General features: G+C 67.1%; 78 protein-coding genes and 10 pseudogenes. 57 read left to right on the top strand and 31 right to left on the bottom strand.

Annotation, left to right across the window (positions count from 1 at the left end; genetic code table 11):
• The first annotated feature begins 50 nt into the window (after positions 1 to 50).
• The 5 genes from VET27_RS02785 to VET27_RS02765 all read left to right on the top strand — a co-directional run bounded on the left by VET27_RS02785 (position 51) and on the right by VET27_RS02765 (position 3,266).
• Complete coding sequence (locus tag VET27_RS02785; RefSeq protein WP_526514916.1) at positions 51 to 278, top strand: DUF8730 family Cys-rich protein; 228 nt, start codon at positions 51 to 53, stop codon at positions 276 to 278.
• A gap of 127 nt (positions 279 to 405) precedes the next feature.
• Entirely contained in the window at positions 406 to 819 is a 414-nt protein-coding gene (locus VET27_RS02780; protein ID WP_526514898.1) for a DUF302 domain-containing protein, read from the top strand.
• A 34-nt stretch (positions 820 to 853) separates the two neighbouring features.
• A complete protein-coding gene (locus VET27_RS02775) occupies positions 854 to 1,627 on the top strand; it encodes a sulfite exporter TauE/SafE family protein (protein ID WP_526514896.1) in 774 nt (257 codons plus the stop codon).
• Positions 1,628 to 1,645: 18 nt separating this feature from the next.
• Positions 1,646 to 2,992: an MBL fold metallo-hydrolase gene (locus VET27_RS02770; RefSeq protein WP_526514894.1), complete on the top strand. Its 1,347-nt coding sequence runs from the start codon at positions 1,646 to 1,648 to the stop codon at positions 2,990 to 2,992.
• An 82-nt stretch (positions 2,993 to 3,074) separates the two neighbouring features.
• Positions 3,075 to 3,266 carry a hypothetical protein gene (locus tag VET27_RS02765; protein WP_526514892.1) on the top strand — a complete coding sequence of 64 codons (192 nt, stop codon included), beginning with the start codon at positions 3,075 to 3,077 and terminating at the stop codon, positions 3,264 to 3,266.
• 223 nt (positions 3,267 to 3,489) lie between these two features.
• On the opposite strand, the gene VET27_RS02760 is transcribed toward VET27_RS02765, so the two are convergent.
• From VET27_RS02760 to iolC, 5 genes are read right to left on the bottom strand one after another with little or no spacing between them, the layout of a single operon-like run.
• Entirely contained in the window at positions 3,490 to 4,545 is a 1,056-nt protein-coding gene (locus VET27_RS02760; RefSeq protein ID WP_526514890.1) for a Gfo/Idh/MocA family protein, read from the bottom strand.
• 25 nt (positions 4,546 to 4,570) lie between these two features.
• The gene (gene iolD, locus VET27_RS02755; protein ID WP_526514888.1) at positions 4,571 to 6,517 is read right to left on the bottom strand and encodes a 3D-(3,5/4)-trihydroxycyclohexane-1,2-dione acylhydrolase (decyclizing); all 1,947 of its coding nucleotides are present in this window, start codon (positions 6,515 to 6,517) and stop codon (positions 4,571 to 4,573) included.
• Positions 6,518 to 6,519: 2 nt separating this feature from the next.
• Positions 6,520 to 7,389: a 5-deoxy-glucuronate isomerase gene (gene iolB, locus VET27_RS02750; RefSeq protein WP_526514914.1), complete on the bottom strand. Its 870-nt coding sequence runs from the start codon at positions 7,387 to 7,389 to the stop codon at positions 6,520 to 6,522.
• Positions 7,390 to 7,391: 2 nt separating this feature from the next.
• Positions 7,392 to 8,273, bottom strand: coding sequence for a Cgl0159 family (beta/alpha)8-fold protein (locus VET27_RS02745; RefSeq protein WP_526514886.1), 882 nt, complete (start codon positions 8,271 to 8,273; stop codon positions 7,392 to 7,394).
• Positions 8,266 to 9,237 carry a 5-dehydro-2-deoxygluconokinase gene (gene iolC, locus VET27_RS02740; protein ID WP_526514884.1) on the bottom strand — a complete coding sequence of 324 codons (972 nt, stop codon included), beginning with the start codon at positions 9,235 to 9,237 and terminating at the stop codon, positions 8,266 to 8,268. The genes VET27_RS02745 and iolC overlap by 8 nt, the downstream gene beginning before the upstream one ends.
• Positions 9,238 to 9,392: 155 nt before the next feature.
• Between iolC and VET27_RS02735 the strand changes: the two genes are divergently transcribed.
• The 4 genes and pseudogenes from VET27_RS02735 (at position 9,393) to VET27_RS02720 (ending at position 13,196) form a co-directional block, all read left to right on the top strand.
• Positions 9,393 to 10,124 (top strand): GntR family transcriptional regulator, encoded by a 732-nt coding sequence (locus VET27_RS02735; RefSeq protein ID WP_526514882.1) that lies wholly within the window; start codon positions 9,393 to 9,395, stop codon positions 10,122 to 10,124.
• A 166-nt stretch (positions 10,125 to 10,290) separates the two neighbouring features.
• Positions 10,291 to 11,286, top strand: coding sequence for a substrate-binding domain-containing protein (locus VET27_RS02730; RefSeq protein WP_526514880.1), 996 nt, complete (start codon positions 10,291 to 10,293; stop codon positions 11,284 to 11,286).
• A 21-nt stretch (positions 11,287 to 11,307) separates the two neighbouring features.
• Positions 11,308 to 12,367: pseudogene (locus tag VET27_RS02725) on the top strand (ABC transporter permease).
• 10 nt (positions 12,368 to 12,377) lie between these two features.
• A complete protein-coding gene (locus tag VET27_RS02720; protein ID WP_526514878.1) occupies positions 12,378 to 13,196 on the top strand; it encodes an ATP-binding cassette domain-containing protein in 819 nt (272 codons plus the stop codon).
• A 23-nt stretch (positions 13,197 to 13,219) separates the two neighbouring features.
• Here VET27_RS02720 and VET27_RS02715 read toward each other — a convergent pair whose 3' ends face one another.
• A complete protein-coding gene (locus VET27_RS02715; protein ID WP_526514876.1) occupies positions 13,220 to 14,326 on the bottom strand; it encodes an acyl-CoA dehydrogenase family protein in 1,107 nt (368 codons plus the stop codon).
• A gap of 9 nt (positions 14,327 to 14,335) precedes the next feature.
• Complete coding sequence (locus VET27_RS02710; protein WP_526514874.1) at positions 14,336 to 15,511, bottom strand: acyl-CoA dehydrogenase family protein; 1,176 nt, start codon at positions 15,509 to 15,511, stop codon at positions 14,336 to 14,338.
• Between the two features lie 598 nt (positions 15,512 to 16,109).
• Here VET27_RS02710 and VET27_RS02705 point away from each other — a divergent pair.
• Together VET27_RS02705 and VET27_RS02700 are read left to right on the top strand one after the other, a co-directional pair.
• Positions 16,110 to 19,442, top strand: coding sequence for an ATP-binding protein (locus VET27_RS02705; protein WP_526514872.1), 3,333 nt, complete (start codon positions 16,110 to 16,112; stop codon positions 19,440 to 19,442).
• A 118-nt stretch (positions 19,443 to 19,560) separates the two neighbouring features.
• Entirely contained in the window at positions 19,561 to 19,776 is a 216-nt protein-coding gene (locus VET27_RS02700) for a hypothetical protein (RefSeq protein ID WP_526514870.1), read from the top strand.
• Positions 19,777 to 19,788: 12 nt separating this feature from the next.
• Here the strand turns inward: VET27_RS02700 and VET27_RS02695 are convergent, their stop codons facing one another.
• From VET27_RS02695 to VET27_RS02670, 6 genes are all read right to left on the bottom strand, one after another.
• Complete coding sequence (locus VET27_RS02695; protein ID WP_526514868.1) at positions 19,789 to 20,565, bottom strand: TIM barrel protein; 777 nt, start codon at positions 20,563 to 20,565, stop codon at positions 19,789 to 19,791.
• A gap of 344 nt (positions 20,566 to 20,909) precedes the next feature.
• On the bottom strand, positions 20,910 to 21,281 hold the full coding sequence (locus VET27_RS02690) for an MmpS family transport accessory protein (RefSeq protein ID WP_526514866.1): 372 nt from the start codon (positions 21,279 to 21,281) through the stop codon (positions 20,910 to 20,912).
• A gap of 444 nt (positions 21,282 to 21,725) precedes the next feature.
• Positions 21,726 to 22,715 (bottom strand): Gfo/Idh/MocA family protein, encoded by a 990-nt coding sequence (locus VET27_RS02685; RefSeq protein WP_526514864.1) that lies wholly within the window; start codon positions 22,713 to 22,715, stop codon positions 21,726 to 21,728.
• Positions 22,712 to 23,581: a sugar phosphate isomerase/epimerase family protein gene (locus VET27_RS02680; RefSeq protein ID WP_526514862.1), complete on the bottom strand. Its 870-nt coding sequence runs from the start codon at positions 23,579 to 23,581 to the stop codon at positions 22,712 to 22,714. Before VET27_RS02680 ends, VET27_RS02685 begins: the two co-directional genes overlap by 4 nt.
• Entirely contained in the window at positions 23,578 to 24,585 is a 1,008-nt protein-coding gene (locus tag VET27_RS02675; protein WP_526514860.1) for a Gfo/Idh/MocA family protein, read from the bottom strand. The genes VET27_RS02680 and VET27_RS02675 overlap by 4 nt, the downstream gene beginning before the upstream one ends.
• Positions 24,582 to 25,745, bottom strand: a complete 1,164-nt coding sequence (locus VET27_RS02670) for a phytanoyl-CoA dioxygenase family protein (protein ID WP_526514858.1) — start codon at positions 25,743 to 25,745, stop codon at positions 24,582 to 24,584. The genes VET27_RS02675 and VET27_RS02670 overlap by 4 nt, the downstream gene beginning before the upstream one ends.
• Positions 25,746 to 25,891: 146 nt before the next feature.
• Between VET27_RS02670 and VET27_RS02665 the strand changes: the two genes are divergently transcribed.
• The 7 genes and pseudogenes from VET27_RS02665 to VET27_RS02635 all read left to right on the top strand — a co-directional run bounded on the left by VET27_RS02665 (position 25,892) and on the right by VET27_RS02635 (position 33,886).
• Complete coding sequence (locus VET27_RS02665; protein WP_526514856.1) at positions 25,892 to 26,896, top strand: LacI family DNA-binding transcriptional regulator; 1,005 nt, start codon at positions 25,892 to 25,894, stop codon at positions 26,894 to 26,896.
• Between the two features lie 114 nt (positions 26,897 to 27,010).
• Entirely contained in the window at positions 27,011 to 27,835 is an 825-nt protein-coding gene (locus tag VET27_RS02660) for a PfkB family carbohydrate kinase (RefSeq protein WP_526514912.1), read from the top strand.
• 355 nt (positions 27,836 to 28,190) lie between these two features.
• The gene (locus tag VET27_RS02655; protein ID WP_526514854.1) at positions 28,191 to 30,131 is read left to right on the top strand and encodes a 2-oxoacid:acceptor oxidoreductase subunit alpha; all 1,941 of its coding nucleotides are present in this window, start codon (positions 28,191 to 28,193) and stop codon (positions 30,129 to 30,131) included.
• Positions 30,128 to 31,210, top strand: a complete 1,083-nt coding sequence (locus tag VET27_RS02650) for a thiamine pyrophosphate-dependent enzyme (RefSeq protein WP_526514852.1) — start codon at positions 30,128 to 30,130, stop codon at positions 31,208 to 31,210. The genes VET27_RS02655 and VET27_RS02650 overlap by 4 nt, the downstream gene beginning before the upstream one ends.
• The gene (mobA, locus tag VET27_RS02645) at positions 31,182 to 31,790 is read left to right on the top strand and encodes a molybdenum cofactor guanylyltransferase (RefSeq protein ID WP_526514850.1); all 609 of its coding nucleotides are present in this window, start codon (positions 31,182 to 31,184) and stop codon (positions 31,788 to 31,790) included. The genes VET27_RS02650 and mobA overlap by 29 nt, the downstream gene beginning before the upstream one ends.
• A 1,132-nt stretch (positions 31,791 to 32,922) precedes the next feature.
• Positions 32,923 to 33,147, top strand: a pseudogene (locus tag VET27_RS02640) (transglycosylase family protein); the annotation flags it as partial.
• 229 nt (positions 33,148 to 33,376) lie between these two features.
• Entirely contained in the window at positions 33,377 to 33,886 is a 510-nt protein-coding gene (locus tag VET27_RS02635) for a transglycosylase family protein (RefSeq protein WP_526514848.1), read from the top strand.
• Here the strand turns inward: VET27_RS02635 and VET27_RS02630 are convergent.
• The 5 genes and pseudogenes from VET27_RS02630 to VET27_RS02610 all read right to left on the bottom strand — a co-directional run bounded on the left by VET27_RS02630 (position 33,852) and on the right by VET27_RS02610 (position 35,816).
• Positions 33,852 to 34,130 carry a VOC family protein gene (locus VET27_RS02630; protein ID WP_526514846.1) on the bottom strand — a complete coding sequence of 93 codons (279 nt, stop codon included), beginning with the start codon at positions 34,128 to 34,130 and terminating at the stop codon, positions 33,852 to 33,854. The two genes, VET27_RS02635 and VET27_RS02630, sit on opposite strands and share 35 nt — an antisense overlap.
• 133 nt (positions 34,131 to 34,263) lie before the next feature.
• Positions 34,264 to 34,476 (bottom strand): annotated as a pseudogene (locus VET27_RS02625) (VOC family protein); the annotation flags it as partial.
• Positions 34,473 to 35,207 (bottom strand): annotated as a pseudogene (locus VET27_RS02620) (FAD-dependent monooxygenase); the annotation flags it as partial. The pseudogenes VET27_RS02620 and VET27_RS02625, both read right to left, overlap by 4 nt.
• A 1-nt stretch (position 35,208) precedes the next feature.
• Positions 35,209 to 35,556, bottom strand: a pseudogene (locus VET27_RS02615) (PaaI family thioesterase); the annotation flags it as partial.
• Positions 35,553 to 35,816, bottom strand: coding sequence for a winged helix-turn-helix transcriptional regulator (locus VET27_RS02610; RefSeq protein WP_526514844.1), 264 nt, complete (start codon positions 35,814 to 35,816; stop codon positions 35,553 to 35,555). The pseudogene VET27_RS02615 and the gene VET27_RS02610, both read right to left, overlap by 4 nt.
• A gap of 199 nt (positions 35,817 to 36,015) precedes the next feature.
• Here VET27_RS02610 and VET27_RS02605 point away from each other — a divergent pair, with 199 nt between their 5' ends.
• From VET27_RS02605 to proB, 15 genes are all read left to right on the top strand, one after another.
• Complete coding sequence (locus VET27_RS02605; RefSeq protein WP_526514842.1) at positions 36,016 to 36,546, top strand: dimethylamine monooxygenase subunit DmmA family protein; 531 nt, start codon at positions 36,016 to 36,018, stop codon at positions 36,544 to 36,546.
• Complete coding sequence (locus VET27_RS02600; RefSeq protein WP_526514840.1) at positions 36,543 to 37,478, top strand: PDR/VanB family oxidoreductase; 936 nt, start codon at positions 36,543 to 36,545, stop codon at positions 37,476 to 37,478. Before VET27_RS02605 ends, VET27_RS02600 begins: the two co-directional genes overlap by 4 nt.
• Positions 37,475 to 38,461 (top strand): heme-dependent oxidative N-demethylase subunit alpha family protein, encoded by a 987-nt coding sequence (locus tag VET27_RS02595; protein WP_526514838.1) that lies wholly within the window; start codon positions 37,475 to 37,477, stop codon positions 38,459 to 38,461. Before VET27_RS02600 ends, VET27_RS02595 begins: the two co-directional genes overlap by 4 nt.
• Positions 38,458 to 40,440, top strand: coding sequence for a prolyl oligopeptidase family serine peptidase (locus VET27_RS02590; protein WP_526514836.1), 1,983 nt, complete (start codon positions 38,458 to 38,460; stop codon positions 40,438 to 40,440). Before VET27_RS02595 ends, VET27_RS02590 begins: the two co-directional genes overlap by 4 nt.
• Before the next feature lie 20 nt (positions 40,441 to 40,460).
• Complete coding sequence (locus VET27_RS02585) at positions 40,461 to 41,714, top strand: saccharopine dehydrogenase family protein (protein ID WP_526514834.1); 1,254 nt, start codon at positions 40,461 to 40,463, stop codon at positions 41,712 to 41,714.
• 67 nt (positions 41,715 to 41,781) lie between these two features.
• Positions 41,782 to 42,399 carry a DUF937 domain-containing protein gene (locus VET27_RS02580; protein ID WP_526514832.1) on the top strand — a complete coding sequence of 206 codons (618 nt, stop codon included), beginning with the start codon at positions 41,782 to 41,784 and terminating at the stop codon, positions 42,397 to 42,399.
• Between the two features lie 87 nt (positions 42,400 to 42,486).
• Positions 42,487 to 45,153: a valine--tRNA ligase gene (locus tag VET27_RS02575; RefSeq protein ID WP_526514830.1), complete on the top strand. Its 2,667-nt coding sequence runs from the start codon at positions 42,487 to 42,489 to the stop codon at positions 45,151 to 45,153.
• A complete protein-coding gene (gene folC / locus VET27_RS02570; protein ID WP_526514828.1) occupies positions 45,150 to 46,580 on the top strand; it encodes a bifunctional tetrahydrofolate synthase/dihydrofolate synthase in 1,431 nt (476 codons plus the stop codon). The genes VET27_RS02575 and folC overlap by 4 nt, the downstream gene beginning before the upstream one ends.
• Positions 46,577 to 46,984 carry a DUF4233 domain-containing protein gene (locus tag VET27_RS02565; protein ID WP_526514826.1) on the top strand — a complete coding sequence of 136 codons (408 nt, stop codon included), beginning with the start codon at positions 46,577 to 46,579 and terminating at the stop codon, positions 46,982 to 46,984. Before folC ends, VET27_RS02565 begins: the two co-directional genes overlap by 4 nt.
• 11 nt (positions 46,985 to 46,995) lie before the next feature.
• Positions 46,996 to 47,406 carry a nucleoside-diphosphate kinase gene (gene ndk, locus VET27_RS02560; protein WP_526514824.1) on the top strand — a complete coding sequence of 137 codons (411 nt, stop codon included), beginning with the start codon at positions 46,996 to 46,998 and terminating at the stop codon, positions 47,404 to 47,406.
• Positions 47,407 to 47,709: 303 nt separating this feature from the next.
• Positions 47,710 to 50,385, top strand: coding sequence for a ribonuclease E (gene rne, locus VET27_RS02555; protein WP_526514822.1), 2,676 nt, complete (start codon positions 47,710 to 47,712; stop codon positions 50,383 to 50,385).
• A 192-nt stretch (positions 50,386 to 50,577) separates the two neighbouring features.
• On the top strand, positions 50,578 to 50,889 hold the full coding sequence (rplU, locus tag VET27_RS02550) for a 50S ribosomal protein L21 (RefSeq protein ID WP_526514820.1): 312 nt from the start codon (positions 50,578 to 50,580) through the stop codon (positions 50,887 to 50,889).
• A 15-nt stretch (positions 50,890 to 50,904) separates the two neighbouring features.
• Positions 50,905 to 51,171, top strand: a complete 267-nt coding sequence (rpmA, locus tag VET27_RS02545) for a 50S ribosomal protein L27 (RefSeq protein ID WP_526417445.1) — start codon at positions 50,905 to 50,907, stop codon at positions 51,169 to 51,171.
• Between the two features lie 89 nt (positions 51,172 to 51,260).
• Entirely contained in the window at positions 51,261 to 52,715 is a 1,455-nt protein-coding gene (obgE, locus tag VET27_RS02540) for a GTPase ObgE (RefSeq protein WP_526514818.1), read from the top strand.
• Positions 52,712 to 53,827, top strand: coding sequence for a glutamate 5-kinase (gene proB / locus VET27_RS02535; RefSeq protein WP_526514816.1), 1,116 nt, complete (start codon positions 52,712 to 52,714; stop codon positions 53,825 to 53,827). The genes obgE and proB overlap by 4 nt, the downstream gene beginning before the upstream one ends.
• Here proB and VET27_RS02530 read toward each other — a convergent pair.
• Positions 53,824 to 54,165, bottom strand: a pseudogene (locus VET27_RS02530) (TetR/AcrR family transcriptional regulator); the annotation flags it as partial. The gene proB and the pseudogene VET27_RS02530 sit on opposite strands and share 4 nt — an antisense overlap.
• Before the next feature lie 205 nt (positions 54,166 to 54,370).
• A pseudogene (locus VET27_RS02525) lies at positions 54,371 to 55,201 on the bottom strand (SIR2 family NAD-dependent protein deacylase); the annotation flags it as partial.
• A 36-nt stretch (positions 55,202 to 55,237) separates the two neighbouring features.
• Here VET27_RS02525 and VET27_RS02520 point away from each other — a divergent pair.
• Positions 55,238 to 57,280, top strand: a complete 2,043-nt coding sequence (locus VET27_RS02520; protein ID WP_526514814.1) for an NAD(+) synthase — start codon at positions 55,238 to 55,240, stop codon at positions 57,278 to 57,280.
• An 18-nt stretch (positions 57,281 to 57,298) separates the two neighbouring features.
• On the opposite strand, the pseudogene VET27_RS02515 reads toward VET27_RS02520, so the two are convergent.
• Positions 57,299 to 58,128 (bottom strand): annotated as a pseudogene (locus tag VET27_RS02515) (enoyl-CoA hydratase/isomerase family protein).
• An 8-nt stretch (positions 58,129 to 58,136) separates the two neighbouring features.
• Positions 58,137 to 58,997, bottom strand: a complete 861-nt coding sequence (locus VET27_RS02510; RefSeq protein ID WP_526514812.1) for a ribokinase — start codon at positions 58,995 to 58,997, stop codon at positions 58,137 to 58,139.
• Between the two features lie 50 nt (positions 58,998 to 59,047).
• Here VET27_RS02510 and VET27_RS02505 point away from each other — a divergent pair, with 50 nt between their 5' ends.
• From VET27_RS02505 to VET27_RS02465, 9 genes and pseudogenes are all read left to right on the top strand, one after another.
• Complete coding sequence (locus VET27_RS02505) at positions 59,048 to 60,295, top strand: glutamate-5-semialdehyde dehydrogenase (RefSeq protein ID WP_526514810.1); 1,248 nt, start codon at positions 59,048 to 59,050, stop codon at positions 60,293 to 60,295.
• 16 nt (positions 60,296 to 60,311) lie between these two features.
• Positions 60,312 to 61,187, top strand: coding sequence for an AAA family ATPase (locus VET27_RS02500; protein ID WP_526514808.1), 876 nt, complete (start codon positions 60,312 to 60,314; stop codon positions 61,185 to 61,187).
• On the top strand, positions 61,187 to 62,635 hold the full coding sequence (locus VET27_RS02495) for a vWA domain-containing protein (RefSeq protein WP_526514806.1): 1,449 nt from the start codon (positions 61,187 to 61,189) through the stop codon (positions 62,633 to 62,635). Before VET27_RS02500 ends, VET27_RS02495 begins: the two co-directional genes overlap by 1 nt.
• Positions 62,636 to 62,661: 26 nt before the next feature.
• Complete coding sequence (nadD, locus tag VET27_RS02490) at positions 62,662 to 63,285, top strand: nicotinate-nucleotide adenylyltransferase (RefSeq protein ID WP_526514910.1); 624 nt, start codon at positions 62,662 to 62,664, stop codon at positions 63,283 to 63,285.
• Positions 63,282 to 63,683: a ribosome silencing factor gene (rsfS, locus tag VET27_RS02485; protein ID WP_526514804.1), complete on the top strand. Its 402-nt coding sequence runs from the start codon at positions 63,282 to 63,284 to the stop codon at positions 63,681 to 63,683. The genes nadD and rsfS overlap by 4 nt, the downstream gene beginning before the upstream one ends.
• Positions 63,680 to 64,360, top strand: coding sequence for a glucosyl-3-phosphoglycerate phosphatase (gpgP, locus tag VET27_RS02480; protein ID WP_526514802.1), 681 nt, complete (start codon positions 63,680 to 63,682; stop codon positions 64,358 to 64,360). Before rsfS ends, gpgP begins: the two co-directional genes overlap by 4 nt.
• Positions 64,350 to 65,093: a diglucosylglycerate octanoyltransferase gene (octT, locus tag VET27_RS02475; RefSeq protein ID WP_526514800.1), complete on the top strand. Its 744-nt coding sequence runs from the start codon at positions 64,350 to 64,352 to the stop codon at positions 65,091 to 65,093. The genes gpgP and octT overlap by 11 nt, the downstream gene beginning before the upstream one ends.
• 2 nt (positions 65,094 to 65,095) lie before the next feature.
• Positions 65,096 to 65,932, top strand: coding sequence for a DegV family protein (locus VET27_RS02470; RefSeq protein ID WP_526514798.1), 837 nt, complete (start codon positions 65,096 to 65,098; stop codon positions 65,930 to 65,932).
• 9 nt (positions 65,933 to 65,941) lie between these two features.
• Positions 65,942 to 66,550 (top strand): annotated as a pseudogene (locus VET27_RS02465) (maleylpyruvate isomerase family mycothiol-dependent enzyme).
• Here the strand turns inward: VET27_RS02465 and VET27_RS02460 are convergent.
• From VET27_RS02460 to VET27_RS02450, 3 genes are all read right to left on the bottom strand, one after another.
• Positions 66,547 to 67,605 (bottom strand): NAD(P)H-dependent amine dehydrogenase family protein, encoded by a 1,059-nt coding sequence (locus VET27_RS02460; protein WP_526514796.1) that lies wholly within the window; start codon positions 67,603 to 67,605, stop codon positions 66,547 to 66,549. The pseudogene VET27_RS02465 and the gene VET27_RS02460 sit on opposite strands and share 4 nt — an antisense overlap.
• A gap of 197 nt (positions 67,606 to 67,802) precedes the next feature.
• Positions 67,803 to 69,062: a cytochrome P450 gene (locus tag VET27_RS02455; protein ID WP_526514794.1), complete on the bottom strand. Its 1,260-nt coding sequence runs from the start codon at positions 69,060 to 69,062 to the stop codon at positions 67,803 to 67,805.
• A gap of 1 nt (position 69,063) precedes the next feature.
• The gene (locus tag VET27_RS02450) at positions 69,064 to 69,642 is read right to left on the bottom strand and encodes a TetR/AcrR family transcriptional regulator (RefSeq protein ID WP_526514792.1); all 579 of its coding nucleotides are present in this window, start codon (positions 69,640 to 69,642) and stop codon (positions 69,064 to 69,066) included.
• 241 nt (positions 69,643 to 69,883) lie between these two features.
• Here VET27_RS02450 and VET27_RS02445 point away from each other — a divergent pair, with 241 nt between their 5' ends.
• Genes VET27_RS02445 through holA form a run of 3 tightly spaced genes read left to right on the top strand, consistent with a single transcriptional unit; the run spans position 69,884 to position 73,215 of the window.
• The gene (locus VET27_RS02445; protein WP_526514790.1) at positions 69,884 to 70,711 is read left to right on the top strand and encodes a ComEA family DNA-binding protein; all 828 of its coding nucleotides are present in this window, start codon (positions 69,884 to 69,886) and stop codon (positions 70,709 to 70,711) included.
• Positions 70,708 to 72,249 carry a ComEC/Rec2 family competence protein gene (locus tag VET27_RS02440; protein WP_526514788.1) on the top strand — a complete coding sequence of 514 codons (1,542 nt, stop codon included), beginning with the start codon at positions 70,708 to 70,710 and terminating at the stop codon, positions 72,247 to 72,249. The genes VET27_RS02445 and VET27_RS02440 overlap by 4 nt, the downstream gene beginning before the upstream one ends.
• A gap of 21 nt (positions 72,250 to 72,270) precedes the next feature.
• Positions 72,271 to 73,215, top strand: coding sequence for a DNA polymerase III subunit delta (holA, locus tag VET27_RS02435; RefSeq protein ID WP_526514908.1), 945 nt, complete (start codon positions 72,271 to 72,273; stop codon positions 73,213 to 73,215).
• A gap of 1 nt (position 73,216) precedes the next feature.
• On the opposite strand, the gene rpsT is transcribed toward holA, so the two are convergent.
• Complete coding sequence (gene rpsT / locus VET27_RS02430; RefSeq protein ID WP_526514786.1) at positions 73,217 to 73,477, bottom strand: 30S ribosomal protein S20; 261 nt, start codon at positions 73,475 to 73,477, stop codon at positions 73,217 to 73,219.
• Between the two features lie 287 nt (positions 73,478 to 73,764).
• Here rpsT and VET27_RS02425 point away from each other — a divergent pair, with 287 nt between their 5' ends.
• Genes VET27_RS02425 through VET27_RS02415 form a run of 3 tightly spaced genes read left to right on the top strand, consistent with a single transcriptional unit; the run spans position 73,765 to position 77,160 of the window.
• On the top strand, positions 73,765 to 75,339 hold the full coding sequence (locus tag VET27_RS02425; protein ID WP_526514906.1) for a circularly permuted type 2 ATP-grasp protein: 1,575 nt from the start codon (positions 73,765 to 73,767) through the stop codon (positions 75,337 to 75,339).
• Positions 75,339 to 76,319 (top strand): alpha-E domain-containing protein, encoded by a 981-nt coding sequence (locus VET27_RS02420; protein ID WP_526514785.1) that lies wholly within the window; start codon positions 75,339 to 75,341, stop codon positions 76,317 to 76,319. The genes VET27_RS02425 and VET27_RS02420 overlap by 1 nt, the downstream gene beginning before the upstream one ends.
• Before the next feature lies 1 nt (position 76,320).
• A complete protein-coding gene (locus VET27_RS02415) occupies positions 76,321 to 77,160 on the top strand; it encodes a transglutaminase-like domain-containing protein (protein ID WP_526514784.1) in 840 nt (279 codons plus the stop codon).
• Here the strand turns inward: VET27_RS02415 and VET27_RS02410 are convergent.
• Complete coding sequence (locus VET27_RS02410; protein WP_526514904.1) at positions 77,144 to 77,998, bottom strand: ribonuclease Z; 855 nt, start codon at positions 77,996 to 77,998, stop codon at positions 77,144 to 77,146. The genes VET27_RS02415 and VET27_RS02410 overlap by 17 nt on opposite strands.
• Here VET27_RS02410 and VET27_RS02405 point away from each other — a divergent pair.
• Together VET27_RS02405 and VET27_RS02400 are read left to right on the top strand one after the other, a co-directional pair.
• Positions 77,997 to 78,152, top strand: a pseudogene (locus tag VET27_RS02405) (TetR family transcriptional regulator); the annotation flags it as partial. The gene VET27_RS02410 and the pseudogene VET27_RS02405 overlap by 2 nt on opposite strands.
• A 145-nt stretch (positions 78,153 to 78,297) precedes the next feature.
• Positions 78,298 to 78,738, top strand: a complete 441-nt coding sequence (locus VET27_RS02400) for a hypothetical protein (protein ID WP_526514783.1) — start codon at positions 78,298 to 78,300, stop codon at positions 78,736 to 78,738.
• Between the two features lie 4 nt (positions 78,739 to 78,742).
• Here VET27_RS02400 and VET27_RS02395 read toward each other — a convergent pair whose 3' ends face one another.
• A complete protein-coding gene (locus tag VET27_RS02395) occupies positions 78,743 to 79,726 on the bottom strand; it encodes an aldo/keto reductase (RefSeq protein WP_526514902.1) in 984 nt (327 codons plus the stop codon).
• A 76-nt stretch (positions 79,727 to 79,802) separates the two neighbouring features.
• Between VET27_RS02395 and VET27_RS02390 the strand changes: the two genes are divergently transcribed.
• On the top strand, positions 79,803 to 80,231 hold the full coding sequence (locus tag VET27_RS02390; protein WP_526514782.1) for a CBS domain-containing protein: 429 nt from the start codon (positions 79,803 to 79,805) through the stop codon (positions 80,229 to 80,231).
• A gap of 4 nt (positions 80,232 to 80,235) precedes the next feature.
• A complete protein-coding gene (locus tag VET27_RS02385; RefSeq protein WP_526514781.1) occupies positions 80,236 to 80,844 on the top strand; it encodes a GNAT family N-acetyltransferase in 609 nt (202 codons plus the stop codon).
• Between the two features lie 5 nt (positions 80,845 to 80,849).
• Here the strand turns inward: VET27_RS02385 and VET27_RS02380 are convergent, their stop codons facing one another.
• Positions 80,850 to 81,461, bottom strand: a complete 612-nt coding sequence (locus tag VET27_RS02380) for a type II toxin-antitoxin system PemK/MazF family toxin (protein WP_526514780.1) — start codon at positions 81,459 to 81,461, stop codon at positions 80,850 to 80,852.
• A 103-nt stretch (positions 81,462 to 81,564) separates the two neighbouring features.
• Between VET27_RS02380 and lepA the strand changes: the two genes are divergently transcribed.
• The 3 genes from lepA to VET27_RS02365 are packed head-to-tail and all read left to right on the top strand — an operon-like array spanning position 81,565 to position 84,830.
• A complete protein-coding gene (lepA, locus tag VET27_RS02375; RefSeq protein ID WP_526514900.1) occupies positions 81,565 to 83,412 on the top strand; it encodes a translation elongation factor 4 in 1,848 nt (615 codons plus the stop codon).
• A 6-nt stretch (positions 83,413 to 83,418) separates the two neighbouring features.
• Positions 83,419 to 84,126 carry a sensor domain-containing protein gene (locus VET27_RS02370; RefSeq protein WP_526514779.1) on the top strand — a complete coding sequence of 236 codons (708 nt, stop codon included), beginning with the start codon at positions 83,419 to 83,421 and terminating at the stop codon, positions 84,124 to 84,126.
• Positions 84,127 to 84,131: 5 nt separating this feature from the next.
• Complete coding sequence (locus VET27_RS02365; RefSeq protein ID WP_526514778.1) at positions 84,132 to 84,830, top strand: sensor domain-containing protein; 699 nt, start codon at positions 84,132 to 84,134, stop codon at positions 84,828 to 84,830.
• 48 nt (positions 84,831 to 84,878) lie between these two features.
• Here VET27_RS02365 and VET27_RS02360 read toward each other — a convergent pair whose 3' ends face one another.
• A complete protein-coding gene (locus tag VET27_RS02360; RefSeq protein ID WP_526514777.1) occupies positions 84,879 to 85,148 on the bottom strand; it encodes a hypothetical protein in 270 nt (89 codons plus the stop codon).
• A 62-nt stretch (positions 85,149 to 85,210) separates the two neighbouring features.
• Between VET27_RS02360 and VET27_RS02355 the strand changes: the two genes are divergently transcribed.
• Positions 85,211 to 86,077: a hypothetical protein gene (locus VET27_RS02355; RefSeq protein ID WP_526514776.1), complete on the top strand. Its 867-nt coding sequence runs from the start codon at positions 85,211 to 85,213 to the stop codon at positions 86,075 to 86,077.
• A 273-nt stretch (positions 86,078 to 86,350) separates the two neighbouring features.
• Here VET27_RS02355 and VET27_RS02350 read toward each other — a convergent pair.
• The coding region (locus VET27_RS02350; protein ID WP_526514775.1) for a transposase at positions 86,351 to 86,602 on the bottom strand (252 nt) is incomplete at its 5' end.

The following is an 86,602-nucleotide window of genomic DNA, read 5'->3' as shown; positions in this document are numbered from 1 at the left end:
AACGCCGCCGCGACCTCCTGACCGAATACGAAACCAGCCCAGGAGAACACATGTGCTACCCCCAGAGATGCCCCACATGCGGCAAGACCGGCTGGGCCGGATGCGGCCAACACGTCGACGACGTGATGCACTCCGTGCCCGCGAGCCAACGGTGCACCTGCAACCGGGACGCCACGCCGCAGCCGCGCACCCGAGTTGGCGGTTCGCGGTGGCGCGCTGAATGCCCCGAAGCGAGCCGCACCTTTGCCGGTTCACGCAGAACTCTGATATACCAGTAGGGGTATAGCTTACCCAGTGGCGTTAGAGTCCGAGTGCCCATGGGTGACCCGAGCGAGTGGCGAACGCGCTGCTGGAACCTGCCGACTTCGGGCAGTCACCGTGAAGTCCTGTTAAAGGAGACCTGTTATGGCACTCGCACTATCTACCACACTGCGTGCCTCGTTCGACGACGCAGTGGAGATGACCCGAAAAGCGCTGTTTGAGCAGGGATTTGGAGTTCTCACCGAGATCGACGTCAGGGCCATCGTGAAGGCGAAGCTTGGCGAAGACATGGAGAACTATCTGATTCTCGGGGCGTGCAACCCAGCACTGGCGCACCGGGCAGTCAACGTGGATCGACGGATCGGGTTGTTGTTGCCGTGCAACGTCGTCGTGCGTTCAGACCCGAACGACGACGGCGCAGTGATCGTCGACGCGATGGACCCCGAGATCATGGTTCAAGTGGCCGACCAGCCTGGCCTGCGCGAGGTCGCCGACGACGCCTCAGCCAAGCTGCACGCTGCAATCGACGCACTGTCCCAGACCGCTCGGGCGGAGTAACCGGAACCCGCGATACGCGGGTGAGAGGCAATCGATGACCATCGGAATCACCCTCGCCCTCGGCGCCGTCATCGGCGTATTGCTGGGACTGCTCGGCGGTGGCGGGTCCATCCTCGCGGTTCCGGCGCTGGTTTACGTCCTCGGGCTGGGAATCGAGCAGGCCATTCCGATGTCGCTGATCGTGGTCGGCGTTGCCTCGGCCGTGGGCGCGCTACCCAAAATCCGTGCCCGGCAAGTGCAGTGGCGACTGGCCGCCATCTTCGCGGTAGCCGGCATCCCGGCTACCTTCGTCGGCACAGCCATCGGCAGACACCTGCCCCCAACGGCCCTTCTGATCGGCTTCGCCGTGGTGATGGTGGCCGCGGGAATCCGGATGCTGCAGGACAACGGCGACACCGGCACCGCGTGCAAGGTCGGCGATTCCGGAATCAACTGGCGCCGCTGCGCGCCGAGATCGATCCCCGCCGGGTTTGTCGTCGGTCTGCTCACCGGACTCTTTGGTGTCGGCGGTGGCTTCCTGATCATCCCGGCCCTGGTGCTGATGCTCGGGGTGGAGATGCCGATTGCCATTGGCACGTCGCTTCTCATCATCGTCGCCAACTCAGCGGCAGGCGTCGTGTCACACGTGAGTGGGACCAGCATCGACTGGTCGATCACCGGCGCATTCGTCGGCACCGCCATCGTCGGCTCGCTGATCGCAGGCCATTACGGCACCAAGCTCGACACCCGACGACTGCAGCACTGGTTCGCCTACCTGGTATTCGCCGTTGCGGCCTACGTCCTCGTCGACACCGTCTTCATCCACTAGAAAACCAGGGAGCCCCACGTGCACATTTCCATCATCGAAACCTCCAGCCTCGGAGATCGCAGTTACCTGGTCAGCGACGGCCGTAGCGCCGTGGTCATCGACCCCCAACGGGACATCGACCGCGTGCTGTCCCTCGCCGAAGACGGTGGGGTGACCATCACCCACGTCCTCGAGACCCACATCCACAACGACTACGTCACGGGCGGACTGGAATTGTCGCGCACCGTCGGGGCCGAGTACGTCGTGCCTGCCGGCGACGACGTCGCCTACGATCGCCGACCGGCGGTGGACGGTGCGATCATCGACGCCGGCGCCATCCAACTGCATGTTGTCCACACTCCCGGCCACACCCACCACCACGTCAGCTACGTGTTGCGCGACACCAGCGGCACCGTGTGCGGGGTGTTCACCGGCGGCTCGATGTTGCACGGCACCACCGGGCGCACGGACCTGCTCGGCGCCGAACACACCAACGACCTGACCCACGCGCAGTACCACTCGGTGCGACGCCTCGCCGATGAGTTACCCGACGAGACCGCGATATATCCGACCCACGGGTTCGGCAGCTTCTGCTCTGCCACACCCGCCAGCGGTGACTCGTCCACGATCGGCGATGAACGCCAAACCAATCCGGCGCTGACGGATGACGAGCAGACGTACGTCGACGATCTGCTCGCCGGACTCTCCGCCTATCCCGCGTACTACGCCCACATGGGCGCCATCAACAAGGCCGGGCCTGCACCGGTGGACCTGTCTCCGCCCGAACCGGTCGACCCCGTCGAACTGCACCGCCGAATCGCGGCGGGGGAATGGGTCGTGGATCTGCGGAAGCGCACGGCATTCGCCGCCGGGCACCTCGCAGGCACCCGCGGATTCGAGCTGTCGGACTCTTTCGTGACATACCTGGGATGGCTCTACGAATGGGGTCGACCCTTGACCCTCATCGGGGAAGGCACCGAACAGATCGCCGCGGCCAGAAGGGAACTCGTCCGAATCGGCATCGATGAGCTAGAGGGTGCCGCGGTCGGTGACGTCGACGGCCTTCGCGCGGGAACGGAGCTTCGTTCCTACCGAGTCGCGTCGTTCGCCGAACTCGCCGAGGTCCTCGGCACCAAGGACATAGTGGTCCTCGACGTCCGTCAGAGCCAGGAATTCGACGACGGCAGCATCCCCGGCGCGCTCAACGTCCCGCTGCACGAACTCCTCGACCGCATCGACGAAGTACCCGAGGGTGAGGTCTGGGTGCACTGCGCGTCGGGCTACCGGTCCTCCATCGCGGCTTCCATGATCGACCGGCCGGGCCGCACAGTCGTTCTGATCGACGACGAATACCAGAACGCTGAGGAACTCGGCCTCGCTGCCTGACGAGTGGCCGCGCACCCCGGCAGGGCACAATCACGAGCATGACCGAGGAGAGCTGCGCGAGTTCCTGCTCACTCCAGCGCAATTGAACGAGCTGATCACCCAGCTGGCACCCGCGGAGGCGGCGACCGACTTCAGCCATCCCAATCTGGTGGCATGGCGGGCGGTGGCCGACGCGGAAGCCGACGAGATCGCGGCCGTCTTCATCGGGTCACTCGACGACGAGCCAGCCGGACCGGTCGACGCGGCCCTGCGCGGCAAGCTGACCGGCGGCTGACCCACGTGTTCCGTGTGCACCGGGCCGCGCACGTCTAGGCCGTCGCGACGAGTCGCGGCTCTTTGTCGATGCCTCCTCAGCCCGGGCGCGAGCGTGCGTGATCTACGGAAATCCCACGCCGTGTCGCCCGCAGACACGCACTCTTGGCGAGGCGTTCTGGGGGAAGCCCAGTTCGATGCCACCGTGGCTGGGGCGGGGTTGGGTCAAGGGCGATCTTCACGAGTCATGCTCCCTTGATCGATTCGCGGGCCACCATCGACACCGCAGTGGGCTCGCCGGTCCGCAGTGAGGCCACACCGGCTTCGCACACAGCTGATGCGGCATAGCCATCCCATGCTCCAGGGCCGTCGACGTTCACTCCCGATCGCACGGCGTCCACCCACCGTTGGAACTCGGTGTCGTACGCCTGACCGAAGCGCTCGCGGAAGCCCGGCGTGATCTGGCCACCCCGGGTGTCCGGAGCGGTCTTTCGGACCATGCCGACGTCGAGGCCGATCATCGCGCTGCCCTTCTCGGCGACGACTTCGGTGCGCACCTCGTAGGCCACGCCGGTTGTCACGAACAGTTCGACGTCGACGTGGCGGCCCAAGGCCGTTCGCATGATCGCGATCTGCGGATCGGCCAGGCCGGCGGGTGCCCCAGGGTTCGCCGATGGTTTGACGATCTGAATCGAGGCGATCTCTTCGTCGAAGAGAAAGCGGGTGACGTCGACCTCGTGCACTAGTGAGTCGCGAACCACCATGGCGCTATCGAAGCTCGGCGGAACAGCGGGATTGCGATGCACGCAGTGCAGCACCAGCGCGCGGCCCAGATCCCCACTGTCCAGCAGCGCCTTGAGTTGGGCGTACTCGTGGTCGAACCGGCGCATGAAGCCGACCTGGATGAGGCGCCTGTCGTGCTCGGCTTCGCGCCTGACCACCTCCAGAGACGTATTGACATCAGTGGTGAGCGGCTTCTCGCACAGCACCGGCTTGTCGTGCTCGATGCAGGCCAGCAACTGCTTCTCATGGGTAGGCCCGGGCGTCGCGAGTACGACGGCGTCGACGTCCGAGTCGGCGATCGCGTCGAGAGGATCGGAGATGGCGCGGCAGCCGGGAATGTCGGCGGCGATCGTCTCCGCCTTTTCGGTGAGGTAGTCGTTGACGACCGTCACCCGGGCGCCGGAGATCGTGGTGGTCAAACGGGCGACGTGATCGGCGCCCATGATGCCGACGCCGAGCACGGCGACACGCAGTTCATTCCGGAAGTCGGGGGCCGAGCCGACCAGGGTGGTGCTCACGGGTCTCGCCTTCAGCTGTCTCGGGTTATTCGCTGGGCCGAACGAAGGGCCGCTGGATCTTCTTCCAGTCCGCATACGTCTGGTACGCGGACTGGGTGGACTCGAGAGTGGAGGTCTCGGATACCGCTACGTCCCACCAGGACTCGCTGTCCGGTGCGGCGATCAGGGGGTCGGTCTCGACGTGGATCACCGTGGTCCGGTCACTGGCCTTGGCCACCTTGACCGCATCGGTGAACTCGGCGGCGGTGACGACGCGAATGACGTCGGCGCCAAGGCTGGCGGCGTTCGCCGCCAGGTCGACGGGCAGCTTGGCACCGTCGAGTCGTCCGTCGTCGCTGCGGTACCGGTACGACGTGCCGAACCGTTGGGACCCCAGCGCTTCCGACAGTGAACCGATCGACGCGAACCCGTGGTTCTGCACCAGCACCACGATCACCTTGACGTTCTCCTGCACCGCGGTGACCAGTTCGGTGGCCATCATCAGGTAGGAGCCGTCGCCGACCATGATGAACACGTCGCGATCGGGCTCGGCCATCTTGGCGCCGATGCCGCCGGCCACCTCGTATCCCATGCAGGAGAAACCGTATTCGACGTGGTAGCCCTTGCGATCGCGCGTCCGCCACAGCTTGTGGAGATCACCGGGCATCGAGCCGGCGGCACAGACCACCACGTCGCGCGGATCGGACAACGTATTGACGAGCCCGATCACCTGGTTCTGGTTGAGCGCTGCGCCGTCATCGAACCGGTAGGCGGCGGAGACGGTGTCCTCCCACTCGGTGGCGAGTTCCGCGGTGCAGGTGCGGTATTCGTCACTGACCGAGTAGTCGCCCAACGCGACACCCAGTGCTTCGATCGCCTCGCGCGCATCCGAGACGACGCTGACTCCGCCCTGCTTGACCGAGTCGATCGACGCCACGTTGACGTTCACGAAGCGGACGTCTGGGTTGTTGAACGCGGTCCGCGATGCGCTGGTGAAATCGCTGTAGCGGGTGCCGATTCCGATGACGACGTCGGCTTCGGTGGCCAGCGCGTTGGCCGCCGTGGTTCCGGTCGAGCCGACGGCGCCGACGGACTGCGGGTGGTCGTAGGGGAGTGAACCCTTGCCCGCCTGGCTCTGCCCCACGGGAATCCCCGTCTTCTCGCAGAACGCGGCGAGGGCATCGGTGGCGTCGGAGTAGATGACGCCGCCGCCGGCCACGATCAGCGGCTTGCGGGCAGTGCGGATGACGTCGGCCGCACGGGCGATCACCGAGCGCTCCGGCATCGGACGTGCGACGTGCCAGGTGCGCTCCGCGAAGAGGGATTCCGGCCAGTCGTGGGCCTCGGCCTGGACGTCCTGCGGTATCGCGACGGTGGCCGCTCCGGTTTCGACGGGGTCGGTGAGCACCCGCATTGCGCCGAGCAGCGCGGCGGGCAGCTGCTCAGGGCGCCAGACGCGGTCGAAATAGCGCGACAGTGGCTTGAACGCGTCGTTGACGGTGACGTCGCCGGAGGACGGTAGCTCGAGTTCCTGCAGTACGGGCGAACTGACCCGCGTCGCGAAGGTGTCGGCGGGCAGCAGCAGGACGGGCAGGCGGTTGATGGTCGCGAGCGCGGCACCCGTCAACATGTTGGTCGACCCGGGTCCGACGCTGGCGGTGACGGCCCACGTCTGCAGTCGGTCCTTCTGACGGGCGAAGGCGACCGCACTGTGCACCATGGCCTGCTCGTTGCGGCCTAGCACGTAGCGAAGGGAGGGCTCGGTGCCCGCCTCGAACGCGGTGATCTCGTCCTGGAGCAAGGCTTGGCCGAGACCTGCCACGTTGCCGTGCCCGAAGATGCCGAACGCGCCCGCGAAGAACTTGGAGCGCTTGCCGTCGTGCTCGACGTACTGGTTGCCGAGGAACCGAATGGTGGCCTGCGCGACGGTGAGTCGCACGGTGACCTCGGCGTCGGGGATCTTCTCCGCCTTCTTCGGCGCAGTGGAAACCACGGTCATGCTCCTTGGGACGAGGGTGAGTGCAGTGGGAGTCTGGGGTCGACGTCCTGGTCGTCCCAGGTGCCGCGTAGCCAGGCGTGCTCGGGGTCGTCGACGATCTTCCAGGCGCGCTCGGCGCCCGGTCCGGCCATCACGTTCAGGTAGTACATGTGGTAGCCGGGCGCGGCGACCGACGGGCCGTGATAGCCGTGCGGTACGAGCACCACGTCGCCGGTGCGGACCTCCTCGAGCACCTCGATCGGACGGTCGGGGGTGCCGTACACGCGGTGATATCCGAACCCGCGAGAACCGTCGGGCCCGGCTGCGATCTCGAAGTAGTAGATCTCTTCCAGTTCCGATTGGGTCGGCGTGTTCTCGTCGTGCTTGTGGGCGGGGTAGCTCGACCAGTTGCCGCCGGGCGTGATGACCTCGCAGGCGATCAGTGAGTCGGCCTCGAAAACGCCTGCTGTGCCGAAGTTGTGGACCTGGCGGCTGCAGTTGCCCGCGCCGCGCAGTTCGACCGATACGTCACCGGCGGCTACCCGGCGGTTGGGAAAGGACCGCTTGGCCCTGGCGCCGCAGATCGCGAACCGACCCTCGCCACGCAGGGTGTACGTCTGCCCGATGCCGAGGTACACGAAGTCGGCGGGGCCGTCGAATACGGAGGCCCGCGGCGACAACTCGAGTCGCTCGCCGTCGCACTCGACGCTTCCGCCGCCGGACAGCGGCAGGATCATGACTTCGGTGTCGTTGGTGCGCAACGTGACTGGATCGACGACCTGCAGCACCTGGAGGCTCGACTCGGTCCAGCCTGCGGATTCCGGAGTGACGTCGACGGTGAACGGCAAGGTCGCGCTGCGCGCCGGGATGTAGAGCTTGCTGAACATGCTCACCTCACCATGGAAACAGCGGTCGCGACCGCGGAGCTGACGTCGTCGTCGGCGGGGTACAGAAGGGTGCGGCCGACGATGAGTCCGCGCACCGATGGCAGACCGAGTGCCTTCTCCCAGCTGGCGAATGCCTCGTCCGGGTCGGGCGGGTCGCCGCCGAGCAGCAGCGTCGGCAGGGTGGTGGACTCCATGACGCGATCCATCTCCACGACCACGGGCAGCTTCATCCAGGTGTAGGCCGACGTCGCGCCGAGCCCCTGGCCGATGTGGACGGACTTGATCACGGCGTCCGGGCTAAGGTCGTTGCGTACTTGGGAGTTGACGCGGCTGGACATGAACGGCTCGAGCATCGCGATGAGTCCACGCGCCGCGAGTTCGTCGACCGCCTGCGCGCAGGCCGCCATGGTGGCGACGGTGCCCGGATCGTCGAGAGCGATGCGGCACAACATCTTTCCGCCGTTCATCTTGGCGGTGGCCGTCGACTCGGCGGTGGCACCGGTCATCCGGTCGTCGAGTTCGAAGGCTGCGCCCGCCAGACCACCACGATTGAACGACGAGAACACCACCTTGTCCTCGAGCGCTCCGAGGAGCAGAAGGTCGTCGAGGATGTCCGACGTCGCGAGCACGCCGTCGACGCCGGGATCGGCGAGCGCGGCACGCAGCCGGTCAAGCAGGTCGGTGCGGCTGTTCATGGCGGTCGGACGGGTGCCGACCGCCAGTGCGCCGCGGGCAGGGTGGTCGGCGGCCACGATCATCAATCGGCCGTCGCCCCGGATGGTCGGGCGGGTGGTGCGGTCGTTCCACGCACGGGCGACCGCACCGGGGTCGGCGGCCCGCAGGTCGGTCACCGCGGCGTAGTCGGAGCAGAGCTGACTAGACATTCACGGCCTCCACTGCGGTCTGTTCGGCCAACGCCGCCACTTCAGCGGCGGTGGGCATGGCTGTCGAGCATTCGAGTCGTGACGCCACGATGGCGCCTGCGGCGTTCGCGTAGCGCAGTGTCTTCTCGAGTGGCCAGTTGCGCAGTAGACCGTGAATCAGGCTGCCGCCGAAGCTGTCTCCGGCGCCCAGGCCGTTGACGACGTCCACCTCGTTGGGACGGACGGTGACCGAGGAGTGGCGGGTCTTGCCCAGCACGCCGCGTGGTCCCTGCTTGACGATCGCTAGCTCGACGCCAAGGTCGAGCAGCGCGTCCGCGGCCTTGTGGGGGTTGCTCTCGCCGACTGCGATCTCACACTCTTCGCGGTTGCCGACCGCGACGGTGACGTGCTGCAGTGCGCGTTGCACCTGCTCGGTTGCGGCTGCGGGTGACTCCCAGAACATCGGGCGGTAGTCGAGGTCGAGGACGGTCAGGGGAGCGCGAGAGCGCGCCTCCCATGCGGCGAAATGTGCGCTGCGGCTGGGATCTTCGGACAAACCCGTCACCGTCGACCAGAATAGCCGCGCTGACCGGACGGCGTCGGCGTCGATCTCGTCGGGCGCGATCTGGAGGTCGGGGGCGCTCGGCTTGCGGTAGAAGTACAGCGGGAAGTCGTCCGGCGGAAAGATCTCGCAGAACGTCACGGGCGTCGGGAACGCATCATGCTTGGCGACGTAACGGTTGTCGACTCCGAGCCGGCCAAGTTCCGCGCGGACGAACCGGCCAAACGGGTCGTCGCCGACGCCGGAGATCAGCGCTGTGCGGTTGCCGAGGCGAGCAGCGGCGACCGCGACGTTGGCTGCGCTGCCGCCGAGGAACTTGCCGAAGGACTCGACCTCCTCTAGCCCGACACCAACTTGCAGTGGATAGATGTCGACGCCGCTACGCCCGATGGCGAGGACGTCGAACGGCTGTGAGTTGGACAAGTCAGCTCCCGGGTGCGGTGATCGATGGGCTTGCCTAAGACTGTGCCCCCCGTCACTCGGCCGTGTCAAGAGTTTGTCCTGACATTCGGACTTGCGATCATGCCGGTGCTACCCTTGGCGTCAATCTTGCCTGGTCACACGAGATCGGAGGCGACGTGCCGCTGGAGGTAGAGCTCGACCGGTCGAGCCCTGTTCCGCTGTATTACCAACTCGCCCAAGCGATCGAGGCGGCGATCAGGGACGGCCATCTCGTTCCTGGCGATCGTTTCGAGAACGAACTCGACCTGGCCAAGCGGCTGACGTTGTCGCGGCCGACGACGAGGCGTGCCATTCAGGAGATCGTCGACAAGGGCCTGCTGGTGCGCAAGCGCGGCGTCGGCACCCAAGTCGTACAGAACCCCGTTCACCGTCGTGTCGAATTGACCAGCCTCTTCGACGACCTTGCGCGTGCCGGCCAAGAACCAACCACGAAACTGCTCGACTACCAGGTCGGCAAGGCCGACGACGAGGTCGCCACCCAGCTGAGCCTGCCCAGTGGCCACGAGATCGTCACCATCCAGCGATTGCGCTGTGCCAACGGTGAGCCGCTTGCGGTGATGGTCAACTACCTCCCGATCGAGTTGGCGCCGGAAGCCGAAGAGCTCGAACGCAGCGGCCTATACCAGGCGTTGCGTGCGCGTGGCGTGCACATTCGCCTCGCCAGGCAGAGGATTGGCGCCCGACCCGCGACGCGGACCGAGGCCAAGCTGTTGACCGAGAAGGCCGGTGCCCCGCTTTTGTCGATGAGCCGCACTGCCTTCGACGACTCGGGCAAAGCCGTGGAGTACGGCGATCACTGCTACCGCGCCTCGCGCTACTACTTCGAGACGATGCTCGTCGACCGCTAGTTGGTCCGGGGGCGACGATTCAACGAGTTGGTTGGCTAACTTTGGCGTGTCTAGTTCCGTATGACCTGCAGTCCTAATGTCCGAACAAAGTGTTGACTTTCGGCTGTGACCCGTATTACATCGTTTTCAAGGCCGTGTCGCACGGCACTCACAGACAGGAGAGACGATGAAGTTTGTTCGGCTGGCAGCCGCCGCTGGAGCAGGGGTAATCGCCCTGGGACTCGTGTCGTGTTCGAGCACGGGCGGTAAGCCCGCCGATGCCGGTGGCGCGGGCGGAAGTGGCGGTGGAGTCAACACCCCGCGCGTGACGATCGCCATGGTCACCCACGCTGCTCCCGGAGACACGTTCTGGGATCTCATTCGCAAGGGCGCTCAAGTCGCTGCCGACAAGGACAACATCGAGCTCAAGTACTCGTCGGACAAGGAAGGGCCGAACCAGGCCAACCTGGTCCAGAACGCGACGGACAGCAAGGTAGCCGGAATCGCCGTGACACTGGCTCAGCCGGACGCGATGAAGGATGCGGTGAAGGGTGCAGTCGCCGCCGGCATCCCCGTCGTGGCCCTGAATGCCGGGATCGAGCAATGGCAGGACATGGGCATCATGGAGTACTTCGGCCAAGACGAGCGAGTGTCGGGCGAGGCCGCCGGAAAGCGACTCGCGAGCGACGGTTCCAAGAAGGCGATCTGCGTTGTCCAGGAGCAGGGTTCGGTCTCGCTTGAAGCCCGCTGTGCCGGCGTCAAGGCGGGTATGGGTGCAGGTTCGGTGGAGAACCTCAACGTCAACGGCACGGACATGCCGTCGGTGGAGTCGACGATCACCGCAAAGCTTCAGCAGGATCCGAGCATCGACTACATCGTGACGCTGGGAGCTCCGTTTGCCCTGAGTGCCGTGCAGTCGGCCAAGACGGCGGGGAGTAACGCCAAGATCGCGACCTTCGACACCAACGCCGCCCTGGTTTCGGCCATCAAGGACGGCAGCGTGCAGTGGGCCATCGACCAACAGCCCTATCTGCAGGGCTACCTGGCCGTCGATTCGTTGTGGCTGTACCTGAACAACAAGAACGTCATCGGCGGCGGCAAGCCGACGTTGACCGGCCCCTCGTTCATCGACAAGACCAACATCGATTCGATCGCCGCGCTGGCCGAGGCCGGAACCCGCTAGTCGGGCTCGGAAGGTAGAAACATGACAACCCAAGCAGACCTGGACCTTGGCACCCACAAGGTCGTCACCGATGAGCGGGTCAAGGAACAGAACCGACTGCAACGCTTGCTGATTCGCCCCGAGATGGGTGCGTTGGTCGGCGCGATCGGAATCTTCGTCTTCTTCGCGATCGTCGCACCGCCCTTCCGCAGCCCCGAGGCCTTGGCCACGGTGCTGTACGCCAGCTCCACGATCGGCATCATGGCAGTTGCCGTGGGGCTGTTGATGATCGGCGGCGAGTTCGACCTCTCCGCCGGTGTCGCGGTAACCACGAGTGCGCTAGCGGCGTCGATGATCTCCTACAACCTGCACCTCAACCTGTGGGTCGGGGCCGCGTTGGCGCTGTGTGTGTCCTTGGCGATCGGCTTCCTCAACGGCCTACCTCGTGATGAAGACGAAGATCCCATCGTTCCTGATCACCTTGAGCTCGTTCCTGATGTTGACCGGTATCAACCTGGCCGTGACCAAGCTGGTCACCGGTCAGGTGGCATCGTCGAACGTCGCAGACATGCAGGGCTTCGAGTCCGCGAGGACGGTCTTCGCTTCGTCGTTCAACATCTTCGGCGTCTCGGTCAGGATCACCGTGCTGTGGTGGATCTTGTTCACCGTCGTCGCCACCTACGTGCTGTTCAAGACCCGGGTCGGCAACTGGATCTTCGCCGTCGGCGGCAACCTGGAGAGTGCTCGCGCAGTCGGTGTGCCGGTGAACAAGGTCAAGATCGGCCTGTTCATGTGCGTTGGCTTCGCGGCCTGGTTCGTCGGGATGCACGTGCTGTTCTCGTTCAACACGATTCAGTCCGGCCAGGGTGTCGGCAACGAGTTCCTCTACATCATCGCCGCGGTGATCGGTGGGTGCCTGCTCACGGGTGGGTACGGCACCGCGATCGGCACCTTGATCGGTGCCTTCATCTTCGGCATGACCAACCAGGGCATCGTCTATGCCGGCTGGAACCCCGACTGGTTCAAGTTCTTCCTGGGCGCGATGCTCCTGTTCGCGGTCATCGCCAACAATGCCTTCCGTAACTACGCGGCGAAGAAGTAGGTAAGCGACCATGACCACTACTGCTGAAGCTCCGATCGCCGAGACTCCTTCGGGCGGCGACGTACCACTGATCGAGCTCAAGTCCGTCGGGAAGAGCTACGGAAACATCATCGCGCTCAAGGACATCAACCTCTCTGTGAAAGCGGGGCAGGTCACCGGCGTGCTGGGTGACAACGGTGCAGGCAAGTCGACGCTGATCAAGATCATCGCCGGCCTGCACCAGCCCACCGAGGGCGAACTGCTGGTCGATGGACAGGCGATGAGCTTCGCCTCTCCGAAGGACGCGTTGGCCAACGGCATTGCCACGGTGTATCAGGACCTCGCGGTCGTGGCGCTGATGCCGGTGTGGCGAAACTTCCTCCTAGGGCAGGAACTTCGGAAGAAGGGGATTCTGAAGTCGTTGGACATCAACGCGATGCGCGCCACTACCATCTCCGAACTCAAGAAGATGGGGATCGACCTACCGGACGTGGACGCCCCCATCGGCTCCCTGTCGGGTGGCCAGCGTCAATGCGTCGCGATCGCGCGTGCGGTGTTCTTCGGAGCCCGGGTGCTGATTCTCGACGAGCCCACGGCGGCACTCGGTGTCAAACAGTCCGGCGTGGTGCTGCGTTACATCACCGCTGCCAAGGAGCAGGGGTTCGGCGTCATCTTCATCACCCACAACCCGCACCACGCACACATGGTGGGCGACCACTTCGTGTTGCTCAACCGCGGACGGCAGAAGTTGGACTGCACCTACGACGAGATCACCCTCGAGCACCTCACCCAGGAAATGGCCGGCGGCAACGAGTTGGAGGCGCTATCGCACGAGCTCGGACGCAAGTAGCGGCTCGTCGTCAGCCCGGCCCCCTAGAGAGACACGGTCCCGTACGACCCGAGCGCACCGATCAGAGTGTGCAATTGGTCGTCCGCCGAACCCAGCGTCTGATCGATCGCGGTGAGCCTGGCGGCGTAGTGACCCACCGGGTATTCCGCGGTGACGCCGATGCCACCGTGGAGTTGGATCGCTTCCTGCGCGATGTGGCGACCCGACCGGCTGATCTGCAGCTTGGCGCGGGCGGCGATGAGCGGGTCGAAGTTCCCGTCGGCGATCGACATGGCGGCGTAGAAGCTCATGCTGCGCGCCAGTTCGAGCGAAACATACATGTCGGCGGCACGTTGGGTCAGCGTCTGGAAGCTACTGAGCGGCACACCGAACTGTTTGCGGCTCGTCAGATATTCGGTGGTGAGTCGCAGCGCCTCCTCCATTGCGCCGACCGCCTCGGCGCACAGCGCCGACTGATGGCGAATCAGTGCATTCTGCAGCTGTGTAGTCGCATCGCCGCCGGCGCCGAGTGGCTGCGCCGCTACCGAGTCCAAGTTCACCTGTGCGCCACGCTGCCCGTCGAACGTGCGGAAGGCGCGCCGAGTCACGGCATTGGCGTCGACGACGAACAACCCGACCCCGCCGTCGGGCAGTGCCGCGCTGACGAGGAAGACGTCGGCACAGTCGCCGGAGAGCACCGGGTTCTTGAGCCCGCTGAGGGCCCACGAATCACCTTGGCGCTCAGCGTTGGTGGTGACGCGCGTCGACAAGCCCCGTGCGGCGGGTTCCTGATGTGCCAAGGCCAGCAGCGTCCGACCCTCCGCCACGGCGTCTAGCAGCTCTCGTTGTTCGTCGTCGCCGAGTTCGGCGATCAACCCGCCCGGAATCAGTGCAGCCTGCGCAACCGGTTCGAGGGCCAGCCGTCGCCCGATCTCGGTGAGCACCACCATCAGCTCGATCTGGCCGGACTCCTCCGGAGCGAAGCCCAGGCCGAGAATGCCGGTCTCGGCCAGTTGCGTCCAGACGTCCCGGCTCCACCCGAGATCGGTGTCGGCGAACTTGAGTCGGGTCTCGACGTCGTAGGTGCGCTCGAGCAGCTCGCGGGTCACGTCGCGCAGCAGGCCCTGCTCGTCGGTCAGGTCAAAGTTCATGGCGCGTCCTCACAGTCCGAGAATCGTCGAGGCGATGATGGTGCGTTGCACTTCGTTGGTGCCGCCGTAGATCGAGGTCTTGCGGTAGTTCAGGTACTTCGGCGCGGCGAGCTGAGCCCAGGGTGGCGACGTGATCTCGTCACCTGCATTGACCGGCAGTGCGTCGGGGCCTGCTACGTCGACCAGTAACTCTGTGACCGACTGTTGAAGCTGACTGCCCTTCAATTTGAGGATCGATGATGCAGGGTTGGGCTTGCCGTCGGCCTCGGATCCACTGACCCGCAGCTGCGTCAACTCCAGAGCCAACAGCTCATTCTCGGCCTCGGCTACGCGGGCGGCGAACAGCGGGTCGTCGAGCAGCGTTCCGCGGTCGGTGAGCGTCTTCGCTGCCCGTTCCTTCACTTGCGACAACCACACCTTGGTCGTGCCGATCCTCGCGATTCCGGTGCGCTCGTTGCTCAGCAGGAACTTCGCGTACGTCCAACCGTCGTTCTCCTCGCCGACGAGTTGATCGGCTGGGACGCGGACGTCCTCGAAGAAGACCTCGTTGACCTCGTAGCCGCCATCGATGAGCTTGATCGGGCGCAGCGTGATCCCCGGCGTCGACATCTCCGCCAGCAGGAACGAGATACCCGTTTGCCGCTTGGGTGCGTTCGGGTCGGTGCGGGCGAGCAGGAAGATCCAGTCCGCGTACTGACCCAGCGTGGTCCACGTCTTCTGCCCGTTGATCACGTAGCTGTCGCCATCGCGGACCGCGGTGGTGCGCAGCGATGCCAGGTCCGAACCGGCTTCCGGCTCGGAGAAGCCCTGACACCACCAGATGTCGAGGTTGGCGGTCGCCGGCAGAAAACGTTCCTTGAGCTCTTGCGACCCGTACCGGGCGATCACCGGACCGACCATGCTGGCGTTGAAGGCCAGTGGTTCGGGCACGCACGCAAGCCGCATCTCGTCCGCCCAGATCTGCCGCTGCAGCGGCGTCCAGTCCTGACCGCCCCATTCCACCGGCCAGTTCGGAACGGCCACGCCGCGCTCGTTCAGGATTCGTTGTGTGGTGACGACGTCCTCGGGTAGACGGAGCTCGCCCTCGAACATGCGGGTGCGGACGTCGGCCGGTATCTGCGTGGTGAAGAACTCCCGCAACTCGTCGCGAAAAGCGGCTTCGGCGTCGCTGAGCGCCAACTTCACGGTGGAACCTCCAAGAATCTGCGAGCCCGGCACGATCGGCCGTACCGGGAGTACCCGATACTTTCGAAACTACCTCGCGGCCATGCGTGCCGACAGTCACAGGTGCGCCGAGGACGGCGCGGAAATGCGACCACCAGCGCACGTAGCCGGTTTTCAACCGGTCTGGGTGCCTAGCGCACTCGATCGCAGCGCCTGAGTGAGCCGCTGGGTCGGCTACGACAGCGGATCTTCTTGACCAAACCGCTTCATTGTCTGTGGATTGAACGCCAGGTTCTGCGGGCGCATCTCGATCATCACTTTGACGTCGTTCCCCTCGGCGAGCGCGTCGATCTCCTTTCAGAACGGCACGGCGACCTGCTCCTACGGGTATTCCGGGGAATCATCGCCAGACCGGAGGTGCTCTCGAGGCAGTCCGCGTCGATCAGTCCTGCGACGCGGGTCGCCTAACACAGATCCGCGCTCGTCCGCCTCGGCCGCACCACCCAGGGAGTTCACGGATAAGGTGAAGCACGTCACCAAGATCGGCATCGTGATGCACCATTGACGTGGCGCTTGGGCCGCCCCTCTGGCGGTTCGGGGACCCGTTCAGGGGGCCGTCATGGACTTCTACGCGACGCTCGACGAGGTGATCGAGCTTCTGCGAAGCCGTGGGCGAGTGTCATACCGCGCCTTGAGGGAACACTTCGACCTCGACGACGAACGCCTGGGCGCGCTCCGCGCCGAGTTGAGGTACGCCCACACCGACAGCGTGCGCGAGGATGGTCAAGGCTTGGTGTGGGCGCCAAGCGATCCGAACCCGGCGGGTGCCGAGCGGCGACAGCTCACGGTATTATTCTGCGACCTGGTTGGCTCGACCCCGCTCTCGGCGCAGCTCGACCCCGAGGAATTCCGCGAAGTGATGCGCGCGTACTACGACACGTGCGGCAAGGTGATCGCCCGCTTCGACGGCTTCATCGCCCAATACCTCGGCGACGGCCTGATCGTCTTCTTCGGACACCCCCTGGCACACGAAGACGATGCGCCACGGGCCGTGCGAGCCGGACTCGGGATCGTGGAGGCCGTCGGACAGCTCAACGTCATCCTCAGTGAGACGTATGGCGCCTCGCTGGCAGTGCGCCTGGGCTGCCATACCGGTCTGGTGGTGGTCGGCGAGGTCGTCGGCGAAGCACGCCACGAGATCACGGCGCTCGGAGAAACGCCAAACATCGCGGCTCGCCTACAGACTGCGGCGGCACCGAACACCTTGGTCATTGGCGCGCTGACTTATCAGCTTCTCGGCGGTCAGTTCAACTGTCGTTCGTTGGGCATGCCGGCACTCAAAGGTGTATCAGCGCCTTTGAGTGTTTACCAGGTGCTCAATGAAAGAACCGCTCGCACGAGACTGGAAGCCATGGGCAGCGTTGGCCTCACCCCGCTGGTCGGTCGCGCCACTGAACTGCGCTTGCTCGAAGGGTATTGGTCTCAAGCCGCAAGTGGTAGTGGGCAAGTCGTTCTCGTCACGGGTGAAGCAGGAATCGGCAAGAGCAGGTTGGTTCACGCATTGACCGAACACGTTGCCGAACAACATGGCTGGCTTACTCCGTGCCAGGGTTCGCCGTATCACCAGGACACGGCATTCCATCCGCTCATCGACCTGCTGGAACGAGTGGCCCTGCGCTTCGAACGCTCGGACTCCGCAAGTGACAAGCTGCGCAAGCTGGAAGGCTTTCTGGTGCAGATCGGTTTGCCCCTCGACGAGGCGATGCCCGTGCTCTGCTGTCTTCTATCCATTTCGCCGGCACCGGACTACGAATCGCCGGCCCTGCCTCCCGAACAGCAGAAGCAGAACACCATGCGGGCGCTTCTCGAGGTGCTGGTCCGCAGAGCGGCTACGCAGCCCCTGCTCTTCGTCGTCGAAGACCTTCATTGGGTCGATCCGACGACACTGGAGTTCCTCACTCGTGTAATAGAGCAGGCTCACGGCACACGCATACTGGCACTCTTCACGTGCCGACCGGACTTCTGCTCACCCTGGGCGGGAGATCCCAAAGTCACCGAGGTTGGTCTCACCCGGCTAGCGCCTGGTGATGCCGCCGAGCTGACTGGCCGCGTAGCCCAAGGCAAGTCGCTCCCCGACGAGATCGTGGAGCAGGTGGTGTCCAGGACCGATGGGGTGCCGCTCTTCGTTGAAGAACTCACCAAGATGCTGCTCGAGTCGGGGTTGCTCGACGAGCGCGACGATCGGTACGAGTTGAACGGTCCGCTACCGCCCCTGGCAATACCGAACACCCTTCACGACTCGTTGATGGCGCGGTTGGATCGCCTGTCAACGGTCAAGGGACTAGCCCAACTCGGTGCCGTGATCGGTCGCGAGTTCTCTTACGCGTTGTTGCGGGCAGTCTCTCCGTGGGACGAGGATTTACTACAAGAGGCGCTGGCCCAGCTGGTGGCCGCCGAATTCCTCTATCAGCAGGGTTCGCCGCCGCAGGCGACCTACCGCTTCAAGCATGCGCTCATCCAAGACGCGGCATATCAGTCGCTGTTGAAGAGCGCTCGCCGTCAGCACCACCAACGGATCGCCACCGCAATGGAATCCGGCTTCCCCGAGATCGTCGCAACCCAACCCGAGCTGCTCGCTCGTCACTACACGGAAGCCGGTTCGATCGTGCAGTCGATTCCCTACTGGGAAGCAGCCGGCCGCCGCGCGCTGCAGCGATATGCGAACCAGGAGGCAGTCAACCACGCGACCCGAGGTTTGGAACTGCTGGCCACGCTGCCCGAGAATCCGCAGCGCTCCAAACAGGAGCTCTCCCTGCAGCTTTTGCTGGGTCCTTCCGTGAGCTTCGTTCGCGGCCCCAATTCCGGCGAGCCGATCTACACCCGCGCGCGCGAGCTGGCGCGGCAGGTTGGCAGTACCCCCGAGCTGTTCCCGGCGCTAGCCGGACTGGCTTATGCCCACATCGTGGGCGGCCACATGCCCGAGGCGCGGGCCTTGGCCGAGGAGTTCCTGGAACTGGCTCAGCCGCATGACGATCCGCTCCTGCAGGCAGTCGGCCACTGGCTGCTCGCCTACGCGGCATGGTGGCAAGGCGATTTCGTCGATGTGCGCACGCACAGCCGGCAGGGCCTTGCGGTCTACGAAGCCGACCAACACCGCGCATTCGTTGCGGCCTATAGCCAGGATCCCGGCATCGTATGCGGATACCTCGCAGCGCTCTCCGACTGGGTGCTGGGTTACCCGACGCAGGCGGCCACGGCCATGGAGCAGACGGTGGCGCATGCACGTGGACTCGGGCACCCGGGGAGCATCGGCATGGCGCTGTTGATGTCCGCGCAACTGAGTCAGCTGCGTCGGGAGCCCGAGCCTGCCCGGATTCAGGCGGAAGAGGCGCTCGCGGTGGCAGCAGAACATGGGCTTCACGCCATTGGACTCTGGTGCCTGCTGCCTCGCGGTTGGGCCATCGCTCAGCTTGGGGACGCGCCCCGGGGTATCTCCGACATCCGCGACGCTATGGAACGCCGTCGGGCGTTGGGCGTCGGCGCAGTTTGGCCGTGGTTCTTGGCGATCTTCGCCGACGCGTGTGGCTCGATCGGTGAATTCGAACAGGCGTTGAGCGCATTGGCCGAGGCACAGGAATGGGCGCAACGCAATGACGAACGTCTGTATGCGGCAGAGGTGTGTCGGCTCGAAGGCGAGCTATTGTGTCGTCTAGAAATCCCTGATCTGGTCCAAGCGGAGGGCTGTTTCGAACGCGCGCTCGCCATCGCGCGGGACCAGCATGCTAAATCGTGGGAGCTACGCGGTGCGACGAGTATGGCTCGGTTGTGGTTGGAGAACGGTCGATCCGATGACGCACGTGCTCTGCTATCGCCCGTCTATGACTGGTTCACCGAAGGATTCGACACTGCTGACCTGATCGATGCCAAGGCGCTGCTTGAGCAGATGTCGTGATCGCTCGGCGACTGATTGCGTCGGCTGTTCCCTGATTGGGGGACACGGCTTTTCTCTGGCGAGGAGGCCGGAGCACTCCGACCGGGGATCGAAAAGCCACTCACGCCAGGAGAACTCGATGAACACCTTCGCCCGCCGGATCGCCGCCGCTGTCGCCCTTGCCGTCGCTCCCGCCGTGCTCGCCACTGGTTTCGCCACGACCAGCCAGGCCAGCTCGGTGGTCCCGAACCCGGGTCCGCAGACCTTCGCCGTTCAGCAGCACCATGACGGTGTCAACGGCACCCAGATCAAGCCGGGCACCGCCGAGCCCCACCGCCACCAGCAGAACCGCTAGCCAGGACAGCGGCTAAATAGTGAATGCCGCGCGGAACGCCTCGAGCGCGTCCACGTCGTCGCCCGCGGCGTAGCCCTCCAAGCCGACGTTGCCGCGATAACCCATGTCCCCCAATGCCTTCGCGACGGCCGGGTAGTAGATCTCGCCCGTGCCCGGTTGGCATCTGCCCGGCACGTCGGTCACCTGGATCTCGCCGATGGCATTGCCGCAGCGGCGAACGAGCTCGATGAGGTTTCCCTCACCGATCTGCGCGTGATAGAGGTCGAGCATCATCTTGACGTTGGGGTGTCCGACTCCCTCGACCAGCGCGAGGGTGTCCTTGGCGCGAGCCAGCGGCACTCCTGGATGGTCGACGATGGTGTTGAGGTTCTCGACGCAGAACGTCACGCCCGCCGACGCGCCCAGTTCGGCCAGCTTCTCGAGTGTCCGCAGGGCCGTGGTCCACATCGCCCCGGTCGCGCGCAGGCAAGGACGAGCCGGCAGGCCATCGAGGAACTCGGCCGTGTGTAGGTTGAGGCGCGTCACGCCGAGCCTCTCGGCGGCCTGGACGCTCAACTCGGCTGTCCGAACCACCTCGTCGGCGGTCTGAGGATCGATTAGGTCGCCACGCAGGTAGCCGGTCATCGAGGTGAACTTCGCACCGGTCGCGGCAAGGGCGCCAAGGTCCTTGTCGTCCCATCTCCAGATCTCCGCGGCGAAGCCAAGATCGCGGATTCGCCGCACCCGCTCGACGATCGGAAGCTCGGTGAACACCATCTCCGCGCTGACCGCCAGTTCGAACTCGCTCATATGCGTCAGTCTCGTGCTGATGCGCTCTGGTTTCAACGTCGGCGGCAGCCGTACGAGTTGGGTGATCGTTCATCGGCACGACGCCGTCCGGTGACGCGCGCCACCACGCGTGATGTCCAGTTGGCGGGCACAATCGACACGTGGACGTTGATCACGAACGCTTGGCGCGCTCGTCGGCCTGGCGTGACCCGCTGAGCCTGTCCTTCCGAGCGCACCGCCAGGTGCTGCTACTGCGCCTGCGCTGGCACGAACGCTCCGCAACCCGACCGCGGACCAGGCGCAGCGGACGGCGGCCCTGACGCTGGACTCGGTTCCGGTGCCTCGGGCCGCCGCTGCTCGTGTCGTCAGTTGAAGCTGTAGATGCAGTGCGCGTCGCCGCCGATGCGTTGTTCGACCACTACCTTGCCGTCGACGGTGATCCGGCAACCCGGGCCTGGATCGTTCCTGCCGGTTGCGACCACCTGAAGTAAGTCCTCGTCGGCCGCGACCGTCATGGTGCGCTTCCACGGGATTTTCGTGTGGTCGGGGACGATCGGCCCGCCCGGATCGGTCACGATGCCGTACACCTCACCGGATCCGGTGACTTCGAACACCACCGTGTGCGAACTCGCCGAGGTCTGCGGGGCCTGCTGTGTGGCACCGGGCTGGTTGGCCTGCTTGTTGTATTCGGCGGCAGCATTGGCCGCCAGCGTCTCTGAACGCTCTCCTGGCGTCACGCAGATGGTGTCGCCGCTGAACGCCTCCCGCCAGACGAAGCCCTGCGCACAGGTGTCCGGCCCCGAGGCGCCGCCCCCCGGGTTGGCGGTTGAGCGTGGGGTTCGCGTTCTCCTGCGCGGTGCGGTCTCGGGCGGCCGGGGTCACGCACACGGTGTCGCCGGTCCGGGCCTCCCGCCAGACGAGCCCCTGAATGCGGGTGTCCGGCCCATAGGGCAGCGGATCACCGATGGCAGGCGCTGGGGCGGCGACGGCAACGATGGCGAGCGCGGCCGTCAATGGAGGAAGAAGCTGGGATGCCCTAAGTGCTGTCACGGCTGGCATGACTCTCATGTTGTGTTCCTTGAGCTGAAGGGCTGGGTGACACCGCAACTCCGGATTGCCGCAGAGGTTGCGGGCGTGAGTAGTCCACTACCCGAAAATCGAGTGGCCCCTTCGCGAGAGTCCTACCGCGGCTGCATCCCTGCCGCCCGGTAGGCGTCGTCGACGAAGGTCATGTTCGACACAGCGTCCGCGGTGCCGAACGGAAGCGGAGCGCCGTGCTGCACGTGGGCGGCGAACGCCGCCAGCTGATACGTGTAGGACGCCCTGGTGCCGAGCCGTTCGATGGTGGTACCCGCCGGGGTGTTGATGGTGAGTCGATCGTCGTCGCCCGGCTTGATGAAGTCGTGCACCAGGAGATCGCCTGCCGTCCCGACGATTCGGATGGTGAACGAGTGGGCGCGTCCCACCATGGAGTGGGCAGCCAGACCGGTGGCGCCGCCGGGGAATCCGATCTCGACGTCGCACCAGGCGTCCACTCCCGGCGCGCGCTGCTCGGCGTGCGCACGCACGATCGACGGCCTCCCCTCGATCCCGGGGACCGCCAGACGGCCCAGCGAGCGCATCACGTGCAGGCCGTAGCAGCCCAGGTCCATCAGGGCGCCGCCGGCCATCTCCAGAGACCAGCGCGGGTCGTCGTCGCCAGGTGTCGGCATGGACATCCGGACCTCGACGTGCGTGATCTCACCTAGGGCGCCTGCGGCGGCGAGCGAGAAGGCGCGCCGAGTGACGGGATGGAAGGAGTAGTGGAAGCCCTCCAGTACCTGCACGCCCGCCGCGTCGGCCGCCGAAGCGACGCGTCGTGCCTCGGATTCGTTGCTGGCGAAGGGCTTTTCGCTCAGTATGGGCTTGCCTGCCGCGATCGCCACGAGGTTCCACGGCGCGTGCAGTGAGTTGGCCAACGGGTTGTAGACGACGTCGACCTCGGGGTCGTCGATCACCGCCTGGTAGCCGTCGAGCACTCGCTCGACACCATGCTTTTCGGCGAACACCTCGGCCCGCGATCGGTCGCGCGCCGCCACGGCCACCAACCGGTGGCCGAGTTCGGCGGCGGGGCCGACGATCGCCGACTGGGCGATCCGCGATGCACCGAGAACCCCGATGCGCAGGCTCACGACGTGACGGTGTGGAGGTAGGCCACACTCGCCAGTACGTCACGGACCGGACCTTCGCCAGCGGGCTCGCCGTCCAGAATCGTGTCCTGCTCCAGTACGAACCAACCGTCGAAACCGTTGTCCCGCAATACCGAGACGATTCCGGCGATGTCCACGTCGCCGGTGCCCAACGGGGTGTACATGCCAGCCTTCACGGCGTCGGTGTAGGTCAGCTCACCGGACTGAACCTTCGTCGCCAACGCGGCGTCCACGTCCTTGAGGTGAGTGTGGGCGATGCGGTTCGGCACGGCCTTGGCCAATTCCAGCGGATCGGTGCCGCCGATCAGCAGGTGCCCGGTGTCCAGGCACAACGGGATGGACGAGCCCGCGAGCACCCGGTCGACGTCGGAGCGGGTCTCGACGATGGTGCCGACGTGTGGATGCAGCACGGCCAGCAGACCCCGGTTGGCGACGATGGCCGCCAGCCGGTCCAGGTTGTCCAGCAGCGTCGCCCACTGGGCGTCGTCGAGGACCGGACGCGAGTCGTAGCCGTCGGATCCGGTGGCTGCGGCGAGCACCACGACACCGGCCCCTGCGGCGACCAGCGACTCGAGTGGACCGGCGAGGTCATCGGCGGGGTCGTGGTCGTCCTTGAACAGCACGACTGGGACGAAGCCGCCGACGCACGTCAAATCCTTTTCGCGCAGAACCGATTTCAGCTCGTCGGTGTCGGTCGGCAGGAAGCCCTCGGGACCGAACTCGGTGGCGGTGAGCCCGGCGCCGCGCATCTCGGTCAGCACCCGGTCGGGCTGCAGCTGGTAACCCCAGCCGGGCACCTCGCAAACACCCCACGAGATGGGTGCTCCGGCGATCTTGATGGCGCTCATGCGTTGCGAACCTCATTCAGGCGCACCGGCGCACCCCGTCGCAGGGATACGGTGGCGGCCTCGGCTAGCCACGCGACCTCGACCGCGTCGGCGACCGTCGCACCGGGAATCGCCTCGCCCCGAGTCACGCGCACGAACGCGGCCAGCTCGGTGCGGAACGCCTCGGTGAAGCGGTCCATGAAGAAGTGGTGCGGGGGTCCGGTAGGAAAGTCGTTCCGCGGATCCATGTTTCGCACCGGCACGCCCTGATCCCAGCCCGCGGCGACGCTGTCGTCAAAGCCGTGGACCTCGAGACGGCAGTCATAGCCGCGGGCGTTGTACCGAGCGGCCGAGACGAGACCCATGGCGCCACCGTCGAACTTGACGATCACCGCGGCGGTGTCGACGTCGGCGTACTCGGCGAACAGCGGGTCGCCCTGGACGGTGCCGGTCGCGTACACCTCGACGGCGCGCTGCCCGGTGATCCAGTTCAACACGTCGAAGTCGTGCACGGCACAGTCGCGGAAGATGCCGCCCGATCCCTTGATGTAGTCCATCGGTGGGGGAGCGGGGTCCATCGTGGTGCTGCGCACCGTGTGCAGGGTGCCGAGCGACCCGTCGTCGACGGCGCGCTTGGCCGCGGCGAACGCCGCGTCGAACCGGCGCTGGTAGCCGACCTGGACCGGCACGCCGGACTTGAGGATCACCTCGGCGACCCGGGCGCTCTCCGCTGCCGTCGAGGCAATCGGCTTCTCGCAGAACGTCGGGATGCCGCGCTCGACGGCAGCCAGGGTCAGCTCCGCGTGGGCGGGCGTCGCCGCGGCGACGACCACCCCGTCGACGCCGGAGGACAGGAGCTCCTCCACGGTCGCAACGTACTTGGCACCGTGCTTGGCGGCGACGGCCTCGGCGACGTCGGTGCGCTCGTCGGTGATCACCAAACCGTCGAGACCGTCTAGGGCGCTGAGGGTTTCGGTGTGGAAGGCGCCGATGCGCCCGAGTCCGATTACGCCGAGGGTGGTCATGGGATTCTCCTTGTCGTGTGCTGCACGAGTGCGATGTCCAGTGCGTCGGGGGTGAGTCCGTCGGCCAGGGCGGCGAGGACGGTGTCGACCTGGCTCGGCGGCGCCAGGCTGCCGATCGGTTGGTCGTGGTCGAGGTTCGTGGGGAACGCGTAGCCCTCGGCGGTCGCGTTCACCACGTTGCGGATGTCGCGATCCGAGCGGCGGGCGGCCTTCATCGCCAGGAGGGCCGGGTAGATGGCCCGCACCATCGCGGTGCGGTCCAGTGCCTCCATCGCACGCCCGAACGGTGAGGAAATCTGCAAGAGGTTGGCCATTCGGCGAAGGTCCGTCGACGTGTTCGCGCCCGCTCCGTGGAAGAGCGCGGGGTTGAAGAAGACCGCGTCGCCCGCGCGGAGCGCAACCTGCACCTGGTGGGCGGCGAAGTAGTCGATGAACTCGCGGCGATGGAACGCGACGTATCCGCCCGCGAACTTCTGCGAGTGCGGCAGCAGCATCGTCGGCCCGCTCTCCAATGGCATGTCGTCATGCGCGATGGCGCCCTGCAGGGTAAGGACCGCCGACATGCGGTGCAGGTGCGCCGGATATGCCTCCAGTTGGTCGGTGTCGACGAAGCCAAGGTGATAGTCGCGGTGCGGAACTTGCGGGGCACCATCGGGATTGACGACGTTGACCTGTGAGGTGACCTGATAGCGGGGGCCCAGCCAGGCCTGCGACACCATCGCGAGGGTGTCATTGGCGTAGTAGTCGGCGAACACCTCGGGGGCATGCAGTGCCAGTTTCTGCGTGGCATTCCAGACGCGGTCATTCGCGCCCGCCTTGCCGAAGTGGTCACCCGCCGCCGCGCCGTTCGCGCGTTGAGCCTCGATGATCGCGGTGAACGCGGCACTGGCACGATCCACCGCGTCGTGATCGAACGCGCCCTCGAACACCACGACACCGGGTCCGTCGGAGAGCGCCCGGATCCACTCGGTCTGCAGTTCGTGTCGATCGGCGCTCGCCACAGCCTCGGAGCAGTAGACCAGCACGCCGTGGCGGACGTCGGTCGAGAGCGGGTAGTCGCCCGCGTCGGTGTCGGTGGACACGAGCGCGCGGAAGTCTTCGAGATCGCAGTCTGACGCCCCGATCCACGCGCGGTGCGCAGTGGTTGTCGGTGAAGCCATGCCCGTTAGTCTTGTGGTGACTTGCGCCGCAATCAACACCAAAAAACAGTCAAAAAGACCTCACGATTTGGCGCGAGCAGACGCAAAGGTCCCCACCTTGCGGCGCGTCGGGGCACATTTGCGTCTGCTCGCGAAGGGGAAGCGTCGTGCCGCATCGCTACAAGGTCCGTGAGATCGCCCAGCAGTCGGGGCTGAGCGAGGCGACCGTCGATCGCGTCCTCAACGGCCGGCCCGGCGTTCGGGAGAACACCCGTGCCGAGGTCGCCCAGGCGATCGCGGACCTCGACAAGCAGCGCGCTCAGCTGCGCCTCAACGGCCGCCGCTTCCTGATCGACGTCGTGATGCAGACCCCGCAACGGTTCTCCGATGCCTTCCGCGCGGCCGTCGAGGCCGAACTGTCCGCCTTCGCCCCTGCAATGTTGAGGGCCCGCTTCCACCTCTGGGAATCCGGTTCCACCGGGCAGATGGCCGACGCGCTGTCCCGGATCCGCGGCAGCCACGGCGTCGTGCTCAAGGCGCAGGATGCCCCCGAGGTGGCCGAAGCGGTCGACCGGCTCGTCGGCGCGGGCGTTCCCGTCGTGACCTACACGACAGACGTGCCGACCAGCGCGCGGTGCGCCTACGTCGGCATCGACAATCACGGCGCGGGTGTCACGGCCGCGTATCTGATGGACCAATGGCTGGGCTCGGCCTCGTCGACCGTTGTGATCACGCTGAGCGGCACGGTGTTCCGTGGTGAGGGGGAACGCGAGGTCGGATTCCGGTCCGCTCTGCGAGGCTCCGGCCGCGACGTCGTCGAGGTGAGCGACAGCGACGGCATCGACGCCACCACCGAGCGGCTGGTGCTCGACGCCCTCGAACGGCACCCGACGGTGGAGGCGGTCTACTCACCCGGCGGCGGCAACACCGCGACGGTCGCCGCGTTCGAGAAGATCGGCCGCGTCTGCCGGGTCTTCATCGCGCACGACCTCGACGCCGACAACCGCCAGCTGCTGCGCGAAGGACGGATTTCGGTGGTGCTGCACAACGACCTGCGCGCCGACGCCCGCCTGGCGATGCGCCAGATTCTGCAGTGCCACGGCGCCCTGCCCGCCGAGCCGGTGCGACCGACGCCGATCCAGGTGATCACCCCCTACAATCTGCCGAGCTGAGCTCCAGGTCGTCGATTCGCAGCGTTCCCAGATACCATTTCGCCTCACGGCGACTCCGGCGCGCCGACGGACAGCAGGAGACTTCGAACGGTGCGGCCACAGCTGGTAAACGGTGTGACCGTCCTCGGCAACCTCGCGATCGACGTCATCGACGGGGCGCCGCCGAGCCCGGGTGGCTGTGCGTCCTTCGCCGGTGTGGCGCTGGAGTACGCGGGCGGAGTCGGCCAGATCGTGGCGATGGGCGCGCCTCGGGACCACCAGCTGTTCACCGGCGTCCTCGACCGGTTCGGGTCCCTCGTCCGCATCATCGACTCGGATCGGACCGCGGGATTCCGGCTGGACTACGTGGACGTCGACCACCGCGCGATGTCCGTCGTAGCGCTCGGACCCGTCTGGGGTGCACCGGAGATCGAGGCCGCCAACCCCGAGACCACCTGGGTGCACCTGGCCCCGCTGCTGCGCGCGGACTTCCCCGAGAGCACGTTGGCGCTGCTGGCGGACCGCGGACACCGTGTCGCCTACGACGGCCAGGGACTCGTCCGTGCGGACCGGGTGGGTCCACTCACCGTGGACCGGGACTACCCGCACAGCCTGCTTCGCGACATCAGCGTCCTCAAGCTGGCCGAGGACGAGGCGGTGATCGTGGCCGACGGCGAGTTCGACGAGACGACGGCCGAACGGCTGGGCGTGCCGGAGATCCTGGTAACCCTGGGCTCCGAGGGCTGCGACATCTACACCGAGGGCGCCGTCGTGAGAGTGCCCGCCGCCTGGCGGGTCACGGGCGTGCAGGCGACGGGCGCGGGCGACATGTTCACGGCGTGCTACGTCGCCAACCGGGCGGCAGGCGCCGAGCCCGTCGCGGCGGCCGAGCGCGCCAGCCAACTCGTCGCGCGCGAGCTCGAGAAGCGACTGAAGATCTCGTCACCCGACAGGGTGTAGCCGCAGGTCGTGGCTTGGATAATCGACACGTGTCAAGTTCGTTCGAAAGGCGCTAGTACCTAGGCTACTGGCGGGTAGCTTCATTCTTAGGATTCAAACCTCACCGAACGTGATGAAAACCACAAGATCGGTGCGCGTCCGTTGGCTTCAACCGTTGATCAGCACGTTTTGCTGCACTTAACGTGCTGGACACGCGGCGGTCCGGTAAGGGTCAGCCTAAGACCAGTGCAATAATCGGTACTGCCAGTGACAGATAAGAACAGGTTGACGTCAACCCAGCGGCGCGGGCGCGAAAGCGACCTTCATTGCGACACGGAATCACCTCAACCTCACGACGCGTGAAAGGCAGGGGGTCGTGACTTTGAGCGGCAGCGAAGCCGGTCCGAACTCCACCCCGCAGAAGCTCGAGAAGGTGGTCATCCGCTTCGCGGGTGACTCCGGTGACGGCATGCAGCTGACGGGGGACCGGTTCACCACCGAAGCCGCACTGTTCGGCAATGACCTTGCGACGCAACCGAATTACCCCGCCGAGATCCGCGCGCCACAGGGCACGCTGCCCGGTGTGTCGTCGTTCCAGATCCAGATCGCCGACTTCGACATCCTCACCGCCGGTGACCGTCCCGACGTCCTCGTCGCGATGAACCCGGCGGCGCTCAAGGCCAACGTGGGCGACCTGCCGCGCGGCGGGCTCGTCATCGCCAACTCCGACGAGTTCACCAAGCGCAACATGGCGAAGGTCGGCTACGACGCCAATCCGCTGGAGACCGACGAGCTCTCCGACTACGTCGTGCAGGCCGTTCCGATGACGACGCTGACGCTGGGAGCCGTCGAAGAGATCGGCGCATCGAAGAAGGACGGTTCGCGGGCCAAGAACATGTTCGCGCTCGGACTACTGTCGTGGATGTACAGCCGCGAGCTCGAACACAGCGAGCGCTTCATTCGAGAGAAGTTCGCCCGCAAGCCCGAGATCGCCGAAGCGAACGTACTCGCGCTGAGGGCGGGCTGGAACTACGGCGAGACCACCGAGGCGTTCGGCACCACCTACGAGGTGTCACCCGCCAAGCTGAAGTCCGGTGAGTACCGCCAGGTGTCCGGCAACACCGCGTTGGCGTACGGCATCGTCGTCGCGGGCCAGCTGGCCAACACGCGGGTGATGCTCGGCAGCTACCCGATCACCCCCGCGTCGGACATCCTGCACGAGCTGTCCAAACACAAGAACTTCAACGTCCTGACCTTCCAGGCGGAGGACGAGATCGCGGGCATCGGCGCGGCACTCGGCGCGTCCTACGGTGGCGCGCTCGGCGTCACCAGCACCTCGGGTCCCGGTGTGGCACTCAAGGCAGAGGCCATCGGCCTCGGCGTGATGGCCGAACTCCCGCTGCTCGTCGTCGACGTTCAGCGAGGCGGCCCCTCGACCGGCCTGCCTACCAAGACAGAGCAGGCGGACCTGATGCAGGCGCTGTACGGCCGCAACGGTGAATCGCCCGTCGCGGTGCTCGCGCCCCAGTCGCCGTCGGACTGCTTCGAGATCGCCGTCGAGGCCGCACGGATCGCACTGACGTACCGCACACCCGTAATCCTGTTGTCGGACGGCGCGATCGCCAACGGCTCCGAGCCGTGGCGCATCCCGGACGTGACGACGTTCGAGCCGATCGACCACACGTTCGCCAAGCCCGACGAGCCCTTCCAGCCCTACGCCCGCGACCCCGAGACCCTGGCCCGCCAGTTCGCGGTCCCCGGTACCCCCGGCCTGGAGCACCGCATCGGCGGACTCGAGTCGGCCAACGGATCGGGCAACATCTCCTACGAGCCGAAGAACCACGATCTGATGGTGCGGCTGCGCCAAGCCAAGATCGACGGTATCGCCGTTCCCGACCTGGCCGTCGACGATCCGAGCGGCGACGCGGAGCTACTGATCGTGGGCTGGGGCAGCTCCTACGGGCCCATCGGTGAAGCGTGCCGACGCGCACGGCGCAAGGGCGTCAAGGTCGCGCACGCGCAGCTCCGCCACCTCAATCCGCTGCCCGCCAACGTCGGCGACGTTCTGCGCAGCTACCCGAATGTAGTCGTGCCCGAGATGAATCTGGGCCAGTTCGCCCTGCTGCTGCGCGGCAAGTTCCTCGTCGACATCCAGTCGGTGACGAAGGTCGAAGGCATGGCGTTCCTCGCCGAGGAGGTGGAGGGCATCATCGATTCGGCCCTCGACGGGACGCTGCGCGAAAAGGAAAGTGACAAGGCCAAGTTCGCCCGGTTGGCGGCCGCCACCGTGGACATTGGCGTAGGAGCGGATGCATGACTGACTTGATCGGCTCGGACTTGGGACTGACGCCCGTCGGTCTCACCAAGGTCAGCGGCGTGCCGACGACCGACGAGCCGCAGAAGGCCAAGGACTTCGCCAGTGACCAGGAGGTTCGCTGGTGCCCGGGTTGCGGTGACTACGTCATCCTCAACACCATCCGCAGCTTCCTGCCCGAGCTCGGGCTCAAGCGCGAGAACATGGTGTTCGTCAGCGGCATTGGCTGCTCCAGCCGGTTCCCGTACTACCTCGAGACCTACGGTCTGCACTCCATCCACGGACGTGCCCCGACCTTCGCGACCGGTTTGGCGCTGGCCCGCGACGATCTGTCGGTCTGGGTCGTCACCGGTGACGGCGACGCGTTGTCCATCGGCGGCAACCACCTGATCCATGCGCTGCGTCGGAACGTGAACATCACGATTCTGCTCTTCAACAACCGCATCTACGGTCTGACCAAGGGCCAGTACTCACCGACCTCCGAGGTCGGCAAGGTCACCAAGACCTCGCCCATGGGGTCGTTGGACTACCCGTTCAACCCCGTGTCGCTGGCACTGGGTGCGGAGGCGACCTTCGTCGGTCGCGCGCTGGACTCGGACAAGAAGGGCCTGACCGAGGTGCTGCGGGCCGCGGCCTCGCATCGTGGCGCTGCGCTCGTCGAGATCATGCAGGACTGCCCGATCTTCAACGACGGCTCCTTCGACGCGCTCCGCAAGGAAGGCTCGGAGGAACGGCTGATCAACGTGTCGCACGGTCAACCGATCACGTTCGGCGCCGATGGCGAGTACTGCGTGGTGAAGTCGGGTTTCGGCCTCGAGGTCGCCAAGACCGCGGACGTGTCGGTCGACGAGATCGTGGTGCACGACGCGACGACCAACGATTCCGCCTATGCGTTCGCGCTGTCGCGACTGAGTGAGCAGAACCTCGAGCACACGGTCATGGGCATCTTCCGTCAGGTGTTCCGGCCGACGTACGACGAGATGGCGCACGATCAGGTGACCTCTGCGATGGAATCCAAGCGCCACGACGCCGACGCTCTGCAATCCTTGCTTCGTGGCAAGGACACCTGGAACGTCGAATAGCAGCGAGGTCCTCGAGACCTCATCCGATCCGCTGGCGGCGATCGTGCTGGCGGGCGGAGCCTCGCGGCGCATGGGCCGCGACAAGGCGACCCTGCAATTCTCCGGGCGCACGTTCGTCGAGCAGGCCGTGACGACGCTGAAGACCCGCTGTTCGCCCGTGTTCGTGGTGGCGGCGCCTGGTCAACCGCTGCCGGCGCTCGATGCCGACGTGCTGCGCGACGAAATCCGCGGCGTCGGTCCACTGCTCGCGACGGCCAGGGGGCTGCGCGCCGCAGCCGACGCCGGCGTGGAACGGGCCTTCGTGTGCGCCGTCGACATGCCCTACCTGACCGTTGAATTGATCGAGGAGCTGGTCGGGCCGTCGGTGCGTCTGGGGGCTGATGTGGTGCTGCCGTGGGACGGTCGCGATCACTACCTGGCCGGCGTCTACCGCACCGACCTCGCGTCGCGAGCCGAGGAGCTGGTGGCTTCTGGTGCGCGCAGCATGCGTGCCCTGGTGGATGCCGTCGACACACAGCGTGTCGTGATGCCCGAACAACGCTCGCTGACGAATGTGAATGCGGCTGCCGACCTCAGCTGAGTGGTCAGCAAATTGTCAATTCTGACGGGAAGAATCGCGAATTTCCCGGTTGGTGCATGAATTCCGAATTAAGCTGACTTAATTGGAACGTTGTTCGAGTATCAATTCGTGACCTGAAATTCACCCTGCAGCGGGACTGATCGCCAATGTCAACGGTAATGCGTTGCGGTTGAGACGATCTGGCCGACATTCAGTATGGGGATGTGCTCGAATTGGCGGCGGAGCATTCCGTTCGTCGAGCACTTGGGCCGCGAATGGGACGGGTCAGGGTTCAGGTCAACGACTTAGGCTCATGCGTGGTGGCTGGTCGCTCCCCATCGCCATCGTCGATTGAGCGATGCAGAGGCTGAAAGATGCTCGCAAAAAGGTCATTTGGACTCCACGGTAGAGGACTCCGGTCGCCGATGATCACATACCGGTGATCGTGAGATTGACATAAAGCATTGCAGCGCTTGATATTTCGGTTCTCCGAACGCCGCGCCGAGTTGGATTCGCCTCAGCGAACAATGCGGGTATGGTCCACCCGCGCATGACCAATGATGCTGGTGGAGAGTCGGATTCAGTGAAGGATGTGACATATGATGTTGAGCGGTCGTGTGCCAGATCACAATAAGGGCGTGATTTGGCTCACCGTCGGGTGGTCAGGCTGCGGTTCCCCTGCGTGCGGTGATCGCCACTTGACCTGCACGTACGCTGGCCGGTGCCGCCGTGATCTGTCCGTTATCAAACGGCGACACACGCTTCACCTCGTGTGACTTTCCTGAGAAACGTTTGTACCTTCCAGATGTCTCCATAACCGGAGCAAATCATTTCAAAACCACGAACCTGCGTGTGAGTGGGGCGGCTGTTGGCCCGGGACTGATCCCGCGCCCTCGCTGCCGCCGGGCGTGATGCCCGGCGTGGCATGTCTGGCCGCCCACTGTCGTGCCCGACCGAGACGGCACGGCCCAACCCCTCCGCCTGTCTGACAGGCAACCCACGCCCGCCTTTCGCGGGCGTCGTTGGCGCGCGCTTGGCGAAAGGATCGAAGTTGAAGAACATTCGCAAGACGTTTGGTCTGGCCACCATCGCCGGGGCGCTTGCCGTGGCCCCGATGGCGCTGGGCACCGGTACCGCGAATGCGGACGGTGGCGTGAACTGGGATGCCGTTGCAGCCTGCGAGTCGGGCGGCAACTGGAACACGGCCACGGGCAACGGTTACTACGGTGGCCTGCAGTTCGCGATGGGTACGTGGCACGCCAACGGGGGCAGCGGCTCGCCCCACCAGGCGAGCAAGGACGAGCAGATCCGCGTTGCCAACAATGTGCTGAAGAGCCAGGGCATCGGTGCATGGCCGGTCTGCGGCCGGCGGGGATAGTCTCCGCACGACGATTGCGCGAGAGCGGCGCTGGGCGACACGCCCGGCGCCGCTTTCTCTTTTGCCCCTCCTACCTCAACATTCTCTGAAATCCATCACGCCCCGATAAAGAACTTTCGTCTCTTGTGTAACACGTGAGATCTGTCACACGAATTACTGGTTGACCGCGTCAATTAGGCAACGCGTTGCCGCGGTCCTCGTGTCGAACGGTCGGGGAAGGACCGCACTCATGAAGATCAACGTTATCGGCAAGGCAATCACCAACAGCCTGAAGCTGGTCGTGCTCACCGGCGCATTCGCCATCGCCGCGATGGCCATGTCGACCGCGATGTCCGCAGCTACCGCCCACGCGGACTCGATGAACTGGGATGCCGTCGCGCAGTGCGAGGCGGGCGGCAACTGGGCTGCCAACACCGGAAACGGCCACTACGGCGGGCTTCAGTTCAAGCCGGCGACCTGGAGCTCCAACGGCGGCGTCGGATCACCTGCGACGGCCTCGCGTCAAGAGCAGATCCGCGTGGCCGAGAACGTTCTGGTCAGCCAGGGCCCCGGCGCGTGGCCGAAGTGTGGCTCCCGCGGTGGCACTCCCGCGATCTGGAATGCCTCGACTTCGACGACCGCTCCTGCCGCGACGGGCTGCCAGGCCATGCCCGTCAACGGCCTGCTCGGGTTCGTGAACTTCCGCCAGATGTGCACGGCTCTGCTCAAACCGCTGGGCGCCCTGACCGCTCAGCGCTGAAGTCGTTGCCGTCGGGGTCGGTGAACCCGCCTTCACCCGACGGCACGGCGCCGGCGTCGACCAAGCGGTCGCTGCCGGCCACGACGCTCCACCGCCATCTGTTGAGCGCCACGCGCTCGTCATCCACCTCGACGAACTTCCAGATCACGTCGGACCACCCGGCGCAGCCGTGCAGATAACGCGGCACTCCGTCCGGCCCGGGACGGACCTCTGCGCCGACGAGCGACGCCCACCATGCGCCCACGTCCGCAGGTCTGTCGCTGTCCGTGCACACCGCGAACACCCGCCCGCGGCTCGGTGTCGCGGTCCGGATCGATGAACACGCAGAACTCGTTGCCCTCGACGTCCGCGAGCGTGGCCCTGGTCGGCGGGTAGTCGTCCAACACACGGGCGCCGAGGTCCAACAAGGGCGCCACGTCGCAAACGTAGAGGTCGAGGTGGACCCTGTTCTTGACCACCTTCGGCTCCCGCTCGGGCTCGATCGTCAGGTGACGCCCGAACTCCGCGTCGCCGAGAACGGTCCTCCAGAAAGTCGTGACCGCCGCGGGGTCGGCTGCACCGACGGCCAGGGGGCCCAGGCGGGTAGTCATCGTGAGCCGGGCAAGACGAAGGCCGAGCGCCCAGCGATCGACGCCAGGTGTCGCGTCAAGATTGCCTCGGGCCGCAGGGACGACGCGCGCATGGCCGCGGCGCCTAGAAGGGCGGGCCGCGCGTTGACGATCCGGCCCACCAGTCTGGACTCTCTGGCCAGCGATTGCGCCCGCGGCCGCCGCAGCTCCGTGAACTGCGCGAATGCTCCTGGCAGGTCGTCGACGGCGTCGACGCAATGGGCGAGCGTGGCGGCGTCCTCCAACCCCTGACAGCCGCCCTGGCCGAGGTGCGGCCGCATCGGGTGGGCGGCATCGCCGACCAAGACGACGGGCCCACGCGACCACTGCCGAGCCTCCTCGCGATCGTAGAGATCGTTGCGCAGCACGTCGGCCGGATCGGTGGCAGCCAGGAGGGCGGGAATGGGGTCGGCCCACGTGCCGTACTTCGAGCGGAGGTAGGGCAGCTCGCCGTCGGGGGAGTCGCTATCCGCGGGTCGACGTTCGGTGCCGAACCAGTAGGTGTGGTCCGGTCCGAGCGGTACATGACCGAATTCGGTTCCGGTGCCAACGGTTTCGCCCGCGAGGTCGAGGTCCAGTGCGTACTCGGCGACACGACGCCACGCGGTGTATCCGGTGTAACGGCGACGCAGCGTGCCGTTCAAGTGGCGTGCCACCATGGAGCCGACCCCCTCGGCGCCGATCACCGCGTCCGCCTCGCGCGTGGTGCCGTCCGGACGCCACGACGGCACCGGCCGCGTCCGTGACGACGCCTTCGGTGAAGCCGACACGCGAACCGCTCTTGATGACGGTGCCGGTCGCGGTGAGCAGTCCGCCGTGAATCGCGCCGATCGGGTTGTACGCCGACTCGTCGGGTTGGCAGGTGAAGACGACGCGGCCGGGTTCGGCGGACGCCATCGTGAACGCCATCAGCCCGGAGATCGGTGGGGGCGGGAGCTTGCCATCGACCATGGCGCGCAGATAGTCGATGCCCGCCATGGACAGGCCAGTGGTCGTCGTCGGTGCCGGGTCGTGCCAGCTGACGACCTTGGAGCGCATCTCGCCCCACCCCGCGTCGGTCATCGAGTCTCCCGGTCGTCGGACGCGATGGCGTGCGCGTTGCCCCAGTCGAGCAGGGCGTTCAGGGTCGGGATCAGGGCGCGACCGGAGTCGGTCAGCCGGTACTCGTCCCGCCGGGGGTGGTCCTGATACGGAGTCCGCGTGACGACGCCCGCGGCCTCCAGGGTCTTGAGGCGGGCGGAGATCCGGTCGCGAGGTGCACCGGTGCCTGCCACGATCTCGCCGAACCGGTGGGCGCCGAAGGCAATCTCGCGGACGACCAACAGCGCCTACTTCTCACCGACGACCTCCAATGCGGCGGCGATCGGGCACGGCCGACCCGGGTGGTTGACGAGGGCGATGGCGGGCACGTCACCAGACTTCAAGCCGTGCGTTTGAAAATCAAACTGACTCCGCTGACGTCCGGGACGTCGGATTCACCTCCGCGAGACGGATCTGTGGTTTCCTCGGGAGAGATTCCTCATGACACCTGCCATCGAGTTGACGAGCGTGCCCACCTGGGCTGTTGCGCCCACTCGTCCCGACACCGACCTGTCCGGCCGGTACTGGACGGTGGTCGCGTTCGTCGACGGAGACTCCCAAACGGCAGCGGTGGCCGAGATCGTCAACGGCTGGATCGCCCAGATCGAGGCCCGTCAACCCGGCGCCGCCCCCCGCGTTCATCGCGTCTGCGACGACGTCGCGGCGCGAGACGCGCTCACCGCGGACATGGCCACCGCACTCGTCGGTTGGCGGCTGATGATCGCGGGACCAGCGGACGCCTGCCTGCGACTGAGGGCACACGCTGTCAGGAACCACGTGGGCGACGACGAGATCACCGTGGCCAGCACCGACGTGGCGCATCGCGACGTGCACTGTGCGCACTGCCGCTCGGTCACCCGCGCAGCGGTGGAGCTCGAGGGTATCGTCGCATGCGTCGGGTGCGGCCGTCACCTCGTTGTCCACCAACATGTTTCGCGTCGAATCGGTGCGCATCTGGGGGTCATGACGTGAGTGTCCTGGAATTGGTGGTGACCGGTGTCGACGATCGAATACCCGGCATTCGTGCTCTGCGGCTGTCCCGTGGCGACGGCGGGCCGCTGCCGTCGTTCACGCCGGGCAGTCACCTCGTCGTCGAGTGCGGCCCCGCCGTCAACGCGTACTCCCTGACCAACGACGGCGTCTCACCGACGACCTATGCCATCTCGGTCCTGGAGTGCCCCAACGGGTCTGGCGGATCGCAGTGGATCCACCGTGAACTGCGCGCGGGTGACACCGTCGTCGCCCGCACGCCCCGCAGCGCCTTTGCGCCCGTATTGCGGGCGGCCAAGCATCTCCTGGTGGCGGCGGGTATCGGAATCACGCCGATGGTGTCCCACCTATGTAGCGCCCGCCGCTGGGGTCGTGAGGTCGAACTGCTCTACATCCACCGCGAGGGACGCGGGGCACATGTCGACGACGTCAACGCCCTCACCCACAACGCCACGGTCTTCACCGACCGCGGCCCGTTCACCGCAGCGCTGACCGCCGCATTGGCCAGTCAGCCACTCGGCACCCACGTCTACCTCTGTGGCCCCAGCTCGTTCATGGATGAAGTCATCAAGCTGGCAACCGATTTGGGGTGGCCCCGGAGCAGGGTGCACGTGGAACACTTCGGGATCGCCGCGATCGACCCTGGTGAGCCGTTCGAGGTGTACCTGAGAACGACCGGCGACAGCTTCACCGTCGAAGCCGGGGTCTCGCTGCTCGCGGCGTTGCAGGCTCGCGGCCACGACGTCCCCAACCTGTGCAGGCAAGGCGTGTGCGGCGAATGCCGGATCACCGTAACCGGAGGCGAGATACTGCATCGAGACCTTTATCTGAGCGAGCCCGAGCGGGCGACCGGGGACTCCCTGATGTGCTGCGTGTCCAGGGCGGCCGGAGACCGATTGGAGTTGGCGCTATGACGACCTCGGCGCCGGACCTGTTCGCCACCTTCCCCTTTCCGTTCCCGGCCGACAGCTATCGGTACAGCACGAACCTGGCGCCGGCAGGCACCGCGGTCGTGACCCCGGCCGGTCAGTGGGGCGAACGGGTCGTCGACGTCGACAGTGAATACGAAGGCGAGCTCGCCGAGCGGGCCGCGATCCTCGCTGCCGACCCCACCCGCCATGCCGTCCTGCCGCACATGCGGCCCGCGTGCTGGGACACGATGCTCACCCTCATGCGCGAGCTGGCCACCGCGTATCCGGAAACCATGTCGCTCATCGGCGATGGCGCCACCTGGCACTGGCGCAACTCCCGTCTCGGAGTGTTTCAGGACTTCGTGTTCGGCGACGAGTCGACGCTGCCCGTCGAGCCACTGGCCTACATCGCCGGGCAGGTGCAGGAGGACATCGTCCTCCTCGATCAACGCGACGGTGAGTTGTTCGGCGACGCAGGCGTCGTGACGTTCGCCGCGGGATGGTCGTTCGGATTCGACGTCGGTATGGAGTTCCTCGAAATCCACGGCCCAGTCCCGCGTCTCCGCGAGAGTGGAGTCATCACCCGAGCCCGCGACTTCATCCTGCGACTGCAACCCAACGAGGCCTTCCGGCGGACCAACTGGTCGATGGCGATCGGTCGCCGCCTCGACCTCTCGATGGAGCGCTATCCCGAGTGGGCCCCCGAACGGCGGTTGGCGACCACCGTCGACGATGAGACGTTCGGCCGCCTCATTCACCTGCGGGTGGAGGCGCAACACCTGATCAGGCTGCCGGAGTCCGGTGCCGTCTGCTTCCTGATCCGCACCTACATGCTGCCGCTCTGCGACCTCGTCACCGTCGAGCCGTGGCGGCTGCGCATGGCGGCGGTGCTCGCCGAACTACCCGCTGACCTCGCCGACTACAAGGGCATCACCGCGTACCGCGGCCGCGTCGTCCACTGGCTGCAATCCCATGGACCGCCATGATGGACAGCCCCTTTGCCGATCTCGACGAGTTCTTGGCGCTGCCCCGGGTGTCTGGTCTGGCTGTGTCGGCCGACGGATCCCGCGCGGTCACGACGGTCAGCGAGCTCAACGAGAAGCGCACCGAGTACGTCACCGCGGTGTGGGAGCTCGACGTCACGGGCGAGCGGGCTGCTCGACGCCTCACCCGCGGCGCGAAGGGGGAGTCGTCGCCGGTGTTCGCCGCGGGCGGAGACCTGCTCTTCGTCGCCACGCGCGACGTCCCCGGCTCCGATGGAGGCGACGAACCGACGGCATCGTTGTGGCGGCTACCGGCTCGAGGTGGAGAGGCCGTCGCCGTCCTCGAACTCCCGGGCGGGGTGAACGCGGTCCACACCGCGCGCGACGCCGACGTCACGCTGGTCACCGCGTCACTGATGCCGTCGGCCCGAAGCGTCGAGGACGACAAGCGGCTGCGCGCGCTGCGCAAGGACAACAAGATCACCGCATTGCTGCACACGGGGTATCCGGTTCGCCACTGGGATCACGACATCGGCCCCGCCCAGCCGCATCTCGTCGACGTGACCGGTGTCCGCGACCTGACGCCCGACCCCGGACGGGGCCTTCGCGAAGCGGGCATCGACGTCAGCGCGGACGGTCGGTTCGTCGTGACGTCGTGGGCGGTGGCCGGTCCCGGTGCCTCGCTCCGCGACGTGCTGGTGCGGGTCGACGTCGCCACCGGTGAGCGCACGACGATCGCAGACGACCCGCCGGCCGATCTCGGCGCCCCGGCTATTTCGCCCGACGGCTCGGCGGTGGCCTTCGTCCGCGAGGCGCACTCGACGCCGGACCAGGCACCGCGGATCACGCTGTGCCACATGACGTTCGGGGATCCGTTCAGAGAGGTCGCCACGGACTGGGACCGGTGGCCTACTTCCGTGGCGTGGGCCGCGGACGGCTCGCGGCTGATCGTCACGGCCGACGAAGCGGGTCGCGGGCCCGTCTTCCTCGTCGATCCCGCCGACTCCTCGGTGACCCGACTGACCCACGACGACTTCAGCTACACGAACGTGTGCCCCGCACCGGGCGGCGTGGTCTTTGCACTGCGCAGCTCGTACGCGTCGCAGCCACACCCCGTGCGCATCGATCCCGACGGTGCCGTCACGCCGCTGCCCTGTGTGGACATGCCGCCTCTGCCGGGCGAACTGACCGAGGTAACTGCCGTCGCGGACGACGGGAGTCACGTGCGCTCGTGGCTGGTGCTTCCCGACGGGGACGAGCCGGCACCGCTGGTGCTGTGGATCCACGGCGGCCCACTCGGGAGTTGGAACACCTGGCACTGGCGCTGGAATCCCTGGCTGCTGGCGGCGCGCGGTTACGCGGTGCTGATGCCCGATCCGGCGTTGTCGACGGGCTATGGCCAGGAGTTCATCCAACGCGGCTGGGGCGCTTGGGGCTTCGCGCCGTACACCGATCTGATGGCGGCCACCGACGAGGCGCTCGAGCATCCGAGGGTCGACGCGACGCGCACCGCGGCGATGGGTGGGTCGTTCGGCGGATACATGGCCAACTGGATCGCCGGCCACACCGACCGATTCGACGCGATCGTCACCCACGCCAGCCTGTGGGCGTTGGACCAATTCGGGCCGACCACCGACGGCGGCTACTGGTGGGCCCGAGAGATGACGACGCAGATGGCCGAACGGAACTCGCCACACCGTAGCGTGGCCGAGATCTCCACCCCGACGCTCGTCATCCACGGCGACAAGGACTACCGGGTGCCGATCGGCGAGGGCCTGCGGCTCTGGTTCGAGCTGCTGACGGAGTCGGCGCTGCCCGCCGCGGACGACGGCACCAGCCCGCACCAGTTCCTGTACTTCCCGACCGAGGGGCACTGGGTGCTCGCACCGCAGCACGCCAAGATCTGGTATGAGGTCGTCCTCGCCTTCCTGGGGCGCCATCTTCTCGGCGAAGACGTCGAGCTTCCGGAAACGCTCGGGTGAGGCACCGGTAGCTTGGGTTCATGACCGAACCGCAGCGTGAATTCGACATCGTGCTCTACGGGGCGACCGGGTTCGTCGGCAAGTTGACGGCCCAGTACCTGGCCAAGGTCGGCGGCCAGGCCCGCATCGCACTCGCAGGCAGGTCCGTGGCCAAGCTCCGCGACGTTCGTGAGTCACTTGGTGCGGCGGCGCAGTCGTGGGAGCTGATCGAGGCTGAGGCCGGCCAGCCGTCCACGCTCAACGACATGGCGGCCCGTACGCGCGTGGTCGTCACCACGGTCGGGCCGTACACGAAGTACGGGCTGCCGGTCGTCGCGGCGTGCGCCGCGGCGGGCACCGACTACGCAGATCTCACCGGTGAGACGATGTTCATCCGCGAGAGCATCGACCTGTTCCACAAGGAGGCGGCCGACAACGGCGCCCGCATCGTCCATTCCTGCGGATTCGACTCCGTTCCTTCGGATCTCACGGTGTATGCGCTCTACAAGCGGGCGCTCGCCGACGGCTCGGGCGAGCTCGGGGAGACCAACTTCGTGCTTCGCGGCTTCGCCGGTGGCGTGTCGGGTGGCACCGCCGCCTCGATGGTGGAGGTCATGCAGACCTCGTCGACCGACCCCGAGGCGCGGCGGGCGATGAACGATCCCTACACGCTGACGACGGACCGGAGCGCCGAACCCGAGTTCGGCCACCAGTCCGACACCCCGTGGCGGCGTGGGCGTGACATTGCGCCCGAACTGGACGGCATCTGGACCGGTGCGTTCGCGATGGGCGCGCCGAACGCGCGAATCGTGCGGCGCAGCAACGCGTTGCTCGACTGGGCGTACGGCCGCACGTTCCGCTACGCGGAGAACATGAGCGTGGGGTCGTCGGTGGTGGCGCCCGTCGCGGCGGCGCTGGGCACCGCGGCCAATGCCGCCGTCCTGGGCCTCGGCAGCCGATACTTCGACAAGTTGCCCCGCGGCCTGGTCGAACGCGTCCTACCCAAGCCGGGCACGGGACCCAGCGAGCGCGCTCGCGAGAACGGCCACTACCGGGTGGAGACGTACACCACGACGTCCAGCGGCGCGCGATACCGCGCCACCATGGCGCAGCAGGGCGACCCCGGATACAAGGCCACTTCCGTGTTGTTGGGGGAGTGCGGGCTTGCGCTCGCGTTCGATCGCGACGCCCTCTCCGATCTCCACGGCGTGCTGACACCTGCGGCGTCGCTCGGCGACGCGTTGCTCGCCCGGCTTCCCGCCGCAGGCGTGACGATGGAGACCGAACGGCTGTAACACGAGATCGTTGCGGCTACTGTCGCAGTCGCGCTCGTGCACATCCAACGATGAAGGTGGACAGGTCATGGCTGGTCTCGACGAACTCTTCAACGAGATTCCCACACAACAGATTGCCAGCAAGCTGGGCGCCGACGAAGGCGAGGTGAACAGCGCGATCCAGACGCTGGTCCCGCTCCTCCTCGGAGGCCTGCAACAGAATGCGCAGGATCCGGGCCACGCCTCCAACATCGAGAACGCGGCCAGCACCCACGCTGCCAGCGGACTGCTCGATGGTGGCGTCAGCGTCGACCAGGTCGACGAGGCCGACGGGTCCAAGGCGATCTCCAAGATCTTCGGTGGCAACGACACCGGCCAGGTCGCTGCGGCGCTCTCGGGCGGCGGTGCGGGCAATAGTGCCCTGATCAAGCAGCTGTTGCCGATTCTCGCGCCCATCGTGCTCGCCTACATCGGCAAGCAGCTCACCAAGGGTTCGGCCCCGGCTGCGCCCGCCGAACCGCAGGCGCAGGCCGCGGGCGGTGGCGGGATCGGCGACATTCTCGGCAGCATCCTCAGCGGCGCTGCCGGGGGCGGAGGCGGCAACAACAACCCGCTCGGCAGCATCCTCGGCAGCGTGCTCGGCGGCGGACAGGGTGGCGGTGGACTCGGGGACATTCTCGGCGGGCTTCTGGGCGGGAAGAAGTAGCCCCTGCGAGCAGACGCAAAGGTGCTCAGATACCCGGCGTGTCGGGGGCTTTTACGTCTGCTCGCGAGTTCTTCCTAGAATGTCCAGGTGACCGTCAGCCCAAAATCCGCAGATAGCCCAGGGGTGCAGTCCCTACCCAAGTCGTGGGATCCGGCCGCGGTGGAGACCGACCTGTATCAGGGCTGGGTCGATGCGGGCTATTTCCAGGCCGACGCCTCGAGCGAGAAGCCGCCGTATTCGATCGTGCTGCCGCCGCCGAACGTGACGGGCAGCCTGCACATGGGCCACGCGCTCGACCACACGCTGATGGATGCACTGACCCGGCGCAAGCGCATGCAGGGCTACGAGGTGCTGTGGCTGCCGGGCATGGACCATGCGGGCATCGCCACCCAGAGCGTGGTGGAGAAGCAGCTCGCCGTGGACGGCAAGACGAAGGAAGACTTCGGCCGTGAGCTGTTCATCGACAAGGTGTGGGACTGGAAGCACGACTCCGGCGGCACCATCGGCGCGCAGATGCGGCGACTCGGTGACGGCGTCGACTGGAGCCGGGACCGCTTCACCATGGACCACGGTTTGTCGCGCGCGGTGCGAACGATCTTCAAGCGGCTCTACGACGCCGGCCTGATCTATCAGGCCGAGCGGCTGGTCAACTGGTCGCCGGTCCTCGAGACGGCGATCTCGGACCTCGAGGTGAAGTACGAGGACGTCGAGGGGGAGCTGGTCTCCTTCCGCTACGGATCCATGGACGACTCACAGCCTCATCTGGTGGTGGCCACCACCCGTATCGAGACCATGCTCGGTGACACGGCGATCGCCGTGCACCCGGACGACGAGCGGTACCGGGCGCTGGTCGGACAGACCCTGCCGCATCCGTTCCTCGACACGCAGGTCGTGATCGTCGCCGATGCGCACGTCGACCCCGAATTCGGTACTGGCGCAGTCAAGGTCACGCCTGCGCACGACCCGAACGACTTCGAGATCGGTGTCCGGCACAACCTGCCGATGCCCTCGATCATGGACGGCAAGGGCCGCATCGCCGGTACCGGAACGCGGTTCGACGGCATGGACCGCTTCGACGCGCGCGTCGCGGTGCGGGAGGCGCTCGAGGCAGAGGGTCGAATCGTCGAGGAGAAACGGCCCTACCTTCACAGCGTCGGCCACTCGGAGCGCAGCGGGGAGCCCATCGAGCCCAGGCTTTCGCTGCAGTGGTGGGTCAACGTCTCGTCGCTGGCGACCGCCGCAGGTGACGCGGTGCGCAACGGTGACACCGTGATTCACCCCGCCAGCCTGGAACCGCGATGGTTCGCCTGGGTGGACGACATGCACGACTGGTGCATCTCGCGTCAGCTGTGGTGGGGGCATCGCATCCCGATCTGGCACGGCCCGAACGGCGAGAAGGTCTGCGTCGGACCGGATGAAACCCCACCGGAGGGTTGGGAGCAGGACCCCGACGTACTGGACACGTGGTTCTCGTCTGCCCTGTGGCCGTTCTCCACGATGGGCTGGCCCGATCGCACGCCGGAACTCGAGAAGTTCTATCCCACCAGCGTTCTCGTCACCGGTTACGACATATTGTTCTTCTGGGTGGCCCGAATGATGATGTTCGGCACCTTCGTGGGCGACGACGACGCCATCACCGTCGGCGGGAGCCGTGGGCCGCAGGTGCCGTTCGAGAACGTCTTCCTGCATGGCCTCATCCGCGACGAGTTCGGCCGCAAGATGAGCAAGTCCAAGGGCAACGGCATCGACCCGTTGGACTGGGTCGACACGTTCGGCGCGGATGCGCTGCGGTTCACCCTGGCGCGAGGGGCCAATCCCGGCGGCGACATGTCGATCGGTGAGGACCACGCCCGAGCGTCGCGAAACTTCGCCACCAAGTTGTTCAACGCCACTCGGTTCGCGTTGATGAACGGGGCGGCGCCCGCGCCGCTGCCCGAGGCCGACGGGCTCACCGATGCCGACCGCTGGATCCTCGGTAGGCTGGAAGAGGTTCGTGCGGAAGTCGATTCGGCGTTCGACGGCTACGAGTTCAGTCGGGCCTGCGAGTCGCTGTACCACTTCGCCTGGGACGAGTTCTGCGACTGGTATCTCGAGCTGGCCAAGGTGCAGCTGGCCGACCAGCCGGACGGGCCGACCAACGCCGTGCTGGCGGCCGTTCTCGACAGCCTGCTCAAACTGCTGCACCCGGTAATGCCGTTCGTCACCGAGACATTGTGGAAGACGTTGACCGGCCGCGAGTCGCTGGTGATCGCAGAGTGGCCGGAACCGTCCGGCATCGGCGTGGACGCACGGGCGAACGGCCGCATCGCCGACATGCAGAAGCTCGTCACCGAAGTTCGTCGCTTCCGCAGCGATCAGGGGCTCAATGACAGGCAGCGCGTGCCGGCGCGACTGGTCGGCGTCACCGAGGCGGATCTGACCACCCAGGTCGCCGCCGTCACCTCGCTGGCCTGGCTCACCGAACCCGCCGACGGCTTCGCGCCGTCGGCCGCCGTGGAGGTCAGGCTCTCGCATGGCACCGTGCTCGTCGAGCTCGACACCTCGGGCACCGTCGACGTCGCGGCCGAGCGACGGCGGCTGGAGAAGGACCTGGCCGCCGCCAAGAAGGAACTGGCCCAGACCGCCGGGAAGCTGGGCAATGACGAGTTCCTGGCCAAGGCGCCCGACGCCGTCGTCGACAAGATCCAGGGCCGCCAGCAGGTCGCCGGCGAAGAAGTGGAGCGGATCACGGCCCGCCTGGCCGGGCTCTCGTGACCTCACCCGACCCCACGCCCGACGAGATCGCCTCACTCCTGCAGGTGGAGCACCTGCTCGACCAGCGCTGGCCCGAGACGAAGCTCGAGCCGAGCACCACTCGGATCGCGGCGTTGATGGAACTGCTGGGATCGCCGCAGCGCGCGTACCCGAGCATCCACGTCGCGGGCACCAACGGAAAGACGTCGGTGGCGCGGATCATCGACGCGCTCCTGACCGCCCTGCACCGGCGCACCGGGCGCACCACCAGCCCCCATCTGCAGTCGGCGGTGGAGCGCATCTCCATCGACGGCAAGCCGATCACCCCGGCCCGGTACGTCGACACCTATCGCGAGTTGGAGCCGTTCATCGAGCTCGTCGACAAGCAGTCCGAGGAGGCCGGTGGTCCGCGGATGAGCAAGTTCGAGGTCGTCACGGCGATGGCGTTCGCGGCCTTCGCCGACGCGCCGATCGACGTGGCGGTGGTCGAGGTCGGCATGGGCGGTCGGTGGGACGCCACCAACGTCGTCGACGCGCCCGTCGCGGTCATCACGCCCATCAGCCTCGACCACACCGACTATCTCGGCGACACCATCGCCGAGATCGCCGCCGAGAAGGCAGGCATCATCGTCAAGCGGCAAGACGACCTGGTAGGCACCGACACCGTGGTCATCATCGGCCAGCAGGAACCAGAGGCGATGGAAGTCATTCTGGCGGAGGCGATTAGAGCTGACGCGTCAGTGGCCCGCGAGGGTTCGGAGTTCGCGGTGCTGCGCCGTCAGGTCGCCATCGGCGGGCAACTGCTCGAACTGCAGGGGCTCGGCGGTGTGTATCCCGAGGTCTTCTTGCCGCTACACGGCGAGCATCAGGCCCACAACGCTCTGGTCGCGCTCGCCGCGGTCGAGGCGTTCTTCGGTGCGGGTGCGGAGCGGCAGCTCGACGCGGACGCGGTGCGCGAGGGTTTCGCGGCGGCGGCCAGTCCCGGTCGGTTGGAACGCATGCGCAGCGCCCCAACGGTGTTCATCGACGCGGCGCACAACCCGGCTGGCGCGGCCGCGCTCACCCAGGCCCTGGCCGACGAGTTCGACTTCCGCCACCTGGTCGGCGTCGTCTCGGTGATGGGCGACAAGGACGTCGACGGCATCCTGGCCGCCCTCGAACCGGCCTTCGACCAGGTGGTGGTGACGCACAACGGTTCACCGCGTGCCATGGACGTCGAGGGTCTGGCGATGCGCGCCGAGGAACACTTCGGTCCCGACCGGGTGATCACGGCGCAGACGCTGCCGGACGCCATCGAGACGGCGATCGCGCTGGCCGAGGAAGGCGGAAACGACATGGACCTCTCCGGAGCCTTCCCCGACGGCTTCTCGGGTAGTGGCATCGTCATCACGGGGTCGGTCGTGACCGCAGGCGCGGCGCGGACTCTCCTGGGGAGGGACCCGTCATGAGCGAGTCTGTGGAACAGCAGCCGGTCGGCCCCGACCCGTGGAAGAGCTTCCGCGGCGTCATGGCGGGCACGCTGATCCTCGAGGCGATCGTGGTTCTCCTTGCGCTGCCGGTGGTTTCGTTCTCCCACGGCGGCTTGACGTGGAGCAGCGGCGGGTTCCTCATCGGCATGGCGGGCGTGCTCATCCTGCTGGCGGGCGTGCAGGGCAGGCCGTGGGCGCTGAAGGCGAACCTGGCCGTGCAGGTGGTGCTGATCGGTGGGGTGGTCATTCACGCCGCGATCGGCTTCATCGGCGTGGTGTTCGCCGCGTTGTGGTCGCTGATCGCGTACCTGCGAGCCGAGGTCAAGCGGCGTCAGGACCGCGGCCTGTTGCCCGGTCAGCAGCCCCCGCCTACTGACGGGTAGGCTTCGACGCCGTGACTGAGCGGACGCTGGTGTTGGTGAAGCCCGACGGCGTGAAGCGCCTCCTCGTGGGAGAGATTCTCAGCCGAATCGAACGCAAGGGCCTGACGATCGCGGCCCTGGAACTCAAGGACGTCAGCGAGGATCTGGCCCGGCAGCACTATGCCGAGCACGAGGGCAAGCCCTTCTTTCCGTCGCTGCTCGAGTTCATCACCTCGGGTCCCGTCGTGGCCGTCATCGTGGAAGGGCCGCGGGCCGTTGCGGCGTTCCGTCAGATCGCCGGCGGGACCGATCCGGTCGAGAAGGCTGCCCCCGGGACCATCCGCGGCGACCTGGCCCTGGTCACGCAGGACAACCTCGTTCACGGCTCGGATTCGCCCGATTCCGCGGTCCGTGAGATCGAGTTGTGGTTTCCCGGACGTTAGCTGTCCGAGGGGCCTAGATCGGCACCTCGTCGGAATCCGCGCCGCGGTGTGGGATACTGGCCAAGGGTGACCTGCTTCATGACGGAACTGGACACCCGGATGAAGACTTGGACGAGCGCGACCACCTAGGACATTTCCGAGTGCGGCGCGGAGTCCAGTCGTCATTCAGCCAGGCACTGAGGGTTCGTCACGAGCCGCTCGGAGCGAGACCATGACAAGCCCGGGAAGAGTTCCACGGGTCCATAGCGAAAGCCCTCGCGTGGCCGCGTCAACACGACGCGCCCGGGGGCTTGAGGAGAGTACGTGGCTGACGATGCCCCATTCGACCTATCAGAAGACACTCGGCGCGACGAGGAGCTATCGGCTCAGCTGAACCGCGAGCCCGCCGCCGTCTTCACCGAGAGCGTCGCAGCCACCGTCCCGGAGGCCGCGGAGGCCCTCGAGGTGGACCCCGAGCCGCCACCGGTGCCGGAGCCGCTGCCCGAGAGCTCTGCACCTGCGCCCTACATGCCGCTGTTCGTCGCGCCGCAGCCCGTCGCGTTCGTCGCTCCCAAACCCGTCGTCGTCGCCGATGACGAGGACGAAGAAGACGAGGACGACGACGTCTTGGACGACTCCGACGACGAGCAGGGCGATCGACCCGCGAACCGTCGCCGCCGCCGCGGTCGTCGTGGACGTGGACGTGGGCGCGGAGAGCAGAGCGCCGACGAGGATGGCGATAACGACGCGGCCGACCTTGGCGAGTCGGATGACGCCGCCGAGGACGAGGACACCGACGACGACGGCGCCGATGAGGAGAACGCGGGCGGGGACGGTGCCAACCGTCGTCGCCGCCGCCGTCGCCGCCGCAAGACCAGCGGTGGCGAGGGCGACGATCCCAGCTCACCCGACGACCCCCCGAACACGGTCGTCCACGAGCGCCAACCGCGGGCCGAGAAGCCTGCGAAGGACACCAACGAGATTCAGGGCATCGCCGGGTCGACCCGGCTGGAGGCCAAACGCCAGCGTCGCCGCGACGGCCGGGACGCGGGCCGGCGTCGCCCACCCATCCTGAGCGAGGCCGAGTTCCTGGCTCGGCGCGAAGCCGTTCAGCGGATGATGGTGATCCGCGACAACGTCCGTACCGAACCGCCGCACGAAGGTGACCGCTACACGCAGATCGCCGTGCTGGAGGACGGCGTCCTGGTGGAGCACTTCGTGACGAGTGCCGCGTCGGCGTCGCTGGTGGGCAACGTCTACCTCGGCATCGTGCAGAACGTGCTGCCCTCCATGGAGGCGGCGTTCGTCGACATCGGCCGCGGTCGCAACGGCGTGCTGTACGCAGGTGAAGTCAACTGGGAGGCCGCCGGACTCGGTGGCGCGCAGCGCAAGATCGAGCAGGCGCTCAAGCCGGGCGACTGCGTCATCGTGCAGGTCAGCAAGGATCCCGTTGGCCACAAGGGCGCCCGGTTGACCACGCAGGTGTCCTTGGCGGGGCGGTACCTGGTCTACGTGCCCGGCGCCTCGTCGACGGGCATCAGCCGCAAGTTGCCGGATACCGAACGGCAGCGGTTGAAGGAGATCCTGCGGGAGGTCGTGCCGGCGGATGCGGGCGTGATCATCCGCACCGCATCGGAGGGCGTCAAGGAAGACGACATCCGCACCGATGTCAACCGATTGCAGGAACGCTGGACGCAGATCGAGACCAAGGGCGCGGAGATCACCGCGAAGGCCGCAGGCGCCGCCGTGGCCTTGTACGAAGAGCCGGACGTCCTCGTCAAGGTGATCCGCGATCTGTTCAACGAGGACTTTACCGGCCTCATCGTGTCCGGTGACGAAGCCTGGAACACCATCGGTGACTACGTGACGTCGGTGGCGCCGGAGCTGCTTCCGCGCATGAGCAAGTACGAGCCCGCCTCGAACGACGGCCCCGACGTGTTCGCCGTGCACCGGATCGACGAGCAGCTGACCAAGGCGATGGACCGCAAGGTGTGGCTGCCGTCCGGCGGAACCCTGGTCATCGACCGTACGGAGGCGATGACCGTCGTCGACGTCAACACCGGCAAGTTCACCGGCTCGGGCGGAAACCTCGAGCAGACCGTCACGCGCAACAACCTCGAGGCTGCGGAGGAGACGGTCCGGCAGCTTCGGTTGCGCGACATCGGCGGCATCATCGTCATCGACTTCATCGACATGGTCCTGGAGTCCAATCGCGATCTGGTGCTACGCCGGCTGACTGAAGCCCTCGCGCGGGACCGCACCCGCCACCAGGTATCCGAGGTGACCTCGCTCGGGCTGGTGCAGTTGACCCGCAAGAAGCTGGGCACCGGGCTCATCGAGGCCTTTTCGACCACCTGCCCGCACTGCGCGGGGCGCGGCATCATGCTGCACGGCGATCCGGTGGACTCCAACTCGACAGCGGGCCGCAAGAACGAGCCCGGCACGGGGCGCCGGAGCAAGCGTGGCAAGAAGGGTGGCCGGACCGAAGAAGAGGTGCAGGTCGCCAAGGTCCCGTCACACACACCGGGTGAGCATCCGATGTTCAGGGCCATGGCCGCGGCCACCGGTCGCGAAGAGGGCGACGAGGACGGCGCCCCCGAAGCCGGCGAAGACACCGAGGACATCGTCGTCGAGGGTGCCGAGGACCTGGCGGCGACCGAGCCCGTCGAGGAGGTCCTGGCGGAAGAGTCCGATGACGAGGACGACTCCGATGACGACGACCTGGACGACGAAGAGGACGAGGACGAAGAGGACGACGACGACATCGAAGTCATCGACGTCGATTCGGACGATGACTCCGACGACGAGGATGACGACCTCGACGACGAGGACGACGACGAGGACGAAGACGACGACGAGGATGACGACCTCGACGACGAGGACGAAGGCGACGACGATGAGGACGACGACGATGAGGACGACGAGCCCCTCGTCGCCGTGACCGGCCGTCCGCGGCGGCGTCGTGCGGCCGCCCGCCCTGCTGGTCCGCCGGTTTCATGAGGTCGACTCGCCGCGGGGCGGGGCGCGGTTTGACCCTCTACCCGCTGGTCACGTAACCTTGCACAGTTGTCTGCAGGCCCCTTGACGACGGGGGCCCCTGACACGCGGGGCATTTGACCCCGCACCCCAGATCCGCGTTCGCAGCCTCCGGGTGGCGCGCGCCCGCAAGCGAAGCAGAGGATGACGCAAACGATGGCGACGTACGCAATCGTCAAGACCGGCGGCAAGCAGTACAAGGTCGCGGTCGGTGACATAGTCAAGGTCGAGAAGCTGGAGCTCGAAGCCGGCGACTCCGTCTCGCTGCCAGTGGCGCTCGTCGTCGACGGCGCGAAGGTCACTACCGCCGCGAAGGATCTGGAGAAGGTCGCGGTGACGGCCGAGGTTCTCGAGCACACCAAGGGCCCGAAGATCCGCATCCACAAGTTCAAGAACAAGACCGGTTATCACAAGCGCCAAGGCCACCGTCAGAAGCTGACGGTCGTCAAGGTCACCGGAATCAAGTAGCAAGGGAGCGAACCAATGGCACACAAGAAGGGCGCTTCCAGCTCACGCAACGGTCGCGACTCCAACTCTCAGCGCCTCGGCGTGAAGCGGTTCGGCGGTCAGGTCGTCAAGGCGGGCGAGATCATCGTTCGCCAGCGCGGCACCCACTTCCACCCCGGCGTCAACGTCGGCCGCGGTGGTGACGACACCCTGTTCGCGACCGCTCCCGGCGCCGTCCTCTTCGGCGTCAAGCGTGGGCGCAAGACGGTCAACATCGTCCGCACCGTACGCACTGAGTCCTAGAAGTTCGAGGACTTCTCCGCGAATGTGAAGCTGCCGCGAGTTCTCGACTCGATCTGGCATAGCTTCACATTCGACGGAAGGAAAGTCCGATGGCTCGATTCGTCGATCGCGTCGTCATTCACGCGCGCGCAGGCAGCGGCGGTAGAGGCTGTGCTTCGGTGCACCGCGAGAAGTTCAAGCCGCTCGGTGGACCCGACGGTGGCAACGGCGGTCGCGGTGGCAGCATCGTGCTCGTCGTCGATCCTCAGGTCCACACGCTGCTCGACTTTCACTTCCACCCGCACGTCGACGCTCCGTCCGGCAAGCAGGGGATGGGCAACAACAAGGAAGGCGCCAACGGTGGCGACCTTGAGTTGAGAGTCCCCGACGGCACCGTCGTGCTCGACGAGCAGGGGCGCCTCCTCGCCGACCTGACCGGCGAGGGCACGCGATTCGAAGCCGCTGCCGGCGGCCGCGGTGGACTGGGCAACGCCTCGCTGTCCTCGCGGGCCCGCAAGGCGCCTGGTTTCGCGCTGCTCGGCGAGAAGGGGCGGGCCCGCGACCTCACCCTCGAGCTCAAGACCGTGGCCGATGTCGGTCTGGTCGGCTTTCCCTCGGCGGGCAAGTCCTCGCTGGTGTCGGTGATCTCGGCGGCCAAGCCGAAGATCGCCGACTATCCGTTCACCACGTTGGTGCCGAATCTCGGTGTCGTCTCTGCGGGGGAGCACACCTTCACCGTTGCCGACGTCCCCGGTCTGATTCCCGGCGCGTCCGAGGGCCGCGGACTCGGCCTGGACTTCCTGCGTCACATCGAACGCTGCGCCGTGCTGGTGCACGTCGTCGATTGCGCGACGATGGACCCCGGTCGCGATCCGATCTCCGACATCGACGCGCTGGAGGCCGAACTGGCCGCGTACACCCCGACGTTGCAGGGTGACTCATCGCTCGGTGACCTCGCCGAACGGCCACGTGCCGTGGTGCTCAACAAGATCGACGTGCCGGACGCGCGCGAACTCGCCGACTTCGTCCGCGCGGAGGTGGCCGAGCGATACGGCTGGCCGGTCTTCGAGATCTCCACCGTCAGCCGGGACGGGTTGCGGCCGTTGATATTCGCGCTGTGGGAGATGGTGGCGGCGTATCGCAAGGCGCAACCCGTCGTGGCACCGCGGCGCCCCGTGATTCGGCCGATCCCGGTCGACGAGAGTGGCTTCACCGTGTCGTCCGACGGCGAGGGTGGCTTCGTGGTGCACGGCACCCGCCCCGAGCGGTGGATCGGCCAGACCGACTTCACCAACGACGAGGCTGTCGGTTACCTGGGCGACCGGCTGGCCCGACTCGGCGTCGAGGACGAACTGTTGAAGCTGGGCGCGAAGCCCGGTTGTGCCGTCACGATCGGCGACATGACCTTCGACTGGGAGCCGCAAACGCCTGCGGGCGTGGACGTCACGATGTCGGGTCGCGGCACCGACCTGCGGTTGGAGCAGGACGATCGGGTTCGGGCAGACGAGCGAAAGATCGCCCGCAAGCAGCGACGGGAAAGTCGCGGAGACGACGAGCAGTCGTGACCAGCCCGCACCGCGAGGCCATCCGAACGGCCCGCAGCGTTGTCGTGAAGATCGGCACCGCCGCGCTGACCACGCCCAAGGGCGTGTTCGACGCAAGCCAGCTCGCCTCGTTGGCCGACGCCATCCAGGCGCGGATGAAGGCGGGCTCCGACGTCGTGATCGTGTCGTCGGGTGCGATCGCCGCAGGCATCGAACCGTTGGGGCTTTCCCGTCGGCCCACCGACCTCGCCACCAAGCAGGCCGCGGCCAGTGTCGGTCAGGTGGCCCTGGTGAACGCCTGGAGCGCCGCGTTCGACAGGTACGACCGCACGGTCGGCCAGGTACTGCTGAGCGCACACGACATCTCGATGCGCTTGCAGCACACCAATGCTCAGCGCACCTTGGATCGGTTGCGCGCCTTGCACGCCGTCGCGATCGTCAACGAGAACGACACCGTCGCCACCAACGAGATCCGATTCGGCGACAATGACCGTCTGTCGGCCTTGGTCGCGCACCTCGTCGGAGCCGACGCACTTGTCCTGCTCTCGGACATCGACGGTCTGTACGACGGAGACCCGCGCAAGGCGTCTACTGACAGCCCGGCCCGCTTCATCTCCGAGGTGGCGGGGTCCGACGACCTGGATGGCGTGATCGCGGGCGGGGGCAGTCGACTCGGTACCGGGGGCATGGCGTCCAAGCTGTCATCGGCCTTGCTCGCGGCCGATGCCGGGGTGCCGGTGCTGTTGGCTGCCGCGGCCGAGGCGGGCGCCGCGCTGGCCGATGCGTCGGTGGGAACGGTGTTCGCGCCGCGGCCCGAACGCATGTCCTCGCGCCGGTTCTGGGTCCGCTATGCGGCCGAGTCGACGGGTGCGTTGATGCTCGACGACGGCGCCGTGCGCGCAGTGGTCAAGCAGCGCCGCTCACTGTTGCCCGCGGGCATCACCGAGGTTTCCGGCCGGTTCCACGGTGGTGACGTGGTCGAACTGCGCGGTGTTGACGGCACGGTGGTCGCGCGCGGTGTAGTGGCCTACGACGCAACGGAATTGAGCACCATGGTCGGTCGCTCGACGTCTGACCTGCCCGCCGAGATGCGCCGCCCCGCGGTGCACGCCGACGATCTGGTCGCCGTCTAGGGCGCTTCGAGATGAATTGCGGCCCAGACGAGTTGGGTCAGGGTCGCGGCCAGTTCGGCGTCGTAGGATTCCGGCCTGCCCGGCAGGTTCTGCTGGCAGGTTCGCTCGACCATCCAGGTGAGGCTGCTCGCGGCAGGCTCCGCCGACGGTTCGCGCCGGATGGAGCCGTCGGACTGGCCTTCCTCGATGACGGTCTGGAGGCGGGCCGCGATCGCGGTGAGAATCTCTCGGTAGGTGGCACCGACCTGCGGGTCGTAGGCGGCCATCTCGTTGAGCGCGACCAGCAGCGGTTGGTGCCTGCGGTAACTGGCGACGAGTGCGGTCATGGACGCCAGCACGAAGGCGATCGTCGGCGAACTGCTGACCCAACTACCGGGCATCGAAGCGGGCGAGCCGTCCTACGTCGCGGGCAACTTCCTCCACGGCGTCCGCTCGCTGTCGGTCACGTTCTAGCGACCTCTCGTCGAAACTACGGTTGTTGATCGAAATCTCGCGATTTCCGTCAACAACCGTAGTTTCGACGCGCGTACAAGGAGGGGCGGAGATCGGTGAGAGTTCGTCGGCGAGCAGCACCAGTAGTTCCGAGCAGCCTGCGTCGAGCTTGACGGTCGCCAATGCGTCGCCGCGAGTGGGCCCACGGTTGATGATCGCGACGGGTGTGCCGTTGGCCGCCGCGTGTCGGACGAATCGCAATCCCGAGAACACCGTCAGCGACGAGCCGGCGACGAGGAGCGCGTCGGCGTCGTCGACCATCGAGTAGGCCTGCGCCACTCTGTCTTTCGGAACGCTCTCGCCGAAGTAGACGATGTCGGGCTTCAACATGCCACCGCAACGTGGGCAGTCGACATAGCGGAACGACGACGTCTCGGTGACCATCGCGTCGGCATCGGGGGCCACCGCGATACCGCCGGCTCGTTCGGCGCGTTCGAGGAAGCCGGGGTTCAGTGCCTCGAGTTCGTCGGCCAACTGCGCGCGCGTCAACGTGAACCCGCACGCCAGACACACCACCTGCGCATACGTGCCGTGAAGATCGACGACGGCCCCACTGCCCGCCTTGGTGTGCAGCAGGTCGACGTTCTGGGTGACGAGGCCCGTGACGACGCCTGCGCGCTCCAGCTCGGTGAGGGCGCGGTGCCCGGCGTTGGGGAGCGTGTCGTGCATGTGGCGCCAGCCGACGTGGTTTCGCGCCCAATACCGCTGGCGGAAAGCCGGGTCGGACGTGAACTGCCGGATCGTCATCGGATTGCTCGGCGGCGAGTCCGGACCGCGGTAGTCGGGGATGCCCGAATCGGTGGACATGCCGGCGCCCGTCAGGACGGCCAGCCGGCGACCTGCGAGCACGTTGACCAGTTCGGGAGCTGTGGGGCCGTTCATCTCTGTCCAGGATAGGCGGCCTGAGACAATCGAGGCGTGGACTTCTACTCCGCCTACCGGCACGACTACGTGCGGGTGGCTGCCTGTACCCATCACACGACGTTGGCCGACCCGAAGGCGAACGCCGAATCGGTGCTGCGGTTGGCACGCGAATGCCACGACGAGGGCGTTGCGCTGGCGGTCTTTCCCGAGCTGACGCTGTCTGGATACTCGATCGAGGACATCCTCCTGCAGGACACCCTGCTCGACGCCGTCGAGGAGGCCATCGATGAGCTGGTGTCGGCCTCTATGGACCTGCTGCCGGTGCTGGCGGTCGGTGCGCCACTGCGCCACCGCAATCGCATCTACAACACCGCGGTCGTGATCCACCGCGGGACCGTGCTCGGTGTCGCGCCGAAGTCGTACCTGCCGACCTACCGCGAGTTCTACGAACGTCGCCAAGTGGCGCCGGGCGACGACCAGAGCGGTGTCATCCGCCTCGGCGGGAGCGAGGTGCCGTTCGGTCCGGATCTGCTGTTCACCGCCACCGATCTGCCCGGTTTCGTGCTGCACGTCGAGATCTGCGAGGACATGTGGGTCCCCATCCCGCCCAGCGCCGAGGCGGCCCTGGCGGGTGCCACCGTGCTGGCGAACTTGTCCGGCAGCCCGATCACCATCGGCCGCGCCGGCGACCGAAAACTGCTGGCGCAGTCGGCGTCGTCGCGGTGTCTGGCCGCGTACGTCTACGCCGCGGCGGGGGAGGGGGAGTCGACCACCGACCTGGCCTGGGACGGCCAAACGATGATCTACGAGAACGGCGTCCTGCTCGCCGAGTCCGAGCGGTTTCCGAAGGGCGAACGGAAGTCGGTGGCCGACGTGGACACCGAACTCCTTCGCGCCGAGCGGCTGCGCATGGGCACATTCGACGACAACCGGCGCCACCACCGCGATCTCACCGACCGCTTCCGTCACGTCGAGTTCGTGGTCGACCCGCCCGCGGGTGACATCGGGCTGCGGCGGGCGGTCGAGCGATTCCCGTTCGTACCGTCCGATCCCGAACGGCTGCAACAGGATTGCTACGAGGCCTACAACATCCAGGTCGCCGGCCTGGAGCAGCGGCTGCGGGCGCTGCACTTCCCGAAGGTCGTGATCGGCGTGTCGGGTGGGCTCGATTCGACCCACGCATTGATCGTCGCGGCTCGCGCGATGGATCGCGAGGGTCGGCCGCGTGGCGACATCCTCGCCTTCACCATGCCCGGCTTCGCGACCGGCGACCGCACCAAGGGCAATGCAATCGCGTTGAGCAAGGCCCTCGGCGTGACGTTCGCGGAGATCGACATTCGCGACACCGCCTCGCTGATGCTGACGGAGCTGGACCACCCGTTCGGCCGGGGCGAGAAGGTCTACGACGTCACGTTCGAGAACGTCCAGGCCGGCCTGCGGACGGACTATCTGTTCCGACTCGCCAACCAGCGCGGCGGCATCGTGCTCGGCACCGGTGACCTGTCCGAGCTTGCGCTCGGCTGGTCGACCTACGGCGTCGGTGACCAGATGTCGCACTACAACGTCAACGGTGGCGTGCCGAAGTCGTTGATCCAGCACCTGATCAGGTGGGTGATCGCCTCCGGCCAGTTCGAGGACGACGTCAACACCGTGTTGCAGTCGGTGGTCGACACCGAGATCACTCCTGAGCTGGTGCCCGCCGGGGAGGACGAGGAGATCCAGAGCAGCGAGGCCAAGGTGGGTCCCTATGTGCTGCAGGATTTCTCGCTCTTCCAGGTGCTCCGCTGGGGCTTTCGTCCGTCGAAGGTCGCCTTCCTGGCGTGGCACGCGTGGAGTGACGCCGAACGGGGTGACTGGCCCGCGGGCTACCCGCTGGACAAGCGACCGGAGTACACGTTGAGCGAGATCCGGCGCTGGCTGCAGGTTTTCGTGCAGCGCTTCTACTCGTTCAGCCAGTTCAAGCGCTCGGCGCTGCCCAACGGACCGAAGGTGTCCGCGGGTGGGGCACTGTCGCCGCGCGGTGACTGGCGCGCGCCGTCGGACATGTCGGCCCGGATCTGGCTCGACGAGATCGACCGCGAGGTGCCGGAGGCCTGAGCGTCCCGCAGGCCTGCCCTAGAGCCGTCCGTCGGTCCGCAGGTCTGGATGCACCCATTGGGCGACCGCCTGCCCTTGAACGCGAGGAACCCTTCTCTGGCCTCCTCGCCGCCGAAGCTGGCCTTCATGCCGATCCGGTCGAAGAGGCCCATGTAGTTGTCCAGACTCGACTTCACCACCGAGCGCGCGCGAGGCGCGGTGCGACAGCACTGGGCCAGCACCTCGCGGGCCGCCCCGGCGAGCTCGTCGTGGGGCACCAACCGACCGACCATGCCCCAGTCGACTGCTTCCTCCGCCGTCAGGGTGCGACCCGTGAACATCAGGTCCCTGGTCCGGACCGGCCCGATCATCCGCGCCAGCATCTGGCTGTAGTAGGTGTCGGCGATTCCGCGGTACAACTCGGGAACCCGGAACGTCGCACGATCGCTGACGACCGCCACGTCGCTGCACATCGCGATCTGCAATCCGCCGCCCTGGCAGAGCCCGTTGACCGCCGACACCACGGGTTTGACTGACTGGCGCAGTGTTTCGAACGGTGTCACGTCCATCGAGAGGGCCGCGCCGAAGCTCATCCAGTCGTCGACGCCGTCACCGCCGCCGAGGTCGCCGCCGGGGGCGAAGACGTCACCCGTGCCGGTGATCAGCAGACCGGCGAGGTCGTCGTCCGCCTCCACGTGGGTGACGGCGTAGCGGATGCCGAAGTACATGGCGGGGGTCATCGCGTTGCGGGCCTCGGGCCGGTCCAGGGTGACCACCGCAAAGGGCCCCTCGCGTTTGAATCTCAGGAAGGGCGTGCCCAGCCAGTCGCCGTCGGGTGGGCGCGGATCGGGGGGGACGGTGGTGGACATCGGTCTCCTCAATCGTCGAGTACGTCGTCGATGGCTTCGGCATATGGTGCGCAGTCGCCGGCGCCGGACGTCAGCGTCGCCAACGCTCCCGCCGCGCACGCCCGTCGCAGGGCGATCTCGGGGCCGGAAAGCCACTCTGCGGCAAGAACTCCGGCGAAGACGTCGCCCGCACCGGTGGTGTCGACGGCTTCGACCGGCGGAGCGGGAACGTCGAGACTGGTCTCATTCCCTCGGTACCGTGCACCGGCCGATCCTCGGGTGACGACGAGATGATCGACCGGCCAACGCCATTCATCGGCTTCGACCTCGTTCACGACGACGACGTCGACCACCTGGGCGAGCGCGGCGAGCGCGACGGGGTCCGCGCCCGACGGCGACGCGTTGACGATCACCAGGGCGCCCGCCTCGTGGCCCACTCGTGCGCCCGCGAGCACCGCCTCCACGGGAATCTCCAACTGCAGCAACACCACGTCGGCGTCGGCCACCACCCGCCTGGCCTCCGCGGTCGCCATGGACAGATGTGAATTCGCTCCCGGTGCCACCACGATGGTGTTCTCGGCGCTGGCATCCACGACGATGGCCGCCGCCCCGCTCGGTCCGGGCACCGTCGCCGTGCCGTCCAGTCCGACGTCGTTGGCGCGGAGGTGGGAGCGCAGCTGAGACGCTGCGGCGTCGTCACCCAGTGCGGCGACGAGCTGGACCGAGGCGCCCGCGCGGGCCGCGGCGACGGCCTGATTGCCGCCCTTGCCTCCCGGCGAAGACGAGGACGACGAGGCCAGGACAGTCTGACCCGGCCGAGGCAACCCGTGGACGGAGAAGGACTGGTCGAGGTTCACGCTCCCGACCACGCACACCCTCGCCACGCGCATACCGTAACCCCAACGGGGTCTTTCGCGGGATACCTCGTTAAGCTGGCCTAATGAGCGTTGAGGCTCCTCCAAGTAGCGATCTGCGCCAGCAGGTGCACGACGCGGCGCGCCGTGCGCGTGTCGCTGCCCGCACCCTCGGCACGCTGAACACGGAGACCAAGAACCGGGCGTTGCACGCAGCCGCCGACTCCTTGCTGGCCCGCGTACAAGAGGTCCTTGCCGCCAACGCCGCAGACCTCGAGACCGCCCGCGCCGCGGGCACGCCCGACGCCATGCTGGACCGGTTGGCGCTGAACCCACAGCGCATCGACGGCATCGCCGCGGGTCTGCGGCAGGTCGCCGGCCTGCCCGACCCGGTCGGCGAGGTCCTCCGCGGCAGCACCCTGCCGAACGGGTTGCGGATCCGGCAGCAGCGCGTACCGCTCGGCGTCGTCGGCATGGTCTACGAAGGTCGGCCGAACGTCACCGTCGATGCGTTCGGACTCACGCTGAAGTCCGGCAACGCGGCGCTGCTGCGCGGTAGTTCGTCGGCCGCCCAGTCCAACGCGGCCCTGGTGTCGGCGCTGCGGGCCGCCTTGCTCGGCGAGGGACTGTCGGAGGACGCCGTGCAGCTGTTGCCCAGTGCGGACCGGGCCAGCGTCACGCACCTGATTCAGGCCCGCGGTCTGGTCGACGTCGTCATCCCGCGCGGGGGAGCGGGGCTCATCGACGCGGTCGTGCGCGACGCCACCGTGCCCACCATCGAGACCGGCGTCGGCAACTGTCACGTCTTCGTGCACGATGCGGCCGATCTCGACACCGCCGAACGAATCCTGTTGAACTCCAAGACCCGTCGCCCCAGCGTGTGCAACGCCGCCGAGACTCTGCTGATCGACTCCTCGATCGCCGACGTCGCGCTGCCGAGGCTGGTGAACGCGCTTACACGCGCGGGCGTCACCGTCCACCTCGACCCGAGCGAAGAGGAACTGCGCGCCGAGTTCCTCTCGATGGACATCGCGGTGGCGGTCGTCGACGGCGTCGATGCGGCCGTCGCCCACGTCAACGAGTACGGCACCGGCCACACCGAGGCCATCGTCACGACGGATCTGGCTGCCGCACAACGCTTCACCGAGCGGGTCGACGCCGCAGCGGTGATGGTGAACGCCTCGACGGCGTTCACCGATGGCGAGCAGTTCGGATTCGGCGCCGAGATCGGCATCTCCACCCAGAAGCTGCATGCCCGTGGACCGATGGGTCTGCCAGAATTGACCTCAACCAAGTGGATTGTGTGGGGAGACGGCCACACCCGCCCTTCGTGACAGGAGTACATCTCGCGTGAGTGTCCCCGCCCTACCCGCCCCGCTCTTCACCGACATCGACGATGTCGCCAAGCGGCTCGCCGAAACCGGCTATCTGCCCGACACCGCCACGGCCACAGCCGTTTTCCTCGCCGACCGGCTTGGCAAGCCGTTGCTCGTCGAAGGCCCCGCCGGTGTCGGTAAGACTGAGCTGGCACGCGCTGTCGCGCAGGCCACCGGCTCGGGTCTGGTGAGACTGCAGTGCTACGAGGGTGTCGACGAGGCCCGCGCGCTCTACGAGTGGAACCACGCCAAGCAGATCCTGCGCATCCAGTCCGGTTCTGGCGATTGGGACCAGACCAAGATGGACGTCTTCAGCGAGGAGTTCCTGCTGCCGCGACCGCTGCTGACGGCGATCCGTCGCACCGACCCGACGGTGCTTCTGATCGACGAGACCGACAAGGCCGACATCGAGATCGAAGGCCTGCTGCTCGAGGTCCTGTCCGACTTCGCCGTCACCGTGCCGGAATTGGGCACCATCACGGCGACGCGTAAGCCGTTCGTGCTGCTGACCTCCAACGCGACGCGTGAGCTGTCCGAAGCGCTCAAACGTCGTTGCCTGTTCCTGCACATCGACTTCCCCGACCCGGATCTGGAGCGGCGGATCCTGCTGTCCCGCGTTCCGGAACTTCCGGAGAAGCTGGCAGAGGAATTGGTCCGGATCATCGGGGTGCTGCGCGACATGCAGCTCAAGAAGGTGCCTTCGGTGGCGGAGACGATTGACTGGGGCCGCACCGTGCTGGCGCTCGGCATGGACACGATCGACGACGAGATGATCGCCGCCACCCTGGGTGTGGTGCTCAAACATCAGTCCGATCAGGTGAAGGCCAGCGGGGAGCTGAGGCTCAACTAATGGCCGTCCGCCGCACGCGCCCGCCGCAACCCCTTGCGCCGCATGGACTTCCCGGACATCTGGTGGAGTTCGTCGAAGCACTGCGCAGTGTGGGAATCGCGGTGGGACCGTCCGAGACGGTCGATGCCGGACGGGTGATGACCGTTCTCGGACTCGGTGACCGCGAGGTACTGCGCGAAGGTCTGGCTTGCGCCGTGCTGCGGCGCTCGGACCACCGCGGCACCTACGACGCGATGTTCGACCTGTGGTTCCCCGCGGCGCTCGGCGCGCGCACCGTGGTGTCCGACGACGACGCCGACGGGGACGGTGACCCCGACGCTCTGCCGACACAGGACGTCGAGGGGCTGCGCGCCGCGTTGGTCGAGATGCTCTCGGGCAACGAGGACATGGCGAACATCGACGATCGGTTGGCCGCGATGATCGCCCAGATCGTCGAGGCGTTCGGCAAGTACAGCTCGAGCCGTGGACCGTCGTACTCGTCCTACCAGGCGCTCAAGGCGATGGCCCTGGACGAGTTGGAGGGCAGGCTGCTGGCCGGGCTGCTGGCGCCGTACGGCGAGGAGCCCACGCCGACGCAGGAGCAGATCGCCAAGGCGATCGCCGCGAAGCGCATCGCCCAACTGCGTCAGATGGTGGAGGCGGAGACCAAGCGCCGCACCGCCGAACAACTCGGTCGCGAGCACGTCCAGACGTACGGCATTCCCCAGCTCGCCGAGAACGTCGAGTTCCTTCGGGCCTCGGGCGACCAGTTGCGCCAGATGCGCCGCGTCGTCGCGCCCTTGGCCAGGACGCTCGCCTCCCGGCTGGCCGCGCGGCGCAGACGCTCCCGGGCGGGCGAGATCGATCTCCGCAAGACGCTGCGCAAGTCGATGTCCACCGGCGGCGTGCCGATCGACGTCGTGCTGAAGAAGCCGCATCCCGCCCGCCCGGAACTCGTCGTGCTGTGCGACGTATCCGGGTCGGTCGCCGGGTTCAGCCACTTCACGCTGCTCCTGGTGCACGCGTTGCGCCAGCAGTTCTCGCGCGTCCGCGTGTTCGCGTTCATCGACACCACCGACGAGGTCACCGAGCTGTTCGGTCCGGACTCCGACCTTGCCGTCGCCGTGCAGCGCATCACCAGGGAGGCCGGCGTGTACACCCGCGACGGCCACTCCGACTACGGGCACGCGTTCACCTCGTTCCTGGAGAAGTACCCCAGCGTGCTGTCACCGCGTAGCTCACTGCTGGTCCTCGGGGACGGGCGCAACAACTACCGCAACCCAGAGGTCGAGCTGCTGACCCATATGGTGACCGCCAGCCGTCACGCGCACTGGCTCAATCCCGAGCCCAAGCACCTGTGGGGCAGCGGCGACTCGGCGGTGCCGCGGTACGAAGACGTCATCACCATGCACGAGTGCCGGTCGGCCAAGCAGCTCGCCTCGGTGATCGATCAGCTCCTCCCCGTCTAAGCTGCCTATTCGTGACTCGACGCAGGCTGGGGGTGATGGGCGGGACGTTCGATCCCATCCATCACGGTCACCTGGTCGCCGCCAGCGAGGTGGCCGACCTGTTCAACCTGGACGAAGTCGTGTTCGTACCCACCGGTCAGCCCTGGCAGAAGCGCGAGCGGGCCGTCACCGCCGCCGAGGACCGATATCTGATGACGGTCATCGCGACCGCAGCCAATCCGCAGTTCTCGGTGAGTCGCGTCGACATCGATCGCGGCGGGCCCACCTATACCAAGGACACGCTGCGCGACCTCGGAGCGCTCAATCCCGACGCGGACCTGTTCTTCATCACCGGCGCAGACGCCCTCGGGTCGATTCTGTCCTGGCAGAACTGGAGGGATCTCTTCTCCATGGCGCGATTCGTCGGCGTCAGCCGACCCGGCTACGAATTGGACGGCGAACACATCGAGGCGGCGATGAAGGAACTGCCCGCGGATGCGCTGAAGCTCGTGGAGGTGCCTGCGTTGGCCATCTCGTCGAGCGACTGCCGCAAGCGGGCCGAACAGGGCAGACCCATCTGGTACCTGGTGCCCGACGGCGTCGTGCAGTACGTCACCAAGCGCGGTCTGTATCCCGCGACCGTTCTTGCGACAGGGGACCGCAGACCATGACCGCCTCTGAAGAAGCCATCCGCATGGCGATCATCGCCGCCAGGGCGGCGTCGGCCAAGCTCGCCGACGACGTCGTCGTCATCGACGTGTCCGAACAACTCGTCATCACCGACTGCTTCGTCGTCGCGTCGGCGTCCAACGACCGCCAGGTCAACGCGATCGTCGACGAGGTCGAGGAGAAGATGCGGCTGGCCGGGTACAAGCCCGCCCGCCGCGAGGGCACCCGCGAGGGGCGCTGGGTGCTGCTCGACTACGTCGACATCGTGGCGCACATTCAGCACCAGGACGAGCGCAACTTCTACGCCCTCGACCGGTTGTGGCGGGACTGTCCACTCATCCCCGTCGATCTGGAGGCCGATGAGCCGCTTGCGCGAAGAGAAACGGACGGTGCGGAGTGAGGATTCGCCGCCTGGTGCTGCTACGGCACGGTCAGACGGAGTACAACGCGGGCAGCCGCATGCAGGGCCAGCTCGACACCGATCTCAGCGACCTGGGCCGAGAGCAGGCGGCCGCCGCCGCCGAGGTGCTGGCCAAGCGGCAGCCGTTGGTGGTCGTGTCCTCCGATCTGCGTCGCGCCCTCGACACCGCGACCGCGCTCGCCGCGCGCAGCGGCGTCCCGGCATCGGTCGACACTCGACTCCGGGAAACGCACCTCGGCGACTGGCAGGGCCTGACGCACCTCGACGTGGATGCCACCGCACCCGGCGCCCGGCTCGCCTGGCGCGAGGATGCCAGGTGGGCCCCGCACGGGGGCGAGAGCCGGGTCGACGTGGCCAAGCGAAGCGCGCCGCTGGTCGCCGAGTTGCTTGTCCAGCTTGGTGATTGGGGCTCCGATGGGGCGGGGGACGCGTCGGACCGGCCGGTCGTCCTGGTGGCTCACGGCGGGCTGATCGCCGCGCTGACCGCCGCTCTGCTGGAACTGCCGGTGGACAACTGGCCCGTGCTGGGCGGGATGGGAAACGCGAGCTGGGTGCAGCTGTCCGGGCATTCGGCGGACGACGCGGCGCCGGACGACGTCCGATGGCGTCTCGACGTGTGGAACGCCTCGGCTCAGGTCGCCAACGATGTCCTCTAGCGCTCCTGCCCGCCGCACGCTGCTCGTCTTCTGCGACTCGCTGTCCTACTACGGACCGACCGGCGGACTGCCCGCGGACGATCCCAGGATCTGGCCCAACATCGTGGCCTCGCAACTCGACTGGGACGTGGAGCTGATCGGTCGGATCGGGTGGACGTGCCGCGACGTGTGGTGGGCGGCCATTCAGGATCCCCGCGCGTGGGCGGCGCTACCCCGGGCAGGCGCCGTGGTCTTCGCGACGTCCGGCATGGATTCCCTCCCTTCGCCATTGCCAACCGCCGTGCGCGAACTGATCCGCTACGTGCGTCCACCCCTCGTGCGTCGATGGGCGCGTGACGGGTACGGCTGGTTGCAGCCCAGGCTGTCGCCAATCGCCCGACCTGCGCTGCCGCCCCACCTGAGTGCCGAATACCTCGAACAGACGCGCGCCGCAATCGACTTCAACCGCCCCGGCATTCCCTTCGTGGCGTGCATCCCCTCGGTCCACGTCGCCGAGACCTACGGCAAGTCCCACCGGTGGCGTGAGGGCACGGTCGCCGCAATCACCGAATGGGGACGCGAGCACGGCGTGCCGATCGTCGATCTCAAGGCCGCGGTCGGCGAGCAGGTGATGAGCGGGCGTGGAAACCCCGACGGCATCCACTGGAACTTCGAGGCGCACCGCGCGGTGGCCGAACTGATGACGAAGGGGCTCGCCGAGGCGGGAGTGACCGCCGTGGGCACCGGCGGCTGAGCATGGCCGTCACGGTGGTGACCGATTCGTCGGCGCGTCTGCATCCGGAGGAACTGCAGCGGTGGGGGATTCGACAGGTTCCGCTGCACGTGCTCGTCGATGGCACCGACCTGCGGGACGGCATCGATGAAGTGCCCCATGACGTTCATGCTCACGCTCACGTCACGACGGCCGGCGCCACTCCCGCCGACCTCGCCGAGTCCTACCGCCAGGCACTGGCCGAGAGCGGTGGCGACGGGGTCGTCGCGGTGCACCTGTCCGCTGCGCTGTCGAGCACCTTCAGCTCGGCCGTCGGGGCGGCCCGTGAGTTCGGTCCCGCAGTGCGCGTGGTGAACTCGCGATCCGCCGCGGCCGGTGTCGGATTCGTGGCCCTGGCCGCTGCGCGTGCTGCTGCTGCCGGCGGAGACCTCGACGCCGTCGAGGCAGCGGCGAGGGCGGTGGTGCCTCGAGGTCACGCGTTCATCGTCGTGCACCGGCTCGACAATCTGCGGCGCAGTGGCCGGATCGGTACCACCGCTTCGTGGTTGGGGACGGCACTGTCGCTCAAGCCGCTGCTGTGTCTGGACGTCGATGGACGCCTGGTGCTGTCCCAGCGCATCCGCACCGTCACCAAGGCTCGTGCGGCGCTGGTGGAGGCGGTGGCCGAGGTCGTCGGCGATCGCCCGGCGACGCTGGCCGTGCACCACGTCGACAACCAGGACGGGGCGGCCGAGATCGCAGCGGCCCTCACCGCGCGGTTGCCCCAGGTGAACGCGCCGTCGATCACCGACATGGGACCGGTGCTCTCGGTGCACGTCGGTGGCGGGTCCGTCGGGGTGTGCGTGACGGTGGACGGTTGAGGAGACTCGATGTCACCGCTGGACCTGGCACGGGAAGAGCGGGAGGACTTCGCCGACCTCCTGGCGGGCCTGACGCCCGAGCAATGGGAGAGTCCGTCCCTGTGTGCGGGTTGGTCCGTGCGGGACGTCGCCGCGCACTGCGTCAGCTTCGAGGGAATGTCCCCGCGGGAACTGACCGCCCGATTCCTCAAGGGCCGTCTGCAGACCGACCGCATCAACGCCCTTGCGGTGGAGGCACTCGCGGATCGTTCGTCCGACGAGCTGGTCGGCATCCTGCGGGACAACGCCGAGCCCACGGTCTCGGTGCCGGGTTGGGTGGCCGGGTCGCACTGACCGACAACATGATTCATCAGCAGGACACCCGGCGTCGGCTCGGGATCCCCCGCACGATTGCGCCCGCGCGTAGCCCTTGACTTCGCCCGGTTTGCGCCGCTGATCCGTGGTGCGTGGCGCGCCCGCGGCCTTCGGTTGGTCGCCACCGACCTGGACTGGTCCCACGGCACCGGACCGGAGGTGCGTGGCACCGGTGAAGTGCTGCTGCTGATCATGGCCGGCCGCCAGGACGCGCTGGCCGAACTCGACGGACCAGGCAGGGCGAGGCTCGCCGCCAGGTTCTAGCGTGCGCAACGTCCCGTCACGGGCGGCAGGTCCTTGAGCGTGACGATCCCCGCCGGGGCGGCCACGACGGCGGGCACGGCGTTCGTCACCGGCATCGCGGTGTAGATCATGCCGAGACCCATGAAGCCGGGTTCATTCCAGTCGCGGGGTGGTAGGCAGTGCAGCACCGTACGCATGTTGGGCGTGCCGAACACCTGGATGACGTGGCCGTGCTCCAGTGGCTTCGGCGGCGTGACGTGGCTGCCCATCGTCCAGTTGAATCCGACACTGACGACGTTCTTCTCGCCGACCCAGCCGCGGTGGTAGCCGTAGACCCCGCCGACGGTGCCGCTGGGGATCTGCATGAACCCCAGGTCGCTGTCGCCGGTGGCCGTCGTGAACTCGACGTCGAACGTCAACCTGTCGAGGGTGGCGCCGATGGCGTCGGCCATCATCGCCGCCGACTCCGCGAACACCTCGCTCTCCCGCCGTACGCTCTCGGCGAGATCGGGCGTCGCTTGGTCCTGACCGAAGCCCATCGCGGCCTGCGTGCCCGCCGACTCGTAGGTCGAACAGTCCACCGACTCGGTGATCCGAATCTCATCGACCTTCTCGCATGCCCCGGAGAGCACCATCCCGACCATGTTCGTCATGCCGGGATGGGCGCCACTGCCGAAGATGGTGGAATTGCCTGCCGCACAAGCCGTCCGAATCCTGTCCAAATCCTCGGGACTCTGCTTGCCGCCGGTGATCCAGGCCGCGCTGGAGCAGACGTTCACTCCCGCCTCGAGCAGCTTCGTGAGCTCGTCGACGTCCGGCCACAAGGGGTTGTAGCAGCACGCGTCGGGCTTCAACGCGATCAGCGCGTCGACGTCATTGGTCGCCGTCACCCCGGTGGGCTGGGCCCAGCCGGCCAGTTCCGCGGCGTCCACTCCCACCTTGTCCGCGCCGTGCGCGTACACCCCGACCAGCTCCATGTCGTCACGTCCGATGATGGCGTGCAGGGAACGCTTCCCGATGTTGCCGGTGGTCCACTGGATCACCCGCAGCGGCCGGTCGGTGGCGTTCGTCGTCATGTGCGCCTCCTCGTTGCAACCCGGATCTATAGACACCGTTGGTGAATATGTATACCCGGCCGCGTCTGCAGATCTCACCGATGGCGACGCAGGCGGCCAGCGTTAGCGCAACCGCCGCACCGCCGGCGACGCCGCCGCGATGGCACTGCTCGCCAGCACCAGTGAGCCGCAGGCGACGAACATCACGGTGCTGGTCACTACTGGGCTTCGGCCAAGGCGGTCATCGGCATGCAGGCATACCCGCGGATCGCATTACCCGGTCGGCGGCGCGCGCCATCGGTCATCTGCAGTGCCGGCACCCGCTCGGCGAGCACCTGAATCGCCACCTCGGCTTCCAGTCGGGCCAGGGGAGCGCCGAGGCAGTAGTGGATGCCGCTCGAGAAGGCGAGATGGTCGGTCCCGCCGCTCCGGGTGATGTCGAACCGTGCCGGGTCGGGGTGGGCCGCGGGGTCACGGCCCGCGGCGGCGAGCATCAGCATCACCCGGGTGTCGGGCGCCAGCAGTTCACCGTCCAATTCGACGTATTCGTGCGGGACCCGGACGGTGAGCTGGACGGGCGGATCGAACCGCAAGGTCTCCTCGACGGCTGCGGCGGCCAGCCCCGGATCGCGGCGCAGCAGCTCCCACTGCTTGGGATGACGAGCCAGCGCTGCTACTGCGTTACCGATCAGGTTGACCGTCGTCTCGAATCCGGCGATCAGCAAAAGCCCGCAGGTGGCCACCAATTCGTCGCTGCTGAGCCGGCCGTCGACACGGGCAGCGCGCAATAGGCTCAGGACGTCGTCGCCGAGACTGTCCTCGCGTTCGAGCCGAACGAACAACGCGACCAGGTCATCGCTGGCCGCGCGCAGCTGCTCGGCCTGGGCGAGGCTGAATACCCCGCCGATGGACTGGCCGACTATGGCGCCATATCGGGCGAACCGCGCGGTGTCGACGTCGGGAATCCCGAGCAGGTCGGTGATCACCGTGATCGGCAGCGGGGCCGCGAGGTCACCGACGAGGTCGAACGACTCCCGCTGCAGTGCCTTGTCGAGCAACTGACGAGCCAGGGCGTCGACCCGGTCGCGGTAGCCGCGGATCACCGCGGGACGAAACGCCGGGGCGACGAGCCGGCGCAGCCGAGTGTGATCGGGTGGATCCTGTTCCAGGAAGGACCCGGTGAGCGGCCCGCCCACTGTCGCCTCCCACGGATCGGCATCGGCGGGAACACCTTTGGAGTCACGTATCACGAAGCGCGGGTCGCGCAGCACCTGGTCGCACAGGGCGTGCGAGGTGACCGCCCGTGCGCCGGTGCGGCTGCGGTAGACCGGTCCGTGGGCGCGCATCCGGTCGTAGAGGGCGTAAACGTCCTTCCCGCCCGGCTCCAGCACCTCGGCGAGCAGGTCGCCCGAACGGGCCAGCGTCCACAGCGCGGCTCGGCCCGCAGCGATCCGGCCGGCGGTGATCAGGCGGCGCATCTCAGTGCTCGCCGATCGTGACGGCGATCCCGTGCAGCACCGTTCGCATGACTAGGTCGGGTGCTGCGACCGGGGCGAGACGGCCCAGCGCGATCTGCTCCCACGCCGCGTAGACCAGCGAGTTGATCGCCGAGACGATCCACTCGTCGGTCAGATCGGCGCCCAGGACCCCGCCGGACTGGGCGCGGCGGACGGCGGCGCGGACCGGCGCGTCCAGGGCTTCGAGGCGAGTCAGCAGCTCGGGCTCGATGTCCAGCGACCGCTCGCGCAGCAGAAACTCCAGCCGTGGTCCCATCGGGATCATCGCCGTCACCAACCGGCGCAAGGCGGCCGGTACCTCGTGGCCCGGCACGTCGAGGCCGACCTCCGCGTAGGTGCTCTCCAGCAGATCGAGTGCGTCAACTGCCAGCGCGACCAACAAGGCGTGACGGGTTGGGTAGAGCTTGTGCAATGTGGTGCGGCCGATGCCGGCGGCTCTGGCCACGTCCGCCAGGGAGGCAGCCGGATCGGTGACCAGGACCTCGGTGGCGGTCTGCAGCAGGGATCGAGTGGACGATGAAGCACCAACGCGAACAATCATGTTCACCAGAGTACATGACTGTTCTGCTCGGTCAACGCGGACACGGCGCTGCAGCGGCAGTCGATGCGCGGCCTCCGTCCCGTCACCATCGGGCGACGCCCCGACCGACCGCGGCCCCGTTCACGACGACGGGTGGGCTAGCATCCGTTCGCGATCCACAGTCCGACGTCCATCCACAGGGGTGGATCGGCGGCCGCCGTGCGAGCCTGCCGCGTCCACCGCAACGCCTACCGTTCGCGGCATGCGTACCGAAAGAGCGGTCGACAGGGCAGAGCGCCGCCTCGCCGGGCCACGAGCCCCCGACGAGGAGACATCCGAAGGCACCGGCGACGGCGAGGAGTCCGACACCTCGCTGTCGCGATGGTTGCCCGAGGCCACGGCCGGTGGGGCGGCCGGTTGGCTCACGACGGTGCGCGCCGACCCGGGGAGGGCAGGGGTCATCGGACTCGGAATCGTCGGTGCCGTCGCGGTGCTGGTCACCGTGTTCACGTTGATGCGGGACGACGGCCCCGCGGTAACGTCGGCGAAACTGCCTCCGGTGCAGATGGTTTCGTCCACCGCGTCCGTCCCGGCGGACGGGGCGCCGGCGGACGGGCAGGTCGTCGTCAGCGTGGTCGGGTTGGTGCACCAACCCGGTCTGGTGACGCTCGGTGCGGGTGCCCGCATCGCCGACGCGCTGACTGCTGCCGGTGGCCCACTGGACGGCGCGGATCTGGTCGGCATCAACATGGCGCGTCGGGTCGGTGACGGGGAGCAGATCGTCGTCGGCCTCTCGTCGCCACCCGGTGCGCCGCCGGCCATGGGGAGTTCGATCACCTCGCCGCCCGATGCAGCGCCGACCTCGGCCACCCCGAACGAGAAGCCCACTGCACCAGACGGTTTGGTCAACCTGAACACGGCGACGGTCGAACAGCTCGACACCTTGCCCGGCGTCGGCCCCGTCACCGCCGCGGCGATCATCGCGTGGCGGGACGCCAACGGGCCCTTCGCGGGCGTGGACCAACTCGGCGAGGTCGATGGCATCGGCCCCGCGCGGCTGGAGAAGCTGCGTGCCCTGGTCACGGTGTGACGCCGAACCCGTCCGTTGCCACCACGCCCGACGTGCGTCTGGTGCCTGCCGCGCTGACCAGTTGGGCGGTCACCGCGGCGGGCATCGTGTGGAGTCCGCCGGCGGCTTTCTGGGTGGCGGTCCTCGCGGTGCTCGCGACGGCGGTGATCGCGTGGCGGTTGCACCGCGCACCAACGACGTTCGCGGCCATCTGGCCTTCCTTGGTCGCGGTCGCGGCGGTCGGCGTGGCCTTCGCCGCGGCCGTGGCACTCCGGGTGGACGACGTGCACCACCATCCGATCGTGTCGCACTACGGTACGACGGCGACGGTCGTCGTGGTGCCCAGCGAGTCGCCTCGGTTCCTCGGCGCCACTCGGATGATGTTCCGCGGCACGGTCATATCGCTCGACGGGCAACGGACCGGTGGTCGCGTCGTCGTCTTCGCGTCGGCCATCGACTACGGCGACGTGACCGCGGGTCGGCCGGCGGCCTTCCATGCCAGGATCTCGCGGCCGACCCGACGCGATCTGTCCGTGGCGGTGCTGATCGCGACCGGAAGGCCCACGCTGGGGACAGCGAGCGCGGTGCAGCGCGCGGCGGCAGGGGTGCGGTCCGATTTCGCCGCTGCGGCACGGGCGGTGCTGCCCGCCGACCAGGCGGCGATGCTGCCCGCGTTGGTGCTCGGGGACACGTCCGCCCTGAGCGTCGAGACGGCGAACGAGTTTCGGGCCGCGGGTTTGACGCATTTGACGGCGGTCTCCGGGGCCAACGTCACGATCGTCTGCGGTGCGATTCTGCTGGCGGCCGGACTCGTCGGCCCCCGGGTTGCGGTCGCGTCGGCTGCGGTGGCTCTGATCGTCTTCGTCGTGGTGGTGCAGCCGTCCGCCAGTGTGCTGCGCGCTGCCGTCATGGGTGCGATCGCCCTGTTCGCAGTCATCTCGAGGAGGCGGCGACAGGCGATACCGGCGTTGTCGGCCTGCGTCCTGGTCCTCGTGGTCGTGGCACCCGAACTCGCCGTCGACCTCGGGTTCGCGTTGTCGGTGTCGGCCACGGCCGCACTGGTCGTCATCGCGCCGGTGTGGTCGCGTCGACTCGTCGATCGTGGCTGGCCGGAGCCGCTGGCGGCGGGGGTGAGCGTCGCCGTCGCGGCTCAGCTCGTCACGGCACCGCTCGTCGCGGGGATGTCGGGCACCGTGAGCATGATGTCCGTCATCGCGAATCTCGCCGTGGCAGCGGTCATCCCGCCGATCACCGTGATCGGCACAGGTGCGGCCGCGCTGACGGCAGCATGGCCGGCCGCGGCAGAGCTGATGATCCGGTTCATCGGGCCCGAACTATGGTGGTTGTCGAAGGTCGCGCACTGGGCGTCGTCGGTGCCAGGAGCGGTCGTGGCCGTGCCATCCGGGTGGCCGGGCGTCGTGACCGTGGCCATCGCCGGGGTCGCCGCGGTGGTGTTGTGGCGATGGAGGTGGGGACGCGTGGTGGTGGGCGTGGCAGCGGTGTGCCTGCTCGCGTGGTCCTTGTCGGGGCAGGGTGTGAATCGAGTCGGTATGGCGTGACACCATCGGGGCGTGAGCCAACTGCACCTGGTCCTGGGCGATGAAGATCTGCTCGTCGACCGCGCCATTGCCGACGTGTTGCGTGCCGCACGCAAGCAGGCCGGCACCCACGACGTGCCCGTCGATCGCATGCGTGCCGGCGAGGTCAGCACCAACGAACTCGCCGAACTGCTCAGCCCCTCACTGTTCGCCGACGAACGCGTCGTGGTGCTCGAGGCGGCCGCCGAGGCGGGCAAGGACGCCGTCGCGCTGATCGCCGACGCGGCCGCGGACCTCCAGCCGGGCACCGCGCTCGTCATCGTGCACTCCGGCGCGGGCCGCGCCAAGGCGTTGGCCGATCAGCTGAAGACGCTCGGCGCCGAGGTCCATCCATGCGCCAAGATCACGAAGGCCGGTGAGCGGGCCGACTTCGTCCGCCGCGAGTTCCGCACCCTCAAGGTCAAGGTCGGAGACGACACGGTGACCGCGGTGCTCGACGCCGTGGGCTCCGACATCCGCGAACTCGCCGCGGCGTGCTCGCAACTCGTCGCCGACACGGGCGGCGAGGTCGATGCCGCGGCGGTGCGCCGCTATCACAGTGGCAAGGCGGAGGTGAAGGGCTTCGACATCGCCGACAAGGCGGTGACGGGCGACGTCGCGGGGGCGGCCGAAGCGCTGCGCTGGGCGATGATCGGCGGAGAACCGCACGTCGTGTTGGCCGACGCGCTGGCCGAAGCGGTGCACGCCATCGCACGAGTGGGTCCGATGTCCGGGGATCCCTATCGGCTGGCAGGCGAACTGGGCATGCCGCCGTGGCGTGTACAGAAGGCGCAGAAGCAGGCCAGGCGCTGGTCGCGCGATTCGGTCGCCGAGGCGATGCGCCTGGTGGCAGCCTTGAACGCGGACGTCAAGGGCGCGGCAGCAGACCCCGACTACGCGCTCGAATCAGCGGTGAGAAAGGTGGCCGAACTGGCCGGGGGGCAGTAGCTCAGAGCTTGTGCAGGGCGTGCGCCAGCGCGGACTTCTTGTTGGCCGCCTGATTCTTGTGGATGACACCCTTGCTGGCGGCCTTGTCCAGCTTGCGGCTGGTCGATACCAGCAACTCGGCGGCCTTGTCCTTCTCGCCGGCGTCGATCGCCTCGCGGAATCCGCGAACAGCAGTGCGCAGAGCGGACTTCACCGACTGGTTGCGCAGACGCGCGCGCTCGTTGGTGAGAATGCGCTTCTGCTGCGACTTGATGTTGGCCACGCGTAAGTTCCTTCTGAATGTCAGCTTGGGTTTGCCAAAGTTTTCACGGGCGCCCGACTACGGGCAGCAAGGCATCAGGTTACCAGCGTGGCGGGTAAATCCCCAAAGCGGTGTGGCCTGGCCTGCCGAAACGAAACAGTTGGGGCAGCATGTCAATGGTGAGCCTTCGAACCCTGCCAGCGGATGGCGCCCGATCGGGGCGCAAGACCGTTTCGTCGTCAAAACGTCACGACGGCATCTTCGGTGGGTACAACAACGTCGGCGACTACTCCAAGGCGTTCGACGAGATGTTCGACGCCCAGGGCAACGTCCGTGGCCCGTACAAGGGAATCTTCGCCGAGCTTGCTCCGTCGGACGCCTCCGAACTCGCGGCACGGTCCGAGGCGCTCGGGCGCGCGTTCATCGACCAGGGCATCACCTTCTCCCTGTCGGGCCAGGAGCGTCCGTTCCCGCTGGACTTGGTGCCCCGGGTGATCTCGGCGGCCGAGTGGTCCCGGCTCGAACGCGGAATCACTCAGCGCGTGAAGGCACTGGAGATGTATCTCGACGACATCTACGGCGAGCAGGAGATCCTGCGCGACGGTGTCATCCCGCGCCGGCTGGTCACGTCGTGTGAACACTTCCACCGCGAGGCCGCGGGCATCGTCCCGCCGAACGGCGTGCGCATCCACGTCGCAGGCATCGACCTGGTGCGTGATGGCCAAGGCACCTTCCGCGTGCTCGAGGACAATCTCCGCTCGCCGTCGGGAGTCTCCTACGTGATGGAGAACCGCCGCACGATGGCGCGGGTGTTCCCGAACCTCTTCGCCACGCATCGCGTCCGGGCGGTCGGCGACTACGCGTCTCACCTGCTTCTCGCCCTGCGCAATGCCGCAGCCTCGAACGAGGCCGACCCGACGGTCGTCGTCCTCACTCCCGGCGTCTACAACTCGGCGTACTTCGAGCACTCGCTGCTGGCCCGCCAGATGGGCGTGGAGCTCGTCGAGGGGCGCGATCTGTTCTGCCGCGACAACACCGTGTACATGCGGACGACCGAGGGCGAGCGCCAGGTCGACGTCATCTACCGCCGGATCGACGACGAGTTCCTCGATCCGATGCACTTCAAGCCGGACTCGGTCCTCGGGGTGGCGGGAGTTCTCAACGCCGCCCGCGCGGGCAACGTGGTCATCTCCAGCGCCGTCGGCAACGGGGTCGGCGACGACAAGCTGGTCTACACCTACGTCCCGACGATCATCGAGTACTACCTCGGCGAGAAACCTGCGCTGGCCAACGTCGACACGTTCCGCTGCTGGCTCGACGACGAGCGCGAGGAGGTGCTCGACCGCATCGACGAACTCGTCATCAAGCCCGTCGAGGGGTCCGGCGGCTATGGGATCGTCTTCGGCCCGGATGCGTCCGAGAAGGAACTCGCCACCATCACCAAGAAGGTGCGCAACGATCCCCGCGGGTGGATCGCCCAGCCCGTCGTGCAGCTGTCCACGGTCCCGACGAAGATCGACGACAATCTGGCGCCGCGCCACGTCGACCTCCGGCCGTTCGCCGTCAACGACGGTGACAACGTGTGGGTGCTGCCCGGCGGTCTGACGCGGGTCGCGCTGCCGGAGGGATCGTTGGTGGTGAACTCCAGCCAGGGCGGTGGCTCGAAGGACACCTGGGTGCTGGCGTCACGCACATCGGTGGCCGACCGTGAACTCGCCGCGGCCGAGGTCGTGCGTGCCCTGCCGAAGACCGGCAAGGCGTCGAAGTCCGAGAAGAACGGCGACGCACCCTCGCAGAAGCAGCAGTCCCAGGCCACGGCTCCGCAGGAGGAGCAGCAGCAACAACAACAACAGCAGCAGCAGCAGCAGCAGGTGGTGGACTGATGCTCGCGCGCAACGCGGAATCCCTGTACTGGATCGGGCGCTACGTCGAACGCGCCGACGACACGGCCCGGATCCTGGACGTCACCGTTCATCAGCTGCTCGAAGACTCGAGCGTCGATCCCGACCAGGCGTCGCGGACGCTGTTGAAGGTGCTTGGCATCGAGCCACCCGACGACACGGCGCTCCACCTCTGGTCGTTGACCGACCTCGTCGCGTTCAGCCGCGACACCCAGGGCGGTTGCTCGATCGTCGACTCGATCTCCGCAGCGCGCGAGAATGCCCGCGGCGCACGCGAAGTCACCTCGACGGAGATCTGGGAGTGCCTCAACACCACCTACAACGCGCTGCCCGAGCGGGAACGCGCCGCCAAGCGCCTCGGGCCGCACGAGTTCCTGTCCTACATCGAGGGACGGGCGGCCCAGTTCGCCGGCCTGGCCGATTCCACCCTGTCCCGCGACGACGGTTATCGCTTCATGGTGCTGGGACGCGCCATCGAACGCGTCGACATGATCGTGCGGCTGCTGTTGTCGCGCGTCGGGGACAGCGCTTCGTCACCCGCCTGGGTGACCGTGCTGCGCTCGGCGGGCGCGCACGACACCTATCTGCGCACCTACCGCGGCGTGTTGGACGCCACCCGGGTGGTCGAGTTCATGATGCTCGATCGGCTCTTCCCGCGGTCCATCATGTACTCGCTGCGGCTCGCCGAACACAGCCTCGACGAACTTCACCATCGAAGGCTCAACCGCGTCGGCGCGACCGCCGAGGCGCAGCGCCTGCTGGGCCGCGCCCGCAGTGAGTTGGAGTTCCTGCGACCCGGTGTGCTGCTCGAATCCCTCGAGGAGCGACTCGGCGCGCTGCAAACCACTTGCGCCGACGTCGGAGAGGCGTTGGCGCTGGAGTACTTCTACTCGGCGCCGTGGGTCGCATGGACCGACGCCGGTCGAAACGTGTCGCTGGTGATCGAAGAGGGTGAGGTCTGACATGTGGCGTATGCGCGTCATCCACGCCACTGGCTACGCCTACAAGTCGCCGGTCACCGCCTCGTTCAACGAGGCCCGACTCACCCCGAGGTCGGACTCTCGACAGAACGTGGTCCTCAATCGCGTCGAGACGGTTCCCGCCACCCGTTCCTACCGCTACGTCGACTATTGGGGCACGGCCGTAACGTCTTTCGACCTGCACGCACCGCACACCGAGCTCGAGGTGACGGCGTCGTCGGTCGTCGAGACCGACAAGGGTGAGCTGCCGAAGGAGAAGTTCGGCTGGGAGGAACTGGCGTCTGAGGCGGTGAAGGATCGCTTCGACGAGTACCTCGTGGGGCTGGCCTACACTCCGGCCAGCAGGCGCATGGCCCGCGTCGGCGAGCGCATCGCCAAGTACCACGACCCCCAGCAGGCAATCATCGAGGCAGCGCAGTGGGTGCATGCCGAGCTGGCGTACGTACCGGGGACCACCGGCGTCCACTCGTCGGGTCTCGATGCGCTCCGCGAAGGCAAGGGCGTCTGTCAGGACTTCGCCCACCTCACACTGATCCTGTTGCGCAGCATGGGGATTCCCGCTCGCTACGTGTCGGGTTACCTGCATCCCAACGCCAAGGCCAAGGTGGGTGACACCATCGACGGCCAGAGCCACGCCTGGATTCAGGCTTGGACGGGTGGCTGGTGGAACTACGACCCCACCAACGACAAGGAGATCAGCGAGCAGTACATCAGTGTCGGCGTCGGTCGTGACTACCACGACGTGACCCCGCTCAAGGGCATCTACTCGGGGGAGGGTTCGACCGACCTCGACGTGGTCGTGGAGATCACCCGCCTGGCTTAGTGTTCGCTCCCGGAGTTACCTCGACCCGCAGCAAGTCGTTGCCGAGTTCGATAGTGCCGGGGAAGGCCGTGGCCGCCAGGGCCCGCCAGTCATCCTCCTGGCCGGGCGCCAGCGGCGGCACGTAGTGCGTGAGGATCAACGTGTCGACGCCTGCACGTGCCGCGGTGGCGGCTGCCTCCTCGACGGAGGAGTGGTAGTCGAGGATGTCGCGCAGGCGCTGCTGGGGTACTCGTTCGACCAGATCCTTGCGGATCACGGTGTGCACCAGCGCGCCCGCACCGGCGGCCAACTCGTCGAGGCTCGCGCACGGCACCGAGTCACCGGCCAATACCACTGAGGCGCCGGCGAACTCGATCCGGAAGCCGATCGTCGGCTCGACCGGGCGGTGATCGGTAGGTGCGACCGTGATCCGCACGCCGTCGCGACCCCATACCACGCCATCGGTCACCTCCTCCACCTCCACGCTGGGCGGTTCGGTGATGTCGGCGTGGTGGCCGATCCGGTAGCCGATGTCGGAGGCCAGTGCATCCAGGGTGGCGTCGACCACCGCCGCGGTTCCCGGCGGCCCGATCACCAGCAGGGGAGTGCGGGTGAACGTGGTGACCCACCGGGTCGTGATGACGTCGGAGAGGTCGGTGATGTGGTCACTGTGCAGGTGCGTCAGGAGCAGCGCCGTGATGTTGGCCGCGCCGACGCCGACCGCCGCGGCGCGCATCAGCACTCCGCGGCCACAGTCCACCAGGAAGGTCTGATCACCCGCCCGCACCAGCGTCGACGGACCAGCGCGGTTGGGATCCACCATCGGACTGCCGGTGCCCAGCAGCGTGACCTCGATCATGACGTCATACCTACCCCCTCCGGCCCGCTCGTGCGGCGTTATCCGTCCGAACGGCTTGCCGACTCCAGAGCGACGGTCGCCGCGTACCGGGATCGTCGACGCCGCCACGAAGCTCTTCTCCGAGAAGGGTTACGCCCAAACGACGATGAGCGACATCGCCCGCGCCACGGGTCTTCGGCAGTCGTCGATGTACTACTGGTTTCGCAACAAAGGAGCAGCTGCTGCAGGAGACACTGGTCGTCAACCGGGCGCCGCTCGAGTTCATCGCCGAGATCGGCGCGGGCTCCGGCTCACCGGCAGTGAAGCTGTACCGGCTGCTGAGATTCGACACCATGCAGCTGGCGATGTCACCGATCGACTTCAACGAGATCCAACGCATCGCGCACGTGCAGCGCGCCGAGTACCACCAGTTCTGGACCGAGTACGAGCGGCTCGAGCAGTGGGTGGTCGACTTGATCGGTGCGGCGATCGGCGAGGGCAAGTTCATCGACTGCGACAAGGAGACGACCGCAGGCCTGCTTCTCAACTTCGACCATGGAGCGCAGAAACAGACCCGGCTGCACACCGATCAGGGCGATCGCGTGGGGGAGGCCATCCGCGTGGGCGAGCAGGTCGCGATCATCGCGGTCCGCGGACTGTTGAAGCGGCCCAGCGAGATCACCCGGATCAGTGCGCAGGCGGCGGCATTCGACGACGTCGCCGTGGCTCTGCAGGTGACCCGACCGAGGGACACGGACTGATCGGCTATTCGCGTCCGGCCGACACCCACGCCAGGTCGGCGAAGCGATTCCCCGACACCGCGTTGGCCGCCGAGTCCAGCCGTGCGAGTTGGTCGTCGCTCAAGGCCACGTCCAGCGAGTCGAGGTTCTCCTCGACGCGCGCGGCCCGGCGGGTGCCGGGAATCGGCACCGACGCCACGCCGAACTCGTCGGCCCGGTAACGCAGCCAGGCCAGGGCGATCTGCGCCGCGGTGGCCGCATGTTCGTCGGCTACGGCGCGGATCACCTCGACCACCGCCAGGTTGTTCTCGAGTGCCTCGTCGGAGAAGCGCGGCAGGTTGCGGCGGAAGTCCGATGACTCCGTCAGGTCGGCGACGGAGGTGTCCGTGCCCGTCAGGAATCCCCGTCCCAGCGGTGAATACGGAACGAAGCCGACACCGTGTTCGGCGGCCGCGGGCACCACGTGGCGCTCGACGTCGCGGCTCCAGATGGACCACTCTCTCTGGACGGCGGCGATCGGGTGTACCTCGACGGCGGCGCGCAGTTCGTCGGCCGTCACCTCGGATAGGCCCAGATGACGAACCTTGCCCGCGGTCACGAGGTCGGCCATCGCGCCGATGGTCTCCTCGATCGGCACGGTGAGGTCGCGCCGGTGCATGTAGTACAGGTCGACGACGTCAGTCTGCAGACGACCCAGACTCTCGTCGATGCACTGCCGGACGTAGGTGGCGTCGCCGCGCGCCCCCGACTTGCCCGAGGCGCGATCGGCCGGATTCCCGACGATGCCGAACTTCGTCGCGAGGGTGACCTCGTCGCGCCGATCGGCGAGCAGGCCCGAGATCAGTCGCTCGTTGGCCCCGCCTCCGTAGATGTTCGCGGTGTCGATGAACGTCACGCCGAGATCCACCGCGCGGTGCAGGGTGACCAGCGATTCGGTGTCGTCGACGTCGCCGTACACCGGTGTCAACGCCATGGCGCCGAAGCCGACGGCGCCGCTGTCGTCGTCGATGTGTTCCGCGTAAGGGCTTCCGCCATGCCGCGATGGACGTAGCCTGGTGTGATTCACGTCACCAAGGAGGCAGCCAGTGCGTATCGCAGACGTGCTGAAGAACAAGGGTGCGGGCGTGCTGACGATCGCCCCGGACACCCTGGTCAGCGACCTACTTGGCGGACTGGTCACCCGCAATGTCGGAGCCATGGTCGTCGTCGGGCCGAACGGGCTGGTCGGCATCGTGTCGGAACGCGACATCGTGCGCATGTTGCACGAACACGGCGCGGGAGCGCTAGGTAGACCCGTCGCCGACATCATGACCAGTGAGGTGATCACGTGCTCGCCCGACGACTCCGTCGACAGCCTCAGCGGACTCATGACCACCCATCGGGTCCGGCACGTGCCCGTCGTGGAGAACGGCCAACTGGCCGGCATCGTCAGCATCGGCGACCTCGTGAAGACCCGGATGGAAGCGTTGCAGGCCGAACGGGAGCAGTTGGCGGCATACATCACCCAGGGGTGAGAACATGGCCAGCGTGCTCGCAAGACCCGCGACCCGTGCCGACGTAGGCGCCCTGTCCTCGACCCTCGGCCGGGCCTTCTACGACGATCCCGTGATGTGTTGGATGCTGCCCGACGCCGACAGGCGCAGGCGCAAGCTGCACAAGCTGTTCTCGGCGCTGACGCGCCACCACCACCTGTCCCAGGGTGGCGTCGAGGTCGTGCCCGACGACTCTGGCGGCATCGGGAGCGCGGCGCTGTGGGACCCGCCCGGCAAGTGGCGGCAGAACCGGGGTGAGGAGCTGCGGGCCATGCCGGGATTGCTCCTGGCGTTCGGCCGGTCCCTCCAGCGTGGGCTCGTCCTCGAAGAGATGATGAAGAAGGCTCATCCCGAGGAGCCGCACTGGTACCTCGCGATCATCGGCAGCGATACCGACGTCCGCGGCAAGGGCTACGGGCAGGCGTTGATGAGCTCGCGGCTCGACCGCTGCGACGCCGAGCATGCGCCGGCCTACCTGGAGTCCAGCAATCCCGACAACGTGCCCTACTACCAGCGGTTCGGCTTCGAGATCACCGGCGAGATCACGCCGCCCGGAGGGCCCAGCCTGATTCCGATGTGGCGGCCTGCGCGCTGACGCGCCTAGCTCCAGGAGTACTCGGCGCGCAGCCGCGCTGCCACGATCTCGAAGGTCTCGCGATCGAGGATCGCGCCCTCGCGGCGGATGCCCTCCTCCGGGACGTCGAGGACGCGATCGAGCCGCACCCAGCTGGCGCGGCCCTCGTAATCCCAACTGCCGCTTCCGATCCCGACCCAGCTGCGGTCGGCGACGTGACGCTCCTGGCTGGTCAACATCAGCCCCAGCAGAGTGGAGCTGTCGCGGCCGACGACCAGGACGGGGCGGTCCTTGCCGCGTGACGGGTCCTCCTCGTAGACCACCCACGTCCACACGATCTCGCCAGGATCGGCCCGGCCGTCGAGATCCGGCGCATAGGACACCCTGCGCGCCCGGTGCGCGGTGGGCACGCTGCTCTTGGTGACGGGTCGGCCCGCGGCGATCGCACGCTGGGGCTCCGTCGCCGCGCCCATCAGGACGCTGATGCCGACGTCGATTCCCATCTTGATGCCCTGCTGGAGGGTGCGCGGCCTGGTCTCCGGTCTCTGCAGCTGGCGGATGATCTTTGGCGCTTCCCCGAACACCAGGTTCTCCGTGGTCTTGAGAATTCGCTGCCACGGACTCCGCTGTGAAGCCATGGGACGAGCATAAGCACGATTGTGTCGACACGACGTTTGGTCGATACGCTGGTAGCGCAGGTAACACGGGCCGACACACGTCGGGGCCCCACCCCACCAGGAGATTCCCATCAGCAGCTTCGCCGACAAGACGTTCACTGCGCCGGCGCAGATTCGGAACTTCTGCATCATCGCGCACATCGACCATGGCAAGTCGACGCTGGCCGACCGCATGCTGGGGATCACGGGGGTCGTCGCCGACCGGGACATGCGGGCCCAGTACCTCGACCGGATGGACATCGAACGCGAACGCGGCATCACCATCAAAGCGCAGAACGTGCGACTGCCGTGGGAGGTCAACGGTGAGCAGTTCGTCCTGCACCTGATCGACACCCCGGGGCACGTCGACTTCACCTACGAGGTGTCGCGCGCACTCGAGGCCTGCGAAGGCGCCGTGCTGCTCGTCGACGCCGCGCAGGGCATCGAGGCTCAGACGCTGGCGAACCTGTACCTGGCGCTCGACCGCGATCTGACTATCATTCCGGTGTTGAACAAGATCGACCTGCCCGCCGCCGATCCGGACCGCTACGCCGGTGAGATCGCCCACATCATCGGGTGCGAACCGGATGACGTACTGCGCGTCTCCGGCAAGACCGGCGAGGGCGTCCGAGAACTACTCGACGAGGTGGTGCGATTGATCCCCGCGCCGGTCGGAGACGCCGACGCGCCCGCGCGGGCGATGATCTTCGACTCGGTCTACGACGTCTACCGCGGCGTCGTCACCTACGTCCGCGTGGTGGACGGCAAGCTCAACCCACGCGAGAAGATCAAGATGATGTCCACCGGCACCACGCACGAGTTGCTGGAGGTCGGCATCGTCTCACCCGAGCCGAAGGCGACCGTGGGCCTTGGCGTCGGCGAAGTGGGCTATCTGATCACCGGTGTGAAGGACGTCCGCCAGTCGAAGGTCGGCGACACCGTGACGTCCGCGCGCAACGGCGCCACCCAGGCGTTGATCGGATACCGAGAGCCCAAGCCGATGGTCTACTCGGGCCTCTATCCGGTGGACGGTTCGGACTACCCGAACCTGCGCGATGCGCTCGAGCGCCTGCAGCTGAACGACGCGGCACTGACGTGGGAGCCCGAGACGTCGGTGGCGCTCGGCTTCGGCTTCCGGTGCGGGTTCCTCGGCCTGCTGCACATGGAGATCACCCGCGAGCGCCTGGAACGCGAGTTCGACCTCGACCTGATCTCCACCGCGCCCAACGTGGTGTACCGGGTGGTGAAGGACGACGGTACGGAGCTCGTCGTGACAAACCCCTCGGACTGGCAGGAGGGCAAGGTTCGAGCGGTCTTCGAACCCGTGGTGAAGACGACGGTCATCGCGCCCAGCGAGTTCATCGGCACGATCATGGAGCTGTGCCAGTCGCGCCGGGGTGAGCTCGGTGGCATGGACTACCTGTCACCGGAACGCGTCGAGCTCCGCTACACGATGCCGTTGGGCGAGATCATCTTCGACTTCTTCGACTCGCTGAAGTCGCGCACCCGCGGGTACGCGAGCCTCGACTACGAGGAAGCGGGTGAGCAGGAGGCCGATCTGGTGAAGGTCGACATCCTCCTTCAGGGCGAGGCGGTGGACGCGTTCAGTGCCATCGTGCACAAGGACGGCGCCGCCGCCTATGGCAACAAGATGACCACCAAGCTCAAGGAACTCATCCCGCGCCAGCAGTTCGAGGTGCCGATCCAGGCCGCGATCGGGTCGAGAATCATTGCGCGCGAGAACATTCGGGCGATCCGCAAGGATGTGCTCAGCAAGTGCTACGGCGGTGACATCACCCGCAAGCGCAAACTTCTGGACAAGCAGAAGGAAGGCAAGAAGCGGATGAAGACCATCGGCCGGGTCGAGGTCCCGCAGGAAGCCTTCGTCGCGGCATTGTCTTCCGACGCCGCCAGCGACAAGCCCAAGAAGTAGCCTCCGATGCGCTGGCTGGCGGGGGCCCTGTCGCTCGTCCTGCTGCTGGCCGGCTGCGCACACACGGTCGAGGGCGCAGCCCAGCCTGCGACAACCGCGGTCAAGACCCTGACCACCGAGGATGAGATCACCTCTGCGGCCGGAAACCCGTTGAGCACCTTCGGCTTTCAGCCGTTCATCGGCGGCGTGGAGATCCTGCCCGACGGCTACCGCACCGACGCCGACGCCTCGCCGATCGGTTGTGCCGCCGTGACCGACACTGCGCCGCGAATCGTCTACGAACCGCTGCCCGTCATCGAAGTCGCCCGTCAGAGCTACTTCAACTGGGACGAAGGCGTCGACACCTCGGGCGCCGATGTGGCGGTGGTGCGCCTGGCCACGGCCGAGGCCGCCGAATCGACGTTCGATTCGTTCGTTCGGCAGTGGCAGCAGTGCTCGGGCACCACCGTGGTGAAGCACGTGGGAGACACGGTGATCGACGCGGAGATCACGGATGTCACCGCACAGGGGTCCGTGCTTTCGGCCACGGTTCGGACAACCCAACGTCCGAGCGCCCCCACCTCGCGGTACGAGCGCGCAGTCGGGGTACGGAACGGCACCATCGTCGAGGTCTCGCTCGCCGTCACGGCGGCGGGCGAGCGCCAGCCGGACCCGCAGGCCGCGGCCGTGCGCATCGTCCAGGTCATCCTGGACAAGACTCGAGGACCAGGGTGAACCGGGTGGGCGCTCGCGCGCGGGCGTGTGCGGCGTTGGCCCTTGCCCTCGTGGCGGTGTCCGGATGTACCAGCACGGTCTCCGGCCTCGCCGTCCGCGATGCTGATTCCGGCCCGACGGACGTGCGGCCGCTCCGGCCATCGCAACTCGACGACGTGCTGCTGAGCATCGGGCAGCTCAACGAGATCGCGGGCGCCACCCAGATGGAGGTCGTCCTCGAGGGCCAGGAGATGTCGGACAACAGCGATGCCGTATCCGACCCGGACTGCCTCGGCTCGATCTTCGGAGCCGAGGACGAGGTGTACCGGTTCAGCGACTGGACTGACGTGCGGGATCAGGTCGCGCGGGAGCCGGAAGACGGCAACGAACACTGGGTCGAGCAGGCCGTCGTCCGCTACTCGACGGAGACACTGGCCAGGGACTTCGTCGAGAACTCGACGTCCACCTGGCGTGACTGCGGCGGGTTCTCGGTGGCCGTCGACGACGGGACGACGAGCTCGATCTGGCTGATCGACGACGTGGTGGTCGACGGCGACGTGGTGACGCAAGTTATCGCGCAGGAGGACTCCGACGGCTGGGAATGCCAACACGCCTTGGCGTCGGTGGCCAACCTGTCGGTCGAGGCCATTGCGTGCGCCTTCGGCATCGACGACGAAGCCGCCACGATCGCCAAGGCGCTCGTCGCGAACGCAGCCAAGCGGTAGTAGGGCGTGCTCAGGCTCTGACTGTTGTGAAGGTCCCTGCGCTCGCGATCAACTCCGTGCATTCTCGATGGAGCTGTGCAGCAACTCGAGTACCCGAGCGTCCCAGGTCAGCGCCGTCTGTTCGGATAGCTTCGCCTGGTCCGACACGAAGATGCTGTGAGTGTCGTCGACGGTGTAGCACGCTTGGTGGGGCAGACCGGGGTCACCGACGTTCTTTGCCAGTGCGCTCTGCAGGGCCACCAGGCCGTCGTTGGGCCGGCGTTGGCGGGCGTGCACAGCCGCCGCAGCCGGCGAAGAGCAGTATGGCCACTGCCGCAACGGCGATTCGATACAGGTGATTCCGCACGGTCAGACATCCTTGTTCGACGCGAGAGGGACGAGTGAGCCTAGCCGCAAGATGCCGCCGTTGGGCCGCGATTGGGCTGCTGGGGATTTTCGCCCCATGCTGTGTCACGCCGCCGGCGGCGACCGCAGCGACCGCCGCCCTTGCGGACGGTTCCGATGAGGCGATCACACGGGAGATCGACGCCATCACGACGTTCCCCACGGTGCTCGATCCGCGTATCTGGAACGGCATGGACATGAAGCCCGACGTGCGTGACGGCTCGCTTCGCATCGTCGACCGGATCGTAAACTCGTCCGGATTGGACGACCTGCGCGTGCAGGCCGTCAAACTCTTCGGGAGCAACGCTTCCTATGAGTACGACGACAGTTCGGACTTCGGAGTGCTCGTCTTCGTGCACTCCGACGCATTGAGCACCGAGCAGTTGACCGCGCCGCTGCGAATTCTGAACCGCGAGGTGGAGCACAGGCAGGAGGGGCATGTCCTGTTCTATGCCGTGCCCGTGGAGGTCACCTTCCACGCCGAGCGGACCGCGAACTACCAACCGACTCCCGGAATCGGCCAATACTCCATCTCGGACGGCGACTGGGTGCAGGAACCGGTGCAGCAGCCGACCAACTTCGATCGCGCGACGATGCTCGCCGATACCAGGACCTATGTCGGGAAGTACAACAGCTTGGTCTCGGATTACACCAGTGCACCAAGGACTTTCGACTGTGCGCGGTTCGGCGAGGTCGACGACGAGATGGGGGACTACCGTAACGAGGGTTTTGAGCAGGGACTCGGCAGTCGATCGACCCAGAACCTGACCTACCGGGTGCTGCGCCGACTCAGCGTGAACATCCCAGACGAAGTCGACGCGCTCGAGGACGAGTGCACCTACCTCCATGAGTCGCTTCCCTGAACACGGGTGTCCGCTGTTGGTCGGGCTGAGCTTTGAACCACAGTGATTCCAATGAGTCGCCGCGGCCACGATGTGGCGCTTATGACGTCGAATGGTTTGCTTAGCAGCGCATTCGGTGACGCGTGCCCTGGCTGAGCGTGCATCTCCTGCAGCCCGGACGGCGTCGGCGCGAGTCGCGATCGGCGGCGCCCTACTAGCGTTTCCACTGATCGCGTAGGGAGCGTGAGGACGATGACTGCGTGGTGGCCGTGAACAACGCAACCAGTTAGGGCTCTACTGACTGATCTGTGGGTGATTTCTTCCCGGGAGTTGCGGCGGGTGACCGCCGAGGCTGAGCATCGCCAAGGCGATAAGGGCGGCGGGGCTGCGGAATCCGAACGCGACGCGGGTGATGAGCCGGATCTTGGTGTTGACCGATTCGATCCGTCCGTTGGACAGGCCGTGTTCGATGGCGGCCAGGATCGAGTCCTGGTGAGTGATGATGCTTCTCTGCAGCGTGACGAACGCGGGGATCCGGCAGCGCCG

Origin of the sequence: Mycobacterium sp. (genome assembly GCF_035633495.1) — a bacterium.
Classification (GTDB): Bacteria; Actinomycetota; Actinomycetes; order Mycobacteriales; family Mycobacteriaceae; genus Mycobacterium.
Note: the sequence above shows the minus strand (reverse complement) of the source record. Positions and strands in the feature narration are given on the sequence as shown.

What these genes read in the sequence shown, in the direction of transcription:
- VET27_RS02590 (WP_526514836.1), top strand. Translation starts at nt 38,458, where the DNA reads ATGATGGACAGCCCCTTTGCCGATCTCGACGAGTTCTTGGCGCTGCCC.
- VET27_RS02635 (WP_526514848.1), top strand. Translation starts at nt 33,377, where the DNA reads ATGAAGATCAACGTTATCGGCAAGGCAATCACCAACAGCCTGAAGCTG.
- VET27_RS02580 (WP_526514832.1), top strand. Translation starts at nt 41,782, where the DNA reads ATGGCTGGTCTCGACGAACTCTTCAACGAGATTCCCACACAACAGATT.
- VET27_RS02775 (WP_526514896.1), top strand. Translation starts at nt 854, where the DNA reads ATGACCATCGGAATCACCCTCGCCCTCGGCGCCGTCATCGGCGTATTG.
- VET27_RS02745 (WP_526514886.1), bottom strand. Translation starts at nt 8,273, where the DNA reads ATGTCTAGTCAGCTCTGCTCCGACTACGCCGCGGTGACCGACCTGCGG.
- VET27_RS02415 (WP_526514784.1), top strand. Translation starts at nt 76,321, where the DNA reads ATGTGGCGTATGCGCGTCATCCACGCCACTGGCTACGCCTACAAGTCG.
- obgE (WP_526514818.1), top strand. Translation starts at nt 51,261, where the DNA reads ATGGCTCGATTCGTCGATCGCGTCGTCATTCACGCGCGCGCAGGCAGC.
- VET27_RS02680 (WP_526514862.1), bottom strand. Translation starts at nt 23,581, where the DNA reads ATGAGCGCCATCAAGATCGCCGGAGCACCCATCTCGTGGGGTGTTTGC.
- VET27_RS02780 (WP_526514898.1), top strand. Translation starts at nt 406, where the DNA reads ATGGCACTCGCACTATCTACCACACTGCGTGCCTCGTTCGACGACGCA.
- VET27_RS02715 (WP_526514876.1), bottom strand. Translation starts at nt 14,326, where the DNA reads ATGAACTTTGACCTGACCGACGAGCAGGGCCTGCTGCGCGACGTGACC.
- octT (WP_526514800.1), top strand. Translation starts at nt 64,350, where the DNA reads ATGTCCTCTAGCGCTCCTGCCCGCCGCACGCTGCTCGTCTTCTGCGAC.
- rpmA (WP_526417445.1), top strand. Translation starts at nt 50,905, where the DNA reads ATGGCACACAAGAAGGGCGCTTCCAGCTCACGCAACGGTCGCGACTCC.
- VET27_RS02730 (WP_526514880.1), top strand. Translation starts at nt 10,291, where the DNA reads ATGAAGTTTGTTCGGCTGGCAGCCGCCGCTGGAGCAGGGGTAATCGCC.
- VET27_RS02420 (WP_526514785.1), top strand. Translation starts at nt 75,339, where the DNA reads ATGCTCGCGCGCAACGCGGAATCCCTGTACTGGATCGGGCGCTACGTC.
- VET27_RS02450 (WP_526514792.1), bottom strand. Translation starts at nt 69,642, where the DNA reads ATGATTGTTCGCGTTGGTGCTTCATCGTCCACTCGATCCCTGCTGCAG.
- VET27_RS02445 (WP_526514790.1), top strand. Translation starts at nt 69,884, where the DNA reads ATGCGTACCGAAAGAGCGGTCGACAGGGCAGAGCGCCGCCTCGCCGGG.
- VET27_RS02720 (WP_526514878.1), top strand. Translation starts at nt 12,378, where the DNA reads ATGACCACTACTGCTGAAGCTCCGATCGCCGAGACTCCTTCGGGCGGC.
- VET27_RS02675 (WP_526514860.1), bottom strand. Translation starts at nt 24,585, where the DNA reads ATGACCACCCTCGGCGTAATCGGACTCGGGCGCATCGGCGCCTTCCAC.
- rplU (WP_526514820.1), top strand. Translation starts at nt 50,578, where the DNA reads ATGGCGACGTACGCAATCGTCAAGACCGGCGGCAAGCAGTACAAGGTC.
- VET27_RS02495 (WP_526514806.1), top strand. Translation starts at nt 61,187, where the DNA reads ATGGCCGTCCGCCGCACGCGCCCGCCGCAACCCCTTGCGCCGCATGGA.
- VET27_RS02700 (WP_526514870.1), top strand. Translation starts at nt 19,561, where the DNA reads ATGAACACCTTCGCCCGCCGGATCGCCGCCGCTGTCGCCCTTGCCGTC.
- VET27_RS02455 (WP_526514794.1), bottom strand. Translation starts at nt 69,062, where the DNA reads ATGCGCCGCCTGATCACCGCCGGCCGGATCGCTGCGGGCCGAGCCGCG.
- VET27_RS02385 (WP_526514781.1), top strand. Translation starts at nt 80,236, where the DNA reads ATGGCCAGCGTGCTCGCAAGACCCGCGACCCGTGCCGACGTAGGCGCC.
- VET27_RS02380 (WP_526514780.1), bottom strand. Translation starts at nt 81,461, where the DNA reads ATGGCTTCACAGCGGAGTCCGTGGCAGCGAATTCTCAAGACCACGGAG.
- VET27_RS02425 (WP_526514906.1), top strand. Translation starts at nt 73,765, where the DNA reads ATGTTCGACGCCCAGGGCAACGTCCGTGGCCCGTACAAGGGAATCTTC.
- VET27_RS02410 (WP_526514904.1), bottom strand. Translation starts at nt 77,998, where the DNA reads ATGATCGAGGTCACGCTGCTGGGCACCGGCAGTCCGATGGTGGATCCC.
- VET27_RS02470 (WP_526514798.1), top strand. Translation starts at nt 65,096, where the DNA reads ATGGCCGTCACGGTGGTGACCGATTCGTCGGCGCGTCTGCATCCGGAG.
- VET27_RS02510 (WP_526514812.1), bottom strand. Translation starts at nt 58,997, where the DNA reads ATGCGCGTGGCGAGGGTGTGCGTGGTCGGGAGCGTGAACCTCGACCAG.
- VET27_RS02705 (WP_526514872.1), top strand. Translation starts at nt 16,110, where the DNA reads ATGGACTTCTACGCGACGCTCGACGAGGTGATCGAGCTTCTGCGAAGC.
- VET27_RS02695 (WP_526514868.1), bottom strand. Translation starts at nt 20,565, where the DNA reads ATGAGCGAGTTCGAACTGGCGGTCAGCGCGGAGATGGTGTTCACCGAG.
- iolB (WP_526514914.1), bottom strand. Translation starts at nt 7,389, where the DNA reads ATGTTCAGCAAGCTCTACATCCCGGCGCGCAGCGCGACCTTGCCGTTC.
- VET27_RS02460 (WP_526514796.1), bottom strand. Translation starts at nt 67,605, where the DNA reads ATGACGACGAACGCCACCGACCGGCCGCTGCGGGTGATCCAGTGGACC.
- VET27_RS02565 (WP_526514826.1), top strand. Translation starts at nt 46,577, where the DNA reads ATGAGCGAGTCTGTGGAACAGCAGCCGGTCGGCCCCGACCCGTGGAAG.
- VET27_RS02605 (WP_526514842.1), top strand. Translation starts at nt 36,016, where the DNA reads ATGACACCTGCCATCGAGTTGACGAGCGTGCCCACCTGGGCTGTTGCG.
- VET27_RS02585 (WP_526514834.1), top strand. Translation starts at nt 40,461, where the DNA reads ATGACCGAACCGCAGCGTGAATTCGACATCGTGCTCTACGGGGCGACC.
- VET27_RS02505 (WP_526514810.1), top strand. Translation starts at nt 59,048, where the DNA reads ATGAGCGTTGAGGCTCCTCCAAGTAGCGATCTGCGCCAGCAGGTGCAC.
- VET27_RS02650 (WP_526514852.1), top strand. Translation starts at nt 30,128, where the DNA reads ATGACTGACTTGATCGGCTCGGACTTGGGACTGACGCCCGTCGGTCTC.
- VET27_RS02785 (WP_526514916.1), top strand. Translation starts at nt 51, where the DNA reads ATGTGCTACCCCCAGAGATGCCCCACATGCGGCAAGACCGGCTGGGCC.
- rsfS (WP_526514804.1), top strand. Translation starts at nt 63,282, where the DNA reads ATGACCGCCTCTGAAGAAGCCATCCGCATGGCGATCATCGCCGCCAGG.
- VET27_RS02370 (WP_526514779.1), top strand. Translation starts at nt 83,419, where the DNA reads ATGCGCTGGCTGGCGGGGGCCCTGTCGCTCGTCCTGCTGCTGGCCGGC.
- VET27_RS02670 (WP_526514858.1), bottom strand. Translation starts at nt 25,745, where the DNA reads ATGGCTTCACCGACAACCACTGCGCACCGCGCGTGGATCGGGGCGTCA.
- VET27_RS02595 (WP_526514838.1), top strand. Translation starts at nt 37,475, where the DNA reads ATGACGACCTCGGCGCCGGACCTGTTCGCCACCTTCCCCTTTCCGTTC.